General features: G+C 56.2%; 128 protein-coding genes, 1 tRNA gene and 1 pseudogene (1 of these 130 only partly in view). 61 read left to right on the forward strand and 69 right to left on the reverse strand.

Translation table 11 applies throughout. The annotated features are described in order from the left end of the window. Positions 1 to 12: 12 nt before the first annotated feature. Positions 13 to 486, reverse strand: a complete 474-nt coding sequence (locus tag FS819_RS22925) for a BA14K family protein (protein WP_156549580.1) — start codon at positions 484 to 486, stop codon at positions 13 to 15. 221 nt (positions 487 to 707) lie between these two features. Here FS819_RS22925 and FS819_RS22930 point away from each other — a divergent pair, with 221 nt between their 5' ends. Both FS819_RS22930 and FS819_RS22935 read left to right on the forward strand, forming a co-directional pair. Further along, entirely contained in the window at positions 708 to 1070 is a 363-nt protein-coding gene (locus FS819_RS22930; protein ID WP_156549582.1) for a hypothetical protein, read from the forward strand. Positions 1071 to 1822: 752 nt separating this feature from the next. After that, a complete protein-coding gene (locus FS819_RS22935) occupies positions 1823 to 3634 on the forward strand; it encodes an ABC transporter ATP-binding protein (RefSeq protein ID WP_156549583.1) in 1812 nt (603 codons plus the stop codon). A gap of 62 nt (positions 3635 to 3696) precedes the next feature. Here FS819_RS22935 and FS819_RS22940 read toward each other — a convergent pair whose 3' ends face one another. The 3 genes from FS819_RS22940 to FS819_RS22950 all read right to left on the reverse strand — a co-directional run bounded on the left by FS819_RS22940 (position 3697) and on the right by FS819_RS22950 (position 6069). Next, the gene (locus tag FS819_RS22940; protein ID WP_156549585.1) at positions 3697 to 4998 is read right to left on the reverse strand and encodes a HAMP domain-containing sensor histidine kinase; all 1302 of its coding nucleotides are present in this window, start codon (positions 4996 to 4998) and stop codon (positions 3697 to 3699) included. After that, on the reverse strand, positions 4998 to 5687 hold the full coding sequence (locus FS819_RS22945) for a response regulator transcription factor (protein WP_071207101.1): 690 nt from the start codon (positions 5685 to 5687) through the stop codon (positions 4998 to 5000). Before FS819_RS22945 ends, FS819_RS22940 begins: the two co-directional genes overlap by 1 nt. Positions 5688 to 5796: 109 nt before the next feature. Continuing rightward, a complete protein-coding gene (locus FS819_RS22950) occupies positions 5797 to 6069 on the reverse strand; it encodes a hypothetical protein (RefSeq protein ID WP_234624712.1) in 273 nt (90 codons plus the stop codon). Here FS819_RS22950 and FS819_RS22955 point away from each other — a divergent pair. The 3 genes from FS819_RS22955 to FS819_RS22965 all read left to right on the forward strand — a co-directional run bounded on the left by FS819_RS22955 (position 6055) and on the right by FS819_RS22965 (position 8348). Then, positions 6055 to 6696 carry a YoaK family protein gene (locus FS819_RS22955; RefSeq protein WP_234624709.1) on the forward strand — a complete coding sequence of 214 codons (642 nt, stop codon included), beginning with the start codon at positions 6055 to 6057 and terminating at the stop codon, positions 6694 to 6696. The two genes, FS819_RS22950 and FS819_RS22955, sit on opposite strands and share 15 nt — an antisense overlap. Before the next feature lie 139 nt (positions 6697 to 6835). Further along, positions 6836 to 6925, forward strand: a tRNA-Ser gene (locus tag FS819_RS22960). 160 nt (positions 6926 to 7085) lie between these two features. Continuing rightward, the gene (locus FS819_RS22965; RefSeq protein WP_234624620.1) at positions 7086 to 8348 is read left to right on the forward strand and encodes a tyrosine-type recombinase/integrase; all 1263 of its coding nucleotides are present in this window, start codon (positions 7086 to 7088) and stop codon (positions 8346 to 8348) included. Here FS819_RS22965 and FS819_RS22970 read toward each other — a convergent pair. From FS819_RS22970 to FS819_RS23000, 7 genes are all read right to left on the reverse strand, one after another. Further along, complete coding sequence (locus FS819_RS22970; RefSeq protein ID WP_234624621.1) at positions 8332 to 8841, reverse strand: hypothetical protein; 510 nt, start codon at positions 8839 to 8841, stop codon at positions 8332 to 8334. The two genes, FS819_RS22965 and FS819_RS22970, sit on opposite strands and share 17 nt — an antisense overlap. Before the next feature lie 46 nt (positions 8842 to 8887). Then, positions 8888 to 9139 (reverse strand): hypothetical protein, encoded by a 252-nt coding sequence (locus FS819_RS22975; RefSeq protein WP_234624622.1) that lies wholly within the window; start codon positions 9137 to 9139, stop codon positions 8888 to 8890. A gap of 181 nt (positions 9140 to 9320) precedes the next feature. Then, positions 9321 to 9791, reverse strand: a complete 471-nt coding sequence (locus tag FS819_RS22980) for a class I SAM-dependent methyltransferase (protein WP_234624623.1) — start codon at positions 9789 to 9791, stop codon at positions 9321 to 9323. A gap of 53 nt (positions 9792 to 9844) precedes the next feature. Continuing rightward, positions 9845 to 10288: a VRR-NUC domain-containing protein gene (locus tag FS819_RS22985; RefSeq protein WP_234624624.1), complete on the reverse strand. Its 444-nt coding sequence runs from the start codon at positions 10286 to 10288 to the stop codon at positions 9845 to 9847. Beyond that, positions 10288 to 11361 carry a Rha family transcriptional regulator gene (locus FS819_RS22990; RefSeq protein WP_234624625.1) on the reverse strand — a complete coding sequence of 358 codons (1074 nt, stop codon included), beginning with the start codon at positions 11359 to 11361 and terminating at the stop codon, positions 10288 to 10290. Before FS819_RS22990 ends, FS819_RS22985 begins: the two co-directional genes overlap by 1 nt. Position 11362: 1 nt before the next feature. Then, positions 11363 to 11647, reverse strand: a complete 285-nt coding sequence (locus FS819_RS22995) for a hypothetical protein (protein WP_234624626.1) — start codon at positions 11645 to 11647, stop codon at positions 11363 to 11365. Between the two features lie 10 nt (positions 11648 to 11657). Beyond that, positions 11658 to 11960: a hypothetical protein gene (locus FS819_RS23000; RefSeq protein ID WP_234624627.1), complete on the reverse strand. Its 303-nt coding sequence runs from the start codon at positions 11958 to 11960 to the stop codon at positions 11658 to 11660. 123 nt (positions 11961 to 12083) lie between these two features. Between FS819_RS23000 and FS819_RS23005 the strand changes: the two genes are divergently transcribed. Both FS819_RS23005 and FS819_RS23010 read left to right on the forward strand, forming a co-directional pair. After that, positions 12084 to 12266: a hypothetical protein gene (locus tag FS819_RS23005; RefSeq protein WP_234624628.1), complete on the forward strand. Its 183-nt coding sequence runs from the start codon at positions 12084 to 12086 to the stop codon at positions 12264 to 12266. Positions 12267 to 12352: 86 nt separating this feature from the next. Continuing rightward, positions 12353 to 12907 (forward strand): hypothetical protein, encoded by a 555-nt coding sequence (locus tag FS819_RS23010; RefSeq protein WP_234624629.1) that lies wholly within the window; start codon positions 12353 to 12355, stop codon positions 12905 to 12907. Here FS819_RS23010 and FS819_RS23015 read toward each other — a convergent pair. From FS819_RS23015 to FS819_RS23185, 35 genes and pseudogenes are all read right to left on the reverse strand, one after another. Further along, a complete protein-coding gene (locus FS819_RS23015; RefSeq protein ID WP_234624630.1) occupies positions 12898 to 13308 on the reverse strand; it encodes a hypothetical protein in 411 nt (136 codons plus the stop codon). The genes FS819_RS23010 and FS819_RS23015 overlap by 10 nt on opposite strands. After that, complete coding sequence (locus FS819_RS23020) at positions 13301 to 13618, reverse strand: hypothetical protein (protein ID WP_234624631.1); 318 nt, start codon at positions 13616 to 13618, stop codon at positions 13301 to 13303. The genes FS819_RS23015 and FS819_RS23020 overlap by 8 nt, the downstream gene beginning before the upstream one ends. Next, entirely contained in the window at positions 13594 to 13992 is a 399-nt protein-coding gene (locus FS819_RS23025) for a hypothetical protein (RefSeq protein WP_234624632.1), read from the reverse strand. Before FS819_RS23025 ends, FS819_RS23020 begins: the two co-directional genes overlap by 25 nt. After that, entirely contained in the window at positions 13982 to 14578 is a 597-nt protein-coding gene (locus FS819_RS23030; RefSeq protein ID WP_234624633.1) for a lysozyme, read from the reverse strand. The genes FS819_RS23025 and FS819_RS23030 overlap by 11 nt, the downstream gene beginning before the upstream one ends. Continuing rightward, positions 14562 to 14813: a DUF7940 domain-containing protein gene (locus FS819_RS23035; RefSeq protein WP_234624634.1), complete on the reverse strand. Its 252-nt coding sequence runs from the start codon at positions 14811 to 14813 to the stop codon at positions 14562 to 14564. The genes FS819_RS23030 and FS819_RS23035 overlap by 17 nt, the downstream gene beginning before the upstream one ends. 138 nt (positions 14814 to 14951) lie before the next feature. Further along, a complete protein-coding gene (locus FS819_RS23040; protein WP_234624635.1) occupies positions 14952 to 15260 on the reverse strand; it encodes a hypothetical protein in 309 nt (102 codons plus the stop codon). A 12-nt stretch (positions 15261 to 15272) separates the two neighbouring features. Then, on the reverse strand, positions 15273 to 17117 hold the full coding sequence (locus FS819_RS23045; RefSeq protein WP_234624636.1) for an autotransporter outer membrane beta-barrel domain-containing protein: 1845 nt from the start codon (positions 17115 to 17117) through the stop codon (positions 15273 to 15275). Between the two features lie 72 nt (positions 17118 to 17189). Continuing rightward, complete coding sequence (locus tag FS819_RS23050; protein ID WP_234624637.1) at positions 17190 to 21851, reverse strand: hypothetical protein; 4662 nt, start codon at positions 21849 to 21851, stop codon at positions 17190 to 17192. Next, entirely contained in the window at positions 21851 to 25048 is a 3198-nt protein-coding gene (locus FS819_RS23055; protein WP_234624638.1) for a transglycosylase SLT domain-containing protein, read from the reverse strand. Before FS819_RS23055 ends, FS819_RS23050 begins: the two co-directional genes overlap by 1 nt. Before the next feature lie 17 nt (positions 25049 to 25065). Beyond that, positions 25066 to 25566 (reverse strand): hypothetical protein, encoded by a 501-nt coding sequence (locus FS819_RS23060; RefSeq protein ID WP_234624639.1) that lies wholly within the window; start codon positions 25564 to 25566, stop codon positions 25066 to 25068. Next, positions 25553 to 25927, reverse strand: coding sequence for a hypothetical protein (locus FS819_RS23065; protein ID WP_234624640.1), 375 nt, complete (start codon positions 25925 to 25927; stop codon positions 25553 to 25555). Before FS819_RS23065 ends, FS819_RS23060 begins: the two co-directional genes overlap by 14 nt. Then, a complete protein-coding gene (locus FS819_RS23070) occupies positions 25927 to 28596 on the reverse strand; it encodes a phage tail protein (RefSeq protein WP_234624641.1) in 2670 nt (889 codons plus the stop codon). The genes FS819_RS23065 and FS819_RS23070 overlap by 1 nt, the downstream gene beginning before the upstream one ends. Then, on the reverse strand, positions 28596 to 29261 hold the full coding sequence (locus tag FS819_RS23075; RefSeq protein ID WP_234624642.1) for a phage connector family protein: 666 nt from the start codon (positions 29259 to 29261) through the stop codon (positions 28596 to 28598). Before FS819_RS23075 ends, FS819_RS23070 begins: the two co-directional genes overlap by 1 nt. A 12-nt stretch (positions 29262 to 29273) precedes the next feature. After that, the gene (locus tag FS819_RS23080) at positions 29274 to 29756 is read right to left on the reverse strand and encodes a hypothetical protein (RefSeq protein ID WP_234624643.1); all 483 of its coding nucleotides are present in this window, start codon (positions 29754 to 29756) and stop codon (positions 29274 to 29276) included. Between the two features lie 71 nt (positions 29757 to 29827). After that, positions 29828 to 30148 carry a hypothetical protein gene (locus FS819_RS23085; RefSeq protein WP_071201358.1) on the reverse strand — a complete coding sequence of 107 codons (321 nt, stop codon included), beginning with the start codon at positions 30146 to 30148 and terminating at the stop codon, positions 29828 to 29830. Positions 30149 to 30236: 88 nt separating this feature from the next. Then, positions 30237 to 31070, reverse strand: a complete 834-nt coding sequence (locus tag FS819_RS23090) for a phage capsid protein (protein ID WP_234624644.1) — start codon at positions 31068 to 31070, stop codon at positions 30237 to 30239. A 374-nt stretch (positions 31071 to 31444) separates the two neighbouring features. Further along, positions 31445 to 32530 carry a hypothetical protein gene (locus tag FS819_RS23095; RefSeq protein ID WP_234624645.1) on the reverse strand — a complete coding sequence of 362 codons (1086 nt, stop codon included), beginning with the start codon at positions 32528 to 32530 and terminating at the stop codon, positions 31445 to 31447. Between the two features lie 27 nt (positions 32531 to 32557). Further along, the gene (locus FS819_RS23100) at positions 32558 to 32941 is read right to left on the reverse strand and encodes a hypothetical protein (RefSeq protein WP_234624646.1); all 384 of its coding nucleotides are present in this window, start codon (positions 32939 to 32941) and stop codon (positions 32558 to 32560) included. After that, positions 32934 to 33350, reverse strand: a complete 417-nt coding sequence (locus FS819_RS23105) for a hypothetical protein (RefSeq protein ID WP_234624647.1) — start codon at positions 33348 to 33350, stop codon at positions 32934 to 32936. Before FS819_RS23105 ends, FS819_RS23100 begins: the two co-directional genes overlap by 8 nt. Next, on the reverse strand, positions 33347 to 33664 hold the full coding sequence (locus FS819_RS23110) for a Gp49 family protein (protein WP_234624648.1): 318 nt from the start codon (positions 33662 to 33664) through the stop codon (positions 33347 to 33349). The genes FS819_RS23105 and FS819_RS23110 overlap by 4 nt, the downstream gene beginning before the upstream one ends. A gap of 1 nt (position 33665) precedes the next feature. Continuing rightward, positions 33666 to 35324: a portal protein gene (locus FS819_RS23115; RefSeq protein WP_234624649.1), complete on the reverse strand. Its 1659-nt coding sequence runs from the start codon at positions 35322 to 35324 to the stop codon at positions 33666 to 33668. 9 nt (positions 35325 to 35333) lie between these two features. Then, on the reverse strand, positions 35334 to 35543 hold the full coding sequence (locus FS819_RS23120; RefSeq protein WP_070148622.1) for a hypothetical protein: 210 nt from the start codon (positions 35541 to 35543) through the stop codon (positions 35334 to 35336). Next, the gene (locus FS819_RS23125; protein ID WP_234624650.1) at positions 35543 to 38257 is read right to left on the reverse strand and encodes a Hint domain-containing protein; all 2715 of its coding nucleotides are present in this window, start codon (positions 38255 to 38257) and stop codon (positions 35543 to 35545) included. The genes FS819_RS23120 and FS819_RS23125 overlap by 1 nt, the downstream gene beginning before the upstream one ends. Then, the gene (locus FS819_RS23130; protein WP_234624651.1) at positions 38254 to 38889 is read right to left on the reverse strand and encodes a terminase small subunit; all 636 of its coding nucleotides are present in this window, start codon (positions 38887 to 38889) and stop codon (positions 38254 to 38256) included. Before FS819_RS23130 ends, FS819_RS23125 begins: the two co-directional genes overlap by 4 nt. 229 nt (positions 38890 to 39118) lie before the next feature. Continuing rightward, positions 39119 to 39466 (reverse strand): hypothetical protein, encoded by a 348-nt coding sequence (locus tag FS819_RS23135; RefSeq protein ID WP_234624652.1) that lies wholly within the window; start codon positions 39464 to 39466, stop codon positions 39119 to 39121. A gap of 251 nt (positions 39467 to 39717) precedes the next feature. Beyond that, positions 39718 to 39903, reverse strand: a complete 186-nt coding sequence (locus FS819_RS23140) for a hypothetical protein (RefSeq protein ID WP_234624653.1) — start codon at positions 39901 to 39903, stop codon at positions 39718 to 39720. A gap of 429 nt (positions 39904 to 40332) precedes the next feature. Continuing rightward, positions 40333 to 41010, reverse strand: a complete 678-nt coding sequence (gene nusG / locus FS819_RS23145) for a transcription termination/antitermination protein NusG (RefSeq protein WP_498724564.1) — start codon at positions 41008 to 41010, stop codon at positions 40333 to 40335. A gap of 10 nt (positions 41011 to 41020) precedes the next feature. Further along, positions 41021 to 41413 carry a DUF1376 domain-containing protein gene (locus FS819_RS23150; RefSeq protein WP_234624655.1) on the reverse strand — a complete coding sequence of 131 codons (393 nt, stop codon included), beginning with the start codon at positions 41411 to 41413 and terminating at the stop codon, positions 41021 to 41023. Then, complete coding sequence (locus tag FS819_RS23155) at positions 41410 to 41661, reverse strand: hypothetical protein (RefSeq protein WP_234624656.1); 252 nt, start codon at positions 41659 to 41661, stop codon at positions 41410 to 41412. The genes FS819_RS23150 and FS819_RS23155 overlap by 4 nt, the downstream gene beginning before the upstream one ends. Next, positions 41658 to 42836 (reverse strand): DNA cytosine methyltransferase, encoded by a 1179-nt coding sequence (locus tag FS819_RS23160; protein WP_234624657.1) that lies wholly within the window; start codon positions 42834 to 42836, stop codon positions 41658 to 41660. The genes FS819_RS23155 and FS819_RS23160 overlap by 4 nt, the downstream gene beginning before the upstream one ends. After that, complete coding sequence (locus FS819_RS23165; RefSeq protein ID WP_234624658.1) at positions 42833 to 43573, reverse strand: hypothetical protein; 741 nt, start codon at positions 43571 to 43573, stop codon at positions 42833 to 42835. The genes FS819_RS23160 and FS819_RS23165 overlap by 4 nt, the downstream gene beginning before the upstream one ends. A 447-nt stretch (positions 43574 to 44020) precedes the next feature. Then, entirely contained in the window at positions 44021 to 44290 is a 270-nt protein-coding gene (locus tag FS819_RS23170; protein WP_234624710.1) for a DUF2312 domain-containing protein, read from the reverse strand. Between the two features lie 63 nt (positions 44291 to 44353). After that, a pseudogene (locus FS819_RS23175) lies at positions 44354 to 44581 on the reverse strand (DUF2312 domain-containing protein); the annotation flags it as partial. 142 nt (positions 44582 to 44723) lie between these two features. Further along, positions 44724 to 45059, reverse strand: a complete 336-nt coding sequence (locus FS819_RS23180; protein ID WP_234624659.1) for a hypothetical protein — start codon at positions 45057 to 45059, stop codon at positions 44724 to 44726. A 93-nt stretch (positions 45060 to 45152) separates the two neighbouring features. Then, the gene (locus FS819_RS23185; RefSeq protein ID WP_234624660.1) at positions 45153 to 45431 is read right to left on the reverse strand and encodes a YdaS family helix-turn-helix protein; all 279 of its coding nucleotides are present in this window, start codon (positions 45429 to 45431) and stop codon (positions 45153 to 45155) included. Between the two features lie 73 nt (positions 45432 to 45504). On the opposite strand from FS819_RS23185, the gene FS819_RS23190 reads away from it, so the two are divergent. Next, positions 45505 to 46218: a helix-turn-helix transcriptional regulator gene (locus FS819_RS23190; RefSeq protein ID WP_234624661.1), complete on the forward strand. Its 714-nt coding sequence runs from the start codon at positions 45505 to 45507 to the stop codon at positions 46216 to 46218. 205 nt (positions 46219 to 46423) lie between these two features. Here the strand turns inward: FS819_RS23190 and FS819_RS23195 are convergent, their stop codons facing one another. After that, the gene (locus FS819_RS23195) at positions 46424 to 46723 is read right to left on the reverse strand and encodes a protein kinase family protein (protein WP_234624662.1); all 300 of its coding nucleotides are present in this window, start codon (positions 46721 to 46723) and stop codon (positions 46424 to 46426) included. A gap of 388 nt (positions 46724 to 47111) precedes the next feature. Between FS819_RS23195 and FS819_RS23200 the strand changes: the two genes are divergently transcribed. From FS819_RS23200 to FS819_RS23330, 27 genes are all read left to right on the forward strand, one after another. Next, on the forward strand, positions 47112 to 47276 hold the full coding sequence (locus tag FS819_RS23200) for a hypothetical protein (RefSeq protein WP_234624663.1): 165 nt from the start codon (positions 47112 to 47114) through the stop codon (positions 47274 to 47276). Between the two features lie 2 nt (positions 47277 to 47278). Continuing rightward, complete coding sequence (locus FS819_RS23205) at positions 47279 to 47806, forward strand: hypothetical protein (protein WP_234624664.1); 528 nt, start codon at positions 47279 to 47281, stop codon at positions 47804 to 47806. A gap of 25 nt (positions 47807 to 47831) precedes the next feature. Beyond that, positions 47832 to 48245 (forward strand): helix-turn-helix domain-containing protein, encoded by a 414-nt coding sequence (locus FS819_RS23210; protein ID WP_234624665.1) that lies wholly within the window; start codon positions 47832 to 47834, stop codon positions 48243 to 48245. Further along, entirely contained in the window at positions 48242 to 48571 is a 330-nt protein-coding gene (locus tag FS819_RS23215; RefSeq protein ID WP_234624666.1) for a hypothetical protein, read from the forward strand. The genes FS819_RS23210 and FS819_RS23215 overlap by 4 nt, the downstream gene beginning before the upstream one ends. Next, a complete protein-coding gene (locus tag FS819_RS23220; protein WP_234624667.1) occupies positions 48571 to 48852 on the forward strand; it encodes a hypothetical protein in 282 nt (93 codons plus the stop codon). Before FS819_RS23215 ends, FS819_RS23220 begins: the two co-directional genes overlap by 1 nt. 167 nt (positions 48853 to 49019) lie before the next feature. Beyond that, entirely contained in the window at positions 49020 to 49352 is a 333-nt protein-coding gene (locus tag FS819_RS23225) for a hypothetical protein (RefSeq protein WP_234624668.1), read from the forward strand. Beyond that, positions 49349 to 49891, forward strand: coding sequence for a hypothetical protein (locus FS819_RS23230; RefSeq protein WP_234624669.1), 543 nt, complete (start codon positions 49349 to 49351; stop codon positions 49889 to 49891). The genes FS819_RS23225 and FS819_RS23230 overlap by 4 nt, the downstream gene beginning before the upstream one ends. Then, on the forward strand, positions 49888 to 50226 hold the full coding sequence (locus FS819_RS23235; protein ID WP_070149362.1) for a hypothetical protein: 339 nt from the start codon (positions 49888 to 49890) through the stop codon (positions 50224 to 50226). Before FS819_RS23230 ends, FS819_RS23235 begins: the two co-directional genes overlap by 4 nt. Positions 50227 to 50607: 381 nt before the next feature. After that, on the forward strand, positions 50608 to 51048 hold the full coding sequence (locus FS819_RS23240; protein WP_234624670.1) for a TerB family tellurite resistance protein: 441 nt from the start codon (positions 50608 to 50610) through the stop codon (positions 51046 to 51048). Next, positions 51048 to 51179 carry a hypothetical protein gene (locus FS819_RS23245; RefSeq protein WP_267967317.1) on the forward strand — a complete coding sequence of 44 codons (132 nt, stop codon included), beginning with the start codon at positions 51048 to 51050 and terminating at the stop codon, positions 51177 to 51179. Before FS819_RS23240 ends, FS819_RS23245 begins: the two co-directional genes overlap by 1 nt. Before the next feature lie 61 nt (positions 51180 to 51240). Beyond that, a complete protein-coding gene (locus tag FS819_RS23250) occupies positions 51241 to 51459 on the forward strand; it encodes a hypothetical protein (protein WP_234624671.1) in 219 nt (72 codons plus the stop codon). Between the two features lie 62 nt (positions 51460 to 51521). Then, the gene (locus FS819_RS23255; RefSeq protein WP_234624672.1) at positions 51522 to 52217 is read left to right on the forward strand and encodes a hypothetical protein; all 696 of its coding nucleotides are present in this window, start codon (positions 51522 to 51524) and stop codon (positions 52215 to 52217) included. Between the two features lie 61 nt (positions 52218 to 52278). Beyond that, positions 52279 to 52503: a hypothetical protein gene (locus tag FS819_RS23260; protein WP_234624673.1), complete on the forward strand. Its 225-nt coding sequence runs from the start codon at positions 52279 to 52281 to the stop codon at positions 52501 to 52503. Beyond that, positions 52503 to 53648 (forward strand): phage Gp37/Gp68 family protein, encoded by a 1146-nt coding sequence (locus FS819_RS23265; RefSeq protein ID WP_234624674.1) that lies wholly within the window; start codon positions 52503 to 52505, stop codon positions 53646 to 53648. Before FS819_RS23260 ends, FS819_RS23265 begins: the two co-directional genes overlap by 1 nt. Before the next feature lie 32 nt (positions 53649 to 53680). Continuing rightward, complete coding sequence (locus FS819_RS23270) at positions 53681 to 54301, forward strand: hypothetical protein (RefSeq protein WP_234624675.1); 621 nt, start codon at positions 53681 to 53683, stop codon at positions 54299 to 54301. Then, positions 54298 to 54591: a hypothetical protein gene (locus tag FS819_RS23275; protein WP_234624676.1), complete on the forward strand. Its 294-nt coding sequence runs from the start codon at positions 54298 to 54300 to the stop codon at positions 54589 to 54591. Before FS819_RS23270 ends, FS819_RS23275 begins: the two co-directional genes overlap by 4 nt. A gap of 1 nt (position 54592) precedes the next feature. Then, on the forward strand, positions 54593 to 54940 hold the full coding sequence (locus FS819_RS23280) for a hypothetical protein (RefSeq protein WP_234624677.1): 348 nt from the start codon (positions 54593 to 54595) through the stop codon (positions 54938 to 54940). After that, positions 54937 to 55386 (forward strand): hypothetical protein, encoded by a 450-nt coding sequence (locus tag FS819_RS23285; protein WP_234624678.1) that lies wholly within the window; start codon positions 54937 to 54939, stop codon positions 55384 to 55386. The genes FS819_RS23280 and FS819_RS23285 overlap by 4 nt, the downstream gene beginning before the upstream one ends. Positions 55387 to 55412: 26 nt before the next feature. Next, positions 55413 to 55619: a hypothetical protein gene (locus FS819_RS23290; RefSeq protein ID WP_234624679.1), complete on the forward strand. Its 207-nt coding sequence runs from the start codon at positions 55413 to 55415 to the stop codon at positions 55617 to 55619. A gap of 3 nt (positions 55620 to 55622) precedes the next feature. Next, positions 55623 to 55835, forward strand: a complete 213-nt coding sequence (locus tag FS819_RS23295; RefSeq protein WP_234624680.1) for a BrxR family helix-turn-helix transcriptional regulator — start codon at positions 55623 to 55625, stop codon at positions 55833 to 55835. Next, entirely contained in the window at positions 55832 to 57139 is a 1308-nt protein-coding gene (locus FS819_RS23300; RefSeq protein ID WP_234624681.1) for a hypothetical protein, read from the forward strand. The genes FS819_RS23295 and FS819_RS23300 overlap by 4 nt, the downstream gene beginning before the upstream one ends. Next, a complete protein-coding gene (locus FS819_RS23305; RefSeq protein WP_180641217.1) occupies positions 57139 to 57642 on the forward strand; it encodes an NAD-dependent epimerase/dehydratase family protein in 504 nt (167 codons plus the stop codon). Before FS819_RS23300 ends, FS819_RS23305 begins: the two co-directional genes overlap by 1 nt. Positions 57643 to 57656: 14 nt before the next feature. Beyond that, positions 57657 to 57860 (forward strand): hypothetical protein, encoded by a 204-nt coding sequence (locus FS819_RS23310; RefSeq protein ID WP_234624682.1) that lies wholly within the window; start codon positions 57657 to 57659, stop codon positions 57858 to 57860. Further along, on the forward strand, positions 57857 to 58150 hold the full coding sequence (locus FS819_RS23315) for a hypothetical protein (RefSeq protein WP_234624683.1): 294 nt from the start codon (positions 57857 to 57859) through the stop codon (positions 58148 to 58150). Before FS819_RS23310 ends, FS819_RS23315 begins: the two co-directional genes overlap by 4 nt. Positions 58151 to 58228: 78 nt before the next feature. After that, entirely contained in the window at positions 58229 to 58495 is a 267-nt protein-coding gene (locus FS819_RS23320) for a hypothetical protein (protein ID WP_071202219.1), read from the forward strand. Then, positions 58492 to 58656: a hypothetical protein gene (locus FS819_RS23325; protein WP_197523698.1), complete on the forward strand. Its 165-nt coding sequence runs from the start codon at positions 58492 to 58494 to the stop codon at positions 58654 to 58656. The genes FS819_RS23320 and FS819_RS23325 overlap by 4 nt, the downstream gene beginning before the upstream one ends. Next, positions 58653 to 58862, forward strand: coding sequence for a hypothetical protein (locus FS819_RS23330; protein ID WP_071202218.1), 210 nt, complete (start codon positions 58653 to 58655; stop codon positions 58860 to 58862). The genes FS819_RS23325 and FS819_RS23330 overlap by 4 nt, the downstream gene beginning before the upstream one ends. A 485-nt stretch (positions 58863 to 59347) precedes the next feature. Here the strand turns inward: FS819_RS23330 and FS819_RS23335 are convergent, their stop codons facing one another. The 5 genes from FS819_RS23335 to cyoA form a co-directional block, all read right to left on the reverse strand. Continuing rightward, entirely contained in the window at positions 59348 to 60100 is a 753-nt protein-coding gene (locus FS819_RS23335; RefSeq protein WP_156549589.1) for an SURF1 family protein, read from the reverse strand. 64 nt (positions 60101 to 60164) lie between these two features. Next, complete coding sequence (gene cyoD, locus FS819_RS23340; protein WP_156549591.1) at positions 60165 to 60563, reverse strand: cytochrome o ubiquinol oxidase subunit IV; 399 nt, start codon at positions 60561 to 60563, stop codon at positions 60165 to 60167. Further along, a complete protein-coding gene (gene cyoC / locus FS819_RS23345; RefSeq protein ID WP_070163308.1) occupies positions 60560 to 61177 on the reverse strand; it encodes a cytochrome o ubiquinol oxidase subunit III in 618 nt (205 codons plus the stop codon). The genes cyoD and cyoC overlap by 4 nt, the downstream gene beginning before the upstream one ends. Before the next feature lie 4 nt (positions 61178 to 61181). Beyond that, positions 61182 to 63185 (reverse strand): cytochrome o ubiquinol oxidase subunit I, encoded by a 2004-nt coding sequence (gene cyoB, locus FS819_RS23350; protein WP_156549593.1) that lies wholly within the window; start codon positions 63183 to 63185, stop codon positions 61182 to 61184. Between the two features lie 40 nt (positions 63186 to 63225). After that, positions 63226 to 64404: a ubiquinol oxidase subunit II gene (cyoA, locus tag FS819_RS23355; RefSeq protein ID WP_070163310.1), complete on the reverse strand. Its 1179-nt coding sequence runs from the start codon at positions 64402 to 64404 to the stop codon at positions 63226 to 63228. Positions 64405 to 64788: 384 nt separating this feature from the next. Between cyoA and FS819_RS23360 the strand changes: the two genes are divergently transcribed. From FS819_RS23360 to FS819_RS23370, 3 genes are all read left to right on the forward strand, one after another. Next, complete coding sequence (locus FS819_RS23360) at positions 64789 to 65388, forward strand: sigma-70 family RNA polymerase sigma factor (protein ID WP_070163311.1); 600 nt, start codon at positions 64789 to 64791, stop codon at positions 65386 to 65388. Continuing rightward, positions 65372 to 66196, forward strand: coding sequence for an anti-sigma factor family protein (locus FS819_RS23365; protein WP_156549595.1), 825 nt, complete (start codon positions 65372 to 65374; stop codon positions 66194 to 66196). Before FS819_RS23360 ends, FS819_RS23365 begins: the two co-directional genes overlap by 17 nt. Positions 66197 to 66291: 95 nt before the next feature. Next, a complete protein-coding gene (locus FS819_RS23370) occupies positions 66292 to 67029 on the forward strand; it encodes a Bax inhibitor-1/YccA family protein (protein WP_156549597.1) in 738 nt (245 codons plus the stop codon). Between the two features lie 96 nt (positions 67030 to 67125). On the opposite strand, the gene FS819_RS23375 is transcribed toward FS819_RS23370, so the two are convergent. Continuing rightward, the gene (locus FS819_RS23375; RefSeq protein ID WP_156549599.1) at positions 67126 to 67575 is read right to left on the reverse strand and encodes a pseudoazurin; all 450 of its coding nucleotides are present in this window, start codon (positions 67573 to 67575) and stop codon (positions 67126 to 67128) included. Between the two features lie 296 nt (positions 67576 to 67871). Here FS819_RS23375 and FS819_RS23380 point away from each other — a divergent pair, with 296 nt between their 5' ends. Both FS819_RS23380 and eglC read left to right on the forward strand, forming a co-directional pair. Beyond that, a complete protein-coding gene (locus tag FS819_RS23380) occupies positions 67872 to 68561 on the forward strand; it encodes an NnrU family protein (protein ID WP_197434117.1) in 690 nt (229 codons plus the stop codon). A gap of 177 nt (positions 68562 to 68738) precedes the next feature. Beyond that, positions 68739 to 70166: an endo-1,3-1,4-beta-glycanase EglC gene (eglC, locus tag FS819_RS23385; protein WP_156549603.1), complete on the forward strand. Its 1428-nt coding sequence runs from the start codon at positions 68739 to 68741 to the stop codon at positions 70164 to 70166. Positions 70167 to 70239: 73 nt separating this feature from the next. Here eglC and FS819_RS23390 read toward each other — a convergent pair whose 3' ends face one another. Further along, positions 70240 to 71574: a dicarboxylate/amino acid:cation symporter gene (locus FS819_RS23390; protein ID WP_156549604.1), complete on the reverse strand. Its 1335-nt coding sequence runs from the start codon at positions 71572 to 71574 to the stop codon at positions 70240 to 70242. Positions 71575 to 71811: 237 nt separating this feature from the next. Here FS819_RS23390 and FS819_RS23395 point away from each other — a divergent pair, with 237 nt between their 5' ends. Both FS819_RS23395 and FS819_RS23400 read left to right on the forward strand, forming a co-directional pair. After that, complete coding sequence (locus FS819_RS23395) at positions 71812 to 73677, forward strand: sensor histidine kinase (protein WP_234624684.1); 1866 nt, start codon at positions 71812 to 71814, stop codon at positions 73675 to 73677. Continuing rightward, positions 73674 to 75050, forward strand: a complete 1377-nt coding sequence (locus tag FS819_RS23400) for a sigma-54-dependent transcriptional regulator (protein WP_156549606.1) — start codon at positions 73674 to 73676, stop codon at positions 75048 to 75050. Before FS819_RS23395 ends, FS819_RS23400 begins: the two co-directional genes overlap by 4 nt. A 29-nt stretch (positions 75051 to 75079) precedes the next feature. Here the strand turns inward: FS819_RS23400 and FS819_RS23405 are convergent, their stop codons facing one another. Further along, positions 75080 to 75802 carry a TetR/AcrR family transcriptional regulator gene (locus tag FS819_RS23405; RefSeq protein WP_156549608.1) on the reverse strand — a complete coding sequence of 241 codons (723 nt, stop codon included), beginning with the start codon at positions 75800 to 75802 and terminating at the stop codon, positions 75080 to 75082. A gap of 241 nt (positions 75803 to 76043) precedes the next feature. Between FS819_RS23405 and FS819_RS23410 the strand changes: the two genes are divergently transcribed. Both FS819_RS23410 and FS819_RS23415 read left to right on the forward strand, forming a co-directional pair. Then, entirely contained in the window at positions 76044 to 76418 is a 375-nt protein-coding gene (locus FS819_RS23410) for a hypothetical protein (protein WP_156549610.1), read from the forward strand. Between the two features lie 26 nt (positions 76419 to 76444). After that, entirely contained in the window at positions 76445 to 76636 is a 192-nt protein-coding gene (locus FS819_RS23415) for a hypothetical protein (RefSeq protein ID WP_156549612.1), read from the forward strand. A 46-nt stretch (positions 76637 to 76682) separates the two neighbouring features. Here the strand turns inward: FS819_RS23415 and FS819_RS23420 are convergent, their stop codons facing one another. The 4 genes from FS819_RS23420 to FS819_RS23435 are packed head-to-tail and all read right to left on the reverse strand — an operon-like array spanning position 76683 to position 80590. Beyond that, positions 76683 to 77591: an ROK family protein gene (locus tag FS819_RS23420; protein WP_156549614.1), complete on the reverse strand. Its 909-nt coding sequence runs from the start codon at positions 77589 to 77591 to the stop codon at positions 76683 to 76685. Beyond that, a complete protein-coding gene (gene nagA, locus FS819_RS23425; protein ID WP_156549616.1) occupies positions 77588 to 78790 on the reverse strand; it encodes an N-acetylglucosamine-6-phosphate deacetylase in 1203 nt (400 codons plus the stop codon). The genes FS819_RS23420 and nagA overlap by 4 nt, the downstream gene beginning before the upstream one ends. Next, entirely contained in the window at positions 78787 to 79809 is a 1023-nt protein-coding gene (locus tag FS819_RS23430) for an SIS domain-containing protein (RefSeq protein ID WP_156549618.1), read from the reverse strand. The genes nagA and FS819_RS23430 overlap by 4 nt, the downstream gene beginning before the upstream one ends. A 28-nt stretch (positions 79810 to 79837) precedes the next feature. Then, on the reverse strand, positions 79838 to 80590 hold the full coding sequence (locus FS819_RS23435; protein WP_070163325.1) for a GntR family transcriptional regulator: 753 nt from the start codon (positions 80588 to 80590) through the stop codon (positions 79838 to 79840). A 434-nt stretch (positions 80591 to 81024) separates the two neighbouring features. Between FS819_RS23435 and FS819_RS23440 the strand changes: the two genes are divergently transcribed. From FS819_RS23440 to FS819_RS23460, 5 genes are all read left to right on the forward strand, one after another. Beyond that, positions 81025 to 82206 carry a Gfo/Idh/MocA family protein gene (locus FS819_RS23440; protein WP_156549621.1) on the forward strand — a complete coding sequence of 394 codons (1182 nt, stop codon included), beginning with the start codon at positions 81025 to 81027 and terminating at the stop codon, positions 82204 to 82206. 9 nt (positions 82207 to 82215) lie between these two features. After that, on the forward strand, positions 82216 to 83100 hold the full coding sequence (locus FS819_RS23445) for a carbohydrate ABC transporter permease (RefSeq protein WP_012654454.1): 885 nt from the start codon (positions 82216 to 82218) through the stop codon (positions 83098 to 83100). A 2-nt stretch (positions 83101 to 83102) separates the two neighbouring features. Then, a complete protein-coding gene (locus FS819_RS23450; protein ID WP_070163500.1) occupies positions 83103 to 83957 on the forward strand; it encodes a carbohydrate ABC transporter permease in 855 nt (284 codons plus the stop codon). A gap of 77 nt (positions 83958 to 84034) precedes the next feature. Then, positions 84035 to 85237: an ABC transporter substrate-binding protein gene (locus tag FS819_RS23455; protein ID WP_409050079.1), complete on the forward strand. Its 1203-nt coding sequence runs from the start codon at positions 84035 to 84037 to the stop codon at positions 85235 to 85237. Between the two features lie 103 nt (positions 85238 to 85340). Then, complete coding sequence (locus FS819_RS23460; RefSeq protein WP_234624685.1) at positions 85341 to 86474, forward strand: ABC transporter ATP-binding protein; 1134 nt, start codon at positions 85341 to 85343, stop codon at positions 86472 to 86474. Between the two features lie 26 nt (positions 86475 to 86500). Here the strand turns inward: FS819_RS23460 and FS819_RS23465 are convergent, their stop codons facing one another. From FS819_RS23465 to FS819_RS23475, 3 genes are read right to left on the reverse strand one after another with little or no spacing between them, the layout of a single operon-like run. Beyond that, the gene (locus FS819_RS23465) at positions 86501 to 87601 is read right to left on the reverse strand and encodes a D-TA family PLP-dependent enzyme (protein ID WP_156549626.1); all 1101 of its coding nucleotides are present in this window, start codon (positions 87599 to 87601) and stop codon (positions 86501 to 86503) included. Position 87602: 1 nt separating this feature from the next. After that, positions 87603 to 89084 carry a M81 family metallopeptidase gene (locus FS819_RS23470; RefSeq protein ID WP_234624686.1) on the reverse strand — a complete coding sequence of 494 codons (1482 nt, stop codon included), beginning with the start codon at positions 89082 to 89084 and terminating at the stop codon, positions 87603 to 87605. A 42-nt stretch (positions 89085 to 89126) separates the two neighbouring features. Beyond that, positions 89127 to 89633: a hypothetical protein gene (locus FS819_RS23475; RefSeq protein ID WP_070149284.1), complete on the reverse strand. Its 507-nt coding sequence runs from the start codon at positions 89631 to 89633 to the stop codon at positions 89127 to 89129. Positions 89634 to 89745: 112 nt separating this feature from the next. Between FS819_RS23475 and FS819_RS23480 the strand changes: the two genes are divergently transcribed. From FS819_RS23480 to FS819_RS23510, 7 genes are all read left to right on the forward strand, one after another. Then, the gene (locus tag FS819_RS23480; RefSeq protein ID WP_012654461.1) at positions 89746 to 90132 is read left to right on the forward strand and encodes a RidA family protein; all 387 of its coding nucleotides are present in this window, start codon (positions 89746 to 89748) and stop codon (positions 90130 to 90132) included. A 19-nt stretch (positions 90133 to 90151) separates the two neighbouring features. Continuing rightward, positions 90152 to 91015, forward strand: coding sequence for a MurR/RpiR family transcriptional regulator (locus FS819_RS23485; protein ID WP_156549628.1), 864 nt, complete (start codon positions 90152 to 90154; stop codon positions 91013 to 91015). A gap of 1 nt (position 91016) precedes the next feature. Beyond that, positions 91017 to 91793 carry an SDR family oxidoreductase gene (locus FS819_RS23490; protein ID WP_156549630.1) on the forward strand — a complete coding sequence of 259 codons (777 nt, stop codon included), beginning with the start codon at positions 91017 to 91019 and terminating at the stop codon, positions 91791 to 91793. 34 nt (positions 91794 to 91827) lie between these two features. Further along, positions 91828 to 93747, forward strand: coding sequence for a beta-N-acetylhexosaminidase (locus tag FS819_RS23495; protein WP_156549632.1), 1920 nt, complete (start codon positions 91828 to 91830; stop codon positions 93745 to 93747). 11 nt (positions 93748 to 93758) lie between these two features. Further along, positions 93759 to 95225 carry a M81 family metallopeptidase gene (locus FS819_RS23500; protein WP_156549633.1) on the forward strand — a complete coding sequence of 489 codons (1467 nt, stop codon included), beginning with the start codon at positions 93759 to 93761 and terminating at the stop codon, positions 95223 to 95225. A 109-nt stretch (positions 95226 to 95334) separates the two neighbouring features. Further along, positions 95335 to 96555 carry an MFS transporter gene (locus FS819_RS23505; RefSeq protein WP_156549635.1) on the forward strand — a complete coding sequence of 407 codons (1221 nt, stop codon included), beginning with the start codon at positions 95335 to 95337 and terminating at the stop codon, positions 96553 to 96555. 11 nt (positions 96556 to 96566) lie between these two features. Continuing rightward, positions 96567 to 97322 carry a copper homeostasis protein CutC gene (locus FS819_RS23510; RefSeq protein WP_156549637.1) on the forward strand — a complete coding sequence of 252 codons (756 nt, stop codon included), beginning with the start codon at positions 96567 to 96569 and terminating at the stop codon, positions 97320 to 97322. Between the two features lie 4 nt (positions 97323 to 97326). On the opposite strand, the gene FS819_RS23515 is transcribed toward FS819_RS23510, so the two are convergent. After that, the gene (locus tag FS819_RS23515) at positions 97327 to 97719 is read right to left on the reverse strand and encodes an acyl-CoA thioesterase (protein ID WP_012654468.1); all 393 of its coding nucleotides are present in this window, start codon (positions 97717 to 97719) and stop codon (positions 97327 to 97329) included. Positions 97720 to 97878: 159 nt separating this feature from the next. After that, complete coding sequence (locus FS819_RS23520; protein WP_156549639.1) at positions 97879 to 98538, reverse strand: TetR/AcrR family transcriptional regulator; 660 nt, start codon at positions 98536 to 98538, stop codon at positions 97879 to 97881. Positions 98539 to 98767: 229 nt separating this feature from the next. On the opposite strand from FS819_RS23520, the gene FS819_RS23525 reads away from it, so the two are divergent. After that, positions 98768 to 101239, forward strand: coding sequence for a beta-glucosidase (locus tag FS819_RS23525; protein WP_156549641.1), 2472 nt, complete (start codon positions 98768 to 98770; stop codon positions 101237 to 101239). Between the two features lie 8 nt (positions 101240 to 101247). Here FS819_RS23525 and FS819_RS23530 read toward each other — a convergent pair whose 3' ends face one another. Together FS819_RS23530 and FS819_RS23535 are read right to left on the reverse strand one after the other, a co-directional pair. Next, on the reverse strand, positions 101248 to 102570 hold the full coding sequence (locus FS819_RS23530; RefSeq protein ID WP_156549643.1) for a sensor histidine kinase: 1323 nt from the start codon (positions 102568 to 102570) through the stop codon (positions 101248 to 101250). Then, positions 102567 to 103229, reverse strand: a complete 663-nt coding sequence (locus FS819_RS23535) for a response regulator transcription factor (protein ID WP_156549645.1) — start codon at positions 103227 to 103229, stop codon at positions 102567 to 102569. Before FS819_RS23535 ends, FS819_RS23530 begins: the two co-directional genes overlap by 4 nt. A 260-nt stretch (positions 103230 to 103489) precedes the next feature. On the opposite strand from FS819_RS23535, the gene FS819_RS23540 reads away from it, so the two are divergent. Further along, positions 103490 to 103750, forward strand: a complete 261-nt coding sequence (locus tag FS819_RS23540) for a PepSY domain-containing protein (RefSeq protein WP_156549647.1) — start codon at positions 103490 to 103492, stop codon at positions 103748 to 103750. Positions 103751 to 104002: 252 nt separating this feature from the next. On the opposite strand, the gene FS819_RS23545 is transcribed toward FS819_RS23540, so the two are convergent. The 3 genes from FS819_RS23545 to FS819_RS23555 all read right to left on the reverse strand — a co-directional run bounded on the left by FS819_RS23545 (position 104003) and on the right by FS819_RS23555 (position 108312). Then, positions 104003 to 104725, reverse strand: coding sequence for a DUF1003 domain-containing protein (locus FS819_RS23545; RefSeq protein WP_234624687.1), 723 nt, complete (start codon positions 104723 to 104725; stop codon positions 104003 to 104005). Between the two features lie 143 nt (positions 104726 to 104868). After that, positions 104869 to 106161 (reverse strand): L-rhamnose catabolism isomerase, encoded by a 1293-nt coding sequence (rhaI, locus tag FS819_RS23550; protein ID WP_156549652.1) that lies wholly within the window; start codon positions 106159 to 106161, stop codon positions 104869 to 104871. Between the two features lie 39 nt (positions 106162 to 106200). Further along, the gene (locus FS819_RS23555; protein ID WP_156549654.1) at positions 106201 to 108312 is read right to left on the reverse strand and encodes a bifunctional rhamnulose-1-phosphate aldolase/short-chain dehydrogenase; all 2112 of its coding nucleotides are present in this window, start codon (positions 108310 to 108312) and stop codon (positions 106201 to 106203) included. Between the two features lie 200 nt (positions 108313 to 108512). Here FS819_RS23555 and FS819_RS23560 point away from each other — a divergent pair, with 200 nt between their 5' ends. The 3 genes from FS819_RS23560 to FS819_RS23570 all read left to right on the forward strand — a co-directional run. After that, a complete protein-coding gene (locus FS819_RS23560) occupies positions 108513 to 109325 on the forward strand; it encodes a DeoR/GlpR family DNA-binding transcription regulator (RefSeq protein WP_012654477.1) in 813 nt (270 codons plus the stop codon). A gap of 55 nt (positions 109326 to 109380) precedes the next feature. Then, positions 109381 to 110376, forward strand: a complete 996-nt coding sequence (gene rhaS / locus FS819_RS23565; protein WP_070149263.1) for a rhamnose ABC transporter substrate-binding protein — start codon at positions 109381 to 109383, stop codon at positions 110374 to 110376. Between the two features lie 106 nt (positions 110377 to 110482). Next, positions 110483 to 110968 carry the 5' end (the start) of a sugar ABC transporter ATP-binding protein gene (locus tag FS819_RS23570; protein ID WP_156549656.1) on the forward strand. The gene runs 1050 nt beyond the window's last position, so only the first 486 of its 1536 coding nucleotides appear in the window; its start codon is at positions 110483 to 110485; its stop codon lies beyond the right edge, outside the window.

Genomic DNA, 110968 nt, shown 5'->3' on the forward strand with positions numbered 1-110968 from the left:
ATTAAGAGATATTTACGGTGAAACGCATTGGCGGCGTGGGCCGTTATTGGGCTGGAACGTATTGTCCGAGGCCCGGTAGGACCGGTAGCGATTATAGCACCATTGAGTGTGCGAGTTTCCACCCTGTGGCCGTGCGCTGAGGGCACCGCCAATGATAGCACCTGCGGCCAATCCACCGATAATTGCGCCGGCGTTGTTGCGGTTATGGCGACGATGATATCTGTCACGATCATAGCGGTTATAGCCGCGACGGCCGTCCCAATTGCGATCGCTATGGCGACGTGGACCAGGAACATAGCGACGCTGGCGACGATCGTCAGCCCAACTATTTTCCGCAACTTGGACGCCGCCCTGTGCTGTGGCACTGGGAATGCTCTGCGTCTGTGCAGGTTGCGAAAGCGCTGTTGGTGCGGCGGATGCGCCAACCGGCGCCATACCTGTCAGCAGTGTCGCGGCTGACAGCAGAATTGCGGCAATTTTTTTCATTTCCTCACCTGTTTCCGTCTTTGATTTCACCCGTAAACTGTTTGCCACCAAGAAAAGTTCCTTGGTCTGGGCGTTTAGGGCCTCGCATTTTAGGGCATATGCCGATGCATAAGGGATGGCGTCTTACGTCTAGGTGAAAAGCGCGCCTGAACTCACCTTCTCGGGAACAAAATCCTCTGTGGAAGCTTTATTGCGGACTTCACAAACGCGAGCGGTTCTCGATGAAATATGTTCTCCCAATTCTATTGGCCACAGCCATGCCGGCCATGGCCCAATCGCCGCAGCTTGAGCAGGCCTGTCATACGGTGCTGCAAAATTTTCTGATGAAGCCGGATGTGAAAATCGGCCAGACGCAGAGCTTTCCTGAATTGACCCCTCCAGGGGCACGCATCACCTTTTCCGAGCGACAGGATGCCGATGCCTCGAAGATGGATGATGTCATCGATTGCGAGTTTCAAAAAGCGACTGCACCTTTCGGTCTGACCAAGTTCTGCATTTCCAGCACCTGCTATTCGCCGGGTGAGCGCGCAGACGACCGCCGCCGCCGTTTCGAGGAAATGCAGGCGTTGATGAACAGGAAGTGACGGCTCTTATGCATTTCCTTGAAGCACTGCTGAGACGTGGACTTCGGAGCTGGGAATGTATGCCTGCCAAACATTGCAAGTTAAACACAATTTTGAGGTGACATGACACAACACGCTAGCAAACCAAGACGCCGCATGCAGATTTTTGTCGGCTCACTTTTCATCATTGGGTGCCTTATCGGTGGCTATTACGTGATTGGTTATCATCCTGGTGAAGTGGAACCAGACAACCCACTCAACAGCTCCAGCCAAGCCAATCCGTAAGCTCTTCTTTCAGCATCTGAGTGAGATGATAGAAATGGATATTTCAGATATATAAGCGAAAACAATGCTTTATCGTGTAGGCGCTCTTTGTCATTGACGTTTCTGAAATCATCCAATAACGGCGCAACAGTCCTCCTTGTAGAAAGGTCGGCTGTTGCGGAAATACCGCAGTCAGTGCGTTTTATCCCAAAATTGCAAATCACTTATTGGCTTCAGAATCGAGTCGATCTAAAAACCATTTATGTTCAACACCAATCAGGGAGGCTTTATGGCATATTTTTCCACCTCCCCGGTGGCCAGCGCCAATTTAATGTTGGCAGGCGCCATCCGCAGTTAAGCTGCGTGTGCGTAACGGTCAGTCCGTTACCTTGTGTTGAATCAGGTTTGTCCGGGAATAGAATTTTCTCCCTCTAACGCCACTTTATCGCGTTTCCGCGCGGTTTCCATTCTATTCATATGTCGGAGCCGGCTCGCGCCGGAATTTTCCTATGGCTTTAGGTTATAAATCTCGCCGTGGCGGGGCATTTCGCAGCGTTTTCGGTTTCTGTGCGGTTCATTGGCGCCGGCAGCCGGGGCGTGTGGTTTTCATGCTGTTTGCCGTATTGCTTTCCACTTTGGCAGATGTGTTAACGCCACTGTTCTCCGGTCGGTTGGTTGACGCGGTCGTCTCCGGTCGCGCCGATGACAGCCTTGCCTGGGACAGCGCTATTGCCGCTTTCGCGTGGTTGATGGCGCTCTCTGCCGGAGCGGTCCTGCTGCGCCATGCAACGTTTACCGCCATTATCGGCTTTACGCTGCGCTCCATGTCGGACATTGCCGCCGATGCCTTCTCTCGCATTCAACGCTTTTCCAGCGATTGGCATGCAAATAGCTTCGCTGGCTCGACGGTGCGCAAAGTGACGCGCGGCATGTGGGCACTCGACCTGTTGAACGATACGGTTTTCGTGGCGCTGTTTCCCTCGCTTGTCATGCTGATCGGTTCCACTGTGCTGATGACGTGGCATTGGCCGATGATGGGCCTGTTGGTCGGGGTTGGGTCCATCTGCTTTGTGTTGTTTACCGCAATCATGGCTCTACGTTACGTCGCGCCAATGGCCAGTATGGCCAATAGCTGGGACACAAAACTGGGTGGGTCTTTGGCCGATGCAGTGACCTGTAATGCCGTGGTCAAGGCCTTCGGTGGGGAAAGCCGCGAGGAAACCCGCTTGAATTGGGTGCTGCAAAAATGGCAGGACAGGACGCGCCGCACCTGGACACGCGGCACGCTGAATGGCAGCCTGCAAGCAGCCTTGCTGATGGTGTTGCGCGGTGGGGTTTTGGGTCTGGCCCTTTGGCTATGGAGTGCTGGAAAGGCCAGCCCTGGTGACATCACTTTCGTGCTGACAGCCTTTTTCATCCTGCAGGGCTACTTGCGGGAAATTGGTATGCATATCCGTAACTTGCAACGGTCAGTCAATGATATGGAGGAACTGGTTTTCCTGCATGGTCAACCCCTTGGCGTCGTGGATGTGGCCGGTGCAAAACCTGTTGTCATCGAACGCGGCAAGATCGAATTCGATCGGGTGTCCTTTCATTACGGCAATCATTTTGCGCCGCTCTACAAGGACTTTTCCGTTGTGATCCAGCCCGGTGAGAAGGTTGGGCTGGTTGGCCATTCCGGTTCTGGCAAGACGACGTTCATCAAGCTCATTCAGCGCTTGCATGACGTCAACGGTGGGGCGATCCGGATCGACGGTCAGGATATCGCACTCGTTGCCCAAACCTCGTTACGCCAGCAGATCGCCATCGTGCAGCAGGAGCCGATCCTGTTCCATCGCTCGCTTGCGGAAAACATCGCCTATGCAAGGCCCTCGGCCAGCCAGCAGGACATCGAAACCGCTGCAAGGCTTGCCAGCGCCCATGGCTTTATCGAGGCCTTGCCGAAGGGGTACGGCACGCTGGTGGGTGAGCGCGGCATCAAGCTTTCAGGTGGTGAACGCCAGCGGATTGCGATCGCCCGTGCCTTCCTTGCAGATGCGCCGATTCTTATTCTGGACGAGGCAACGTCAAGCCTGGATTCGGAATCGGAAATGCTGATCCAGGAAGCTATGGAACGGCTTATGCAGGGCAGAACCACCTTGGTCGTGGCGCATCGGTTGTCGACCGTGCGGGCGCTCGACCGGCTGCTGGTCTTCGATCACGGCCGGATCGCTGAGGAGGGGACGCATGAGAGCCTGATCAGGATGAAGTCAGGCATTTACCGTGGTCTTTTCGAGCGCCAGGCGTTGGAGTTGACCAAGGGCATGGTCTTCGGAGAATAGGCTTTTCCAACGACAAAAATGCTTTGCGTCATACCAAGGGCCATTGAAAATGGCCCTTGGTATCAGGTCTGCCGCATAGCGTTGTGGCATTCTGACCGTGTGTCGCTATCGCCAGGCAATATCATGGTGATCCGCAAGCCTTTCGGCTTGACATTGCCGGCAAAGACCTTGCCGCCATGCCGTTCGACGGCCGTCTTGGCAATTGCCAGGCCAAGACCGTATCCGGAGGCACTGCCGCTGCTGCCTGAACTGATAAATGGGCGAAAGATACTTTCAAGGTCATCTTCTTTGACGCCAGGACCTTCGTCCGTGAAGGTGAGTGTCAGGCCATTCGGTGAAACGGTTGCCGAAATCCGGATTACTGTCGCTTCTCCGGTATATTTGATCGCGTTTCGCAAGACATTCTCGATGGCGCGATAGATAAGCTCTCCATTGACAGCGGCGACAAAACTGCCACTCCGCTGAAAATCAATTGATACAGCCTTTTCCTGTGCCTCAAAAGTCGCGTCCTGAACAATCTCATCGAGAATGTCGAGAATATCGATAACCAGGAGCTGATTTTCTTCATCTGTCTTGGAGGACAGCCTGGCCATGGTCAGGATCTCACCGACCAGCCTGTCCAGCCGCTCGATTTCATGGTCCATGCGATCCAGCAGGCCGGGTAGGCGCACTGGGTTCTTCCTCAGGATACCGGTAACGGCTTGCAGGCGTGACAAGGGTGAGCGTAGTTCGTGGGAAATATCATGAAACAGTCGTTCTCGGCTCTCATGCAGTTCCTGTAGGCGCATGGCGCTGATATCGAAATGCTGTGTCAGAATTCCGATTTCATCCTTTCGATTTTTGACAGGATCGTGGATGCGGATGCTGAAGTGGCCTTCTGCCAGCATTTTCAGCCCATGGCGAAGCCGCTCAATGGGTGTCAGTAGGTATTTCGTCAACAGGTAGGCGGAAAACAGGCTGGCGACAAGGCCGATCAGCCAAGGCAACACAAGTGGCCAGTCATTGCTGATAGACGATTCATCAATTGTGAGGGTGTAGCATTGGTTGGCGTAGGATATGGCAATGCTGCCTGGAAATTGATCCTTGGCGCAGGTTTGCGGGGCAGCTGCCGGCACTGCCTGGAGTTGGAAATGCCCCTCGTCTCCTGTGGGTGTTATGCTGTGGATAAACGCCTGTGTCTCCTGCGGCCCGACGCGTTGGAGCATCTCGGCGATTTGTGCGGCAATGATCTCGTTCTGCACCTCAGCGATGCGCATATGCGGCGGCAGCTGGCCGTTGAATCGTGGAAGCGATATGCCCAGCATGGTTGTCAGCGTGATTGTAAGCCAGACAATGACGAAAAAACGCCAGAAAAGCCGAGGCATCAGCTATCCTGTAGCAGAATGTAACCCTGCCCACGAACAGACTGGATCCAGCTTTGCTTGTCTTTTCTGAGGCCGAGTTTCTGGCGAATACTGCTGAGATGAACATCAATACGCCGGTCGAAAGGCGTCAGGGGCCTGCCGAATACGCTTTGGGAAATGTCATGTTTGGAAACGACCTTGCCACCATTGCGGACTAGAAGTTCCAGGAGATTATATTCCGTCCCGGTCAAGGCGAGAGCCTCACCATTGATATGCGCTTGCCTGCTTGTCGGATAAAGAACGAGTTCGCCGCTTTTGAGCGGTTGAGATGGATGTTCTGGCGGTGTTTTGCCCGTACGACGCAATATTGCCCGCAACCGCGCCACCAGTTCGCCAGGCGAACAGGGCTTGGAGACGTAGTCGTCGGCACCAAGGTCTAGCCCGGTAATCCTATCCTTGTCATCCCCCCTCGCTGTCAGCATGACGATAGGAATTTCACTGGATTTTCGGATATTCTGCAAGACATCGACACCATTCATGATCGGCATCATGACGTCGAGAACGATGATATCGGTTGCACCACTGTCGACGAAAGCAAGCCCCTTGGCGCCATCGTCTGTCGAGAGTACGTCAAACCCTTCATCCGTCAGATATTCGCAAAGCAACCCGGTAAATTCCAGGTCGTCATCAATCAAAAGAACACGCGTCATTTTTCAGCTCTTCGTGGCGGTGGCCTGTTATAAGTGAAAATCGACCAAGGGGTTCAAGTTTTACATAAGTTTACGTGCTTATGGTAGATGGAGTGCCGACATGTGGCGGCTATTCATGTTCGGTTAGAGCCACAATCATGCCACGGCGCATCGGATTGGCTGCTGTGGCCCGTGTCTGGGCTTGCAAAGCGATCAGCCCGGACTCAAACTGCATCTTTAACCCGCCGACTTGGCGCTTGCCCGACTCGTATCCATCATGAAAAGCCACTTGAAAAGTCTTGCCCATCGCGATCGCACCGAAACGAGCGACCGCCATTTGGCGTTTTATCTGACCTTTATTGCTGGCGCGGCCAATGCTGGCGGCTTTATGGCGGTCGGTCAATATACCTCTCACATGTCGGGTATTGTCTCGTCTATGGCTGACAATCTGGTGTTGGGCGATTTAAAACTTTTGCTGATGGGGTTGCTCGCGCTTTGTTTCTTTCTTGCAGGCGCTGGTTTTTCTGCAATTTTGATCAATTGGGGCCGCAGGCGGGATTTGAAGTCGGTCTATGCGTTACCGCTGGCGGTCGAGGCGTGGTTGATGGGGGTGTTTGCCCTTTCCGGAGCGATCAGCTTCAGCGAAAAGAGCGAGGCCATCGCTTTCATCGTCATGCTTCTCTGCTTCATCATGGGCCTGCAGAATGCCATCATCACAAAACTCTCCGGTGCGCGCATTAGAACGACGCACGTGACGGGCTTGGTTACCGATACCGGCATCGAACTTGGTAAGCTGTTCTATTGGAACGGATACTCAAATGGTAACGTCACATACCCACCGGTCCGGGCCGATTTAGCGAAGCTTTGGCTGCTGGTGCGCATGGTTGGATTATTTTTCGGCGGCGGCGTGGTTGGGGCTATCCTGTTTCAACGAATCGGCGTTTCCGCTGCGGGGTTTCTGGCGATACCTCTGGCGCTTGCCGCTCTCTACCCGATGCTTGAGGACTATTCCTCGCAAAAGCAGCGCTGAAGCCAAATCCGGTCCGCATGTTGTGTCATTGACGCGCTGTAAAGTGGTTGACGTTCCTGTTCGGCTGGATATAACGCCTGCCAGAGATTCTGTTGAAAACCAGACAGAGTCTGGATGTCGGCATACGGCATCGGGCTTAGGAAGAGTGTCCGAGTGGTTTAAGGAACCGGTCTTGAAAACCGGCGTGCGGGAGACCGTACCGTGGGTTCGAATCCCACCTCTTCCGCCAATGTACTGTCTTCATTAGTCTACACTCATCTATTTTCCCCTTGAAGCGCAAGGCTTTTAGCTGTTTATCTGTCTCCATTCGTCTCTATCCGTTTGCACGAAGTAAAACGCTTTTCGGGTAACGGTGCGGGTAATGGGTAACAGGTGCGCGGGTAACGGACATGCTGTCAGACAACAAATGCAAGAACGCCAAGTCTACAGAAAAAGCCTACCGCTTGCCAGACGGCGAGGGGCTTTATCTCCGCGTTGCCCCATCCGGCGCCAAGACATGGCAGTATCGCTATAAGACGAACGGCAAGGAATCCATTCTGTCGATCGGGCCATATCCCGCCGTCTCGCTTGCCGACGCGCGCAAGGCCAAAGAGAAGGCGCAGGCAGAGCGCCGAGGCGGGCGAGATCCAAACGCGGTCAAGAAACTCCAAAAGGTCATGGCGGCCATATCCGCCGAAAACACCTTTGAGCCGATCGCACGCGAATGGCACGAGCGCCAGAAAGGCCTTTGGTCCCCACGTCACATTCAGGACGTCATGCGCGGGTTTCAGAAAGAGGTATTCCCCTATATGGGGGGCCTGCCAATCGACCAGATCACGGCACCGGAGGTGCTTGCCGTATTGCGCCTTGTCGAGGCCAGGGGCGCGGTGGAGACCGTCACCAGGATCAGGCAGCGCATATCCTCCGTTTTCGTCTACGCGATCGCCACAGGCCGCGCCACGTCCGATCCGTCGGCATCACTGGAGAAGGCATTCACCCGAGCGATCAAGCGCAAGCAACCGGCCGTCACCAGCATCGAGGCGCTGCGCAAGATGCTGCGGGCCGTCGAGGCGACGCCAGGCCACCCTGTCACCAAGCTGGCAATCCGGATCCTGGCTATCACCGCCGTGCGCCCCGGCACGCTGGCAACGACGCCTTGGGCGGAATGGCAACAAGAAACGCTCGACGATGGCCTATGGCAAATCCCAAGCGAGCGGATGAAATTGAAGTTATCCGCTAAGGGCGACGAGCGCCGGGATCATCTATGCCCGCTGCCACGCCAGGCTATCGATGCCATTGGTGTTCTCAGGCAATTGTCCGGCACCGCCCCTTATGCATTCCCCAATAGCTGGCGCCGGCTGTCCAGCCCCATGTCAGAAAACGCCATGGGCTATCTGTTGAACCGGGCCGGGTACCATCGAAAGCATGTTCCGCACGGTTTCCGCGCCAGCTTCTCGACAATCATGAATGAGACCTATCCGGCAGATCGCGCCGTCATTGATATGATGCTTGCCCACGTTCCGAAAAATGAAGTCGAGGCGGCTTATAACCGGGCGCTTTACCTCGAGCGCCGCCGCGAGCTTGCGCAACTGTGGGCCGATATGATCATGGTTGATGCGCCGGACGCGGCGGCGCTGTTAAATCTGCCCAGGCGGATTAATGCTGACCGATAGGCAGGGGCGGCACGGGCAACCAAAATTCAACTTTAGCAATACCCTCGTCTACGTCTTTCAACATCATAATGCTTGATTCAGAATCACTGCACCAACGCTGATCATAAAAGCAATCTGGCACACGTATAGCGTCCCTATTTGACCACACAACGCACAAGTCAACCATAGTCCCGTCGAGAGGCGCAGACGCTATTTCTTGCCATCCGTTTAGGCCATTATCACCACCCTCTATAGGAGAGGCCTGGCGATCGCGCACCGCCTGCTTATAGCCACACTCAAATGCGCTCATCCAAACGGCGTCCATCAGCGCTTCCACGCCCCACGCTTTGCCGCGCTCGCGCAGATCTGCCGGCATCTCGCGGTATGCCATGGCGTGGAATGCATTCGCCATAGCGGTGCGGCGCTCACGATTGCGTGCCGCTTCTAATTCTGCCTCCATGTGCAACACGGTTGAGCAATTGGCGGGAAATAGGGATGCTTTATCGTATGCCATTTGTCTTGTCCCTTGATTGCGCGGGTAAAGCGTGGTGGGTGTGGTTTTAGGTGGTGGGGATAAGCTCGGCACCCTTGCGGCGCGTGATGTAGCTCTCGACCTTCTTCACCCAAGCGTTTACGTCTTTGAGTGACGACCCCTCGACCATGATGTGAGGAGAGCAGCATCCGTTCCCGCACATGGTTTCGACTTCCAAGTCGCCTTGAAGGCTGAAGGCCTTGTTTTCGACAGCCTCAACTACATCTGGTTTTGCCTCATAAAAGATCGTGGCTCGGTGGATGGTTTCGATAGTCGCCATCTTTTCTCTCCCTATGGGTTATGGCTGCGGGGAAGACATGTCGTCATCCATGACGAGACCTGTTTCGGTTTCGTAATTCTGCACATGCTCTAAGTGTTGGGCGCTCGTGAACCGCCTTCCACAGTCACAGCAGACAATTTCCGCGCCATCTTTTGCGGACATCGTGTGAGCGCACCAAGCTTCAGCGGTCGCCATGGTCATCGCTTTCTTGCTTCATAAACACAATCCAATGGCTTTTTGCAGTCTTGCCGCACCGGTTGCCGAATAACGGCTTTTCGGCGGTCAGGCGCAAAACTTCAGACACCTTCACTTCATGCTCATTCCATTTAAATATCAATGTGCCGTGAGGCTTCAACACACGAAAGCATTCAGCAAATCCCGCGCTGATATCTTCACGCCAATCATCACCAAGTTTTCCATATTTCTTGGCAAGCCAACCGTTTTTCCCATTCCGGACAAGATGCGGCGGATCAAAGACAACAAGGCTGAACGAATCATCTGGAAATGGAATTGCCCTGAAGTCCATTAATTTTTCAGGATCAATGATCAGTTTACGGGATCCACCCGCGCTCGAAATATCTGCAAGGATATGCTCTTCGCGTCGGATATCTCCAAACACGGCGCGATCGTCCTCCCGATCAAACCAAAACATTCGGCTTCCACAACATGGATCTAGTACAGCGGCGTTAAGCTTACGCTCCATCGTCACCGCCCCCAGAATGCGCAATCGCCATCATCAGGCATTGCGAGCGTTTCGGAAAAGTAAGCCTTGATAGCCGCCGCTGCTTCCTCCCAGCCGTAGCATGTGCAGACGGCATAGCCCTGGCTCACCAGAAACTTCTGCCAATCGACTTGCTCTTGGAAGCGTCCGCCCAGCGCCCGTCCACCACAGCCCCTGCGCTTCATTTCAATATACAGGCCGAGATAGCCGCCACGCGGTATCGGCAGGCAAGTGTCCGGCACGCCAGCCTTGGCGCCTTCCGCTTTCATCTTGCCGGCAGTCGCCTTCAATCGGTGGCCGCCATTCGGCACGGCAAAGAGCCGCTCAAGCCCGCGATATTTTCCGCAGCTCATAGCCGCCCAATCGAACAGGGCTTTCTGTTCATCATGCTCGAGCGGTGCCGGTTGCTTTTTAAATGCCAATGCCATTATGCCGCCCTCGATTTCTTGAGGGCGTCGATCCACGCATTGATTTCATTTTCCGACCACCTAACGGTTTTCGGACCAAGCGAGATCTTCGACGGGAATTTGCCAGCATCCATCCGCTTGTAAATCTCGGGACGGCTGATACCGGTCTTTGCGACGACCTGGCGGACGGACAATAGATTGTCGCTTGCAGTTGGGTTTGGGGAAGACATGGCCTTACCTATGCGCGCCGCAGCGCGTTTCGTGTGGAGGCCAGTCACCTCATTATGCGCAATCGCCGCACCATGTCCAGTTAATTTAGATGACTGTGGATTACCATTTCCATTTAAAGACATCCCATAAAATGCCTTTTCACGAAGCGCGAACGCGGCCATAGGATTGCCGACCGGGAATGTATCCTCGCCCAGCACCATCGCGTACCGTTGCGCCATCCTTTCCTTTGCTTCGAACCCGCGTTCGTCACCATACTCGAGCATTAGGATAGCAAAGCCCAAGCGCGTCATGTCGACGGTTTCCCATTGCCGTCCACTTTCGACGCGATGTTCCCGCAGCCAGAAATTCCCCTCAATGAAGCGCCGAGGGGCGCGAAGCCTGGCGATCGTGTCGAGAACATTGCGATGGGGAATGCTGAATGTCTGCGCCACATCCCAGCTGGAGACGAAAATATCCCGCTCGCTGGCAACTTCCGTATCCGGCACCGTCCCGGATCGCAACGCCTCTTCCATCCGGTTGAAGGCCTCGATATAGCGCAGCTTCCACCGAAGCGCTTTCGATCCGGTGAAGCCCATGGCGAGCAGAGTGAAGCCGTCGCGGGTCATGTCGTAGGAGCGCGATTGAATTGGTGCGCCACCAGCGGGATTCGGGCGACTGGTGACCGTCTCCCCAAAATTGGGGAGACGGTCTTTCCCGCCTTCTTCCGCCGAAATTGCATTCATGTCCGCAGCCAGCTTGTCGATATCGCGAAGTACGTGATCATGACGCTTCTCAAACACAGCCGCCACGTCGCGGCTGTTGGCGAACACATGGCCGTCACGAACGAAAACCTGCGGGGCATTGCTGTTGATGATCTCTGACATGTCAGGCCCTCCCCAGCTTGCGCAGCAACGGGGCGGCGCGCTCTTCCAGTGTCGTGGCCTTGGCGATATCCTTGGCGGCCTGCTTGCCGGGTGCGGCAACCTCGGCGTCCATCATGCCAACGCCGAGCGCCTTGGAGACGCCCCACAGCTCCTGCCAGCAATGAGCATAGTAAATCACCAGCTCTTCATTGGTCATGGAGCGTTGGGGCAGGGCATGGCCGAACAATTCCTTCTCGGCCTTCTGCAACTGGGTAAAGGCTTCCTGTTTGCTGATTTCCTTTTTCATGGCGCGCCCCTCAATGCAGCAGGTCATAGGCAATCAGCGCGGAACCGCGCGGATCGAGCGGATAAGCGCCATAGGACGTTTCCGCCAGGATCAGTGCCGCCATGTCGGCGGCGCAGGTCACCGCCTGGCGGCGCATCTGCTGCACAAGTTCGGCGCGACGGTTTTCTTCCTCGAAGACCGTAGCCGCGTCAGCGCCGTCCCCGCGAGAAAGGGACAATTCCCATTCGCAAAAAAGCATCATGATTGGGGTGATATTGGAGACAGAGCGCACTTCATCGGCGCGCCGCTCTATGCTATGGGCGTGAGTAGCCATTCGCTTATCCTCGGATGATAGCGTTTCGGTTAGGGTCGATGGTGAAGTTGGAGCTTCCCATCGGCCTGCATTTCATATATAGGTTATTGCAAACTAGGTCAATTACCTATATGCGAAATTAAGATGAAACCAAATCGCGGCAGACCGGCAGAGTTTCCGATCAAAAAACTTATTGCCTTAAATCAAGAGATACTCGATGGCGTTGAAGCCTTCAGAGAATCCGATGGCGCAGGATTAAATCAGTCCGAAGCAATCCGCCACATCTTGCAACAGTGGCTGGCATCAAACGGCTATTTACCAAGATAGCCGTCATCACACAACGAAACTCGACAAAAGGTTGTCTTTTATTCATAATCACCCATCAGGACATGCAGTCATATCGAGGAATAATTATGAGGGTGGGTTCGATTTTTACAGCTATCGCGTTGTTTGTAAGTATGCCTTTTGCAGCCATAGGCGGCATGCTGCAAGATTCGGATTTACATGAGTTAAATAATTTTTCAGAACCAGAGCGTGCATTCTTTATAAAGACTACGGAAAATTTGCTTTCGGATAAGATCGCAAAAATCATGGCTGACCCGGAAAATAAAAGCGACGGGTATTTATGGGCGCGAAAATACATTGCGCAGTCCTACACGCTTCTTTCAGAAGACGCCCGCGACCTTTCACTCTATGAGTTGAGTGGAATTTACAAGGATGAGGCAAAGATAATTACCGCCCACATAAACGGACAGTTAAAAACAAAAGAAATCTCTGCTAAAGAGCAGCCACTCACTTGGCAAAAACGTCAATATTTTGAAAAAATGATTTCCTTATCCAGCGACAAAACAATGGCCGATCCGAAGCACATTGAAATATTTTCTAAAAATCTATTTGATAGAATTGACTATTTTTCTGCCTATCACGCTTCAGATGAGAATGGCAACAAAGGCGCACCTCACTTATAAGGCGGCGGTCGCCCGCGCTGTGTCGCCTCGATCCGCTCAAGCAATTGCATAATCACCTTGAGATCACCAGACTGCCCGGAAACGGTTGTCTGCAAATCCTTGATCGCGTTTTCAGTGGTGCGTGAGAATTGCTCGGCAGCCGCGACACGATAGGACAGATTGTCGATCTTGCGCAGATCCAAGTCCGTCGCCTTGAACCGCTCATCAAGCTTGCCGTCAGAGTTGGCCAAGCGCGATTCTACTTGGACGCGCCATGTTTGCAGCTCCTGAATATCCCGCGTCGTGTTTGCCCAGGCCCAGCCACCGCCGCCGATCATGCCGAGTAGCGTGATCAGGTTGAGCAGCGTGTTCAAATTCCATTCCATCCGGGTGCGCTTGTGCAGCGGGTCGACATCAGCCATCGGCCTTTTCCTTACTTGCTTGCTGGCGATAGTCTTTCCACCAGGTACCACAGTCTTTTGCGAGCTGATTGCGGTTGGCGATAACGATGCCCCACCGCGTTTGCACATGAACCCACTTCTCACCATCCGCCGGAATGACGCCATCGATCAGCGCAGTGCAGGCGTCCGGCAAATCAGCCGGCAGCGAGAGAGACGCCCGGGCCTGGCCTTGAGCCTTGGCAGCAGCGGCAATACGCGCACTATCACTCTGGCATGCGGCACCGGTCGAGAGGAACGCGATCGGGATTAACGCGAGTGCTTTGCGATCCATTCGCGATCCTCCTTTGTTACGCGGCTTTCGCCGCCATCTGGATCCGCTGCCACCATGGCCGCATAATCCGCCATGGCTTTATCTTTTGCCGCACGGGCTTCCTCGGCGCGCTTGTTTGCTTCCGTGGCCGATTGTTCGGCGGCAGTGCGCAATTCGCGCTCGCGGTCGAGCTGGGCTTGGAGCGCGGTGACTTCCGCCTTGTTGACAAGCTCAGACGTCGCCACAGCCACGGCGGACGATACCCGCCCATCGACGATCTGCCAGCCAAAGACGCGGACCCCTTCATAATGGAAGAACATCAGCAGGAAGACGACGACAGCGCCAATTGCGATGGAAGCCGGGATCTTGACGATATCGGAGAAGCTAGCGAACATCGGACAACCCCGTAACACAGAGTTCGGCTTCTCCGATCCGATTGGTGTCTCCCATCTCACGACGATTGACCAGGCCCTGCACAACGCCGCCGCCTGCCTTATTGAAAGCTGTCTGCGCAAGACAAGCCTCCTGATATTTCCCAACACGGGCATAGCGGGCCGCCGTGGAATTGCAGGACGCGGACACCCCGAAATTATAAGCGCCGCTGATCATCGATGCCTGAAGGCTGATCGGCAGTTTTTCGAAGCCGGAAACGCATTTGGTCAACGGGCTGTAGAAATCGTTTACCACTCGCTTGATCAGCATGGATTTGCATTCGGCCTTGGTCTTGACCATGTTCGGGCCGATACCCTTGGTCTCGCCGTAACAGATATCCCAGCGCTTGCCATAGGTATCCCAGTGCGATTTCAGCACCAGGCCTTCCCATGGGGTAATGATCGCGTCGACGGCGAGTTGCACCGATACCGGCACCGGCTCATTGGCGACATAGTATGTTGCGGACCCACCAGCAATAACGGCAGCGGTTGCAGCAGCTATGGCCGTCTTTGCCCGAGGGCTGGACTTGATTTTATTGATCGGCGGCATCGTCTGGCGCTCCAATTTTCTGTTGGATAATGCGAAGAATCGGGATCAGCGCGAAAATCCCACAGGTGATTTTCAGGCAGAGAACCGGATCAAGGATCATCTGCAATTGCGGGATGATCAGCGGGGCCGCTGTCAGCAGAGACGAGGCGATGGATACCCAAACGACTGCGCTCTTTTTGAGCGTTTGTTTCCATTCGGGGATAAGGCGTGGGTGATTCATGGTTTTTTTATCCACGTTTCATGTGCTCGGGATGATGAAGGTTCATCCACGCGGCAAAATGATTGTCGGACAGGTGCCAATACCATTTATGATCAGCAACCTGCCCAGACAGCCGGCATTCGAAAAGAAGAGCGTAGTCACTTCTCATCACTGCTAGCCATCAAGCAGCGAGTAAGCGGGGCCAATGACACTTGGACTGAAAGCGCGGCCAATCAAATCCTTGAGCAATGCGACTTCCTCGACCTTCAGATCAACTGGCTCTTTCACATCATGCACCCGTCTGGCCAGCTGATAGCGTTCGAACTTTGCAGTGCCGGCCAAATGCTGCTCATCCGGGAATGTCATCATCAGCGCAGCCACAGCAACATGTGACAAAGTAGTGTCGCCTTCGACGCCCAGCGGCGCACCGTTCATTGGCAATCCGTCGAGACTGAGAAGCTTTTGCGTAAAGTCGATTTTCATGATTTCCTCACCTTAACTTGAAGCTAAAAGATATTTTGTAGTGCCGGTCGTCTCATCCACGTACGGGACGTAGCCTGTGATAGCTTTCGCAGTCGACGTGACGTAAGAGCCAAAGCGCAAAACGCCTTGCACCTGGAGCGTTGCCGCCTGAATTTTCAGCGTTCCGCCGCCAGCGGACCCGCTACCACCTAACCCAAGAATACGCGCATCATAGTCAACGCCAGTCGCCCCGGAATTGAAGTCAATATAAGGTGTATTGGCAGCACCAACTTTACCAATCGAAACGCTTGCGTTCTCCGCGCCAAGAGACAGAGCGGCGTCAGAAAGAATCATTGTCGCAGTTTTCAAGATGTAGGAGCTAAAGGTTACTTTTGAAAAATCGAAACCGCCCGTCATTGTCTGAGTGTAATCAACAGTCATAATGACACTGTCGGTATCGAAAGGAGCCCGCCCGTTGCGGTTAGTAAACGCAATGCCGTACTTCCATCCAAGCGTTGCAGAACTGCTGTCACTAGGGTTCGTCGTTCCAAGATTGCTGATAGCAATCGCGGCATCCAGATCTGTCCCGCGCCGGGAAATGTAGCTTGCAATCTGCAAACCCGAGTGATAGCCGATTTCACCGCCAACGCGCGTTTCGGTGTTGAACTCATGGCCAGAAACATTCGCCATATAGTTCGACGTGCCGCGCGTTGCCGCGTAGCTGTTGCCGCCAAAATACGCACCTCGCCGATCAGCAGCAGACGTGCCGCCGTCACCGCTTTCGGTAATCGCCTGACCTACAAACCCGACATAGTTTCTGTCGGTATTCGTCGACAAGGTCGCAACTTGCTGCACGAAATTGAAATGCCCAACATGGCGGCCACCGCGCGCATTTGACTGATTCAGGTAGTGAATGACGCGAAGCGCATCTACCTTCTGTGCTGGCGCTACGGGGTTAGCGTCAACACCTTCAAAGACTTCGATAAGCACCGCTTGCCAACCGTTTTTAGTGGCTGCCGTCCCGCCTGGCACCGTCGTTTTTGCGCGAAGAATCCCCTTGGCCCCCCCGCCAATAAACTCGCTGTCGCCGTCGTCAACAAGAAGCTTGATCAAGCCACTTGCATTTGTCGCTTTTGCCTGCGTGAGGGCGGTAAGATCGGTAATATCGCTATTGACACCAAGGGCTGCCGCACCGATGTTCGCACGCGCAACAACCTGCTTCGCGTCTGCGATCACTTGAACTTCATCGAACCGGACTGCGCCCGCAATAATGGTTGCAGCAGCAGCCGAGGCTGCAGCAGCAGCGGCAGCCGAGGCTGCGGCACTTGCAGCAGCACTGTAGCCAAACAACAATTCAAAGCGGCCATTTTGGAAAATGAAGAGTGACGGCAGGCCAGAATAAAGTTCATTGGCGACCAGGGCGCCGCCAGATGGATAAACAGCCGAATAGCTGCCGACACCGGTAACGGAGATAGAGACCGCCCCGGTATTCGCAGAGATCGGCGTGATCGAATAAACCTTCCCCGCCATAAATGGCGATGGCTCCGCGATCGTCGGCGCGTTGTCGGTACCGCCCGTGACAGAAACTGGAATGACCACAGTTCGGTTGAACATCCGTTCAAATGTCATCTGCTGCCATGTGGCGGAAACGCTGTCATATTCCTTGAGGCGCGGAGGGTCGAAATTCTTGTCGAGCCAAAGCTTATCGGTTGCTGGCGGCACCGTGCCGTCAACCATATTGTCCAGCAACCCGGCAGCCCGCAACGCGGCGAGCGTCAAAGCGGACATGCGGACAAATTTCAATGTCGTGGAATCGGCCTTGTTATTGTTCGTTAAGAACAGGCCCCAATGATCGCTATCGTCGAATTCGGTTGCCACCGGCATTCCCCACAGTTCTACCGGCCCGATGCGAAACATCGAGGCCAGTTGGACAAGCGGGGGCTCGTCGGATTAATTCTGGAATTCGCGCTCGAGCGCCGGCCTCAGAATGCCGTTGGTACCAAACCGAATTCCGGGAAGCGTTGCACCCGGAAGATTTCGCATTATACGGCCAGCGTCAGATTTTTGCATGTCTCTTTTTGCCAAACCCACACCTAACATTCCAAGATCCTGGATTGTCTGGACAGACGGTCCGGCAAGAGCGCCAACCCAGTTGCGGGAGGTGTAGCGATAGGTTGGGCCGCCAGCGTCCTTGTCGCCAAGGGCGGCCCCCAGCGCATCGGGAAGGCCCGGAATATTGCCGCCCCATTCCTGCGCCACCTTGCTTGCCGTGTTGCTGGTATCCATCAGCAAGGCAAAGACGCCGGACCGGTCAATGCCGTTCGAAATCCACTTGCCCGGATTATCAAGCATCTTCTGCGCACCATCCATGTCACCACGGGCAAGGGCCGCAAGGTAGACACTCAACATGCCCAGCGCCCCGACACCCACCAGATGCTCAAGCAGTCGATGCTGGTTTTGCTGCAAGCCATTCAGCAGCACACGGCTATGGGCCGCCATGATGAAGCTTTTGAACTGGAGCATGACACGTCCCCAGTTTGAGCGCATGAACAACGGCGTGTCACCGATGCCAGCCCGCGACATCACGGTTTGATCAACGAACTTATTCATGGCCGCCGACCAGGCCTTGCGAGCCTGCACGTCTTCCCAATTCATGGCGTTGGAAATGCGCAACGATCCGTCGTCAACAGCGTGCTGCCGCAGCATCGCGGCGATCCGCATGGCGCCGTCCTCATTGATGCCCAGATGAGCCAGCAATGTCCGATCATCGGGCTTGAGCCGCCCAAAGTCCGCCACGCGCTGCGAACGCCCAGCAATCTCGACATCCTGCACGGCATCGGCAATGGCCTTTTGCAGCCGGTTCGAATTGACGCGGTAAGCCATGGTCCGCATCCAGTCGGAGACCTGCGCACCGAAGGAATATTTGGCAACGAACCGGGCCGAGTTTTCGACCGCCCGGGTAAATGGATTGCCGGGGCGCAGCGGATCGACCAGTTCGGCCCGGCTCATCATCTGGGCTTCCATGATGCTTTCGACCGCCACGCCCATTTCCCGGGCTTCTGCCTTTGTCATCGATGCATAGCCGTCGCGCTTCAATGCACTGGCAAACATCGCCGTGGAATCCGCCATCGTCCGACGCAAGCCGTTTTTGCCGAGGATACCACCGACGTCCTGAAAACTGTTCAGCGCCAGAGAACCCATCTTGGTGGCAAAGTTGAATGCGGTCAGGGTGCGGGCTGCTTCCGTTGCCCATCCGGCACCGGAGTGCTTGGAATATTGGCCGCGCAGAATATCGCGCATCGCCATCAGGTCCGCCTTGTCCTTGTTCATCCGTTCGGCCAGGTCAAGCCGTTCTTTCTGGGTCTTGGCCTTATCGATCAACCCATTGTAGTCCTGCACCAAGCGCGTGATCTGGTCTTTCAGATCGGCCCGGCCAAACCGCTTTGTCAGTTCGATCTCGGCACCCACGACGCGCGAATACTTTTCAACGATCTTGCGCGGATCGTTTTCGAGATAGGGTTCAACCAGGTTATCCGGAATATTGAACGTGCGTTCTTTCAGCGGCCCAGCTTTCGCCGGCACGATCCAATCCGGCACCTCCGCAAGGGCGCCCTCCGGATCGAGACCGGTAAGCTTGCCGAATACCGATTCAACAATGTCATTGACGTAATCGGCTTCGTCCTGTTCATCCATGAATTCCGGCAGCTCTTCCGACTGCTTGGGCATAAGCTTTTTCAGCCGTTCGGTTTTGACCTTGGCCTTTTCCTCACGCTCGCGGAATTTCCGCAAATCCGATTCCAGCTTCGGAAACTCCGCATCGAGTTCCGGCGGCAGCGGGCTTTGTTTTTCGAGGCGCTTCAAGGCATCGAGACGGCTTTCCACCCGCGTTATGTTGTATCGTGCGTCCCGGTATTCCTTGCGGGCGTTGGCGAAATCAACCATCTGTTTGATGCGAGGCGAGGCCTGCACCTGGCCAAGGTTCGCCTCATTGCCAGAGATCTCGTCTTCCAGCGCCCGCAGTTGCTCAAGGATGTTGCTGGCTTCTGCCTTGGCAATCATATGCTCATTGCGAATGCCATCCGTCATGGTGTCGAAACGCTCAAGATCGGCAATCAGTTTGTCAAGCCGTTCAATCTCAGCATCATCGACCTGATCGCGGGTCTTGAGCAGTTCCTTCTGCTTTTTCGACGTCTCGATATCATGGGCCGATAAATCAGTCTCGGCCTTGGATATCCGTTCATCCAGCGCCAGCAGCCGACGTTCCCGACCGGTGACATCATTGATCCGGGCGCGAATGTCCTTGATCCTGGTATCGGGTGAAAGGCCCACACCCTCAAGCCAGTCGACAAGGTTCTCTTGCGCTATGCTGTTCTTGTCGATCGCCGCCAGTTGTTCGGAGCTGCGCAGCGGCCGACCGGCAGCCTCTTCGCGCAGCGCGTCAAGGATAGCCTGTTGATCGACATAGCCGTTTGCATCTTTCGGCAGATTGGCAAGGACGGGGAATTCCGACCCAACAAGATTGTCAACCGCACCAATACCACCTTCTTTGGTAAACAGGCCGGGATAGGCTTTGGGGTTGATATCCATCTTGGCCAGCTCATGGGCCAGCATGGAGCCACGGCGCACACCGCCACGGGTTTTCAGAATGTCGATGACGGGATTGCTTGGGAAATCCTTTTCGACATTGCGCCGCGCATGGCGCACGAAGTCCATGAACGTGTCGTCATCAGCAGCACTTTTCAGCGCCTCGACAACGGTATCATCCGCCCGCGAATACAGTTCCTTATAGCGCTCATCTTCCAGCTTGCGCAGGCCATCAAGCTTGCGTTGACGCTGGGCAGCGCGATCCTGCAAGAAAGCATCCTGGCGTTCATCAACACCGGCAACGCCCTTGGCAGGCTTGTCCGACGGCGCGCCGGAGCCATAGCGCCGGGCTTCAATTTCCTTGATAGCGTTCAGCTTGCCGTCACGCACCTTTTGCCGGGAGGATAGACGATCCTCATAATTAGCCAGCCGCTCCGAAGCCTTGCCATACTTCTCGTCGACGTCCATGGCCTGGACAACCTTGCGCCCAAGCTTGATTTCCTCAGAGCGCGCCTTTTGCGCGGCAACGACGCCCTGAAAATAGTTCTGGAAAATCTGCTTGACCCGGGGAGCATCGGCCATCAGCTTGGCCTTGTCCCAATAGCGCGTCACATAACTGGCCGCCGTCGTCGTCTTGACATCCGGCGGCAGCATTTCTAGCTGCTTCATTTCGATCAGCATGGGATCATAAAGCCGTTCGCGCAGCGATTCCGCTGCTTTTGTGATTTGCGGCACGCCAGCAGGATCAGCATCGCCACGACGGGCGGCCTTTGATACCCGCTCGCCAAACTCATCTTTGGTCAGCCGCCCGCCAGCCTTGCGGAAATCCTGGTAAAGCTCTTCAAATTCCTTCTGCCAGCTAGCAGCCTGCCCCATGTAATAGCGCGTCCCGGATTCGGCATTGGTGCCGAGGGTGCGGCCTTCCATGTTGGCAGCGGTATAGATCGGGTTATCCAGCATCATCGCTGCTGTTTCGCGCACCACTTGTGACGGACTGTTCATCAGTCGCAGGTTTGGCGACAATGGCGCCGTGGCATCCATGATCTTGCCGCCCAGCCAACCAAAAAATCCCTGCCGGGCCATGCCCAAGTCTTCGCGCGTCATGGCAGCATCGGCAGCCGCAGCACCGACACTGCCCTTGCCACCAAGGAACGTTTCGCCATTGTCAGGCCGCACGGCACCGGGTTCAAGATCGTCACCAGCGCGAGCCGCCATATCGTCGATCGGACGACCTTGCGCATCGAGGCGGGCGCCGTCCACAGTATCAAGCGGGCGATCCATGGACCGGGCGCCGGAGATAAGTGCGTCTTCCCCGTCACCGACCCGCATTGCATCGTCGAAAGCACGGGATGCGGCGGAAATCTCGTCATTGCTCAACCATGAGCCCATGTGATCACCGGCCCGGCCCAGCATTCCCGCCAGGATGGTTGAACCACCGATCGCACCGCCAAGCAGACCAGCACCGATAATGTTGGCGCCACTCTCTTCCATGGTGCGCGTCTGCTGGACGGTTTGCAGCGCTGCTTCATTGGCAACGGTCGACAAAGCAGCATCGCCAGCCATGAAGCCAACCCGAGCTGCGCGTCCGGCAGTAGCAGCAGGCGCAAACGGGCCAAGCGCCATGGACGCGGCCAGCGCTGCCGGATCGGTCAGTCCGCCGATTATACCGCCAAGCAGGCCCGGCACGATACCACCCGCCGACAGCGTCTTGCGGTCCTCGTTTTCCTGATCGATTTGCTGGCGGACGGCATCCCCCATCTGCTTGTTATAAGCTTCCGTGAAAGCGGCAGGGTGCTTTTGGACATACTCTGTCAGATCCGGATCATGGTAGGGATTATATTCCGGATTGGGCTTGTAGAAATTTTCGTCCACGCCATCGGGTAGGGCGGAGATATAACTCACCAAACTGTTGGATTGCCGCACGCCAGCTCCGACAGTTTGGCCGAAACTAGGACCGCTGTCATAAGGGGACAGCTCCAGAACACTCCCCTGTGCATCACTCAGATTTTTGAAATCAGAAATAGGCATTACCAACCCCCAATGCCGTTATTGGCGGGGATAGGCCCGCCGAATGCCGCGTTGTTTTCTCGTGCCTTTTTGCCCATGTAATCCCGCATCGAGCCAACGGTATCAACAACTGGGCCAGCAACGGGGCCAAGGTCTCCGGTCTTGATATCGGTGCGAGTACGATCAATTGCATCTTGAGGCATAGGAGACATCCCAACATCTGACGTCGACCCAGAATTGATCATATCGGAGATGCCTTGATCTCTAGCGCGATTGGCCTGCCATACCGCTTCATGTTCAGCAATCACCTTCGCTCTGTGCTCTTTCTCAAGTTGCATATCCGGGCTAAACCGCTTGCGCCACACCTGATAAGCGCCATGTTCATCCCTGAAATAGACACGGTATGTGGGGCGTTCTCCACCCCTTAAATTATCCGCAGTTTCCAAATCGGGTTGCAAGTAAACAACAGGACTATCAGTTACTTTGATCCCGGCTTTTGCCTGCGGAGATTGCTGTGGGTCAGGCACTAGCCCGTTCTTGATCAAGAGGTCCGTGGCTTGATCCTTGATCCAATCCCATTTGCCATCAGGATCAGCCGGGAAATGCGCCTCTGGTGGATTCTTCACCAACACGTTACCACCCGGCACCAACGTCGATACGGCCCATCCAGCACGTTTCATGTCATTGACGGCGGTTCTCTTCGCCGCATCCATATCGCCACCATTTTCAACAAGCCGATCCTCGACAAACGTGCGGTAGTCGGAAGCCACGACAGAATTCGCCACAGAAGGAATATTGACCGAAGCCAGTTCAGACGCTTTATCGCCTTGCGTTCCTGGCGTGGAAAATCTCCCCTCGACACTCTTGAGCGCAGACGCAAAGTCAGAAGAATCCAGCTTCTTCAAATCTTTCGAATAGGCCTCGACAATAGATTTTCTCTGCAAAGCCCGGGCCGGGTCGCGGCTATCGACGACGCGCTGCGCTGCCATGGCATCGGAAAAGCCGGCTGACCTGTAATGATCGTAAAGCTCAAAATCCTTCTGCTGGCGATCATTGAACGCTTGCGCATATCCAGCCGGTGCCGACTGGCGAACGAACGCCATGGTGTTGAGCGCGTTCACGGCGCTGTTGGCGTCGTTCATCGCAAGGCCCATCGTGACGCGATCCTTGACCTGCGTTGGCACGACACCCGTCCTGGTGACGATATCGCGTTCCATGGCCGTGCGCTGCTGGCCATTATTGCCAGCATTGGTCATGGCCTGGTTATAGAAGCCGTCAACACCTTTGCGGATTTTCTCATCCTCTGGATTGAGAACGCCGCCGGTCCCGGCCATGACTGCAGCCACCTGCGTTTGGCTGAAGAATTTGTCACGGCCTTCGCGCAGGGTATTGAGGATGGATGCTTTTTGGCCGTTATCAAGCAACGCATCATCAATGATATCCTTGGCATTGACGCTCGCTGGATCGGTGGCAATCTTTAACTGCCAATCATCCTGCTGTGACGCCTTCTGCTGGGCAATTTGCTGGTGATATTGGTTTTGAAAATTCATGGCGAGAGCATAGCGCTTGTCAGGGTCGAGATCGTCAAACCGCCGATCGGCGGATGCGACCTTGACCGGCTTTCCTGCCCGGGCGTCGGCATCCTCGATATGCCAGTCCTCATTCGAGAGCGGCACCGACAAGCCAAAGTCACTGGCATTGGCGCGCACCCAATCCTTGACCGCTTGTGGTGCCTTGGCCAGGCTTTGCCTATTCCATGACAGATCGGCCGCATCGCCTTTCTGATGCTGGCTGTAGCCGGGCTTGGCCACCCATTGCGACATGCCGGATGATTTAAACCGATCGGCCCACTTCTCGCCAGCGGCTTGAGGGCCGAGGCTTTGGACATCCTGCTGCCATGCGGATCGATCGTCCGCATTGAAACCATATTTGCCCATGGATTCGGATATGATTTCCGCCTGACGCTCCGGCGGGCGATAGGCAGAGAACAGGCCGAGGCCCTTTTTGATGTCATCCGGCGCGCCATCGAACATGCGATTGAGCTTGACGGCAAAGCCGTCATTCAATCCGTCAATCGCTTCCGGCCCCTTGTCCGTGCGTGACAGCAAGGAAGCCTTGGCAGTTCTAACGTCTTCCGTGGTGATCGTGGCGTTGGCCATATTGCCAAGCACCTTGGCCTTATAGGCGCGGGTTTCCGCCGGCAGAACACTGTCATCTTTGCCTGACGCAATCCACTTAGCCGCAACGGATGGGCCAGCATTATAGGCGACGGCAGCAGCGGCATAATCGCCGTCGTAGTTCTGCATCTGCTGGTCGAGATAATAGCGACCATACTTGCGCGAGACGTCCTCATTCTTGAGGTACGTCTTTTGTTCTTCTTCCGTTCCGTTGATCGGGAATTTGCTGTCGCCCAACGCCTTGGCGATGTCGGCGCCTGTCTTGGGCATGACCTGCATAACGCCCGACGCACCCTTGCTGGATTCGGCGTCTGCCTTGCCCTTGCTTTCAGCCCATTCCGTTGCCCGATAGAACGCCTCTCGCGGATCAACACCGCGTAGAGCTTCGATCGTGCCTTGCGGATTCAATTGATACTGCCTTTGGGCCAAAGTCTCAGCAATCGCTGGCTTGAACTTGTCGAGCAGCACCGTCCGTTGCTCCGGTGGCAATGGTGCCGATGAAATCAGATCTTCACCTAAACGTCGCGCGGTATCGTAATCCTGACTGCCAGTCAGGACACCATTACGATACGCGTCAAGGCTATCGCCGGCCTGTTTTATGTTCGCCGTATCGCGAGCCGCAGTTTCGTATGCATTCGCCTTATTTTTCAGTCCTTCGACAACATCCATCTGCCGCGAAGCCATGATCTGTTGCCGCCGCCGGTCAAGACCTCCGAAATTTTGTTCCGCGAACTGATTGGCGCTTTCTTCCAATGGTTTGGACACGCTTTGCGTAAGACCGGCACCGGATGAATCTCCGTTGCGCCGTGCGTCTTCTAACTGTTGGTTGACGTTCTGCTGCCATTGCGCAAACTTCGCTTGCACATCAAAAACAGCCTGTTGCTGTTCTTGCTCATGAGCGCCGTCCGCAATTTGCTGCACGGCCTGGCCGGCGGCAGCCATGCCTTGACCGACTGATACTGAAACGCCACTACCATTCGAGCGGCCCGAATTATAACCGCCCTGCTGGATATCCGCAGAAGTAGGAATGCGCACTGCCATTTTACCAATCCACCTTTTTAGCCATAAGGCTTGACGATGCCTGTACCCTGACCACCTTGCTTTGCCGGCTTACCGAACCGATCAAAGATTGTGGCACTATTACTTAGCGTCGACGACACGCCGCCAATAATGCCATTCGTCAGAGCGTTCTTGCCGCTGATTTCCGCCGCCGAGGCCTGCGCATCATAGCCGCGCTTCTGCTGTTCGCCCTTGTACATTTCGGTACGACCAGCCAGATCCGTCTGCTGATAGGTGTCGCTCATCATGTCGATGACACCAGGGTCCGCGATGGAGCCGCCAGAACCGGCAATGGCTGCCCGCTGCCCGCTCATGGTGATCTTGCCTTGGCGGTATTTTTCCATGGAGGATCGTTGAGACGACGCGAGCGCTTCCGTGCCTTGCTGGCGCAGGTTTTCAGCCTGGTACTTGGCATTGTTGTTTGCCTGCACCCCGCTGACAATGGAGCCAGCGCCGCCAAGGCCCGCACCAAGCAATGCAATTGTTTCAAGCCCGCTCATATTGCCACACCTCTTGCCCGTTTTGCATCCATTCACCCGTCGGATGCATCCCCATATGTTCCAGCATGTCACGCGCCCGAGGGATGCGCGCATCAAGACTGCACCTGACCACCATCGCCCCATCTTCGACGATGGACCGGAATATACCAAGAACATGCCGGAACAGCGATGGGCGCCGGGCGCTGGGCTGGACTTCGAGGAATCCCCACCAGTGACCCGGCTCGACTTCGATGAATCCGCCCAGCCCGACGACGCGCAAGCCACGCCGCATGACCTTGCATTCAAAACGCTGGTTGATCTGTATCGGCCCATAGAAGGCCGCTACATCCATATCCGTCGCTTTTTCCACCCGGCAGCGCATCAACCGTTCGTTTCCACCTTCATGACCAGGCTTGCCGTTGTCATCGGATACGGCGTTTTGTGCTCGATACAAACGCGGCTGTCTGTGTCCCAATCCGAACTGATGGACGTCAGGTCCGCGTCATAAGTCTTGAGCAATGTGTTCGGCTCCAAAGGCTTCCCCTTGCTCGTAACCGTCAACCGGCGCAGCGTGTCGAAATCCTTCCCGATCCGCAGGCCGTCCATCATGGTGTTGACCAAGGCAAGCCCCAGCAATGGAACCTTTTTTCGCATGAACAGCGCGGTACCGCCACCGGCACCATAGGCCAGCTTTGTGGTTTTCCACCGGCCCCGGTATGGGAGACCAATCACGACGTTTGTTTTGGCCTCAGTCAGCACAACCTTGCCGTCCGTGACGGTATAAAGATTGTTCTGATCGTGGATCGCGGCACCGTTTGCCCACACTGTGACATCCAGCCCATCGAGGTGCGGCACGGAAAATTCAGTGGCGGACGCCGTGAAACGGGTAAAGCCATCTGCCAGGCACTGGACGGCACCGCCCCGGCATTCTTTCAGCATGGCCAGTTGTTCGAACCGCTTTGTTCCGTTGCGCTCGACATCGAACAAAACAGTGTCTTGCTCGAGCTTGCGCACCACGCCAACCCGCTTGATCAGGCCATCGGTTAACACCCGAGCCCAACCAAGCACCTGGTCAGATGGGGAATAGGTCAGCGTGCGCGCCTCGCCATTCTCCAGGATGAACCATATCACGGTATCGGGCCGCCGCTGGACGGCAATGTCGACCACGGGAGAATTGTCAAACAGTTCCTCATGAAGGGCCAGCAGATCCGTCGACGTGTAATCGGTGCCGTTTTGCGCCCATGTCAGGCGAAAGACGCCAACACCCGTTGCGTCAATGAAGACGCCATCCGTGTCGCACTTCACCGCACGGATGCCATAACAGCCTTTTGTCGATGCATTGACCGGAAACCAATTCGTCACTGTCAATGCTTCGTCGAAGGACGATGACTTGACGGAGATTTCCGCCACATCCGTTCCGACGATCAGCCGTTGCAGCCCAAGAAACCACAGGACGCCCTTGCGCGAGTTACAGCCAAAGCTGCGCGCGATCGGCGCGGAATCGCCTTCCTCTGTGTCATCAAAGGATTTGTAATCATCGGATATGGACCCATTGCCCATATCGCCGGTTCCCCAGAAGACACGTCCGCCAAAGACCTGCACGCCTGTTGGCCATCCATCATAGTCGGACCAATAGGAATAATCCCAATCCGCCGTCGCATCGAGGGAGTAGAACCGAGAGATAATGTCAACTAACGCTTCGGTTGAGCTGTTGATTTGCACGACACGCGCAATGCCGGTATTGCTGCCGCCTGAATACGTCAGCGACGTGACAACGGTACCGCTGGTATAGTTGCCGGACTTCACAACGAAACGGAAATATTTGATCACGTTGTCGTCACTATCGGTGTAATTGCCCGATGCGGCACCGGTATAGGATGCAAGATCCACCCAGCCCGTCGGATTGCCAGACCCATCGTCGACAGACCGTTGAAGCCATACGGTCGCACTGAATGTGCCTGACACCGAATAAGAGAACCGTCGGGCAGCATCAACGCCGGAAATGCGGATATAATCACCCTGCACATCGCCCGATGAAAAGTTTTCAAAGACGGCCTGACCACTTTGTGTGAGGCGAAAAAGACGGCCAACCATGCCAGCGCGGAAAAAGTCCTGGCTTGCCGTCATGAGCTGGAAATTGAAATAACTTGCCGGTCGCAACGTAATGCTGCCATCGTAAAGCTTGAACGGGCCGTCGTCGCTTTCATAGCGCGCAATGCCCCACGACAGGCCACTATCATCAATCTGTTTGATTTCGCGCTGCTGGTACGAGCCCGAGGCAACATAGATCACACCATTCGACTGATCGTAACGGATGATGTTGGCGGCAAGATCATCGCCAGTCCATGGCGTCACCAGCGCCAACTGCCCAGCGACATCAATCGTGCAGCTCTCGACATACACATTGCGCCGCGTGTCGTGATACAGCTCGACATAGACGTTTGATCCGGTCGGAATGAACGCGATGGAATGATCGCCCGGGGGAAGGGATATGCCATTGATCAGATCGGTGCCGCCGCTCGCGGTGCCGAGGTTGACGATCACCGTCCCCCATTTCACTTTGATCCGCAGGCCATGCACCTTGCCCTGATCGGCCCCGGAAACGCCGATCGTCTGCTTGGCGCTGGCCCGGCCATTGCCAAAGCCGATCAATGCCAGCGTTCCGCTATCAACAGACGCCGTTGACGTGCCGGTGCTGGCATTCGTCCAACCGGTGAAGGAATTGAAATCGCCGTTGGTAATGGCCGTTGACACCGCGACACGGTTGATAAACGAGCCGTTCTTCAGGATCCGCATCGCCAGATTGGAGAGAACAGGCATGTACGTGTCGGCACCGCCATAGGCATATTCGAGGAACATCACTTCCCCGATCGTGTTCTTCATCAAATGTTCCATGCCGGGCCGCACCGTCATGGAGCCGACAACACGCGGCAGGATGTTTTCATAGAGCGCGCCGGAAAACTGCATGCGCTCCAGGTCGAGGCGCGATAGCGCTTCCTCCCCGACTTCGCCGCCATTGACCGAATAGATTGCTGCATTGGTGACTGGCATCAGACGTCCCCTTCACCGGGAGTGATCTCGGCATTGACGCCACCGCCAAGCGAATTGCTCGAGCTGCCAGGGCCACACCACCCGCCCTGCCTGGCCTTGATCCAGGAGCCGCGCCCGATGCTCTTGTTGTTTTCGTTGCGGGCATCAATGTTCTTGGCCAGCAGCAGCGTTTTTGTAGCCCGTTTCTCGATACGATCCTGCATGTCACTGCTACCGGTCAGGGACCCGCATGTGGTGAAGGCGAGATGAGCAACGACGAATTCAGCGAAAGCCGGTGGCCAGGATGCAAATTCAGTCGTTGCCGCGCTGCTGATATAGATCAGATACAGAGGATCGGCATTGGCATGCAGTTGCCCGTCCTGATCGGCAAATTCGCGGAACTGTTCATTGCGCGGATTGACCGTGCAGCCCACAGAAACAGTCCGCAGATAGTCGTCAGGGTAATCGAATGCGTTGGCAAAGCCGGCAGAACCGGACCCCGACGGCGACAAGCTGGCAATCTTTTTCGCAAAGTTCCAATCACCACGGCTGAAGGCCTGATCAACAACGGCATCCCACACGACATCGAAGATATATTTCGGTTCGACGTCATCGTCCGTGCTGGTCATGACCGCCCGGCCCATAGCAATGAGCGCGCGATTCCAGATTTCCAGTTTTGTCGCCATCGGTTCAGTTCCTTACTTCTCGGCAAGTTCCGGCATCGGTGCCGTCGTCAGCGTGGCGTAATATTCCTTGGCTGCTGCCCAGGCTTCTTTCTCCGAGGAGAAGCCATGCTTGACGATGTCGACACCCTTGCCAGTCGGCATGCCGAACCGCCATTGATGCTTGGGACCGCCAAAATCGACCACAGGCGGCGGCAAGGTAGCGGGCGTGCGCATGTCTTCGTCCGGCACTTCGTAGTGCCGCAGCAGCCGCACATGCGCCGTGCTTTGCGTGATCCGCTCAACCCGCACTTCGCAGTCAAGCTCAAGATCATCGGACAAGACGATGATCTGCATCCGGGGACGGAGGCGGCTCAAGACGTTGCGGAAGAACAGCGGATGCATGACATGTTCGATAGTCGTGCCGCTCGGCACCCGGGCCGCCAGCCGGTTGACCTCGAAATCTGCCTGATTGACCGATGCATCGGAGACCGACTTAAAATCTGTTGGAACGCTCATCGCGTTAACCTCTCTGGAAACGAAAAAGGAAAAGCCCGCGCCTCATCAGCGCGGGCCAGTTATTCAGCCGATCAATCGGTATCGGTTGCGGTGATTGCCAGGCCGTCGGTCAGGTCGACGCCCAGCGTATCGGTGCCAGTACCGACATCGATGACCCAGCACATCACAACGGACGTGGGGCCAGCGGCGAGGTTACCGGCAGTGTTGAGGGCCGCGCCGATGCTGACATAGACGACATCGCCTTTGCGCATGCCCTGCCGAACACCATCCGAAATGTAGTTGCTGGTATTGACGTCCGCGATCGCATCGACGGTCTGCAAATTCCATACGTTGCAGCCGCCGCCAGATGGAGCGCGGACGAGAAGGCGTAAGCCTTTCTTGTCATAAGCCATTGTCTTTTCCTCTCAAGGATTGGGAAGTGCCGGGCAAAGCCACGGCAGACGAATGGCGCCCCGACGCCAGCGCCGGGGCGCCGCGTCATCAGGCGATAACGGCGGTATCGTCGGTGTAGAGCTTCATGACGCCGGCCTGCTGAAGGATCACGGCGCCGTCGAAGATCGTGTGACGGGAATACGAATAATCGTCCTCGTCGTTGTAACCGGCAGCAACCTTCACATCGCCTTCCGCAATCGAGTGACCGATTGCGGGTTTTGCGAAGATCAGGTTGGTGGCCTTGTTGGTACCGACACCGGGCAGGCCGGTATGCTGCATATGCAGCGCGCCGTTCCAGAACTTCGGCTTGTCGATGGCAATGCCGTTCAGCATTTTCATGTCGACATAGTCGGCATTGATGAACTGATCGAAGGTCATCAACTTGGCCCAGGCCATTGGCGTCCACAGGCAAGTGATCTCATTGCCGGTCATGACGTCGTTCTGGAACAACTTGGCCATGAAGGTGGTTGTGGTGCCGTAGGTCAGCGTCACAGCATTTGCATTGTATTCGTTGGTCGCGGTCTGGAGCGTCTCGATAATCGTGTAATCGACTTCTCGAGCCGCCGTTTCCGCACCAGCGTTCTGCATCGCGGTGCGCAACGGTGCCGGGCAAGTGAAGATATCGAAGCCCGTGCGCTCTTCCTTCGAGTGCTTTTCTTCGAGATCGACCTTGACCAGGCTATCGGTGCGCTGGCGCGATGGAATGCGACCATCAGAACCGCGCCGGGTCATACGACCGGCAGCGCCCTGGATGGGGAAGTAAGCCGCTTTGCCATCGCTCATGACCTGCTTGGTCACACGGCTCTTCAGAATGGTTTCGCCGCGCTGAAACGCGACAACCCATTCCGAAACGTACTGCTCTTTCGAGATAACGTAAGTCATCCGGAAATCTCCGTTTCAAAGTGTGGATTGAGGGTTCAGAGCCGCATGAAGGATGCCGCCCACATTGGCGCGGGATGCCGTGAGATCACCACAAGGATGGCTCACGGGGCCGCACCGCCGCTTTTACGGGGCTTCATTCGGACATCATGGAAAGGAAGGGTGCGGGGCCGTTGCCGGGATGCCGCAAGGCAGTCTCACCAGGGCGACCGGATGAAGGATGCCGCTTTCGCGGGGCTCCATACCGATCGTCTGGGCATTATCGCCGCGCCGTTTCCGGCGCCGTGCGAGAGAGTATCAACGCCGAAACCGGCGCCAGTCTATGCCAGCGGGAACCCCCGCCAGCCGGCCCACCGGGAACCCCCGGCAGGCAATTGTCATTTGCGCGCGTCGAGCTTCGACTTGCGGGCAAACAGAGCGTTGACCTTGGCTTGCACGTCAGCGCTGTTGTATTTGTCGGGATCGGTAATGCGCAGCTGCAAGAGATCGTCGATCTGCTGTTGCGTCGTCTGTCCCGCCGCCTCGACATCCCCAACGATGATCGCATTCGACCCATAGTAATCGCTGGCAATCGAGGCCAGCATCTTGACCATGCCAACATTGTCTTGGATCCGAGAGCCATCAGCCAGACGCATGTTGTAGAACTGATCGGCACCCTCTTCGCCAAGATGGGTTTTCAGCAGTTCCTGCACGCCGGTAATGTTGCCCTTGTACTCGGCGCCCCATTCCGCTGTCAGCTCGTTCTGTGTGGCCTTGGCCGTCTGGGCCAGACGTTCGTCAAGCCGCTGCTGATTGGCAACGCTCAGATCCTCATACCATTCCACAAATGCGCTAGTGGCTTTCGGATCGATATTGCGTTCAACCGCAAAGGCTTTGACATCCTCAAGGATCTGGCCATCGCGCTCCGATGCCTTGAACTCTTCGCGGTACGAGACCGGATATTGCGTCGGATCATCGGGAATGCCGACGGCCTCACGGAATGCTTTGATCTCTTCCGGGGTGGCCTTGTCGCCCAATCGGGCCGGAGCCTTGCTCTCCCCGCTTTTCTTGGCGAGATTGTAAGCCTCACGCAATCCGCGCGCCAGGCTTTCCGGGGTTTTGAAGCGCTCGAGCTGCTTCAGGAACTTCTCATCACCGCCGGCCAGCATGGCCCGCAGCTCTTGAAGCTTGCCTAAGGCCTGTTCATCGGTACCGGCGTCCGGCGTTTCAGTGCCTGGCTCGGTGCCGGGTTGCTCCGTGGCATCCGTCTTTTGATCGGCAGCACCAGGCTTTGCAGTCTCTTCCGCACCATGCGCCGTTTTGCCGGGCTCTACTTTCGCCGCGCCGCCGGCTTCCACGACGGGCGGGGCGCCGGTACCAGGCGCCGCAGTGCCGCTTTCAGTGCCGCCCGCTGGCGCGCCACCAGTTTCCACGGCCCCGGTGGCCGCTGTTGTTCCGGTCGAAACGTTCTCGACATCAGGCATCAAACTTTCCTCTCAAAGAAAATGAAATCACTCTTCACGCATTGGCCTGGTATGACCGGCCGCCACTCGTGCCGCAGTCTTTTCCATCGCTTCACCGGTCAGGACTTCGATCGGCACTGATGCGATCTTCTGGAACTGCTTGCCGACATGGGCCTTACCTGCGGCGAAAGCAGTATCCCGTTCGCCGCCATGTTCGTCCGGCATCCAGGGCAAATCGTTCGCCCCGGTGATATGCAGCAACGCCGCCCATGCCCTGCGCTGCTGTTCTTCGTTCGCATGGCCACCGGCAACGGCTTTAATGGCAATAGCGTCGGCTTTGCGAATGCTCAGGTTGCTGATCGGCTGGTTATTGTCCGCCTGCACCGTGACAGGCATCCAAGGGCGGTAGGGGCGCTTGACGGGTTTAGCCATTCATCGGGTCTTTCTCGATACTATCGGCCAGTTCCCGCAGCTTGCGCACCGTCCAATCCCGTTGCTCGACAGTCTCCGCAGCGATCCAGTGCGAACCGCAACCATCCTCGAAATAGCTGATCAGCATGGCCAGTTTGCCAGACTGATCGGCCAGCTTTTTCATGACGCGCCGCTTTGCCAGTTCGGCACACTCGACAAACGTTCGAACAACGGTGCCGCCGTCAGTCTCTTCCGGGGCTTGCGGTGCATCCCGGATGGGTGTCACCCACCGGCTGGCATCACTGACGTTCCCGCAGTTGGCGCATTCGCAGACGTCGTCGTCATACAGGAACCACGTCGACGACTGGCATTCTCCGCACAGCCAGATCAGTCGTTCCGGTTTTGGGAAGTCGACGACTTCGGTGGTCATGCAGAGACACGGCCCGAAAGCTGGTTTCGAAGGGTGTAGCCCTCGAATGCCCAGATCTTGCCGCGCGCATTCTCCCGCGCGATCTTGCGGCCAATCTCTTCGTCAAAGTTCTCCGGCGAGGCGGCGGCACTCTCACCGGTGACGATAAAACCGTTTTCCAACGTCAGCGCGCAGATCGTCAGCGTCGTGCCGGGAAACACGTAATATGCTTCACTGGCAATCTGGGCATCAATCTTCGCAGGCGTGAGCCGAGGCGCATTCAAACCCTTCTGCTGGATTTCGCTTTCAATCGCGGATTCGTCTTTCGTCGTCATATCAAACCACTCCCTGTAGCTGTTGGGCGGCATTGCCCACTTGTCCGGCGATCTCGGCCCCCTGGCCAACCATCGCCATTTGCTGTTGCATCTGCGCTTGCTGCTGGGCCTGCTGGGCGAGCTGCTGCGCTTCCTCTTCGCTGCGCAGCCAGTCGACCCGACTGCCAGGCACCACGGCGAAGGCATCGCGGAAGGCGGTGCGCATATCAACTTCCTGCACGATGGATTGATCCATCTGTGCTGCAATGGCGGTCAGGTCCGCACCCTGCTTGAAGCCTTCAATCTTCTGCTGATCCCGTGCCTGTTTCAGCGCGTTGTTGAATTCATAGACCAGGTTCTGACCGCGCAGCCCGTCCGGCATATCGACGGGAACGCCTGATTTATCGACCGGGCCATATCCGCCCGACCGCATGACCTTTTCCGTGACCAGATCCAGTGTGGCGCCGGTCCATTCGTCATCGATCGGTTCAAACAGTGGCAGCGCCTGGCGAATGTATTCCTGCACCAACTGGCTGGCCTCGTAAGCTGTCTTCGTGCGCTGCGCATTGGCGAGCGGTGTCAGCTTGTTCAAGAAGAATGCATCGCTCAGTTTCTGGCGAACATCGACGATCAGCTTTTCGCCAACGGATGGGTTCTTGCCGAGGTCGATAGGCCGGATGGCAGCACCCAGACGCTCATCATATTCGGCATCGATATAGGTGATACCAGCCGACGACATGTCGATCTCAGATAGGATTGCGTCCTGCACAGCCACCAATGGCGGATCGTTGGCCTTTTCCGCCGCTTCGATGATCGACAGCATCATGCGTTGGATCATGCGAGCATCGGGCAGGGCGATGATCGAGGCCGGGGAGAACGCATAGACCTTACCGGAGATCGTCTGCCAGCGCGGCACAACGTAATCAAAGGTCGCGGCGGGCAGTTCCTGAAGGATCTTGCCCTCTTCCGTCACATAGACATCCGCCCATTTCGCCCATTTGGGGAATTTCCGGTACGGCTCATAGATTTCCAGCGGAACGAAGCAATGCCGGACCTTGAAGCAGTGCTTGAAATCCTTGTCTTTCAGCTTGTCGCGCATCGGCTGAGTGAGCTTATCCTCCCCAAACTGATGTGCCATGCTGATCGCGTTCATGTCCGCCTTGCGATGCACGTGCCAGATATGACCGTCAGGCCCTTCCGCAGCAGCGCAAAGCTTGGGATGATGATTGCGGAAGATCAGGTTATCGCGGGCTTTATTGAAGCTGACCTGCATCCAGCCCATGCCGATCGTCGCCCAATCGTGTTCGACCAGGCCGGCGGCGCGGCGATAGCCGCTATCACGGGAATAAAGGATAGCCCGGTTCACCGTCGTCATGAATTCCAGGAAGCTCGATGCGTCGGCCTGTCGCATCACATCCTGATTGGTAACGCTGGCCTTAAACCAATTGCCATCACGCACCATCGAGCCGATGGAGTTCCCCAGCTCACGACGGACATAGACGGGATAGGAATCAATCAGGTGGGAGGCGAACTCATCCCCGTAATCAATCGTCGTCGTGAACTCGGCCCGTTCGGGGTAGAAGAACTCACAGATGGTTTGATAGAGGGAATCAATGCTTTCCTTCGCAGAAAACAAGCGAGTATCGATTTCCAGCAGATCGCGACCGGCCTGATCAGACATCAGCGTTCCTTATGCCGCGCCAAGAGTGGAGCGGGAATATTCCTTGCCGCTCGAAATCGTGCCGCCGATAGCGGACGATGCGACTTTGTTATTCGCAGACGAAGAAGAGCTGGCGAGCTGATTGCCCTTCAAACGTTTGTTGCGCTTTGCCAAGCTATCCTCAGGATCCGGCTGCGTTGCCGGAGGGTCCGTTTCCGGCTGATCAAACAAATTGCCCATTATCTCGCCTTTCCTCTCAACTTGTCTTTCAAAGCGCTGCTCGATGTTTTTGCCTTGAAGCTCTGAAGCTTCTGATCGCGGCGCTCTTGCGCTGCCTTGGGCCGCTTGAGCCCGGCCATTTTCGCGACCGACAGCATGATTGTGGTGTCGCCCTTGTCCGGTGACCGGCCCAGCAGCTCTTTCATCTCTTCCTTGGGAAGAATGATGATCTCTTCTTTTTGGCCCCGTGCGACGATTTCGAAGCGATAGGCGGCCAGATCGGCGATCAGCTCTTCGTCCGGCGGCAGCGCGATCTTGCTGAAAAAGTTCGGGTCCAATTGCTCACGAAACTGCCAGATGGCTTGGGCGCGGGCATTGAAGAACCCATACATGCCGTCGCGCGTCGATGACGCCGAGCCGGAGCCGCCCTTGAACCCGAAGCAATTCAGGTCCGCATGGGCCAATTGCGTCAGGGTGTCGCCACCATACCCACCGCCAGCATCGACGATGATCCGGCACCGGTCCCGCATCTTGCGAACAATCAGGCCCGCAACCGTCGGACCATCAGGCGTATCCTTGCCGGGATGACTTTCCGGGCGCCCGTACCACCAGTCGTACCGCGCTTGCAGCACCGTGCGGTCATTGCCGCCCTGCGCCACATCGACGGCGATGGCCGTCATCGGTACTTCCGCAGGCGGTTCCGTTGTCCAACGGGCTTGTGCCTGCCGCAACCAGGACGTCGGGAACACTTGCCATTCGTCGTCCTCTTCCTCGACATCAAACGAGCCAGCGCGAAGCCGTTCCCGCAATGCCTTGGGAAGGCTGTTGAGCCTTGCCGCATATCCGGTTTGCATCAAGTCCGGATTGTCCTCGAGGCGGGACGGGATGAAGGTGCGCGATACAGCGTCGACCCATTCACCGTTGACGAAATGCGGGCCGCGCCCATCGACTTCCGTGTCTTCACCATCGATTGTGGTGAACCACCGCAGCTCACCAGGCGCCGCTGGGTTCTTGTGGTTCTTATCGAGCCATGGACCCCAATACTTGATGACCCATTGGCCTTGTGGCGTGGTCGGAGGATTGCCCGTGGCAACGATCCGGCACCGGCCACCGCCTGCATCACGGTTCCATGCGTTCACATAGCGGAACTGCGTTTCCGTGAATTGCGTGATTTCATCCCACGCTTTCAGGTCATTCTGGCGGCCCTGATAGTTTTCCTTGTCCTTCTCGAGCTGAAGGCCGCCGAACTCCATCATGCGACCGGCGCCCAGCTTCCATTGCTTGAGCTGGCTATTGTAGCCATCACGTGAACCAAGGATACGGGCCGCCTCCTGCTCGAGACCGGAGATCTGCTTGTAATTGCGCCGGAACACCAGGCTGTTCTTGTGGACCTCAGTGGCAAGACCGATGATCAATGTGGTGTTGTGCGTCGGGATGCACGAGCGACCAACAAGATAAAGCTTACTTGAATGATCAACAGCGATGCAGCGCATCATTCGCGGTGCGCAGGGCCTGACATCAACGATATACCGACGCAACGTCGTGGTGCGCAGGCCGTCCATCTTTTGCCGGTCGCGCTTGCGCCGAAGCTTGAAGACAGGCCAAGGACAGACAAACTTGATCCGGAACGACGTGTTGCCGCGCTCTACCTTATGCGTCCGCACCGTGCATTTGATGCCCAGCGTCGAAAGAAGATGATGCACATCATCGATCAGATCCTGCTTTGACAGGGCAATCTCGCACTGTCCGCGCCGATCAACAGTGCCATCCGTGTCCATCAGGCCGCGTAGCAGATCGCACCGCTGTTCGAAACCGGCCCTCAGGTATGGGAGAGGTATCCGCTTGTCGCCAAGAATGCCCAGGCAGCGAAGCTGCTTTTGCAGGCCAGCAAACCGAACAACCTCAAACGGGCGCTTGCGTCCTACCGTGTCTGTCCGCCGGCTGACGATTTCTGACGAAATATGCGGCAAGATCTCCGACATGTCGTCGACGTCCATGCCGATCAAACCACCTGCAGAATATCCGTCTCCGAGCCACAGACCCAATAAATACGGGTCGATAGGCACATGCGCGGCATCAATATCAAGCGGTTTGGCGACGGCAATAGCGTGGTTGGCGGACTTCCCAGACAATAACGAGGCCGCAATTTCATCCGTGGTCCGCACACTGCCGGTCGATGGCAATTTGTAATCATGGACGCGGCTTGCATTGATCGCCGTTATCGCCGCTGAAACCCAGGGCTTTTTCGACACTTCAACGCGCCGCGATAGCCTTGATTCCCGCCGCGCCACGCGAAATGCTTCCGTCAATCGTATCGCATTGTCGCGTTCACGTTTACTTTCCGTCAGCCAAAGATGATCACCATCTGCGTAGATGACTTCACCTGTGTCGAATTCAACTTCGAAGGATCGATCCGCCTGCAAGATCGGCGAGACAGCCAGCACCCGCGTTTGCGATCCATCAGAGGAAAAGATCGTATCGCCAGCGACAAGATCACCCATCGTTGTCCATCCGGATGGTGTCGGTACCGGCGTGTCAACGTCAAGACGCTTGCCACCGCCAGCCCCACCGCCGTAGAACAGTTCGTCCGCTTCCGAGAACCAGGCTTCCGTCTGCGGGCCGGGATTTGGAACAAAGCGCTGCTGCCCGGTCTGGGCAAGCGCCATAGCCTTCAGCTCGTCTTTCTGATCCTCATCCAGCGCACCAAAGGCGGCAAGGACATCGTCAAGATTCATTCGTCGTCATCCGGTGCCGGTGCGTCCGGCTTGGCGATGGCAGCCGCCACCTTGGCGCTGCGCATGCCTTTGGCCAACATGAAAGCAACCCGGCGCGCCATTTCGTTTTCTGAGACGTCCTTGGTTTCGATCGCACCGCCATTCGCGCCAGTGTGCTCGACCTTTTCGACGATATGGCCGCAGAGCTTGGCGAGATCCATCAAGGCGGCGCGCTTATCGGCCATCTTGATCTTCGTCTTGATGATATCGCGCTTATCCTCACCCCGGCCTTCCGCGTATTCCTCGACCTCGATACCCGTGAGGGCGGCCATTTGGTCGCGGTCGACCTCGCTGAGATCAATATATGCGGTACCGTCCGATGTGACTTTCATGAAGTCCGAGAGATTGCCGTAAGCGATCTTGGCCAGCTCACTGACGATCCGATCCTTCGATACATCGTACCGGGCGGCCATCTTGGCGCGCTCTTTTGCAATTGCGGCCTGAATTTCAGGTTTTTTCAGGAGTTCATAACCCGTCTGTCCAGCCGTCTTCGCGCTATAGCCGGCAGTGATTGCGGCGCGCGTAGCGTTGCTGCGAAGGTCGAGAACATAAGCTTCGACAAACCGCCGCTTTTTTTCGGTCAGTTGCGACATGGGAAACCTCAAAGGAAAACCGCACCAAGCGGCGAAGGGAATTCTTTGCAGTTTTTGCAAAGAAGGATGGTGGCGTGGCGAGCGCCCCCAACACGCGGCGGCGCGCTGGGAGCGCCCTGTTCACACAAGACCATCATCATGAAGGGAACATCGCCTCCATAAAAAAAGCCCCACCCAATCGCTTGGGCGGGGCAGGCTGGCCATAGGCCTCAGGGAACGGGAAGAATGATCAGTCGCTCGAGCAGGAACCACTTTCGAATGACGACGATCCGGAATCCGACGATGAATATGAACTCGTGTCGGACGAATACGAACTGCTGTCGGAGCAGGACGGAGCGCTTGGAGACGATTCCATCAGCGAATAGGCCGTGAGGCCGACAAGCAAATCTTGTGTGGATGGGAAATCCGCAGGGCGTTCGCGCAAGTCGTCAATGCTTGCGGCGCGACTGTCATCAAACTTTGAAGATACCGAAACTCTTTTTTGCGACATCAGCCGCAACATTTCCTTGCGTCGAGCCCGTTCGTTTTCTTTTTCAATCACCAAGCTGATTTCAAGTGGCGACAAAACACGGATCATGTCTCTCACCTCAAGTTCAGTCAATCCAAGACCTTTCAACCTCGGATCATTCACATCTGGAGTGCGCGTAAATTTCCCGATCCGATAAGCCTCTCGTTGCCTCGCACATTCTTCATCAACCACAACGACTGGTACACATGGTGTAGGCTCGGATCGCGGGAAGAACCGCAACGACGAAAGCAGGCGAGAAAGGAACGACTTTGCCATGGCAGCAGACCTCAAAGTAAAAGAAATTTCGGGGCGGAACCTAATTACGTCAGCCGAAGAACAGAGTTCTCGTCGCAAGCATAATTAAACATCTTGTCCTCGTCTTCGAGGACATAAAGGGTCACTGGCTCCGCAATACCAATACCGTGTTTGCGGCCAAGCTCTGAAAGCTCTTGGGCAAAAGCATCCGCGCGAAGGCTGGCAGTGCTGTCTGTTGCTGCATTGTCCATGACACACCTCAAAGTGAAAAGAAATTTGACCCTTCCGCCCCGGGCCGCTCAGGGGTGACGGTTGCCCTCGTACTCAACAACCGGCACACGTCGCCAAAGGAGAACGACGCGGAAGGGGTGCCACCAGCCAGACAAGCCCCCGCTCGACCAAGGCCAATGTTCGGCACACCCAAGGCCCACAAGGGGCAACTGAATTTCAGGCATGTTTCGGATATGCGCACACAATATCGTTTTGTGTGCTGGGACCGCCCGGCTACCATCCCGAACCGCTTTTTGGCGGTCACTTTGTCTTCGTCTTGCAAAGACATTCAGCGCGTTAGCGCAGGGTTGCTCAGAGATCGCGGATCATCCGTCACAAGTGAAACCACAAGATGAGACAAAATGCAATGGTTTCGGTCGCTTATCCACTATGCGAACTGGTTGGAATTCCTATTTGGCTATGGGTTCCGCCCACTCCACCGGGAAACGTTCAACGGTCACGGGTTGGCCGAGGAACCGCAGTTCCACTTGCAAGAAACCCTTGCCCACCAGGCGCAGGCCCTTGACGGTACCAACCGCACCCAAGAACGGGCCGCACGAGACCCGCAGCTTTTCGTTTTTTCCCCACTTATAGCGCCCATCATGGTTCATGCGCTCCAATGCAACAGCAATCGCCGCATCCATAGCCAACATGTCGCCCGACATCGGCACAGCCCGCGCCATGCCACCGACGACGCCCAGGACATGCTGACGGCGCAACAGCGCGCGAAGGGCGGGCAGGGAAGGGTAGACGCGCACGAACACATAGTTCGGCATCCATGGCCGTTCCGGCAATTGCCATTTGCGGCCACGTCGCACCACTTCACCGCCCGGCCGACGCGGCACGTAAGCTTCGACGTCAACGGCAGCGAGATCCGCCAGGACTGCGAATTCATGGCCGGTCATCACTTGCAGACAGAACCAACCAGCCCGAGGGCCAAAGCTATCGGCCACTTCCTTGGATGCCTGGTGCAGGTCATTGGCGTGTTGTTCCGCCGTAGCCATAACTTTGAACAACTTGCCCCACGCCTCTTCGCTGATATTTGCTGCTTCATCGAAGCAAATTATTTCTAACTTTGCCTTTTCCATGTCCCGCCCCTCAGTTTTTCCGATGTCTATCCGACGGAGCAAAGTCCGTGTGTTTCGTTGCGCGTTTGCGCTCTTCGCGATCAGCCGCCGCCCGGCTCGTCGCATCATAAACCGCCCGAGCATCCAGCAATTCGATATCGGCGCGGCGATTGGCGATCCGGTGATCGTCGCTCATGTACAGCTTACCAATTTCCACCAGATCAGTGACCAAGCTCCTGGCTTTACGCACCGAGCAATTCAGTTGCCCAGCCAGCCACCGTTCCCGGTATTCCAGCGGGCCGCCATTGTCATAGATCAGGTCAAGGATTGTCTGATATGCGCCGCGCTGTTCAAGCGTCAGGCCCCGGAAGCCCTCAAGGGCTTCCGCATGATATCGCCTATGATAGGCGAGACGCTTGCTCATGTGACGCCTGCTGTATGCTCATCTTCTTCGATTTCCCGATTGAGCATCATTGCCGCAACTGCCGTTACATTCCGACAAGCCAAATAGGATTCAATGACGCCGTCGGCGCTGCCCACAGCGAGGAAGCATGCACCGCAGCCGTACAACGCCTCGTAATGCGGGCCGATCGTCAGGGCGCGAATTCGTAACGCCCCGCAGCATGGGCATTTTTCTTGCTTGGTGAGTTTGGCAACGTGAAGGCTGGTCATATTTCATCCACCATCATCATCCGAACAAGCCGAGTTGCGCCGGCGGAGCCTCTGGCGGCAAGCCGAGCGACAAGAGTGCGGAGCGCATACGCGCCTTCCAATGGCACAACGCCGTTGCCGAGCAGCCTAAGTCGGTCCACGCGAGCAATGTCCAACCTGGAGGCCAGCCCATCAGCCACTCGACAAAAAGCGGGTTCAAGGTCCGGCGAGGCCGCAAGTGCGTTTCGCCATCCGTTGAGATCGTGAGGTCGAGGAGGGAAAAGGCCTGCCCCGTCAATGTCTCCACAGGGGGAGAATTCCCGGATCGCTGCCACTGCCCCCCCTTCTCGCCCTCTATGGCGCGGGGTGTTTTCCAAAGGACTGCCACCTCGTTCTGAGGTGGCGTCTTGCCCTCCCTGTCGCACAAATCCTGCTGGTTCGCGCCCTTTCCATCCCTCGCCTGTGGCGTCGGCCACAACGCTGCTACCGTCGAAAGGCTCTCTTGTGATCCCCTTTTTATTGGGTTGCTGCGATCTTGAAATCCAATCCGGGCTTCGTTTGCCAATACTGTCGGCCATAGCGCTACCGCCGTAGGCAGCGTCGAGTTGGGGGAGTTGCAATCCCTCCGCTTTCGGTCTGCACCCTTCGAGCCATCGCCAGAACTGGCGGTCGGCCACCGCGAGGATGAAGAGTCGTTCTCGCTCATGCGACGCACCAACTTCTGACGCGCGGAACAATCCGCCCTCAACCGTAAAGCCCAATCGCTGAAAGTCTCGCCAGACACGTTCCGCACCGCCCGAAGACAACATCCCACGGACGTTTTCGATGAGGACGAACCACGCCCCGGACTGGACGATGATGCGCCGGGCGACCGACCAGAGGTCGCGTTCGTCTTCCTGACCGCGCCGCTTTCCGGCAAGGCTGTGAGGCTGACACGGGATGCCGCCAATGATGCCATCCACAAGGCCGCGCCATGGTCTGCCATTGAAGGTTCTGGCATCGCTCCAAATAGGCGCTGGAGCCATATGGCCCGCTTCCATTGCTGATACCAGCGCGCCGCAGGCAAAGCCTTCCCTCTCGACCATGCAGACCGTTCGAGCACTTGGAATTGCCAGTTCGACGGCGAGATCGAGGCCGCCTCCTCCCGTGCAGAGGCTGATGATGTTGGTGCGTTGGGGATGTAGAGCCACATTCACGCCACCTCCCCAGCCTTCACCAATCCAACGTCACCAGAAATCTGATAACCTCTGCCGGTTTCAAACTTGATCCACACAGTGACAGGCAGTTTTGCGCGAATCTGCGCAATAACCGTAGCCAAGGACGGTGCCGCTTCTTCACCATCAGAAATAACAAAAACCCGACGAAGATTGTCCTCTGTTAAAAATCGTCCACGGTTCGCAACCATCTTTGCAAGGACGGCTTGCGCGTACGGCGAAAATCCGAGATCAGCGCGAAACATGCTGTTCGCTTGAGCGTCACCTTTCACCGCCTGTTTGCCCGTCTTCACGGGCATCGATGCTGGCGCGGATTCGGTGGGTTTACTCCAGCTTTCAGGCAAACAAAGTTCAAATGTCTGATCATCAATGATCGCCCATTCAACCGGTACCGCCCGCTCTCTTCGATCTGGAAATTCTGGACGATGACCAAGCGGAAGCTGATATAGTTTTTTTCCACCAGCAAGTTTCCGCACCGACACTTGCACGGAACCGCTGTCACGCCGCTGTAGCCTGATGCGCCCGCTATCTGGGCCGCGCCCGATCAGCAAGACAAAATCTATTGCGGACGGTATGCCCAACGCCATCCAGGCATCGGCCCCAATCGTAATAACCGCTAACGCTGGGCCGACGCCACGCTTATCCAGTCCGATCGAAATTTTCGACGTACTGGCCACATTGCCAGACCGTTTCGAAACAACCACCTCATCAAATGCCATAGCCGTCCCCCTTAAGTTTACCGTCGCGCCTACATGAATGAAATTTGGTGGCACGCCCCGATTTAGCGTTAAATGCCCCACTGTTTCCGGTGGGACCGGCCTGAATGGCTGCAACCATCCATTTTTACGCCGCTGGCATCGGGACTTGGTATGCTCGGCTTGCCACCGGAAGCCGCCAGATAAAGCGGGCCGGGTAATTTATAAACTGGCAGTGTCGCGCGATCGCGCTAATAACGTTCAGCCCTGACGTCGCGCCAGCAAAGGCCGCCCTCAACTATAGCCATAGCCGTCCGATCAACGCCGACGGTACACACCACAGTGCCACCGTCCCGCAGATCCCACCGCGCGAAGGAATGCATGTCATCTGCCAATGCATTGCGCATGCGAAGCCGGTGCGCGTTCAGATCAATCCTGCCGTAAATTGTGCTATCGTCGATCTGCATGGGATCACACACCATCCAACGGCGGTTCGGCTATCATGCCCAGCGCATGCAGATAGGTGTCGAGGATCAGATCCTCTTCCATCCGCTCTTGTTCATCCTTCTTGCGCAGCGAAATCACCTTGCGCAGGATCTTGGTATCGAAGCCCATGCCCTTGGCCTTGCCGTAGACTTCCTTGATATCGTCCCCGACGGTTTTCTTCTGTTCCTCGAGCCGTTCGATCCGCTCGATATAGGCGCGCAACTGATCGCGCGCGACACCATGGACATCGCTCACTCCGGTTTCCTTTTCGTTGAAAGCTTCGACTTGTGCGCCGCCGACATCAGCCGGTTCGCCACCATGCAGATAGGTGTCGAGGATCAGATCCTCTTCCATCCGCTCTTGTTCATCCTTCTTGCGCAGCGAAATCACCTTGCGCAGGATCTTGGTATCGAAGCCCATGCCCTTGGCCTTGCCGTAGACTTCCTTGATATCGTCCCCGACGGTTTTCTTCTGTTCCTCGAGCCGTTCGATCCGCTCGATATAGGCGCGCAACTGATCGCGCGCGACACCATGGACATCGCTCACTCCGGTTTCCTTTTCGTTGAAAGCTTCGACTTGTGCGCCGCCGACATCAGCCGGTTCGCCACCATGTTGGACAACCCGGGCAACAGCCCGAACCGCGTTCGTCTTAGCGCTATGCGGCATGCCGATCGCCATGGGGTAAAAATCAACCATTGGACCGCCCCAGGCGCACGCCTTGTGCAATCAACTCCCCACCAGCTTGATCGAATTGATCAACTGACATGTTCTGGATGACATCCAGCGCCATCTGCATAGCCGCAAGGCTGTGGCGGGCGGCCTGAATTTCATGAGCGGGACGGGCATTGCGCCCTTGGCTGAAATTCACAATCCATCGGGCCTTGGAAACACAAAGACGATCCAGGCCCTGAATAATTTCTGCTTTCGATAGATTGGCATTTCTCGCGTTAAACCGTTCGTCCGCCGTGCGTTGACGGTCTAGATCTTCAGCCACACTTGAGGTCGATTGGTATTGCTTGGTCATGATACCCCCCTGAGAAGCGAACGGCGGCGGGGCAATCAGTCCGCTAACTGGCCTTGAGCGGAAATCATGGCCCGCCGCCGCTGGACGAAAAGGTCATGCGCGCCGCTTGGGAGGCTTTTGCACGCATGTCTTTTCGCGATTGGCTGGTTTTTCAAAACGATCCGGGATGAGCGCGGTCAGGCTCACCCCGGTTTCAACGCTGATCTTGATGGCAAGCTCACCGGAAATCCGCTGCTGTCCACGCGACACAAGCGACAACAGTTGCTGGGTTACCCCAATCCGGTTGGCAAGAGCCGTGGCACTCCCACACTTTTCCACGGCATCCAAAAAGCCCTTCGAAAGCGGGTAAGTCCCAGGTTTTTTCAGCGCCATTGCGTCACCATCATCGATCAATACCAGACGAATAGTATTTAACTACGATCAAAGCAACAAGGAAATTTGTCTTTTGCGCTGCCTTTTTCTCTTGTACAATCGCACCATGTTAAAAGATAACTTTAAGCAACTCAGGGTTAGCGCTGGATTATCCCAAAGCCAATTGGCGAAATTGGCGGGGAGAAGTCAGCAGCTCGTTTCACAGATCGAGGCCGGCGAATTGACCAATCCGCCGTCATTGATCGATTTCGCGCGCGCACTTGGGTGTGATGTTGCGGATCTTGATGAAAGGTTTCGCAATGCACCAATTGCGGGCCAGTTCGAAGGCGACCGCCTGACCGAAATTCGCAAGATGCTGGACACGGTATCGCGCGAAACCCTGGCCTTGTCCCGCGCTTTAGGCAGTAGCGGCAATGCGAACCAACCAAAAACCATTCCGGTTGTGCGGTTCGATGAAATTCAGTCGCCATTCCCGCCGATCGGACAAGAGGCAATCACCCTCGACATCGACCGACCGGCAGCTTCCCATGTCGCTGCCGTCATGCGGACCGATCGGCTAGACCGCGTGGCGCCACCAGGATCCACTATCGTGCTGGAATCAGCCCCAGCCATGCTGGACGGAATGTTTTACCTCGTCGAGGATCAGGGAAAGCGCATCATCGGTCGATACCGAGAAAACCCGGATCGCATTCAGCCGTTCAGCAACAACCCCTCCGAAGACATCGAACTTCTGTCACCCGGCGCTATGGTTATTGGCCGCATCATCAAGGCCGTTATCAGCTTGTAAACAGCACTTATCCCCAACGCGCGACGTAACAGTATAAGGGTTATTATTATATATATATTATATTAGTGCCGCTGCCGTGCCACTCATGTAATCATGATGCTTTGATTTCATTCGCGTTTTCGGTTTTTTCACCGAAATTTAAATGAGACTTCGATTAGATTTTCCACTCGAAGTCTCATTTTGATGAAAATCGGCCAAAACTTTATCAACAGGTTATCCACAGGTTATCCACAGGCTTTGAAAGCCCCATGGAAACGATGACGCGCGTCCGTTCTTCTGGTTCCAGCGCCCGCGCACCAGACGCTTTACCAAGCGCCAGCGCATCCGAATCAAGTGGCTCGTAACAGTGCTCCGCCTCTATTCGGCGCATCTCATGCCACAAGGTTGCATAGTATGCTGCCGCCACGGAATCGGGCAGGCGGTTGGCGCCCCTGTCTCCGCTATTTTCCTGAAATTCTTCTGGCTTCTTGCTTGATAACCAGAGATCGACCCATTTTAAACTCATGTCGATGCACCATTTATAATCAATATTCGCGTATTAGTGTCGAATAAGTGACGAATAAACGCAAGCGGCAGTTTAGTGCATTATTGGTTATTTCTTTTTCACGTATACAAAATTTACAGTTGACGACATTACCCGTTTTCTAGTAGCTTACCCACAACAAAACTTGTGGAGGCTTCCCCCGATGCGCATTTGTTTCCCGGCCTTTTCCGTTGCCCTTGTGGTCTGGCTTGTGAGCCAACCGAACGCAGCGTTTGAAGCCTGCCGTCAGCAACACTCCGATGCCGTTTGCATCAATACGTTGCGGTGACTGACCATGTTTCTTTGCTGCAACTGCGGAAATCGCACAACCGATAAGTGCGACACGATTTGTGCTGTTTGCCGGTTCCCAATGGTCCCGGCACCGGCCCCAGCCAGTGCAATCCGTGAACCCGGGGCGATCCTACGCCTCTGGCAGCAGGGCCACCCACTGAGCTCCCAGCAGAAGGCAATCGTTGGCGACATGATGGCCGCCAACAGCATCGCCATGGCGGCGCAGACCTGGCGGGCGGTGTAACGATGGGCAAGCATAGCGACTTCGCCCGTCGGGCGCACGACGAATACCTGACGCCTTATCGCGGGGCCTACCCGCTGATCCCGTATCTTGCCAATGTAGCGACCTTTGCCGAGCCTTGCGCGGCCAATGGCCAGTTGATCCGCCACATCGAAAAGCATGGACCACTCTGCATTCATTCCGGGGATATCAGAACCGGCACCGACGTCTTGGAATGCTCTACGCTTCGCAGCCTGGTGGTGGATTGCATCATTACCAACCCACCGTACACGTGGCCAGTTCTGCGGCGCATGCTCGAGTTGTTTCCAACCATCGCGCCAACGTGGCTGCTGTTGGAGGCAACCTTTCCCTATACGGATCAATCCGCCCCTTACATGCGGCTTTGCACGGACATCGTCCCGACCGGATCTATCAAGTGGTTCGCGGGTACCAAGCACGCCAGCAAGGAGCGCTACGCATGGTTTCGCTTTGCGCAGGACGCGGCATGCGCACCATCCTTTCACATCAAGAAACCAATCCCGCGCGGCATCTGACCGCGCAATCAGGAGGCACCCCCGCATGAATACCCTGAAATCACCAACGAAGTCACCAAAGCCGGACGATATCCTGATTGGCGCCCGGATCAGAGGTGCGCGAAACAGTGCTGGCATAAGTCAAACGACGCTTGGCGATGCGCTGGGCATTACCTTCCAGCAGATTCAAAAATACGAGAAAGGCACCAACCGTGTTGGGGGCAGCCGTATGGCCGAGATCGCCAAGATACTCGGAAAGCCTGTCGCCTATTTCTTCGAAGGCGTTACAGGCGAAGGCACCGCAACCGTTGCCGACGTGCAGGAGGCTCAATTCACTTCGAGCCGCGAAGCGCGCCGCCTCATCAACGGGTTTCGCGCCTTGCCGACCGGCCAGCGCGCCGCCGTCCTGAAGCTGATCGAAGGCCTGGCCGAGGTCGCACAGGACAACGGTGACGCATGAACACGTCACGGCCTAGCGCCCAGATCATTCCATTCGATCGGCCCCGCGCCGTCAACCACCAGGACATCGCGACGTTTGTCCGGTTTCGGTTGGCCGAGACCGCCAAGCTTGCCACGGCAGCGGCGCAGGATGCGCAGCTTGCCAACAGCTTTCTGGCCATCCCTGGCGCTGACCTTAAGGTCACCACGAACACTGGTGGCGAGATCATCCGCCAGCTAGTGGGCGCCACCATGGCGGCCATCCTGGCAACGGGATGCAATGACGGTGACCGCGTGCTGATGGCAGCGCTTGCCAATTGGCTTGCCGACGCCGGGGGGAGGGCGTGATGTTTTACCTTCTCTATCTGCTGTCATTCACCGTCGGCATCATGGCGGGCCTGTACTGCGCCAAAGTTGGCCTTGTGGCCGTGTCCAAGGCCACAAGCACCGACAAGATCGAGAAGCGCCGGCACCGGATTGCTTTGAGATTTGCCAGTGAGATCGACGATAGCCGGGCGTTTCTGGTGGCCTATACCGCTGGTGATTACCAGACCATTCGCCGTCTCTGGCCTGACTTCTGGAGCCATATGTGCGCGCAGGACGCGTTGTCTATGGATTGGAAGGCGTGACCATGTCGAGCGCCGCAATCTTTGCCGACGGCTTTCCGTGGATCCTGTTGCTGCCATTCAGCGTGGCAGGGCTGCTGCTGATCATCATGCCACCGGCACCGCCCAAAGGGCCAAACCCATTTCTATACCCAGGCCCATACGACAGGCCATAACCACAAGGGGTTACCATGACACTGCTTGCGCTAGAGGGGCAACCGAACCCTGAAGACATATCGAACCAAACGGATTCAATGGGCGTGATGGCCCGTGCTGGCCTCTCCACGATGCAGGTCGAGCTTGAAGCGTTTGTGAATGCGGAATTGAAGCGTGATGAACATACCGCGCTTCTCTATGGTCTCTGGCTATACTTCCTTCAGATGCATGCATCTGTCGCCGCCGCCGTCCTCACCCCGCCCGCGTATCCAAAGCTCGTCGACCTTTTGAAGCAGGGTGTCGAAATCGACTGGCTCGAGCACGCCATTGCTGTGCGCAAAGAGCTGGAGCAGAGGGGCGGGCAATGACCGACCTGATCGTCATCGTCAATGGCTATCCGCAGTCTGGCAAGGATACGGCCACGGGGTTTCTGGTTGAAGCCATGACAGAAATGGCCTGGTCATGCGCCCGCTTCAGCATCATCGATCCAGTGCGCGATTTCCTGTTTCGCATCGGTGTCAGATGCATCGACAAAACGCCGGAACAGCGAAAGCTGATGGCCGATATCATCGATCGTCTTGAGGCGCATGATCATGCGTTGAGCATGAACGTTTTGGAAAGAATAGAGGGACACCTCAGCCAAGACACCTATCTTAACCGGGTAGCATTCCTTCATGTTCGGCGAATCAGCGCCATCAACTGGATAAAGCAAACGGCGTCCAACACAATGGTTACCACGCTTGGCATCGAAAGAACCGGCACCGAGCAGGGTCTTTCTAATGCCGCAGATTCCGGCGTGTGGGATTATCATTACGATTGCGTGATTGGCAATAACGGAAGCCTTTCCGAACTCCAATCGAGCTGCCGCGCCATTGCCGAGTTCCTTGATTTGGAGGCGCGGCGATGAGCGAACCAAATCCCGCCCGCTTCTACATGGTGTTCAACCCGGCGGCCAATCCGCCGACCTATATGCACGGCGGCAAGCAGTCGGCAATCGACGAGGCCAAGCGCCTGGCCAGCAAACACCACGGCCAACGCTTCTTTGTGCTGGAAGCCGTCGAAGCATATCAGGTCGACCTGCCGGAACCGCGACGGATCGAGCTGGGCGGCAATGCGCTGCGGTTTCAGGATCCATCCCGCTTTTCTCATGAAGAAATCATCGAAAAGACGCTCATTGCAGAAGAGCGTCTGCATCAGATGCGTCCGCGTCCGCCAGTAGCTGACAAAGACATTCCGTTTTGAGGCCGGGCCATGCTTCACCCCATCCCATACGGCCACGAGATCCGGCCCAGCTGCTGCGATGGCTGTGGCACTCCAATCGATAAGGATTGCCGACGCGGCCCGGCTAGGGCCTGCAAACGCGAGTTCTTTGGCGGCAGCCGCAAGGCAACGACAGAACCGGCACCGACCACAGACGAAATCAACCGCCTTATCAAGGCGGCGTCCACTCTCGCAGCCGCAATGCAAGATGACAGCAAAGGGCTGATCGACGTCTCAGACGCCGCATTGGCCATAAAGAACATCATGGAAGGCAAAGGCCGACCAAGCAAATAACCCCGGCAGTGAGCCGGGATTTATCCCGAGGCGCAGCGGGGAACTGCGCTTTTCACCACAGGAGACATCATGTCCATTTTTGCAAAACTCAAATCCGCCATGTCTGGCGCCACCAACAAAATCAGCGGGCGCAAGGACTTTCTTGAGGCCGTGGCCGCCGCATCTGCCCTCATGGCGTCGGCAGACGGTAGCGTCAGTGATGACGAAGTGTTGACGGTCCTGTCTGCTGCGAAGGCAAACCCGAACCTCAAGGCGGCCTTCTCGGAAACAGACATCGACAACGCCGTAAACACCATGTTGGACCGCGCCAAGACCGGGCGGGCCGGGCGCTTGTCGCTCTACAAGGAAATCGAGGACATCAAGGCCGATCCTGAAATGTCCGAAATCGCCTTGTCCATCGCGCTTGATGTGGCGGATTCGGATGGGACGTTCAGCGACGATGAAAAGGCCGTGGCCAAGACCATCGCCGGCAAGCTGAACCTCGATTTGAACAAGTACCTGTCGGTCTGATGCGCAAGGGTCTGATTTTCGTTGCTATAGGCTTGTGCCTGGCAACGTTCATCACCGGGGCGGTGCTGGATTTCTTCCTGTTCGCCGCCGCTGGTGGGCTGCTCTTCGCAGCGTTTCGGTTCGCCAAGTAAGGCGGGCCTGCCGGCGCGGTACGAGGCCGCGCCGGGTTTCTCTAACAAGCAGGAGATTGCAATGGAACTGCCATTTGGTCGAGTAGACATTATGTCGCCACCACCGATCAGCTTCAAACTGTCTTTTGGCCCTGGCCAGAAGACAACTCGCGTCCGCATCACCAAAAAATACCCGCACTCGAATAAGCGCCAGCAAGCCCGCTATGCGCGACAGATTAAAGCAGGTCAGCTTTTCATGCGCGGATGCGACAGACCAAGCCTCAACGAACATCAGCGCTGATCCGTTTTGGTTTCCGCAGCATCGCGCTGCGGTTTCCCAAACCGACCAATGAGGACAGGGACATGACACAGGAAACACCATTGCAGACAGCCATTACCGACGCCATCAATCGCAACGTTGCGAGCGACAAAGTGCAGGAGCTGATCGAGAAAAAAACGCAGGGCCTGATTGCGGAAGTCATTGATGATGCGTTCCGCAGCTATTCGGAGTTCGGCAAGGAACTGCGGGCGATGGTGGCCGAAAGCCTCAAACTTCCCGAAGGTCACCGGCTCGATATGCCGAGTTTCGGTCAGACGATCATGACGGCGCTGAAAGCGTCAATGGATGAAACCATTGGCGATCTTTTGAACCAAAAGCTCAAAGCGCAGATGGACGAAATTCTATCGATCGCGCCGAAGGAATTGAAGCTTTCTCAAGTCGTGGAAAAGCTGGTGGAAGACGCCAAGGAAAGCCGGCTCTATCATTCTCATGACCGTGTGACATGCCGCGTTGAGCGCACGGACGGCACTATGAGTGAATGGTGCGACATCTATCTTGATCGCAATAGAACCGAGGCGCCCAAGGATTGCCAAGCTAGATTGACCGTAACCGGCGACGGCAAGATCTTCCGCATGGTTATCGATGGCAGGGACGCCAGCAAGACCATTCATTTCGGCGCGTATAGCGAATGGGAGAAGCTTCTTTTCAGCGCCTTTGCCTGCGGTTCTACGCTGATCATTGATGAGGATAACGTTTCCACGTCGCTTGACGATTACTGACGTCGCGGCACCGGCCCCCGTCGCATCTCCCCGCATTCACCACAGGACAAGGAAACTCTCTATGAAGCTTTCCGAATTGATCGCCACATACGGCGACGAGAGCGTCACATTCCAGCCTCTCGATAGCGCAATCGATACCATCAACATGACCAAGGCGGGGACGAAGATTACCTTTGGAACCGATGAGCCTTTTGATCACAACGGCACCGTCCGAATGGCGCTTGTCGTCTGGATGGACCGCAAGCGCGTTGCCGAAATTATCGCCGCATCAAAGGCAGGTGCGTGATGGCCGACAATACCAAAATTGAATGGACCGACGCCACCTGGAACCCGATCACCGGGTGTTCCATCGTCTCGCCCGGCTGCACCAATTGCTACGCCATGAAGCTGGCAGGAACGCGCTTGCAGCACCATCCCAGCCGTGCGCGCCTGACAAAGGACAGCAAGGCCGGACCTGTCTGGACCGGCGAGGTTCGCTTCAACGAACAATGGTTGACCGAACCTCTGAAATGGAAAAGGCCGAGGATGATTTTCGTCTGCGCCCATGGCGATCTGTTTGCCGAAGGTGTGCCGGACGAATGGATTGACAAGATTTTCGCTATTATGGCGCTGGCCCCGCACCATACCTTTCAGGTACTCACGAAGCGCCCAGAACGGATGCGGGAGTATCTCGTCAGATTCAAACCCTCCCCAATCCTTGATGGATTTATCACCCGAGATGGCATCCACTCGGCTGACAGCCCGAAAGGGTGGCCGATCTTTTCACAGTGGCCTCTTCCAAACATCTGGCTTGGCGTGTCCGTCGAAGATCAGCCGCGAGCGAAAGAGCGCATTACAACCCTGTTGCAAACGCCAGCAGCTATTAGATGGGTTTCCGCAGAGCCGTTAATTGGTCCGCTTAACCTAACCTCGATTGATATAGATTCCGATGGGGTTCTTGACGCCCTGAATATTCACACATGGGGCGAAGAAATCGCCAACTGGCGAGATACCGATAAAAACTGGGAAGCGTCATTCCTTGACTGGTTCGATCTTGGGGAACTTCCGGACGAAGATGACCCAATCCTTCCCCGCCTCGATTGGGTCGTTGCCGGTGGCGAAGGCGGGCGCAACGCCCGGCCCATGCATCCGGACTGGGCAAGATCCCTGCGCGACCAATGCGCAGCAGCGGGCGTGCCGTTCCTGTTCAAGCAATGGGGACAGTGGGGACCGATTGAAGAGACCGTTGGCAGCCATGAGCAATTTGCCATCAGCCATAGCGGAAAGCTCGTAAAATCAGCTGACCTCGCTTACCCAGACGGAAAGGCGCGTTCATCTCTTTCCGAAGAGGACCGGCCCGGGCTCCACTCCATGTACTCCGTGGGCAAGAAAGCCGCTGGTCGCCTGCTGGATGGGGTCGAGCATAACGGATTCCCAGAGGTGCAATCGTGACAGAGATCGAAACCAACTGCCAATTCATCACCGTGAAGATCACCGGCAAGTATGACCCGAAAAAGCCGGTACCATTGCGCATCAAGCGAGATACGAAGAAGCCAAACTGCTGGGCAACGCCAGACGGCAAGCGCATTTTCAATTCCGAAGAGTGGGCCGTCAAGGCCATGGAAATGGATACGCCGGAATACGATGCTGCCCAGCGAAAGCGCATCGACGCTGGCCGCATTGTCCGCGCCGAGGTTGCTGAAGGCTACGATGGGTGGGTTACCGTCACGGGCGACGAGGATGATTACGCCCAGGACGTCGCGGAGCTATTGGAGAAGCACAGCGATCGGCTGTCTTGGGCTGGCGTTCCTGATGAAGAAATCGCCGGACACCTTCCAGCATGGGCTTTCTGCTGCCAGGAGGATGGATTCGATTTCGATCTTGAATCGCAGCTCGATAGCTATCTCGACGACAATCACCATAAAAACGCCCGCGATTGGCTTGTCGACCAAAAGGAGCTTTGGGAATTCTGGAATGCTTGGATCGCCAAGCAAAATCTCCGCAGTTACATCATCGACTATAAGCGCATCGTCGTGATCGATCAGGCCAGGTACGACGCCGAGCTTGCCGAGGCTAAGGCTTGTCTTGCGGAGATCGGCAAATGACCACCCGCATATCCTGCTGCGTTCCGTTTTGCCGTCGCACCTATCACAATCGAGACGGTTCCGAGACATGGATATGCGCCGTGCATTGGCGCCGTGTCCCGCGCACACTCCGCGCTGAATACGCAGCCGAGAAGCGCCAGACCCGCAAGATCATCACCCGCAAACCACTCTACCGGGAATACTGGAAATACCCGGGAGGATCGTCGGATCGGCTTGCCGCCGTCGCCATGTGGAAGCGCATCGATGCGATTTGGGAGCGCTGCAAGGCAGCGGCTATTACAGGATTCTAACATGGCCAAAAAGATCGAAATCAAGTTGCCTTGTATTGCCCACGTGCGCGGCACATCAACACTTCCACGCCCCGACACAAAAACGCTTCTCGCCCTGGCCGAGATATACACCCCATTCGAGATCGCACGGGCCTATGGCGTGATGAAGATCATTGCCGAGGAATGGTTGCGAGAGGAAGGGTTTTGCCCAGCTCCACGGTGCGGCGGTCTTTGGGTTCGCCGCCCGCCCGCCGTCCACGAAGAGACCAGCCACCGCAAGCCGACATTGCCGGCGCTATCCATGCATCAGGCATTCCTTGCCGATCCGCGAAACATCAAACGCAAAAGACTGATGGAGAACCTGTCATGAGACAGCCGAAACGAAAGGTGCTTGTCCTTTTGAAGAACGGACGGCACCGGCCGGAAACATCGCTCGAGCAGTTTTATCGTGAACGGGCAGAGGCCAATCAGGAAGCGCGCCTTGCAGCCGAGCGCAACAGCAAGATGGCCCAGCGTGACGCCGAGGTGAAGGGGCAGCAGATCATGCGCCTCTTGGCCGCTGATCCAACCGGCGCCTTACCGGACGATCTACGCGCCGCCTTCTTGGCCGAGATCGTCAAGCAGTTGGCCGAGGCGTTCAGCGCCAGACTTTCCGAACAGGCCGGCCATCTGTTCACCGGACGATACAAGCCGATCCGCGGCAGATCGCGGGCGCATGTCCGCGAAGACAGGCAGAGAACCACCGAAGTGGTGACCCGCGTCACCATCCCGGAATTCACAATCGAGCAGGCCTATCAAGGGCCTCGCATAAGCTGAGACACCAGCCCAGGAGGGCAAAGATAATGGCCAGCCTTGAACACCATGTTTCGGAACTCTGCCGCGCCGAAATGAAAAAGTTTGCCGCTTGGTGCGCCCAAAATTGGACTGTCACGCCCGACCAAGCGCGGGCCGACAATTTTTTTGACGGGAAGCCTGAAGGTTATCTCGAGGGATACAACGCAGCGATTGAAGGCCTTTCCGGTGCAATCGACTGCTTTTTGGAGGAATAACCGATGAGGTATTTCGAAAACCTCCGCGTTGCATGGATCATCGAGACCGTCGAAATTTTCGGTTTCATCAACCGCAGCCACGTCGTGAAAAAGTTCGGGGTCACGGAGCAAGTTGCCTCCAAGGATTTCGGCACCGTGCAAAAACTTCACCCACACCTGATGCGCTACGACACGAGCGCCAAATGCTATTTCCTGAAGGAAGGTGCAAACACATGATCGTCACAGAAGAAATGGTGAACCGCGCCGACAGCATTCTTTCGAGGTCGCGGCCTGGAATCCCAGATGAGGTTATTCGGCATGCGATAGCGGCGGCTATTGCGGAGGCCCCAACCCAAGAAGATCGCACACATGCAATGCTGGAAACTATCGTCGCCCCCGACAATGGTACATCGCAAGAAGTCTTATCCGCAGTCCTACAATGCGCGAAGGCGTGGGTTCCAGAAGCGCGGATCGTCGGGAACGTGCGCGCTGGCGATATTGCGCGGGCGATTGAAGCCGCCCTATCCGCCCAGCCGCAGCCAATAGAAAGTGAAATCCAGCGTTATGCGGGAATTTACCGCGATGGAGAGGGATGGGATATCGAGCCAACTCAAGACGGCGAGTATGTAAGGTACGATGATCATGTCGCTGACCGCAATGTCCTACTTGATCACCTTGACAAGATTGATAAGGCGAAATCCGCCCAGCCGCAGACGGTGGCGCCAAATTTCCCAGAACTGCTTTCTGAAGATGAAAAAAAATCGATGCTTCGCGAAGCCGAAATCCTCTGGAAAGACCTAGAGGAAAACAAACTTGGTGGGTTTTCGTGCCAAAACCGCCCGTTCTATATTGTCCACGCCTTCAAGTGTGCAATCGAGAAATACGGACACAGAGACGTTGGGCTTAATTGGTCGAAGGATGCTCTTGATGCTGCTCGCTCTGCCATCACCACAGCGCCAGCGCAGGAGCCGACTGTGGACGATTCGAGCCGGTCAGAGGGAGAGTATAGCAACGTCTATGACGCAGTGCAGGAACCAACTCTGGTATTTCGGAATATTCAGGCCCGGGAGCAAGAAATCAAGCCGAACATGTATGATTCTCCCATACACTTTCTACGCATCGACCCACCCGACCAACAGGCCCGCATTGACGAGCAAGAAAGGCTCCGTTTTGAGGGGGATCTTGACAAATGGATGAAGATCATCAGCGCAGGCATAACCGGCTATCAGCCGGAAGCCTACGCTGTGATGGATATGGCTTGCCAGGAGTTGGTTCGTAGCCGAACTCGCATTGCCGAGCTGGAGACAGAGATCAATATCAAGGCTGATTTCATTGAGGCTACGGTCGATCAAATGGCGGGGAAAGACGAGCGTATTGCAGAGTTGGAGGCGTCGCTCAAGCCGTTCGCTGAAGAGGCCGATCACATCTCTTCATGCTTGCCCAATCCACGGCGCGTAGAAAGTTTGGTCATGCGAACTGGCATCACCTACGGCGATTTCCGCAATGCCAGGGCCGCCCTTAACAAAGGAAAGGCAGAGTGATGGCTGAAAAAACAAGCATCATATTCGGCTGCAATGGTCGTATTGGCTCTTTGCTGTTTCACACTCTACGCGCGCAAGGTGAGACCGTTTTCGGGATAGACGGATCACTTGACATACCGTTTTCATTACTGACCACCCCCGCCGTAGTTTATCATTGCGCAGGCAATGCAGATCCGAATGCGGCCATCGAACAACATGTCCATACGGTAACTCTTGCAAAGCGCGTTCTCAGTTGGTGCGCAGAGGCTAAGGTTCCAAAGGTGTATCTCTGCGGCTCATCATGGGCAGATCCTATCACGGATGACAGAGAGCAAAACGAAAGGACCGCCGCTTACGGCGCGGCAAAAAGAGCAATCAGGGACATGGCCGCAACCCACCCCGGCGATGCTCGCTATGTCCGTCTTGGCTGGTATCCGGCCACGCCGATGCCAGACGACGCGCCAGATTGGCTAAAGCGGGAATACTGGACGGCACAAGACGTTCTCCGCGCATTCGATCTTTGAGAGGTGGCAGAGTGATGAGCACAATGGATAAAGTTTGGCTGATTACCGCACCAATAATGTGCGGCGTCATGCTGTTCTCTGCTTATGTAAATATTGAAGGGGCGTCCGCCAGGCGAGAACTTGCGGCATCAAATGTCCGTCTTGCAGAACAAATTGAAAAGCTTAACGCGGCCCACGAAGAACGGAAATGTGCCGCTGATGGGAAGGTGGAGCAATGAGCGACCACGAACGAATTTTCCTTGAGCAACCCGGTGCGCCGGATCGGTGCTGGTGCCAAGATGATGCTTTTGAAGGTGGCGGCATTGCGTTTATCCGCGCCGATATCAGCGCCAGCCAATTAGCAGAGGAACGCAACAATGCGCTGGAATCGGCTGCCATGCGGATTGAAAAGATCATAGCCGATATGCAAGCGCTGGAAAAGTTCAACCGCTCCTACGCTCTACGGATTGCGGCTTTGGCGCTTGCCGATATCCGCGCATTGAAAGACGTATCAATCAATGGACGATAACCAGCCCGCTACACCAAGAAAATCGCGCTGCATCAGATCAGCGCCGCCGCGATCCGCGCGATGAAGAGGGGGGCGGGTATGAGCGATCAGCGTTATTGCGATGACTGGTCTTGCCCAGAAAAATGGAAATGTGCCTTACATTTCGTTCAGTCATCCGACTATTGGTCAATGGCAAGCCCAGATGAGCCAAAGGATTTCTTCAAAGGAGAGCGTAATCGATGGGGCTGTTTGAATTTCAAAAAGGCCCCATTCAACCCCACGCTCAATAAGGCCATGCAGGTGCAGGGCGATGACGCTAGGCCGAAAATTCCCGAAAATTACACGGGCCCAAGGATCGTCAAATGAAGCTGCCTTACATCTATCGATGGAACCGGCAAGGCCGCAAAGGGCAAACATGCGAGGTGCTTGCACGCGGCACCATGAATTCCTGCCTTGTCCGTTTTTCTGACGGATACACTATGGTCACCAGTCGCAACGCGATCAAGAAGAACAAGGAGCAACTATGAGCGACCTCCGGCTTTTCGCCGACATGATGCACGAGGCAATCGCGATGGAGCGCCGCCTCAAAGAGATCAACCGCAATGCCGCTGTCTATGCCGATAAATGCACCAGGCTTTCGCTTGAGAGCCTAAACGATCTCGACAAAAGCCAGCGCCAGTTCCACGCCTCGCGTGAGGGCCTTTGCGCAGTTCGGATCATTCTTGCCGGTTAACAACCGATATTGCTTTTCAGCGCCACATGAAGGAAAATGATGAGGCTTGAAGATTGGCGTCCGCCGAGCTTCCTTAAGTGTAGATCTATAGCTACACGTACCAAACCAGGACTGCGGCGTTATGGTGAGTGTCAAGCACCGCCGCAGTCCTGGCACCCAAACAAAATCCCAAATCAAAATTTCATGTGATTAACCCGCAGTTTTTGCATGCTCTACCGGTGGGCAATGGCGTGGGTAACAGCGCGCATTTTTCGGCACCGGGCCAAACGTTTTCAATCAGATAAATACCCAACTATGACGGACACCTCTTCCGCCATGCCGAAAAGTAAATAAATTAAATCAAATAGTTACATGTTGAATTGTCAAACTATTAGGCTCGGTTTGACAATTTATGTTCTCGTTTCATCCTGCTGCTTCGAAGGGGAGGGGCGTCTTGGGTGATCATTAGGAAATAGCGCTGCTGTTTACAGCAGCCTTGGCCTCGATCACATGTCGTGCGCGTCTTCTGTGGAGTTCTTGCGTTTCAGCAGGAACCAGAGGAATGCCAGGCTCATCACGGCCATGGCAAACCAGGTTACTGCATATTGAAGATGGCTATTGGGAAAACGGATCTGCGTTAAACCACCGACCGGATAGCCGCCCGGCACATCGCTTTTGTCGGCGTCCATAAAGAACGGCACCACTTGGGTCAGATTGCGCTTGTCGGCAATGGCGGAAACGTCGCGTGAATACCAGCGATCGGCATTTGGATCATTGGAGCGCAGCAAGGTTCCATTTGGTTCGCTGATGCGCAGAAGGCCGCTTACGGTCACGCTTCCGAGAATCTGACCTTCCGCCCGGCGGGTCGGGTCTTTGCGGTCAATCGGTACAAAGCCCCTGTTGATCAACAGGGTTCCCTCTTTTTCAGTCTTGAGGGGGGTCATGACCCAATAGCCCGCGCCCAATTCCGTGGCGGCGTAGACCAGGGTTTCCTTGTCGTGTTCGTAAATGCCGGAAGTCTTGATATGGCGGTATTCATCGGCGTCGCGATTGACGGAAGGCCATTGAGGTGGGGATGGTGCGTCCACCGGTTCGGCATGAACACGAGCATCAACACGAGCGATCAATGCTTTTTTCCAGCCCAGACGCTCAATTTGCCAGATGCCGAGGGCTATGAACAAGGCCGTTGCCAGCAGGAGAAAGCCGGATAGGGCAACCTTCTTTATCGAAATACGCCTGATGGCCTGCTGGTCTGACATGTATCAATCGTCCTGAAACGGATCGGGCGACATGGATATGCCGCCCGATCGGATATCGGCGTCCTTACGGGACGTTACGCATCATTTCGGGGCTCATCGGCATCATATTGGTGTTCAAGTGATGCATGACCCAGAGTGAGCCGGAGAGCGCGATAACGACAACGATGATGGTGAAGATCAACGCCATCATGTTCCAGCCGCCTTCCGACTTGGTATTCATATGCAGGAAGTAGATCATATGAACCACGACCTGGATGGCGCCGAGGCCCATGACGATACCAGCCAGCAAGGCCTTGTTGGTCAGGCTGCCGCTCATCACCAGATAGAACGGGATCGACGTCAGGATGACCGACAAGATAAAGCCGATCATATAGGTCTTCATCGAGCCGTGGCTGGCCTCGTGGCCGCCATGGTGATGATCATGGCCGTGGCCATGCGAATGTGCGTGCGAATTGTCGTTCATCCGATCACTCCCAGCAGGTAGACGTAGGAGAATACGCCAATCCAAATAACGTCGAGGAAGTGCCAGAACATCGAGAGGCACATCAGGCGACGGCGGTTTGCTTCGACCAGTCCATGCTTGCCGACCTGGGCCATCAGCGTCACCAGCCAGATGATGCCGAAGGTAACGTGCAAACCGTGGGTGCCGACCAGCGTAAAGAAGGCTGACAGGAAGGCACTGCGATTTGGACCTGCTCCTTCATGGATCAGGTGAACGAACTCATAGAGTTCGAGCGCCAGGAAGATTGCGCCGAATACACCGGTCACGCCCAGCCAGATCAGCGTAGCGGCCTTGTTGTTCTTCTCCATCGACAGCATGGCAAAGCCATAGGTGATCGAGGAAAACAGCAGCATGGCTGTATTGATCGCTACCAGTTTCAGGTCGAACAGGTCGGCCGGAGCCGGGCCAGCCGCATAATTGCGACCGAGCACGGCATAGGTGGCAAACAGCATTGCGAAGATCAGGCAGTCGCTCATCAGGTAGAGCCAGAACCCAAGGTTCGTGCTGCTTTCCGGATGATGCTCTTCCGTCAGGTAGAATTCCGGCTTTGCAGTTTTTAAAGTTCTGGGATCCATCTGATCACCCCTTCCTTGCCAGAAGCGCGGTCCGCGTTGCTTCGGTATTCACCACCTCTTCGGCGGAAATATAGAAGTCACGGTTGTAGTTGAACGTGTGCGAGATCGACACTGCAATGATCGCCACGAAAGACACGATGGCCAACCACCACATGTACCAGATTAGGCCGAATGCCATGGCAACGCTGAGACCTGCAAGGATAACGCCCGTGCCGGTATTCTTCGGCATATGGATCGGCTTGAAGCCCAGCAGAGGACGGCTATAGCCACGCTTCTTCATGTCGTCCCAGGCATCGGTGTCGTGGACAACAGGTGTGAAAGCGAAGTTATAGGCTGGCGGTGGCGAGGAAATCGACCATTCCAGGGTCCGGCCATTCCATGGGTCGCCCGTCAGGTCGGCAAGTTCGTGGCGCTTGAAATAGCTGACGACGAGCTGGATGACGAAGGAAGCGATACCAAGCGCAATCAGGCAGGCACCAAATGCGGCGATGATGAACCAGATTTGCAGCGACGGATCGTCGAACTGGCTCATGCGGCGGGTTACACCCATCAGGCCGAGAACATACAGCGGCATGAAGGCGAAGTAGAAGCCGACCAACCAGAACCAGAAGGACATTTTGCCCCAGAACGGATCGAGCTTGTAGCCGAACGCTTTCGGGAACCAGAACGTGACGCCAGCCATCAGACCGAACACCACGCCGCCGATGATGACATTGTGGAAGTGAGCGATCAGGAACAGCGAGTTGTGCAGGACGAAGTCGGCTGGTGGCACGGCAAGAAGAACGCCGGTCATGCCGCCGATAACGAAAGTCACCATAAAGCCCATGGTCCAAAGCATCGGCACTTCGAACCGGATGCGGCCACGATACATCGTGAACAGCCAGTTGAAGATCTTCGCGCCCGTCGGGATCGAGATGATCATCGTGGTGATGCCGAAGAACGAGTTGACGCTGGCGCCCGAACCCATGGTGAAGAAGTGATGCAGCCACACCAGGTAGGACAGGACCGTAATACAGACCGTGGCGTAAACCATCGATGTATAGCCAAACAGGCGCTTGCCGGAGAAGGTCGAAACCACTTCGGAGAAAATGCCGAAGGCGGGAAGAACCAGGATATAGACTTCCGGGTGACCCCAGATCCAGATCAGGTTCACATACATCATCGGGTTGCCGCCGAGATCGTTGGTGAAGAAATTGGTGCCGACATAACGGTCGAGCGTCAGCAGAGCCAACGTGGCAGTCAGGATCGGGAAGCTGGCAACGATCAACACGTTGGTGCAGAGCGAGGTCCAGGTGAAGATTGGCATCTTCATCATGGTCATGCCCGGAGCGCGCATCTTGACGATGGTCGCAATCAGGTTGATGCCTGATAATGTCGTTCCGACACCGGCCACCTGAAGTCCCCAGATGTAGTAATCGACGCCGACGCCGGGGCTGTAATCGCCACCCGAAAGCGGCGGATAAGCCAGCCAGCCGGTACGGGCGAATTCACCGACGAACAGCGAAATCATTACGATCACCGCACCTGCAACCGTCATCCAGAAGGAGAAGTTGTTGAGGAACGGGAAGGACACGTCGCGCGCGCCGATCTGCAAGGGAACGACGAGGTTCATCAAGCCGGTTACAAACGGCATGGCCATGAAGAAGATCATGATCACGCCATGGGCGGTGAAGACCTGGTCATAGTGATGCGGCGGCAGAAAGCCTTCATTGCCATTGAAGGCCATGGCCTGCTGGCCACGCATCATCAAGGCATCGGCAAAGCCGCGCAACAGCATGATCAGCGCCAGAATGACATACATCACGCCGATCTTCTTGTGATCGACGCTGGTGAACCATTCATTCCAGAGATAGCCCCAGAGGCGGAAGTAGGTAACGGCGCCGAGCACGGCAATGCCACCGATCGCGACAGCCACAAAGGTCAGCACGAGAATGGGTTCGTGATACGGGATCGCATCTAGGGTCAACCGGCCGAAGATGAACTTCATAAGTTCAGGGTTTGAGAACATGGGAGGCCCCGTTTAAGTTGAATATCGCGAGATTGCCGGCTCAGTTTTTAGGCTGAGCTGGCGCGGTCGCGCCGTTATCTGTGTCAGGCATGTCCATTCCAGGCATGGAATGATCGGCCATCGAATGATGCATTGTGTGGTTGCCGGCGTCAGTTGTGGATGCGACGGGCATGCTGTCGGTAGCAGGAGCAGCCTGCGAATGATCCTGTGGCGCATTCGCGTCGGTGCCATGGCCTGGCGTGACACTCAGATCGACACCACGGTTGTCATATTGCAGTTTCTCGCGGTTCTCGGCGCTTTCCTTGCCAGCTCCGCCCATCATGTCGATATGCATCATATTGCTCATGCACATTTTCGCAGGATCGACACACATATTGATGATGGCGTTGAAAAGATCCTTGTCGGCGGATGCAAAGTAGCGCACCGGATCTTTTTCACTTGGCTTTTCAAGCTTGATATAGGCGTCGCGGTTAAGCGCGGTGCCTTTCGCCTTGACCTGAGCTACCCAGTCGGCAAAGCCCTGATCGGTCAGACCGTGGAACTTGAAGCGCATGTTGGAAAAACCAGCGCCGGAATAGTTGGCTGAGAAACCGTCATAAACGCCTTCCTTGTTGATCACGCCGTGCAGCTTGGTCTGCATGCCAGGCATGGCGTAGATCTGGCCAGCAAGCGCCGGGATATAGAAGGAGTTCATCACCGACTGAGCGGTAATCTTGAAATTGATCGGAACATCAACCGGTGCTGCCAGTTCGTTGACCGTGGCAATCCCGAGGTCCGGGTAGATGAACATCCACTTCCAATCGAGAGCGACGACTTCAACAGTCAGCGGCTTCACGTCGGCGGGAATGGTTCGCTCGGCATCAATCCGCTCCAAAGGGCGGTAGGGGTCGAGCTTATGTGTGGAGATCCAGGTTACCGTTCCCAGAACCAGAATGATGGCGACGGGTGCCGACCAGATCAGGATTTCAATCTTGGTGGAATGGTTCCAGTCCGGCAGATAGACCGCCGAGGTGTTGGAAGAGCGATATTTCCACGCAAAGAAAAACGTCAGCAGGATCACCGGGACGATAATGATCAGCATCAACACGGTGGCGAAGACCACGAGGTCGCGTTGTTGCGCTGCAATGTCACCGGCGGGGGACATCACCACCATGTTACAGCCCGAAAGCAGCAGCATGGGCAAAAGCAGGAGGGAGGATAGGATCGGGAATTTTTTCATTACTTTGACTCTCATCAAGCGCATAAGCGCGAATTAATCCTTTTCCGGTGAGATTAAATGCGCGTTTTGTCGCAGGGAGTGTCGCTAATATAGGAAATATATCCTCCTATGGTTGTTGTGTGCTATCGCAGTAGTGCGGGGATGCCTTTCAAAAACCCTTGCGATTCAGTGGGTTCCCTCAAAGTTCTCTTCGCAGTTGCGAGATGGCAAATGCCACTTTTTGTCGTGGCAAAAGGCCCGAAATGGCAATAATCAAATTGTCGCACCCTTGAAAAACGGGCAGGCCATTGCGTGTGCGCCAACGATTTCACCCGGAATCGGAAAAATGGCAAAAAATTATTCGTCCCCGGGAATATCAACAGCCTCTCCTGCGTATATAGGGGTATGAACAACAGATCCGGCCCCTTTGACGTGATTGGACAATTGGCAGCGCTGAGGCGTTATGCCCTGTCGCTTGTGCGCAATACCGATGAAGCCGAGGATCTCGTCAACGATGCCCTGGTCAGGGCCTATGAGCACCAGAACAGCTTCCGGCGCGGCGGCAATATCCGCCAATGGTTGTTTTCGATCCTGCACAATACCCACGTGGATAGCTTGCGACGCAGGCGATCTGCGGCAAGACGCGATGCGCTGGCCGCCGATCTTGTCGATCCGGTCATAGGAGCCGAGCAGGAGCATGTGGTGCGGTTGGCGCAGGTGCGCCGGGCCTTTATGGATTTGCCGGAAGAGCAGCGCCAGGCCCTGCATCTCGTGGCGATCGAAGAGCTCTCCTACCAGGAGGCTGCCGATGTTTTGAATATTCCAGTTGGCACGCTGATGTCGCGGCTGTCGCGGGCGCGGGCGCGGCTGCGCGATCTTGAAATGACAGATGCGGGACGGCGGGCGCTACCGCCACCGGTGGAGAAGCCAGCCCAGAGAGGGCAGGGCGGCTCCAAACCGGTAGGCCTTCGCATTGTTGGAGGTTCCGATGACACACCATCCTGATCCGGTTTTGGATTTCGATCTACAGGCCTATATCGACGATCAACTGACCGCTCAGCGGCGGATCGAGGTCGAGGCCTATCTTTCCAGGCATCCCGATGCAGCCGCGCGGATGATGGCTGATCTGCGTGTGCGCGACGAGTTGCGCTTGGGGCTGGCCCATGACCGACTGGCGCTTGATTTGGGCGCGGCGCGGCCGGCAACCCGGGATGCGGCTCGCCGGCTGGAGCAGGCTTTGATGCAGGCAGGCCGCATGACAGTGCTGCGCCGGGCGGCTGCGGTGGCTATTTTTATCGGCGTTGGTTGGGTCGCGCATTCCGTTATCAATCCATTCGCGGCCACCCAGGTTATCGCCTCCGTGCCGACACCGGCCTTCGTGCGCGAAGCATTACAAGCCCATGAAACGACATTGTTGCGGGAAAGTCTTCATCCTCATCAGGTCACGCAGGTTCAAGGGGGGCAGGGCCAAGCCGAGGCGCCAATGTTCGACCGCAAGGAAATCCGTTCTGCGACTGGCATCGTCATGCCGGATCTGCCCAGCAATTGGACGATTGCCGATAGCCAGATTTTCCCGTCGGCTTACGGGCCGAGTGTTGAAATCGCCGTCAAGCCGAAGCGGGGTTCGGAAGTGACGTTGTTTGCGGCCCGCACTGGCTCTTTCGCTGTGCAGAATGTCACGCTCGCCCAGACGGATGGTGCAAAGGCTGCTTACTGGCAGATCGGCGAAGTGGCTTACGCGCTGGTATCCAAGGACCGCTCGGGCGACGAATTGACAGATGTGGCTGGCCAGCTTGCCAGGACGCTTTACTGAAACCGGGTTGGCGCCGCGTTAAAAAGCGGCGGGCCTGTAATGACTTATGGCGTGACACCAATTGTCAGCCTGAACATCAAGAGGAGACCTCAATTATGGAACCTGTGAATAAACACTATCCTTTCAGTACACAGGCGCAAGGGGGCGGCGCGCAGGCGCAGGCGGGTGCCTTGTTCGATCAGGGCCTGCGTAGGCATATGCTAAGCGTTTACAATTATATGGCCCTTGGCCTGGTCATTACCGGTCTTGTTGCGTTTATTGTCGGCTCGACACCAGCGCTGTATGTGCCGATTTTCCAGTCGCCGCTGAAATGGGTGGTGATGCTGGCACCGCTCGCCTTCGTGTTTTTCTTCTCCTTCCGCATTCAGACCATGTCGGCCAGCGCGGCGCAGATGGCGTTCTGGGCGTTTTGTGCGGTCATGGGCCTGTCGATGGCCTCAGTCTTCCTGGTCTTTACCGGCACCAGCATCGCCCGGACATTCTTCATCGCCGCAACCATGTTCGGCTCCATGAGCCTTTACGGCTACACCACGAAGCGTGACCTGTCGAAATTCGGCTCCTTCCTGATGATGGGCCTGATCGGCGTGGTTATTGCCTCCATCGTCAACATTTTCCTGGGCTCCAGCGCCCTGCAATTTGCGATCTCGGTAATCGGTATCCTGGTTTTCGTCGGCCTGACGGCTTGGGATACCCAGAATATCAAGGAGCAGTATGCGGAGAATATCGACCAGGAATCGCGCCAAAAACTGGCAGTGTTCGGCGCTCTGTCGCTTTACCTGAACTTCGTCAATATCTTCCAGCTTCTGCTGAATTTCACCGGTGAACGTGAATAGTCTTCGCTGAAATGCAATAGAGACAAAAGAGCCGCCGGTCCTGAGGGATCGGCGGCTCTATGTTTATGGTGACCCTTCGGGTTCCTCAGTTGGGATTCAGTGCAGGGTATCCAGTTCAGCCAGCAATTTGTCCTTGGCTTTTTTGGGCAGGTTTGAGGCCGCGAAGGCCGCAGCGTTGGGGGGTGGAACGTCGCCGACCACTACAACAGCCACCATGCCCATGCCAACATGCGGTGCGCATTTGACGCCGTAAGCACCCGGATGGGTGAATGTCACCTTCACTGTTTCATTGATCTTGCCTTTGAAGACCTCCGCACCTTCAGGCACAAGGCCGGTGATCGCTTCGGCACTATGGGCCTTGTCGGTCGGAATGAATGTTACGGTGTCGCCAGGCGCGATTTTTAGCGCGGCGGGCTCGAATACCATGGGTGTGCCATCGGCGCCCTTGTTCAACATATGGATTTCGTAATCAGCGGCGAAAGCCGATGCCGTTGACATCGCGCCGATGATGGTCAGGGCGGCGAGGCGCTTCAAGGCGATATGCATGGTGTTTCACTCTCTTTTGTGTCTCTTCGCTCACGTTTTTAAGTCACCGGATGCGGCATCACTTTGATCTTGCGCAAATCGCGCATTTGTGACCCTCAAAAGGTGGGGGCTTGGCTTGAGTTTATCTGAGAAAAGTGGAATGCGGTTTTCTTGAAAAGGGACGTGCTATCAAGAACCCTGGGGGGCTTGGGTCCAGATTGGACCTTGCGAGTGCCTGCGGTCCTGATGCAGCGCTTCGGCCTTAGGAGTGTGTGGTTTGCTGTCTTTCATTGATGTCTACATTACCGGATGGTTGCATGTCTAACCTGTTGCTTGCACTCATTTTCTTTGTATTGACGCATTCCGTCCCGGCAATACCCAGCATCAAAGGTCGGCTTGTGTCTTGCCTGGGTCGGACGACCTATATGGTTCTCTATTCAATTCTGTCGCTGGCAGGCTTGCTCTGGATATTCTACGCCTTCATGGAAGCGGATGATGTGGCGCTGTGGATGGACAGGGCCTGGCAGGCCTGGTTGACGCTGGTGCTCGTGCCGATCGGTCTTTTTCTGGTGGTGTGCGGATTGATCAGCCCCAATCCATATTCGGTGACCTTCAGGGCAGGGCGAAAGCCTGGAGCCATCGTTTCGATAACGCGTCATCCGGTTTTGTGGGGTTTTTTTCTCTGGGCTTTCGGTCATATTTTTCCAAATGGTGAAATGCGTGGCGTTATTCTATTCGGTGGATTTTCGCTTTTCTCGCTGGTGGGAATGGCGATACTGGACCGCCGAAACCGGAGAACTATTGACGTAGCCGGCCCTGAATTGGGTGCCGCAACGTCAGTTTTGCCCTTCGCCGCCATTCTGTCTGGCCGTGCCAGATTGCGTCTGGACCGTGACATGGCGATCGCGCTTGTCCTGACCGCAGCCGGCACCTTCGCTTTGCTGTTTGCCTTCCATGAAGTCTTGTTCGGTGTCGATCCCTTGCTGCTCGCGCTTTACGGGGTTTAAACAAGATGATTGCCCTATTTTGATACACCTGTTTTGAAAACAACCATGGTGGGTCGTTCGGGGCCTGCGAAATTGAAAAAATATTACCATTACGGGAAAGATCGTTTGGTTCTCGGCGAATAAAGTCCTATCATTCCAAAAGGGGTAAGGTGTTGACTGCAACTGAAAGAGGTTCGCATGGCCAGCAAATATCTTCTCAACAGCTTGGGCGAGGCGCTTTATTATAGTGGCGATCCGACCCATTGGTATTCAGCCACGGGAAGTGGCCTGACGCTGAATGGATCAAGCGGAAACGACGCAATGTATGGGGATAGCTCGGTCAATGTCACCATGAATGGTGGCACGGGTGACGATGTCTATTATCTCTATTCCAGTATTAATAGGGCCAGTGAATCAGGTGGGGCGGGTGTTGACACAGTCAATACCTGGATGAGTTACACGCTTGGTGATGGCATTGAAAACCTGGTCGTGACAGGCGATAACCGCTATGCTTTCGGCAATAGCCTGAACAACATCATCACCGGCGGCACAGGTATCCAGACCATTGACGGCTATGGTGGCAACGATGTCCTGATCGGCGGCGGCGGGGCTGATACCTTTGTATTCAGCAGTGGCAATGGCAGCGACAGGATCACTGATTTCTCCAGCGATGATACCGTGCGCTTGCAGAATTATGATTTCTCGGACTTTACCGAGGTGCAAAGTCATATGACCCAGACAGGAAGTGATGTTTCACTCGACCTCGGCAATGGCGAAAGCATCCTATTCAGCGATACCGTAATTTCTGATTTTACCTCCGACCAGTTTCAGCTGACACTGGATCGTACCAATCTCACGCAAACATTTTCAGATGATTTTAACAGCTTGTCCCTGCATGACGGCACGAGCGGAACGTGGGATACGGGCTATAGCTGGTTTGCGTCCAATGGCGGCACTTTGGTCGATAACAGCGAGTTGCAATGGTATATAAATCCCTCCTATGAGGGGACGTCGTCGGTCAATCCTTTCTCCATCTCTGACGGTGTGTTGACCATCACCGCATCCGTTGCGTCGGAAGATATCCAGAGCGAGATCAATGGCTATGAGTATACCTCGGGGATGCTCAGCACCGAATCTACTTTTAGCCAGACCTACGGTTATTTCGAAATCCGCGCCGATATGCCTGATGATCAGGGCGCATGGCCGGCATTCTGGCTGCTGCCGGCGGACGGGAGTTGGCCACCTGAACTCGATGTGGTTGAAATGCGTGGCCAGAATCAGGGCGAAGTAATTGTCACCGCGCACAGCAATGAAACTGGCGAACAAACATCCGATTCCACGACTGTTTACACCGACACCGAAGGCTATCATACCTACGGCGTGTTGTGGACGGAAACGACGCTAACCTGGTATATTGACGACGTTGCGGTGCATCAGACGGATACGCCGTCAGATATGCATGAGCCGATGTATATGGTGGTCAATCTGGCGGTTGGCGGGATGGCTGGGACGCCAAGCAGTTCCGATTTCAGCGATGGCTCAGAGTTGAAGGTCGATTATATCAAGGCCTATTCCCTTGAGGAGTATGCGGCTGCGACGACAACGACCAGCGATAATCTTCTTTAATTCTGCTTGATTGTCCAAAGAAAAGCCCCGGCTGAATATGCCGGGGCTTTGTTGTGCTTGGGGTCCAGATTTATCAGGCGGCCGTTGGAACCGGTTCGGCTACGACATCGATTTCTTCCGGCAATTCACCTGCCATGGCGGCTTGGAACTGTGTCTGATCGAGTTCGTTCTCCCAGCGGGCAACGACCACGGTTGCGACGGCATTGCCAATGAAATTGGTCAGTGCCCGGCATTCTGACATGAAGCGGTCGATGCCCAGGATCAGCGCCATGCCAGCGACGGGGACCGAAGGGACGACGGACAGCGTTGCAGCCAGGGTGATGAAGCCGGCACCAGTGATGCCTGCGGCACCCTTGGAACTGAGCATCGCTACCAGCAGCAGCAGGATCTGGTCGCCGAGCGAAAGCTGGATATCCGTCGCCTGGGCGATGAACAGGGCTGCCAGAGTCATGTAGATGTTGGTGCCATCAAGGTTGAAGGAATAACCGGTTGGAATGACCAGACCGACAACCGAGCGCTTGCAGCCTGCGCGTTCCATCTTGGCCATCAGGCCGGGAAGGGCAGCTTCTGAAGACGATGTTCCCAGTACCAGCAACAGTTCCTCTTTAATGTAGCGGATCAGGGCCAGGATGGAGAAGCCGTTATAGCGGGCAACGCCGCCAAGCACGACGAGGACAAACAGCAAAGACGTCAGGTAGAATGTGCCGATCAGGAAAGCCAGGTTGGCGATCGAGCCAATGCCGTATTTGCCGATGGTGAAGGCCATTGCGCCGAAAGCGCCGATTGGTGCGGCCTTCATCAGGATAGCGACCAGCTTGAAGACCGGCGCGGTCAAAGCCTGCAGGAAGTTCGTGACCGGCTTTCCAAGGTCGCCGACCATGGCCAGGGCCAAGCCGAACAGCACCGAGAAGAATAGGACCTGGAGAATATCACCCTTGGCAAAAGCGCCGACAATCGTGTCGGGGATGATGTTCATCAAGAAGCCTGTGATCGTCGAATCATGGGCCTGCTGGGCATAGCTGGCAACAGCCTTGCCATCCAGCGTCGCTGGATTGATATGCATGCCTGCGCCGGGTTGCAGGATATTCGACACCAGCATGCCGACAACGAGCGCCAGCGTGGAGAAGCACAGGAAGTAGATCATTGCCTTGCCGGCAACGCGACCGACTTTCTTCAGGTCGGACATGCCGGCGATGCCGGTGGCCACGGTCAGGAAGATAACAGGCGCGATGACCATTTTGACGAGCTTGATGAAAGCATCGCCGAGGGGTTTGAGAGATTCACCTGTTTGCGGGTAAAAATGACCGAGCAGGATGCCGCCGATAATCGCAACGATAACCTGAAAATACAGATGGCGGTAAAATGGGAGCTTGCCGCCCTGCGGGGCGGTGGTGGTAGAAATATGCATCGGATCCTCCGGTAGGTGCTCCCAACCGATGTCTTCGGCCTCCCGGGAGCTTATGCAACGTGTCAACATCGACACCGATGTTCGGTTTCGTCAATGCAATCACCGTGCCAGAGTGGAGCGCTGCGCCAAGCCATTGAAAAGCCGCGTTTAAGCCATGATCCATGGCGGATTTTCGCGCGATCTTTCGCTCAGTGCCTTGTGTGTTGTGCGGAAAAATGCACAAAGTCGGTAATGATTATGACGCATGACAAGCCCAGATCCAGCCCGGCCTATGCCAGGCGTCCAAGAAAGCCATGGCTTCTGCTGGCTTTTCTTGCCTGTTTGGTCACCGTTCTGGCGCTTTATCTGATTGGCCTTTACGCCCGCACTGCGGCTTTGGAGGATTTGTCTGAGCAGGCGCGCACTAGCGCCAATCTTAAGGTCGCCTTCCTGCGGGCAGTGTTGGAGAGGCCGCGCTCCTTGCCACTGCTCTTGTCGGAGGATCAGCAGGTTGTCGATGCATTGAGCCTCCGCACAGTCGCTGCAACGGAACGGTTGAACGACAAGCTCGAGCGGTTGGTTGCTGGCACAAGTGCTTCCGTTCTTTATGTCACGGACGCGACAGGACATGCCATTGCCTCCAGCAATTGGCGCGAGCCGGTGAGCTTTGTTGGTGTCGATTATTCTTTTCGGGACTATTTTCGTCGATCCATGGCGATCGGTGCCGCCGAACATTTCGCGCTCGGTAACATTAGCAAGCGTCCAGGCCTCTATATTTCAAGGCGTGTCGGCCCGGTTAATGCCCCTTTGGGGGTTGTGGTCGTGAAGGCAGAGTTTGCGCAATTGGAAAGCGATTGGCGGGAAGAGGGGCGAGCGGCTTTTGTCACCGACGGGAATGGGGTGGTGCTGATTTCCAGTCTTCCATCCTGGCGCTTCATGACTTTATCGACGTTGCAGCCAGAGGAATTGACCCAAATACGCAACAGTTTGCAGTTCGGCGATGCGCCTTTGCAGGCCTTGCCGATCAATCGCGCCCAGCAGGTGCCAGGCAGCGCTATACCGGATGAGCTTCTGGTGCGGACGATTTTTCCCGGCACCATACCCGCTGACTACCTTGATCTATCGGTTGCCGTGCCGACCACCAACTGGCATCTCAATTATCTCGTCCCGACTGAACCGGTAATCGCAGCCTCGACGCGGGAATGGCGACTGTTGACCCTGGCTCTGCTGGCGCCATTTTTTCTGGTCGTCTCGCTGGTGCTTTGGCGACGACAGGCAACGGTTATCCGCCTTGCGCGCGTGGAGGCCGACCAACTGGAGCTGGAGCGGCGGGTAGATGAACGAACACGCGATCTTTCACAGGCCCGAGACAGACTGGAATTGGAGATCGCTGGCCACAAAACCACCGAGCAGCGGCTGCAAGGCGTGCAGCAGGAATTGGTCCAGGCCAACCGGCTGGCGATCCTGGGGCAGGTCGCGGCGGGCGTTGCCCATGAAATAAACCAGCCTGTCGCTACGATCCGGGCCTATGCCGAAAATGCCAGGGTGTTTCTGGAGCGTGCCCAGCCGGAGCAGGCAAACAGCAATCTAGGCGCCATCGCCTCGCTGACGGAGCGGATCGGTACGATCACCGAAGAATTGAAGGCTTTTGCCCGGAAGGGCCGGACCGCCCCGGAGCCAGTGCCGCTTGGGGCGGCGATCGAGGGGGCGGTCATGCTGCTGCGCAGCCGTTTTGCCGGGCGGTTGGAGGCGCTTTCTCTTCCCGACGTTGCGTCGGATCTGACCGTGAAAGGCAATAGGGTTCGCCTGGAGCAGGTTCTGATCAATCTACTGCAGAATGCGCTCGAGGCATTGGAGCATCGCAGCGATGGCCACGTCGAGGTCTCGGTTCAAGAAACAGAACAACATGTCGTGGTGACCATCGAGGATAACGGTCCGGGCATTCCAGAGGACATCAGGCGTCTGCTTTTTACCCCCTTCACCACGTCAAAGGAAAAAGGCCTGGGTCTCGGCCTGGTCATTTCCCGTGACATTATCAGTGACTATGGCGGACGGATTAGCGTCGAGAGCACGCCATCCGGTACATGTTTTACCATCCTTCTCTTGAAAGCGGATATATCATGACGTCAGCGCAGGCGACGGCTACCAATAATGTCATCCTGATTGACAATGATCAGGATCTGCTGGCGGCAACGGGGCAGACCCTTGAATTGGCGGGATTTTCCGTTCAGGCTTTTTCAGCGCCGCTGGAGGCGCTTCGTCGGATTTCCAGTGATTTTCGCGGCGTCATCGTTTCCGATATTCGTATGCCTGATATCGACGGCCTGGAATTGTTCAGCAGGGTCAAGGCATTGGACCCCGAGTTGCCAGTCATTCTGGTGACGGGCCATGGCGACATCGCCATGGCGGTACAGGCGATCAAGGATGGGGCCTATGATTTTATCACCAAGCCCTTTGCCACCGACAGGCTACAACAGAGCGTCCATCGCGCCGTGGAAATGCGACGGCTCGTTCTGGAGAATCGCAAGCTGCGCCAGGTGGCCGATGCGGCCCAGGATGGATTGCCACTGATTGGCCAGACCCCCGCGATGGAACGGCTGCGGCGCACTTTGCGCCAAATCGCCGATACCGACGTCGATGTGCTGGTGACGGGGGAAACCGGCAGTGGCAAGGAAGTGGTGGCAAGCCTGCTGCATAGCTGGAGCCGTCGCGCCAAGGGCAATTTTGTCGCCTTGAACTGCGGCACTCTGCCTGAAAGCATGATCGAAAGCGAGTTGTTCGGCCATGAAGCGGGCGCCTTTACCGGTGCGCAGAAAAAGCGGATCGGCCGGATCGAACATGCCAGCGGCGGCACATTGTTTCTCGACGAAATCGAGAGCATGCCTGCGGCGACCCAGGTGCAGATGCTGCGCGTGTTGGAAATGCGGGAAGTCTCGCCGCTCGGGATCAACGAAGTACGCCCGGTGGACCTGCGCGTGGTTGCCGCAGCCAAAGTCGATCTGAGTGACCCTGCGCAGCGCGGTGAATTCCGCGAGGACCTTTATTACCGCCTGAATGTGGTGACATTGACCATCCCGCCGTTGCGCGAACGCCGTGATGACGTGCCGCTTTTGTTTGCCCATTTCATTGAGCGGGCCGCGGGCCGGTTCCGCCGCGAGCCACCGCCGGTGTCAGCCGGTGTCGAGCGTTATCTGCGGGACCACGACTGGCCGGGCAATGTGCGTGAATTGACGCATTTTGCCGAACGCTTTGTTCTGGGGTTGGAAGATATGGATGCGGGTGGCAGTAGTGCCGTTTTGATCGACTTGCCTGATTTATCCTTGCCGGAGCGGCTGGATCGCTATGAGGCGGATATCATGCGCGAGACCCTTAGCCACTATGAGGGTGATGTGCGCAAAACCATCGAGGCGCTGAAAATTCCCCGAAAGACCTTTTACGACAAACTTCAGCGTCATGGCATTGTGCGCAAGGCATTTGCGGGCGGGGAGGAAGGCTGAGCAAACAAGCTCTATGCGGTGATGGCAAGTCAGGTTCCTGTTCTGGTTTCCGGCGCAAGGAAAGCCAGCGTGACCATCACAATATGTTCGCCCCAGGCGTCGATAGCAGACGGTTGCCAGACGTTCGGGTTAAGATTGAGCGCCAGTGTGTAGCGATTGTTGATGTAGAAGAAGCTTAAGCCAGCAATCGTCATGTAGACCGTCACCGGATTGACATCGGAACGGAAGAGGCCTTGCTCGATCCCCCGCTGTAACAGTTTTTCGATTTCCGCGAGCAATGGACCATGGGTCGAGGGAATGGTCTTGGACCGGCTTGAATATTCAGCCTTCAGAATGTTTTCGGTGGCAAGCAGGCTGACGAATTCCGGGTGGGTCAGAAAGTAGTTCCAGGTGTGCAAAGCCAGTTCACGTATGCCATCAAGCGGTTGACGGCGAGACAGGTGAAGGCTTTTTCCCGCAGCGGTGACATTCGAGAAAATCACCTCGAGAACCGCCACGTAAAGGCCCTCCTTGTCTCCAAAGAAATGGTAGAGCATTCGTTTGTTGGTTTTCGAGCGCAATGCGATGGCATCCACCCGGGCGCCAGCAAAACCCTTGGCAGCAAACTCCTGAATGGCGGCATCCAGAATGATGGCCCGGGTTGCATCGGGATGGCGAATCATACGCGCCTGACGGCATTGCAAGGGTTCTGGGCTTTCGGTGTCAGGTTCAGGCCCTTCCTCGAAAGTCTGTTCCAGCCGTTGGCCTGTCATGGGAATCTCACTTCATGGTATTTTGAAATAGAAAATTAGACTTACATGAAATACATTGCGTCGGTTAATTACGTGCATGCAAAGTCTGTAAATTGTGATTGGAGGCGGTGAATACGGAAGGAGTGAGCGGCTGAAATGCCGATGCTCGGATCTGGACAGGATCTTTTAGGCTTTTCGATGTTTTGAAAACAAAATTTCTCTATTTGTGTGAATAGGTAGAATAGTAATTTTATAGACTATATTGACGAAAACGCACATCACTGTCACCATTGAGTGGCGTTGGAATGAAAATAAACGGGGCGGACGTCCTGCAATTTTCAAAGGGGTGACGATGCCGATAGCTGTAAATATGTTTTCTTACGACCTGTTTGGGTTGACTCGGGTTCCCTTCGATCTGGCCGAAGACAGCAAATCTCGTGTTGAGGGCGATACACATAAACCTGTTGTGACGATCCGGAGTGAGAAGAAGACGTCGTTGTTTTCGAGGTTTTGGAACGACAACCCAGGTAACGATCAGCCCGGCAAGGATCGATATGCCGAGCAGGAGCAAAAGCTTCGGGAAGATCGCAAGAATTGCCACGCAATTCTCCTCGGTGGTTTTTTCCCGATTTTGTAAACGCACGTTTTGTGAAGGAGGCTGTGATGAGTATTGTTGAACGTCTGATGCTTGATGCCGTCTCGCCCATATTGGCCAGTGCCGGAACCTCTCACTCCGCCATGCAGCCTGTCACCGACCAATCGATTGGCATTCGTGAAAGGATTGCCGGGGCAGTTCCTTTTGTTGCTTGCGCCGCCGCCTTCCTGTTTGTCGCGGCTATGATTGTGGGCATTTGACAGGAAAAGGGTATTTGAAAGGAAAAGCGGCAATTGATGGCGGCGTTTAATTTTGCCTTGCAAGCCCCAGCAAGGCGGCCCCGATCAGGCCAGGCTCCAGTCGGCATTGCGCTGGAACCACGATAGGATAGTTGAACCGTCGCAAGATCTTGGCCCTGACGGCTAAGTCGATGGCTTCGACCAGTTTTGTGGCATTGGACAGGCCGCCACCGACCGGCAGTATACTTGCGCCTGTCGTATTGACGACCAGAGCCAGTGGACTGGAAAGCAGTTCGACAAATGCCGCAATGGTCTGGCTTGCCTTGGGTTCGCCGATTTCCCAACTCTTGACGATGTCCTCACTGGTTCGGTTTTCGCCGCTCAGGTGTGTATGGAGCTTTTCCATGCCGCGCGCGCTACAGATGGCATCGATACAGCCTTTCTGACCGCAGCCGCATTGAAACCGAGGAATGGCGACAGGCGGTTCGCCGACCTCGGTTGCGGCAATTGGTCCATGGCCCCATTCTCCGGCAAAGCCGCCGTCGCTATTGATCAGTTTGCCATCCACCACCAGACCGCCACCGACGCCAGTGCCGAGAATGACGCCGAACACTACGCGGTGGCCGCGACCGGCGCCCAATCCGGCTTCGGCGATTGCGAAACAATCGGCATCATTGGCAATCAGTACAGGCAGGCCCAGGGCCTCTTCCAGATCGTGTTGCAGCAAACGGCCATGGATACAGGGTATATTGGCGACGACAGCACGACGGGTATCCACATCTATAATACCACAGATGGAAATTGCCACGCAGCTTGGGGTTTCTCCCGCCTCGGCAATGATTGACCTGATGACGCCGACAAATGCGTCGAAATCCTGTCCCGGCGTCGGCTGACGTGGAAAGGGACGGATATCCTCAGGCGAATAGGCAATCGCGCCCTTGATGGCCGTTCCGCCAATATCGAAACAGACAATCATGCGCGCCGGGCCTCGGAATGTGTTGCTGTGCTGTGAACGCATGTTCCAGCGATCCAGGTGGAAACCAGGTCGAGTTGCGGGGTGACCAACAGGAAGTCGGCATCCTTGCCAGGCGCTAGCTGGCCTTTCGTCTCGCATCCAATCGACTGGGCCGGATAAAGCGACGCCATGTTCAGCGCCTCCTCAAGCGTTATTGCAAGTTTTTCATGAACAAACCGAATGCAGGACAGCATATCGATATCGGCACCAGCCAGGGTTCCATCGGCTAAAGTCAGCCGTCCGCCCTGGCGGTAGACCGGGCGACCATTCAGCATGAAGCCGATTTCATCGGTGCCGATGCTCGACATGGCGTCGGTGACCAGGAAAATCCGGCCAGACCCGCGTTTGGCGCGAAGGGCAATCTCCATCGAGACCGGATCGACATGGAAACCGTCAGCGATAATCCCGCAGGACAGCGTTTCTGAAGAAAGGGCTGCTCCGACAAGGCCGGGTTCGCGGTTGCCCATCTGGCTCATGGCATTGAACAAATGAGTGACGAGCGTCGCGCCCGCCTCGACATAGGCGCCAATCTGCGCGCAATTTGCATCCGTGTGGCCCAGGCTGATGTGATAACCCGCTGCTCGCAGGGCTTTCACCTGCTGCGGGGTAACGCTTTCCGGCGCAATGGTGATCAGCGCGGTGCCGAATGTGTCGGCAGCGGCAATAAGCTTTGCCAGATCGTCATCATTCATGGGGCGGATCAGGGCGGGATCATGGGTGCCCTTGCGCGCCAGTGAAAGGTGCGGACCTTCCAGGTGAAGCCCCAGATAGCCTGGGATCTGTTCGGTCTGAGCTTGGCTGCCAAGGCTCAGAACCTGATCGCGCAGGGCAGGATGGTCAGTAATCAATGTCGGTAACAGCGCTGTGGTGCCGAACCTTGCATGGGCGGCGCAAATCGTCCGGATACCCTCCAGATCCGGCTGGTTGTTCAACAACACGCCGCCACCGCCATTGACTTGCAGATCGATAAAGCCTGGCACGACCAGAGCCGATCCTGCATCGACCCTGGCAAGGGCAGCAGGCACGGTATTTTCGGAGATTATATCAGCGATCCGCCCCTGATCGACAATCAGGGCCTGATCGTCATGGAAACGCGTGCCGTCAAAGATCCGGCCGCCTGTCACAGCGAATGAAGAGGGAGCCTTACGAGACGAGATCATCGGGTTTCCGTTACTTTCTTCAGAGCGGCTGGCTTGTCCGGATCAAGGCCACGGGCGCGCGATAGTGATTCCACCATGCCATAATAGGGTACAATCAATGCCAGCGCATCGGTCAGCGGATGGCCGGTTTCGATGAAGGGCAAATGGTTGGCCTCCTTTGCCAAAGACGATGTCAGGAAAACAGAGGCATTCTTGGCGGCAAGTCCATTGGCCGTCGCGGCGATAGAAGCCTCCGCCTTGTCGCGGGCGGCAAAGGCGATGATCGGGAAATTCGCAGACACCAGGGAGACCGGACCATGCAACACTTCAGCCGAAGAATAGGCCTCCGCATGCAGCTCAGATGTTTCCTTGCATTTCAGCGCCGCTTCGCAGGCAATGGCCAGCGTCGGGCCGCGCCCGAGCATGTAGAGCGAATCGGCATCTTTCAGCACCTCCACCAGGCCACTCCAATCCAGAGCCAGCGCTTTTTCAAGATGGGTGGGCAGGGCTTCGACCGCGGCTGCCAGGCGAGCGTTGTCGCTCCAGGCACTGATCAAGGACAGGCCAGCAACAATGGAATTGACAAAGGATTTTGTCGCCGCAACCGCAATTTCCGGTCCGGCTTGAATGTCGATGGCGATATCAGAGGCTGTGGCCAGCGGTGAAGAAATGGTGTTGAGCAGTGAAATTGTGGTTGCCCCACCGGCTAAGGCGGATTTGGCGAGCGCCACAAGGTCCGGGCTGGCCCCGGATTGCGAGATGGCAAGTGCCGCCGCCCGGTCCAGTTTCAGCGGTGCCTGATAAATCGAGGCGAGGGACGGGCCGAGCGAGGCGACGACGATCCCGAGTTCCAGTTCGACGGCATATTTTAGGAAATGGGCGGCATGGTCGGAAGAACCACGCGCAATGGTGACCAGCACCGCCGGATCGCGCTTGCGGAGTGCTGCGCCCGCTTGCTCCAAACTCGCACGGCTATCGCTCAGCAGCCTGCTGACCGCCTGTGGAATCTCGTTTATTTCCTGGCGCATGGTGGTCGTCATCGTATTTTCCTTATCCTGCGGCGTCCGATCAGGAGCCGATGGTCAATTCCGCAACCAGGTCATAGGCGTCGCTGCGGTATAGCGCTCGCGACACTTCCATTACCCGGCCTGTATCCAGATAGGCGATCCGCTGCACCGAAAGCGCAGCAGAGCCCGGCGGCATGCCGAGCAGTTTGGCATCATCATCCGTCAATATGACTGCCGAAATGCGCTGATTGGCGCGCACAGGTCTAATCCCGACACTGCCAAGTGCTGCATAGAGAGAGTTCTCGACGCGGGAGGGGTCCGGCAACAGATCATCCGGCAGATTGGTGCGTTCCAGCGCAATCGGCATGTCGCTGGCGGTACGCAGCCGCACCAGCCTTGCTACGCGAGCCGTTCCGGAAAGCCCAAGCGCCATGGTTTCCTCGGGTGTTGGCAAAAACAAGCCCCGCTCCAGCCAACGTGAACCGCTGACCATGCCGCGCCGGGCCATATCCTCGGTAAAGGATGTCAACCGTGTCAGCGGTTGCTGCATGCGCTTGACGGGCTTGACGACAAAGGTTCCAGCGCCCCTTCGGCGAACCAGGAGGCCTTCAGCAACGAGGTCGTCTATCGCCTTGCGCACCGTGACACGGCTGATACCTGCGGCTTCTGCGATGTCACGCTCCGCAGGCAGGGCGTCGCCATGCTTAAGCTTCCCAGCTTCAACGGCATCTTCGATCAGCGTCTTCAACTTGATATAAAGCGGGCCGCCCCGGCTGGATTGCAGGCTCGCAAAAGCAAGCACATCCGTTTGCATGTCACGCTCCCCGTATCCTAGCCAGAATGCCTATGGTTGTTTTTTGTTTACAGTACCAAGGCAATACCAATTTAGCAATAATGTTTCATTGGTCTTCTCAAAGATCAGAGAAGCAGGGTGGATTGCGCTGAGAAAACAGATATTTCCCTAAAAAAATAGGGGTAACTATCATTCAGTCTGGACGATTGGCATTTTTTTGGTATTATTCATTAACAAGAATAAAGAAATGGAACAATCGTGCATAGCTCTTCGAACTCAGCATTCCCAGTGGTGCGCACGGAGACGATGATGAAGTTGTGAAGGGTTTAGGCGGTCATCGCTGAGTGTGAAAATAAATTTCACGACCTTGCGGAGAATTGCTTTTCCTATTGACGAAACTGCTGAAAATTAGCAGTCTCAAGAAAATAAATTACGTGAACGGGGAAAATTCCAGCATGAAAGTCGCCATTATCGGGCTTGGTTTCCGGCTTGGTTATCTCGGACGAGTGCTCAGTGAGATCGATCCGTCTTTCGAAATTGTCGGTTATGTCGATCCTGATCCAGCAGGTCTGCCTGGCTTGATTGAGGCTGGTGTATCGCCCGGCAAGACATATGAGACGCCGGAGCAGTTGATTGCGCAAGGCGGTTTTGATCTGCTGATGATCGGCTCTCCCAATCATCTGCATCTCCAGCATATCCGTATAGGACTTCAGGCCGGTTTGACGGTGTTTACCGAAAAGCCGATCGTAATTTCCATCGAGGAAAGCCTCGAACTCGCCTCGCTTCTGCATACCTATGGTCATGACCGGTTGTTGGTTGGCCTCGTTCTTCGCTATTCGCCGCTCTACCGCGATTTGCGCCAGGCGCAGGCGGATGGCCTGCTTGGTAATGTCGTCTCCATTGAAGCATCGGAGCATATCGAGCCTTATCACGGCGCTTTCTTCATGCGCGATTGGCGCCGCTACGGACGCTATACCGGCGGTTTCATGCTGGAGAAATGCTGCCACGATCTTGATCTTTACAATGGTGTTGTTGGCGCTCGGCCACGGTTCGTCGCGAGCTTTGGTGGTCGCAAGAGCTTCATTCCGGAAAATGCGCCGGAGCAGGATGGCGTCAACGACATGGAAGTCTATCACCGCAAACCAAGCGGTTGGCTGGGCTCCGACAAGGTCTTTGATAGTGATGCCGACATTATCGATTACCAGACCGCGATCATCGAATATGAGAATGGCGTGGCGATGACATTTCACACCAATCTCAATGTGCCCGATCAGTTTCGCCGTTTCTGTGTGATCGGCTCGAAGGGCATGGCTGAGGGCGATTTCGTGCGCGGCTTCCTCGATGTCCACAATGCCCGTAACAACGACAAGGTTATTGCCAAGACCTATAGCGCACCTTCCGAGAAGTCGCAGCATTACGGCGCCGACGAACAAATGGCAGCCGATGTGCTGGCCTTCATCGAGACCGGAGCGAAGCAACCGGTTTCCGCTCTCGATGCCATTGAGGCCGGTATTCTGGCCCTGGCGCTGGATCAGGCCCGGGCCGAGCGCAAGGTGGTGGATCTCGCACCTGTCTGGGGGCGTTACGATGCCTGCCTGCATGGCGAGGCGTCCGCCGCTCCTGCAGAGTCGGCATAGGGGATGGTCATGGAGGCGAAACGCAGAGCTGTTTTCTTCGCCTGGTGCCTGCTGTTGCCGGCAACCATCTATATCGCCATCATCGTTGCTTATCCGCTGGTCGATACTTTCATCCTGTCCTTCACCGATGCGTCGTTGAAGCGGGTAACGAACTGGGTTGGCTGGGATAATTACAACAAGATCTTCAACGCCACCTTTGCAGACGTCATCATCCGCACCTTCGTGTGGACGTTCTTCTCCGTGCTGTTCAAGATGATTATCGGCACGTTTGGCGCGACGCTTTTGAATACAGCCGTGCCGGGGCGAACCTTGTTTCGCATCCTGACCATGCCGCCCTGGATCGTGCCGATGGCGATTGGCATTTTCATGTGGGGCTGGATGTATAACGGCCAGTTCGGGATGATTTCCGGCATGTTGCAACGTGTTGGCCTGGTCGATGGCCCAGTTGCCTTCCTCGCGTATGGATCGACGGCGTTCTGGGCGACAATTTTCACCGATGTGTGGATCGGCGTGCCGATGGTGACGCTTTATCTGCTGGCGGCGATGCAGGCGATCCCGCAGGATCTGCACGAGGCGGCCTGGACCGACGGGGCTGGGCGGTTCTACCGGTTCCGCCGCATCACCCTGCCGCTGCTGATGCCAGCGATGATTACCATGTCGATGATCTCGCTGATCTCGACCTTCAATTCCTTCGATATCATCTGGATATTGACGCGCGGTGGCCCAAGCGGCGGCACGACGACGATGATCATCGATACCTACAAGACGGCGATTGGGTCTTACAAATACGGTGAAGGGGCGGCGCGCGCCGTGTTGATCTGCATCTTCCTGTCGATCTTCAGCTACTTCTACTTCCGCGTCACCAGCCGCCTTTCGCAGGAGCACTCCCGATGAGCATCAACAAGCAGGCGATGATCAATCGCTACAAATGGTATGAAATCATCGGCATCTATTGCGGTATTGCGGTGTTTCTGACCTTCGTGCTGGCGCCTTTCGTGGAAGGGTTCCTGGTGTCGTTGAAGCCGCTCAGTCAGTTGTTTTCGTCGCCTTATCGATTCTGGCCGGAAAATGGCTCATTCGAAGCCTACCGAACCATGTGGGACCATGTTCCGGGCTTTGGCCGCTATATCTTCAACTCCTTTTTCATCTCGATCACCGCAACGGTGGTGGTTCTGCTGCTCGTCGTGCCAGCGGCCTACGCCTTTGCCCGTTTCGAGTTCCGGGGCAGGGGCGTGTTGCTGGGAACCTTTCTTGCCGTCAACATGTTTTCAGGCGCGGTCCTGCTCATTCCGATATTTCGGCTGATGCGGATTTCGGGAATGCTGAACACCTATTTCGCGCTGATCGTGCCGCTGATTGCCTTCCTGATCCCGACTGCCATCTGGTTGCTGAGAACCTATATGATGCGGATTCCACGCGAGCTTGAGGAAGCAGCTTATGTGGACGGGGCCAGCTATTTCTATACATTCCGGCGCGTGGTTCTGCCGCTTGCCATGCCAGGGATTGCCGTCGTCGGCATCACCACCTTCATTACCGCCTATGCGCAGCATTTCATCTTCGCGCTGACCTTCAACTCGAAGACGGAATACATGCCGTTGCCGATTGGCCTGTTTGCCTATTTCGGCCGTCAGGAAGTGATCTGGAACGAACTGATGGCGGCAAGCTTCGTCGGTATTGCGCCGGCGATGATCATGATCTTCTTCCTGCAACGCTATCTGGTCAGTGGCCTGACGGCGGGTGCAGTCAAGTAGGCAGCCGGTTTCGAAACAACCAAGACACGTTTAATGTCAACAAAGGGGAACCATCGATGAAAAACACTTTGACCATCATGGCGGGCGCGCTGGCGCTGCTGGCAAGCTCGGCTCTGTCGAGTTTTGCGGCGGATAAGGAAATCAGCTGGATCTATTGCGGCGACAAGATCGATCCGGTGCATGAGAAATATATCAAGGTCTGGGAAGGCAAAAACCCCGGCTGGAAGATTGCGCCGGAAGTGGTCGGCTGGGAACAGTGCCAGGATAAGGCCACTACCTTGGCTGCCGCTGGAACGCCTGTCGCCATGGCCTATGTCGGTTCGCGCACATTGAAGGAGTTCGCCGAGAACGACCTGATCGTCAAGGTGCCGATGACGGATGCCGAAAAGAAGAGCTATTATCCGAATATCGTCGATACCGTGACCTTCGACGATACCCAGTGGGGTGTGCCGATTGCCTTCTCCACCAAGGCGCTGTTCTGGAACAAGGACCTGTTCAAGAAAGCCGGTCTTGACCCGGAAACCCCGCCGAAGACCTGGGCCGAAGAAATTGCCTTTGCCAAGCAGATCAAGGAAAAGACCGGTATTGCCGGTTACGGCATGCCAGCCAAGACCTTCGACAACACCATGCACCAGTTCATGCATTGGGTTTATACCAACAACGGTCAGGTGATGGACAAGGACGGCAAGATCGTCATGGACAGCCCGGAAGTGCTGGCAGCGCTTCAGGCTTACAAGGACATCGCTCCCTATTCGGTTGAAGGCGCAACTGCCTATGAGCAGAACGAAATCCGCGCCATCTTCCTCGACGGCAAGGCTGGCATGATCCAGAACAGCACGGGTGCGGCCTATCGCCTGCTGAAGACCGACATTCACTGGGGTGTGACGACCTTGCCGCTCGGCCCTTCGGCCAAGGGTCCAGGCACGCTGCTGATCACCGATAGCCTGGCGATCTTCAAGGGCTCCGGTGTCGAGGACAAGGCAACCGAATTTGCCAAATACATCACCTCGCCGGAACCACAGGAAGAATACGAGCTGACGACCGATTCCGGTCTGACGCCGCTTCGTCCTTCCGCAAAGGTTGAGCAACTGATCAAGGACAAGCCCTATTGGAAGCCGTTCATCGATGGTATCGCCTTCGGTGGTCCTGAGCCTTTGTTTAAGGATTACAAAGGCTTCCAGAATGTGATGATCGAAATGGTTCAGTCTGTCGTCACCGGTAAGGCTGAGCCTGCGGATGCCTTGAAAAAGGCGTCGGCTGCTATCGACCAGTACAAATAATCATCGGGGTTCCGGCTGCGGATCATACGGGTTCGCAGCCGGTTTTTGTTTGGAATTTCGCCGGTCGCCGTTTGGTCGCCGGTTGGTATGGAGACGCAGCGCGGTGGGCCAGCTTTATCTCAACAAAGTCGTCAAATCCTTTGGCCATTTCGATGTCATCAAGGGCGTCTCGCTCGACATCAAGGACGGCGAATTCATGGTCTTCGTCGGTCCATCCGGCTGTGGCAAGTCCACGCTGCTTCGGATGATCGCCGGACTGGACGATACCACCAGCGGCGATATCGTTATCGACGGGGCACGGGTCAATGCACTGCCGCCGGTTGAGCGCGGCATTGCCATGGTGTTCCAGTCCTATGCGCTTTATCCGCATATGACGGTGTTTGAAAATATCGCCTTTCCGCTGCGAGTCGAGAAAATGCCGGAGGCGCAGATCCATGAAAAGATCGATGCGGTGGCCAAGGTTTTGCAGCTCGATCAGCGCTTGCAGCAGAAACCGGGCCAGCTTTCCGGTGGGCAGCGCCAGCGTGTGGCGATTGGCCGGGCCATTGTCCGCGAGCCTAAGATTTTCCTGTTCGATGAGCCGCTTTCCAACCTCGACGCAGCCTTGCGTGCCGACATGCGCATCGAGCTGACGCGGCTGCATCGGCAGCTGAAAGCAACGATGATCTACGTCACCCACGACCAGATCGAAGCGATGACCATGGCTGACCGGATCGTCGTGCTGCATGGTGGTCATATTGCCCAGGTCGGCGCGCCGCTGGAGTTATATCACAAGCCGCAAAACCTGTTCGTTGCTGGCTTTATCGGCAATCCGAAGATGAATTTCGTGCCGGTCGCCTGCAAGGGGGTTGGTCCCAATGGTGTTACCGTCGCCTATGAAGGCCGGATGGTGACCATTCCCGTGACCGGACGTCCCGATATGCTGGGACAGGACCTGACGCTTGGCATCCGTCCAGAACATCTGGCGCTCGGAAAAGGTGATTTTTCCATCACTGTAATGCCCAGCGTTGTCGAGCGGCTCGGTGCCAGCACAATCGCCTATGCGTCCCTGGCGAATGGTGAACCTTATTGCGCGGTCTTCCCCGGCTCTGCGCCTGTTCAGCCAGACCAGCCCATGACAACGACGATCAAGGCCAGCGATTGCCATCTGTTCGATGCCGATGGCGAGGCGCTCGAACGCCATATCAATTGGCAGGCGGAAACGCTTCCGGATGCGCTGAAGGCGGTTCAGGAATAAGGGCAGGCGAATAGGCGGAAGCGCGGCTACCAGACCAAGCCGCGTGCCGCCACATCTTCCACCCGCGTCACCACACCATCCCGGTGAAATGTCATGATGTCGAACAGGTTTGACACCACGCAGGTGTGGTTGGGAATGATCCGCACTTTCTCGCCGATCTCGGGCCGTCTGCCAGTAATCCTCGAGAGATCGACGGTTCCGTGTTCTTCAGACAGGCCGGTAATGACGGCATTCGGGTAGTCGACAATCAAGCCATAATCGTTAAAGCCAAGCAGGTCGGATGTCAGCGCTTTGGAGCCGGCATCCAGAATGGCGCGGTCGGGCGTCGGGCGTGACACGACGGTGGCTAGGATATGCATGGCGCAATCGTCAAGCGTGCCATGTCCAGCCTTCGCCATGCTCCGGTCGCTATAGATATAGGTTCCGGCCCGATGTTCGGTTGCCGATGGCACGAGATGGGCGGAAAACAGGCTTGGCGTTCCGCCATTCGAGACAATCGGACAGGCAATGCCGAGAGTGGTAAGGCTGGCAAGGATTTGCGCAAAAAAGCTTTCGACGGCCTGTTCTGTGCGCGCCTTGGGATATGTCATCACCCCACCGAACCGAAGGGTTTTGCTGGCGAAAATCGCCTGTGCGAGGGCCACGGCATCGGCGGGTGTCTGCACCCCGCAGCGTTCGGCACCGGTGTCGCATTCCACCAGCACGGTCAAAGGTTTGCGATCCTGAAAATAGCTTGAAAGGCCTTCAATGGTCACGATGCTGTCGGCCACCACCTTCAGGCCGGAAATCCGCTCATTCAGGGCAGCAAGCCTCACGAGCTTTTCAGGCCCAAGAATATTGAAGGTAATCAATATGTCCTCGAACCCGGCATCGGCAAACACTTCCGCCTCGGTAATTTTCTGGCAATTGATGCCGGTCGCACCGGCTTCTTGCTGCTGGCGGGCCAGGGGTGGAATCTTGTGGGTTTTGATATGCGGGCGAAAGGCAAGGCCGTGAGCGTCCATATAGGATTGGACCCGCGCGATATTGGCGGCAAGCCTATCCTCATCGATCAGCGGCAGCGGGGTCGACAGCGAGAGAACCGTATCGCCGGGTCTTGGACCTGGTTTGTCAATTGGGCGGTTCATTTCAGGCAGTCTCCGTGTCCTGGGCAGAGTGGAAGGGATCGGCAATGATCGGCCAGATATCGCGGCGAACGCGCCGATAAGGGTTGGTGGCCGGATTGTTGGGATAAGGTGATCCTGCTGAACAGTAAAGTATGTCAGAGGCGATCTTCGAAAAAGCCGCGTAGAAATGATTGGTGGATTTGATCGCAAGAATATGTTTGGACGTGGGATCGATACCGAGCGCTGTGAACAGCGAAGGGTCGTAGCTTTGCACCCGAACGGAACTCAGCACGATGTCGATACCGTCTAGATGGATATGAGCGGCGTCGCCAAACGGGGCGACACTTTCGCCAAACCGCATTTCTGCGTTAGCTACGAGTTTTACCACCTTCACCAACCCATCGATCGGGTTGCCGGTGCCCGGTGCGGATTTCGCACCAAAGCGCAGCGGGATTTCCGCCCCTTCGCCAGCCGCCATGCAGATCTGCACCGCAATCGGGTCCCAGATCATTCCGACCGCTGTATTGGTTGCACTCCGCGCGAGAAGTTCCTCAAGCAGGACCGTCGCATCGCCAGCCGTACCGCCGCCGGGATTGTCCCACATGTCGGCAATCACGACAGGCCCGGCCGGATTTGCGAGCGCCTCGGCCACGGCCTGTTTTTCATCAATCTGCGGCATCATGAACGTGCCGCGTTTTTCAAACAGTTCAAGACCAAGGGTGCGGGCCAGCATCTGGCCTTTTTCGGCCTTGCCATTGGTGATGGCGATGGTTTTTGTTCCCATTTCCGGCACGTCCCCGGCCATGAAGCCGTGAATAACCGAGAGCGACAGGACATCGGGATCGTCCTGTTCGATCTGCATCATTTTGTCCACAAAACCGCGCATCGGCTGGCGCGACGTTGGGAAGACATCGATCATCCGGCAATCGAACACCGACATGACGGGGGTGATGCGGCCTTCCAGTGTGTCGACGACGATCCGCCAGAGATCATGGGCGCGGTCAACGAAATCCGTATGGGGAAATTCCTTGAAGACAACGAACACATCCGCCGCCTCAACCCGCTTGCCCGTCAGGTGGCTATGCGGGTCCAGTTCTGCGGCAAGCAGCACATCCGGCCCGATAATGGCGCGGATGCGGCTCAGGAAATCGCCTTCCGGGTCGAGATAGCCATCCGCCACCATGGCGCCGTGCAGGCCGAGCACGACGGCATCGACGGGAAGTGCTGCCGTCAACTGATCGAGGATTTCGTCGCGCAGGCTCTCATAGGTCTGCCGATTGACGAGCCCGGCCGGATCGGCCCAGGTCGCGGTGCCTTCAATCAGCACCCAGCCTTTTTCCCTGCATACCTCCCGGCCAACGGTGATTGGCGCTGTGCACAGCGTTGGGGTTGCCGGGTGCTGCCCGGGGCGCGCGTAAAGGGAAGCCTCGAAAGCACGCCGGTCGATGCAGATCGGCGAGAACGTGTTGGTTTCCGTTGCAAAGGCGGCTGTAAAAATGCGCACGGAGTGGCCTCCAATCACGGTTGACGGTCAGATGGTTGGCGATCAGGCGATGTTAATGGGGGTTGAGCCCATCGGGTTGGGCAAATAGCCAGTAAAGCCTGAAATTTTCCAGCGGCCTTGATGCAGGCGGCAATAGTAGAGCGTTTGCCACTGCATGGTGTCGAAACCGCCATCGGTTTTTTTGATGCCGCCATCGAATTTTTTGCGCACCAAAGCCGTCTCGCCTTCTATTTCGATCTCTTCCAGCGTGGTGGTAAAGAAAATCGCCGTGCGCGGATCTTCACCATGGCTCTGACCGGCAAAATCCTGGGCCTGGCGCAGCCATTCGTCGCGATAGGCCGCGAGATTGGGGAAGGTCAGACGCCAATGGTCCGGATTGGGGTCGCGATTGCCATTGATGCCAATGAAGCCGTCCTCGACGAAATCACCTTCCACCATCGACCAGTCTGCGGCCAGAAAAGCATCGATGTCGCGCGGCACAAGCATCTCCCAGATCGCATGGCGCGCGGCATCGGTTGCCGGGAAGGGGTTTTTGAAGGGATCGCGCATCTCAGCCACCTTTGTCTAAATTATTTTCATGTTCTATGAAAATCCCTAGTCAAATTCGGTTTTCTATGGTGAATTGTCAATTGATTAAGAAAATAATTTGCGTGAGGGCGAGATGACGATCAAGCGGTATGGTGCGGAAAAAGCAGGTGCCGGTGGGCAGAAACTGCCGTTCGCCAGAGCGGTTGAAGCGGATGGCTGGCTGCATGTTTCCGGCCAGGTAGCGATGGAAGACGGCGAAATCATCCAGGGTGGGATTGTCGAGCAGAGCCATAAGGCGATCGGCAACCTGATCGCCATTTTGCATGAGGCTGGCTATGGCGTGGAGCATGTCGTGCGTTGCGGCGTCTGGATTGATGATCCCCGTGATTTCTGGAGCTTCAACAAGATCTATCAGGGCTATTTCGGCGAACATCCGCCAGCCCGCGCCTGCGTGCAGGCCTCAATGATGGTCGACTGTAAGGTCGAGATCGACTGCATAGCCTATAAGGCGACCAAATAGGGTCGGTTCGTGAGCACTTATGGATATTTTTGCCACCATACAGGAAGATCGTGCGCAATTTTCGCCTTCCGAACAGCGGATTGCCGACATCCTCCTGAGTGAGCTGGATTTTGCCGTCGGCGCGTCGATCATCGAGTTGGCGGAGCGGGCGCAAGTGTCGCCGCCGACGGTGACCCGCTTTTGCCGCAGGCTTGGATGCCAGAGCTTTTCGGATTTCAAGGTCAATCTGGCCAAGACCGCCTATGTCGGCGTGCGTTACCTGAACCCCGAAGCGAAAAGCACCGAGCCGCAGGATGTTGCTGAGGACGTCATCACCAAGGCACAGAACGCCCTGTTCATGATGCATCGCTCTCTGGATACGGCCATGATCGAAAAGGTCGCGGACCGGATTTCCCGGGCCGAAATGATCTATGCATTCGGGTCGGGCGGCAATTCTTCGATGATTGCTTCGGAATTGCAGAACCGGCTTTTTCGGCTGGGGTCACGGGTTACGGCTTGCAACGACCACCATATGCAATTGATGCTGACAGCGGCGGCGCGCAGCAATGATATCATTGTCGGCTCCTCCTTCTCTGGCCGCAATCTGGAGCTGGCGCGCTGTTTCGAGCTGGCGCGTGACAATGGCATTACAACGATCGCGCTTACCCAGAGTGACAGCGCTGTCGCCAAGGCTGCCGAGATGGTTGTTGGTATCGACCTGCCGGAGGGCGATAATATCTTTCGCCCGACTTCGACCCGCTTTGCCTATCTGGCCATGGTCGATGTCATCGCCAGCCTGGTTGCCTATCGCAATCGCAAGCTTTCCTTGGTGACGCTGCGCCATATCAAACAACAATTGGTCGAACATCGCGATGGCGACGACCGTCAGATTCTCGGAGACTAGAATGGCGAAATCCGTGGCTGTGGTAACAGGTGCCGCCGGTGATATCGGGCGGGCAATTGCTAGCCGTCTGGCCGGAAGCCACGATGTGGTGGTGCTGGCCGATATTGATGAGACCGCGGTGAATGCCGCTGCGGTCAGTCTTGGGTCCGGGGAGATATTCGTGCCTGTGGTCTGTGATGTCACCGACGAGGCCAGCATCGACGCTCTGGCATCTGCGGTGCAGACGTTTGGGGTTACCAAGACCCTTGTCAACAATGCTGGAGCGGCAAGGGCAGTCAGTCTGCACGATACCGATGCGGCCATCTGGCGCCAGGATAATGCGCTCAATCTCGAAGCGGCATTTCTGACCTTCAGGGCGTTGGAAAATCAGTTGAAGCAGTCACAAGGCTCGGTCATCAATATAGCTTCGGTCAATGGCATGGCCGTGTTCGGACATCCCGCCTATAGCGCGGCGAAGGCTGGGCTGATCCATCTGACCCGGTTGATCGCGGTGGAATATGGGAAATTCGGCATTCGCGCCAATGCCGTGGCACCCGGCACGGTGCGCACCCAGGCCTGGGAAGCGCGCGCCGCGGCCAATCCTGCCGTGTTCGAAGAGGCCAAGCGCTGGTATGCGCTGCAGCGGATCGCCACCGCGCAGGATGTTGCAAATGCAGTGTTTTTTCTGGCTGGCGATCAAGCTGCGGCCATTACCGGCGTCTGCCTTCCCGTCGATTGTGGATTGACGGCAGGCCAAAGCGAACTCGCCCGGACATTTTCACAGTCCGAGCATTATTGATCCTCCATCCTGTCAGACCTTAAGGAGAACCGTCATGGCTGAAGCAGATTTTCGTCTGGACAATGCTTGGTATCCTGTCGATGGCGATGATGGCGGCGGTTTCGTCTTCACCCTCTACAATTTATCATCCGAGCCTATCAGCGGTTTCAAACTTGCCTATACCGCCTTGACGCGGGTGAAAGATGGTCCGGTCTGCGACAACGCGGTTTTCCTGCGGCGCAACGCCAATTTTCACCAGTTTGCACCACCGGAAGGACTGGTCCTCGTGCCAGGAGCGTGCTGGCGGTTTACGGTTCAGGGCCTCTGGCGGCCTGCGCGCCACCGCACGGATGGCGCAAAATCGGCCTATCTGACGCTTACCGATGGACGCCATGTCGCCGTCTCCGTCGATGATCTTATGCTACAAGGCCGGGTGAGCGAACCTGCCCCCGTTCTGTTGCCGAAGGGTGAAGTCAGCAAGCCTTTTTCACTGCTGCCTTGGCCCGTCGAGGCGAACCTTGCTGCGGGCGATGGTTTTCCCGTGGCGATCTATCCCGCAACGGACACGGATCTTCCCAGCTTACAGGCGGTTGAGCGGATCAATGCGCTTTACCGGCGGCTGTTTGCAGTCGGCCATGTGCCATTTTCGCTGGCCCCGGTCGATCAGGGCAAAGCCTTGAAACTCGCCCATGATCCCGCACTCGGCGCATCCGCCTATCGGCTCGATTTTACGGAAGAGATTACCCTATCTCATGGCGACGAGGCGGGACGGCAATATGGACTGACGGCCTTGGCGCAAATGCTGCATGGAGTAAGACGGGACCCCGCGCAGTTCCGGTTTCCGGTCTCCGGCCAGATCAAGGATGCGCCGCGTTACGGCTGGCGCGGCTGCCATCTTGATGTATCCCGGCAATTTTATCCGACGCAGGACGTTCTGCGGCTGATCGATATTATGGCCTGGATGAAGCTGAATATTTTCCACTGGCATCTGACCGATGACGAGGCCTGGCGGCTGGAAATCAAGGCCTATCCGCAACTGACGACTGTTGGTGTGCTGCGTGGCCCGGATGAGCCGATGTTGCCGCAGCTTGGCAATGGCGCGGAGCCGGTCGGTGGCTTTTACACCCAGGAGGATGTTGGCCACATCGTCGCCCACGCCGCCTTGCTGCATGTCGAAGTCGTGCCTGAGATCGACATTCCGGGTCATAGCACGGCGATCTTGACAGCCTTGCCTGAGCTGGTCGATGGCCAGGAAGCACCTGACAGCTACCGGCCCGTCCAGGGCTATCCGAATAACGCGCTTAACCCGGCCATCGAGCAGACCTATGTGTTTCTCGGCAAGGTCTTGGATGAGATGGCGATGCTGTTTCCCTCCGATCTCGTGCATGTCGGCGGCGACGAGGTTGCGGCCAATACCTGGATGGCCTCTCCATTGGCGAAAAAGCTGATGGAGCAGGAGGGCATTGACGGCACATTTGGGCTGCAAAGCCATTTCATGAAGCGGATTCAGCAGATGTTGAAAGAACGCGGCAAGAAACTGGCTGGCTGGGACGAAGTATCCCATGGTGGCGGTGTCGATCCGCAGGGTACGCTGCTGATGGCCTGGCAGAAGCCGGAGGTTGGGCTGGATCTGGCGCGGCAGGGCTATGACGTGGTGATGACGCCGGGTCAGGCCTATTATCTCGATATGGTGCAGGACGAAGCGTGGCAGGAACCGGGCGCCAGCTGGGCCGGCACCGTGCCGCCGCACCATACCTACACCTATGAAGCCGTCGCGGAATTTCCTGAGGAATTAAAGCCGAGGATGCGGGGTGTGCAGGCCTGTATCTGGTCAGAGCATTTCCTGAACCGGGATTACTTCAACCACCTCGTCTTCCCCCGCCTGCCAGCTGTTGCAGAGGCCGCCTGGACCCCCAGGGATCAGAAGGACTGGCAGCGGTTTGCAGCTCTCGTGCCGCTGATGCCACGTTTTTAAGGAAATCGGACATGGAATTTCGAATTGCCGTTGGCGGCATTCACACGGAATGCAGCACGTCATCGCCGGTGCTGATGCAGATCGGGGATTTTCGCGTGCTGCGCGGTGACGATCTCTTAGGTGCCGATTATTTCAGCTTTCTTGGCACGGATGGGGTGAAGCCTTTGCCCTTGCTGCATGCCCGCGCCGTTCCAGGCGGCCCGGTTTCGCGCCAGACCTATGACAGTTTCAAGGCCGAATTCCTGGAACGGTTGCAGGCAGCGCTGCCGCTGGACGGGCTCTATCTCGCCATGCATGGCGCTATGAATGTCGAGGGCATGGACGATGCCGAGGGTGATTGGATCGCTTCTGCCCGCGCTGTGGTTGGCCCGGATTGCCCGGTGGCTGCAAGCTATGATCTGCATGGCAATGTCACCCAGAAAATCATCGATCAGCTCGATATTTTCGCGGGTTACCGGACCGCGCCGCATATCGATGTGCGCGAAACCATGGTGCGGGCCTGGGACATGCTGGTAAAGGCACTGCGGACTGGCGAAAAGCCCGGTGTCGCCTGGGCACCTGTGCCGGTTCTTCTTCCCGGAGAACGAACCTCTACCGAAGACGAACCAGCCAAAAGCCTTTACTTGAAATTGCCGCAGCATGATCAGCGACCGGGGATATGGGATGCCAATCTGATGGTTGGTTATGTCTGGGCCGACGAGCCGCGCGCCACGGCCTGTGCCGTGGTCACAGGCGTGGATCGAAGCGAGGCGCAAAAGGTGGCTGAGGAGATTGCCCGATCTTACTGGGAAGCGCGCCATGCCTTCCGGTTCGGCCCGGTGACGGGGTCCCTGAAGGATATGCTCGACATCGCCGAAACAACTCAGACCCGGCCGATTGTTCTAGCTGACTCGGGCGACAACCCCACCGGCGGTGGCGTTGGCGACCGCGCCGATGTCCTGGGGGCATTGATCGCACGCAATTTCGACGGGGCGGTGATTGGCGGGATTACCGACAAGCCCGCAGTCGATGCCTGTTTTTCCGCGGGCGAGGGGGCAAAATTGGCGCTGAAGGTCGGTGGATCACTCGATCCGGCAAGCCCGTCGGTTGAGGTGGATTGCGAGGTGCTTCGACTGGACGATCCGGGTGTGGCGACGGAGCGCCAGGCCATCGTCAAAATCGGTGGTATTACCCTTATTCTCGCCAGTAAGCGCAGGCCCTACCACAATCTGGCCGATTTCACCCGGCATGGCATTGATCCGAAAGCGGTGCGGTTGCTGGTGGTAAAGTCGGGCTATCTTTCTCCCGAGCTTCAGCCAATTTCCAATCCGAACCTGATGGCGCTGACCGATGGGGTCATCAACCAGGATATCGAAGCCTTGCCGAGCAAGCGCCGCAAACAACCGACCTATCCCTTCGTCAAGGATTTCGATTACCAGCCGAAAGCGACGACCTCAGCACGGTGGACGGGTAGTGACAATCGTTCAGGGACAGACTGAATCCGCCCGGCACCCAGGCAAACTTTAAACGAGAGATCAGCAATCTCCTTCCCCAAAGATGCCGCCGGTAAAACCAGCGGCAGCTTGTTTTGACAAAGATAGCGCGTTCATGCCGCCAGTTCTCTCCATTATCGCCGCCAATCCGGGTATCCGGATTAGCGCGATTGCGATTTTCTTCTTCGGCTTGTCCGGCGCGACCACGGCTCCCTATATGTCGATCATCGGCATACACGAGTTGGGATTGAGCAATGCGCATTACTCGCTGCTGATCTTCATCGCTTCTTGCGTCAATGTCGCCGCCAGCGTTGCCGTGGGAATATTGGCCGACAGGCTTGGACATTTTCGCATGCCGATGGTCATCGTCAGCTTGTTTGGCGTGGTCGGTTATGGGGTGGTGTTTCTCGAACCGAACCAGATCATCTTCGTTGGCTCCGCGCTCCTGTTGCTGCCGGTTTACAACGCATTGAATTCGCTGATATTTGCCAATGTGCGTGCCGCATCCAAGGATATGCCGGTGCGTGAACTGATTGCAGTCAATTCCGGCGTGCGGGCCGTTATCTCGGCCTCCTGGGTCTTGGTGCCGGGTCTGGTTGGCTTCTTTCTTGCTGGTCAGAAAAGCATGTTGCCTGCCTTTCTGTTTGCCAGCCTTGGCGGACTCGCCTGCTTCGTGCTGTTTCTGGTCTGGTTGCCGAAGGCGGAGGCACGGGCCGAACCCTCGGCAAGCCTTGCCTTTTTTTCATCCCTGTCGAAAATCGCCTCACCTGGGTTATTGTTGCGGCTTGGCGCCATCGCGCTGATCACTGCCATGCTGCAAATGAACGGCGTGGTGTTGCCGCTTGTCATGACCGGGCCAGCGCATGGCACGACCGGCGATGTCGGTATTATCGTCGGTATCGTCGCCTTTCTGGAAATCGTCTTCATTCTGTTCTGGGGCTGGGTGGAGCGCAAGACCTCCAGCGTGGCAACGCTGGTTGCCGGTGCGTTGATCTATTGCGTCTATCTGCTAGGTCTCGGTTTTGCCTCGCGACCAGAACATGTCTATCTGCTCTCCGGCATTGCCGGTTTCGGGGCGGCGGCGATTATCAGTGTGCCGATTACCTATCTGCAAAACCTGATTGCCGATCGTGCCGGGCTTGGCAGTTCGCTCATTGCGGTGAATATCTTCTTGAGTGGCGGATTGAACTCCCTGCTTTTTGCATTCGGCACAGGCATCAGCAATTATTCAGGCACAGCAATGCTCGGCGCGTTGGCAGGATTCTGCGGTATTCTACTGTTGCTGATTCTCGAAAAACCCAGATCCTTCAAGGTGTCCATTGAACGGAATGCTTAAAAGAGACCATCATGGCAGGACGTGAACCAGAAAAGAACGAAGGCGGTTTGCTAGAAGTCTGCGTCGATTCCGTTGCGGGGCTGGAGGCGGCGATTGCCGGTGGCGCAGGCCGGATCGAGCTGTGCGCCGCCCTTGACTGCGGGGGGCTGACGCCGACATCAGGTCTGATGCTGCGTGCCGCTCAGGCACCCATCCCGGTTTTTGCGATGATCCGGCCACGGGCAGGTAGCTTCGTGTTTTCGCCGGATGAGGTCGCCGTCATGGCAGCGGATATCCATGCGGCGCGGCAGGCGGGGCTATCCGGTGTCGTGCTTGGGGCGTCTCTGCCTGATGGACGATTGGACCTTGAGGTGCTTGGCAAACTTACGGCGGTCGCGTCTGGCCTCGCCACGACATTGCACCGGGCTTTTGACCTCGTGCCGGACTTTGACGAAGCGCTGGAGCAGGCGGTTGCGCTCGGATTTGGTCGAATTCTCACGTCTGGTGGCGCGCAATCCGTCGTCGCCGGTTTCGATCGTCTGAAATCGCTTTCAAGGGCGGCAGATGGCCGGATTATCATCATGCCCGGTGGTGGATTGAGGCCTGATCGCATCGCGCCGTTCTGGCAGGCCGGCTTGCGGGAGTTTCACGCCTCTTGCAGCGTGCCAGCGACGGTCGATCCCGTTCTGGTCGATTTTGGTTTTGCCAGGGCGGGGCAGGCGCAGACCGATAGCGATGTGGTCCGCAGACTTGCCGAGGCAATCGAAAACTGCCGCACTCTGCCCTGATAGGTTATACGGCTTCCGGCTCCACCTGGCGCGGCGCGCCTTTTTCGTCCAGCGCCACCATGATGAAATGGGCGTCGGTGACCTTCTGGCGCTCCTGCGTAAACTGCCTGCGGACCCAGCACTCGACATAGAGTGTCATGGAGGTGCGACCGACGTGACTGATCGATGTGTAGATGCACACGGTATCACCGACCTTGACCGGGCGTTTGAAGCTAACTTCCTTGACCGCCGCCGTGACCGTGCGGCCTTTCGCACGCTCGGAAGAGCGGATGCCAGCGGCTGCGTCCATCTGCGCCAGAACCCAGCCACCGAAAATATCTCCGGCGGGATTGGTATCGGCTGGCATGGCGAGTGTGCGTAATGTCAATTCGCCCTGAGGCTCGTCAATCTCAGTCATTGTCTTCCAACTTTCGCCTAGAGGATGGTGGACTCTGCGCTATCGCCGCAATCCTCCATCTAATCGAAATGAGAAATAGGCTCTCCGCGCGGAAAGGTCGAGAGTGCAGGCATGCGCCTGCGGCACTGCGGGTTTGCCGAAAAGCTTTACCTTGCGATTTTACGGCTTTTCAGCGACCTCAATGGATGCGATCAACCGCTCGACATAAGCGGAAAACAGGACGCCCATATCGGTACTGTCGGGCAGCCGCAGCCAGAGCATTTGCAAGCCGTCCATCAGACCGATAATTTCCGTTGCGACCCCTTGGGGATCGATGTCGGATTTGATCTCATGATTCAGAATGCCTTCTGCAAAGATACTGGCCAGTTTGTGGCGCAGTTGCAGGCTACGTTTGTGAAACCACGCCTGGGCCGGGTGCCCTGCAAGCAGGCTTTCGGCGTTAAGGATCGAGAATGCCCGCACAACCCCCTCCGATTGCATGTTTTGGTTGGTGACCTCAACCAATAGGCCGAGGAAATCGCGCCAATGGGGAGTTTTCTTGTTTAAGTCCGGCGCTGTCTCTTTGTCTCGCCGTTCCAGGATCGCCAGGAGAAGGTCAACCTTGGTCGGAAAATAATGCAGAAGACCAGGAAGAGACAGGCCGACATCCTCAGCAATGTCTGCAATTGCAGCATTTTGAAAGCCATCCTTGGCAAAACGGTTGAGCGCAGCCTGCAGGATTTCTTCTCGCCGTGCGGCCCCTTTCACCGAATTTCGGCGGCGGCCTGCGACCGTATCGACGGGAGGTAGGCCTGCATCGGATATGTCCTGTCTTGCCATTTGTCTCACTTTCAGGTTGCATCGCATGCCCTCCTTAGAGCTTGTCTTGGGAAAAGTGGAACCCAATTTTCTGAAAAGACAAACGAAAACGTAAGAGGCCAGGGATGAAGGCTCAATCCGAACCTGATCGCCTCTAGAGCTCAATCGAAAACCGGGTGAAGGCAGACAGGATCTCTTGCGAGAAATAATAATACCGAGTAGTTGGTAGGTAAATAGGGAGGAGTATCACATGATCGACCGTCTGCTTGATGAGATGACCCTTGAGGAGCAGGTTTCCGTGCTGTCCGGTGCGGATTTCTGGACCACTGTGCCGGTTGAGCGGCTCGGTATTCCAAAGATCAAGGTGACTGACGGGCCAAACGGCGCGCGCGGCGGCGGGTCCCTGGTTGGCGGCGTCAAGGCGACTTGTTATCCCGTTGCGATTGCGCTCGGTGCCACCTGGAGCCCATCTCTTATCGAAGCCATGGGTGTTTCCCTGGCGGGACAGGTAAAGAGCAAGGGCGCGAGCGTCCTTCTTGCGCCAACTGTCAATATCCATCGGTCCGGGTTGAACGGGCGCAATTTCGAATGCTATTCCGAAGACCCGATGCTGACGGCGGCTTTGGCTGTTGCTTATATCAAAGGCGTGCAGAGCCAGGGTGTGGCGGCCACGATCAAGCATTTCGCCGGTAATGAATCCGAGATCGAACGGCAGACGATGTCCTCGGATATCGATGAACGCGCCTTGCGCGAAATCTATCTTCTGCCCTTCGAACAGGCGGTGAAAAAGGCTGACGTCATGGCTGTGATGTCCTCCTATAATCGGCTGAACGGTACTTATACGAGCGAGCATGCCTGGCTGTTGACGGATGTGCTGCGCGAGCAATGGGGCTTTGACGGCATTGTCATGTCCGACTGGTTCGGCTCGCATTCCACATCCGAAACCGTCAATGCCGGGCTTGATTTGGAGATGCCTGGCCCAACCCGTGACCGTGGCGAAAAGCTGGTGCAGGCGGTTCGCGACGGTGCTGTCAAACCGGAAACGGTGCGCGAAGCGGCGGGGCGCATTCTCACTCTGCTGGAGCGTGTCGGGGCGTTTTTCTCCGCGCCTGACCTGTCCGAACATGCCGAAGATCTGCCCGCTGACCGGGCGTTAATCCGCAAAATTGGCGCTGAAGGTGCGGTCCTTCTGAAGAATGATGGTATTTTGCCGCTGGAAAAGACATCCCTGAAGCGTGTCGCGGTTATCGGGCCAAATGCGGCTGTTGCCCGGGTGATGGGCGGCGGCAGCGCCCAGATCAATGCACATTATACAATAAGCCCGCTGGAGGGCATTCGCGCGGTTTTGCAAGGCACTGTTGATGTGCAGCACAGTGTGGCCTGCGGCAATAGCCGGTTGGTCAAGCTGTTCTCGCAGCCGGTCACTGTCGAGTATTTCAAGGGAGTCAATTGTAAGGGTACTCCTGTTGCAACGGAAGCGGTGCAGACAGGGGAGTTTTTCTGGTTCGAACTGCCATCGCCGGATCTGTCTCTGACGGATTTCTCGGTGCGGTTCACCGGCACCTTCACGCCGCAGGAGGATGGGCCGCATCTGCTGGGCATGACCAACTCGGGTCTTGCCAAGCTATATGTCGATGAAGAACTTGTCATTGACGGCTATACCGGGTGGAAGCGCGGTGAGAATTTCTTTGGCACTGCCAATGATGAAATTCGGCACTCGGTGGAGATGAAGGCTGGCCGTAGTTACGCAATCAAAGTTGAATACCTGTCGCCACCGCCAGAGGAATACGGCATCCATATCACCGCGATTCGCTTCGGCATCGAAAGAATTCTCGGTGAAGACGCGATGGTGGAAGCAGTAGAATGTGCAAGAGGCGCGGATGTGGCGCTTCTCTTTGTCGGGCGCGAGGGGCAATGGGATACGGAAGGTCTCGATCTGCCCGACATGCGTCTGCCGGGCCGTCAGGAAGAATTGATCGAGCGCGTCAGCGCCGTGAATCCGAATTGCGTTGTTGTGCTGCAAACCGGTGGCCCCGTTGAAATGCCTTGGTTGGGAAAGGTCAAAGCCGTGCTTCAGGTCTGGTATCCAGGCCAGGAGCTTGGCAATGCTGTGGCCGATATGCTGTTTGGCGAACAGGAACCGGGCGGGCGTCTACCGCAGACGTTTCCAAAGCAGTTGTCGGATAATTCCGCCATCACAAATGACCCGTCGATCTATCCCGGCAAGAATGGCCATGTGCGTTATGAGGAAGGGGTCTTCGTCGGCTACCGCCATCATGATAGCCGCAATATCGAGCCGTTCTTTCCCTTCGGATTCGGGCTTGGCTATACCAGTTTTCGTTGGGATGAGCCTCAGGCCTCCGCATCAGAAATGACCGCATCCGGCGTGACAGTCTCCGTCAGGGTCTCCAATACCGGAAAACGGGCGGGGTCCGATGTGGTGCAGCTTTATGTCGAGGCACCTGTCTCTGGTGTTGAACGCCCATTGAAGGAGTTGCGGGCCTTCGCCAAAATTGCCTTGGGGCCAGGTGAAAGCGGCGAAGTGACGCTTGCAATCAACCCGCGCGACCTCAGTTATTACGATGTCGATGCGGCGGCATTCCGTGCGCCAGCGGGTGACTATCGGCTGCTGATTGGCGCCCATGCCCAGGACATCCGCAGCGCGCTCACGATTATCAATCCGCAGGAATGGCTTGGCGCTGTCGGTGACAGGACGATCTGATCGGTGGTTTAAATCGTCAGGCGAGCCTCGAATCCATCCTGTCGCCCGCTAGCGGGTGACAGGATGTCGAAGCGGGCATTCATCTGCTCTGCCAAACGCTCGATAATCGACAAGCCGAGGCCAGATCCCGGCGTGGTGGCATTGGCGCGTTGGAAGCGTTTTCGGATGGCTATCAATTGTTCGGGTGGTAAAACCGGTGAACCGTTGACGACGCGGATCGTGCCATCTTCGCCAAGCGTCACCTCAACCGGCACACCCTGTGTTCCATGTCGCACAGCATTTTCGATCATGTTACGGATGACGATGGCAAAGGCATCTTCGCTGACGGCGCGTGGCAGGGTTGCGGTTGGCGGGTGGCGATAAAAAATGTCATTTCCCGTGGCGCGCTGGAAATCCTCCACGACAAGATCGAGCACGGGTACCAGATCGACAGGCTGCCCGGTCGAGCCAATACCCGCTTCTGCTCGAGACAATTGCAACAGTTTTTCCGCGAGGCTGGCAAGCTTTTGCAGCGAAGTTTCCACCTGACTCGCCCTGGCGCGGGCTTCCGGCTCCTTCAACTGGGCCAGCATCAATTGCGTTTGCGCCAGGGCGCCGGCAATGGGGGTGCGCAATTCGTGGGCACTATTGGCGGTAAATTCGCGCTCGGCATCCAAAGCGGCCCGCAATCGGGTGAGCAGAAGATTGACGGAACGTCCTATGGGCTGCAATTCCTTGGGCAGCGGGCTAAGGTCAATTTCCGCCAGATTGCCGTGATCTTTCTCGCTGATTTCCTGCCGAAACTGTTCGACGGGACGGAGCGAACGGCGGATGATCAGCCATGCTGCTAAAACGCTGAGTGGGACGAGCGCAATCACCGGCAGCAACATGGCAAGACCCGCCGCAAGAGCCGAGATATGCCGATGTTTCATCGAGTCGGCCACCTGAACGATGATCGTGTCGCTGACCGCTGTGGTCGTATAGATCCGGTATTTGTCGTTTTGCCAGAAGCCGGGTGTCAGCGGCGCGGGCAGGGGGGCTGCTGCCTCGGCATGGGAGTGCATCAGCACTCGACCGCTTGCGTCCCTCACCTGATAGATCAGATATCCATCGGAATTGGGATCGACAGTGCTGAGGATTTGCACGGGGCTTTTCAGCGGGTCGCGCTGCATGATGTCATCGACGACCAATGGCAAAAGCCTGTCGCCGGTCTCCTGCAGAGCGCTGTCGAAAATCTCGCCAAACTCAGCCTGCATGACGATGGCGCCACAGCTTGCCGCGACCAGCCAAAGCACGGTAATCGCGCCGGAAAGCCACAAGAGAAGTTTGCGGGTAATGCTTGGCATGGTCATGCCGCTCCCGCAATGCTGTAGCCAACGCCTCGGACGGTTAGTAGGCGATCCTTACCGATCTTCTTGCGCAACCGGCTGACATAGACTTCCACCGTATTGCTTTCGATTTCCGATCCGAACGCATAGAGGGCTTCCTCAATGCGGGCTTTGGAGACTACGGCACCAGGCCTTGCCAAAAGCGCATCAAGCACCGCCCATTCACGGCTGGAGAGGCTAATGGCCTCGGCACCATCGGCAATACGTCGCTCTGCGGGGTTGATTTCCAATGTGCCGATGCGAATGATTGGATTTGGCTTTGCGGCGTAGCGGCGCGCAACAGCCAATATGCGCGCCGTCAACTCATCGAGATTGAATGGCTTGACCAGATAGTCGTCAGCGCCGGAGTTGAGGCCCTCGATCCGATCCGAGATCTGGTCATGAGCTGTGAGGATGATGATTGGGGTTACGTCGCCATGCTCGCGCAACCGTTTCAGAAAGTCGATGCCGTTGCCATCAGGCAAACGCAGGTCAAGCAGGATCAGGCCATAGGCAACGGTTCTGGTGCAGGCCTCAGCGTCCTGTAGCTCCTTCATCCAGTCCACCGCATGACCGGCTGCCCCGACATGATCGCGAATGGCCTGACCCAGAACAGCGTCGTCCTCTACAAGTAATACCCGCATGCATATCTCCGATCAGAACGGCAGAGGCGCGAGACGCCCGAAATAAAAAGCTTTTGACGTTCTTTATGACACCTAGCTTAAGCGGGTCGAAATTTCAGAAAAATCTTGGAAGGCTGCACACAGCGGATCTTCAGCTTGGTGTCAGCGCAACCGACGATAAAGGGCAGTCGCGTCGATAAACGGCATTTTCTACGTTCGTTATCTGCGTGCGGCGACAGTTCCCCGAAGCAGTTGATGGGTTGGTAGACAGAAGGGTCGATATGAAGATTGTGCTGATTGCGTTGTCTATCACTCTGGCTCTGGTAGGCCCGATTCTGGCTGGGGAAAAATGCGCGGTGCCGCTGAAAGAATGGCAACCCCGAGAGAGTTTGCAGAGAAAGCTTGAAGGAGAGGGCTGGAATGTTCGCTCCATCAGGAGCGGCGACGGGTGCTATGAGGCCCACGCTGTCGATTCCAGCGGCAACGCCGTCGAAGCTTATTTCGATCCGAAAACGTTTAAGCCGATTGACCAGAAAGACTGAGCACTTTGATACGGTCATCTATTGCCCCATTCCATAGCGGAACCACAACGTTGGGCAAAAAAAGCGCCGCGTTTTGAGGCGCGGCGCTAAATCAATTCCCGAAGTCGAGGGGACTTCTTCGGGCGGCCACAGGTTGGGCGAATGGATCTCAGAATGGCAGAGGGGACGCCGGAGGAAGATCCATTCCCTGTGAGAAACAATGTAGAACCAGTTTCTTACCTTAATATTAAATAAATCTAATAAAATGGAGCCTCATATATCTTTTTTATAAATCCGTCCCTCAAGCAGGTCGATCTGTATCTGCTGCAACTCTGCCAAGCGCGCCCATTGATGGGCCATCTGGTGGTCGATCTTTTCATGCAATTGGCGGATTTCCAGTTCGGCGCGCAAGTTGATCATGTAATCGTTTTCCGCCCGCTGCCTATCCTTTTCCTCCTGGCGCTTCTGGCTCATCATGATGATTGGCGCCTGCATTGCGGCGACACAGGACAGTAGCAGATTCAGGAGGATGTAGGGATAGGGGTCGAAAGGCCGAAGAAATAGCCCGATAGAGTTGATTGCCATCCAGGTGACGAGGATGATGGAAAAGATGATGATGAATCGCCACGAACCGCCAAAAGAGGCGACGGCGTCCGAGGCGCGATCCCCAAACCGAAGCGGCCTTTCGTTCTCCGCCGCAGCGGTCTGAACCGTGGAAACATCGCGGCCAAGATCGGCGATCACGCGTCGGTCAAGGTCCGAAAGCTCACCGCGTTCTTCCTGAAGCAGTTTTTCGACCCGCTGGCGACGCAGTGCTGACAGGTCGTCGTCGCAGATCCGGGCATCGGCGGCCACGGGGCCGCATTGCGCCTCGATCAATTCTATCAACGAAGATCGCATCGAGTTGACGGCATGCAAATGCCTTGGCGGAACGGTTTTATGACAGAGGCAGCATTGATGCGACTGATGGCTGGACGCGGGAGAAATGTTGGACACGCAGGGCTCCGACAGAAAAGACCGGGCGCGACAAAATTGCCGCCCCAGCCCCCTGATGCATAGCTTCAAAATTCACGGGAAGCAAAGAGCCGTTTGTGAGCCTGTAACGTAGCGAATGCCCGTCATGTGCTATCGCGGTGTCCTTATACAATACCGCCAGAGCCGCCTTTGACCGCTGGCCGTTGCGCCGCGACCTTGGCACGGTAACCTGAGGCACGATAGGCCGCGACCGGGTCGATTGCGCCGCCGGCGTCCAGCCGAGCCTTTGCCAGGATCGGCTCCACATCGGTGCGATAGGCGCGTTTCAACGTTTCGGTGGCCATCAGCGCATCATTGTCGTTCTGATAGCCGTCCAGTGCGGCGCGATCCACCAGCAATGCCTGGGCATAGGCTCGGCGTATTTCGTTGGCGCTGGCAATCAGGCTTTCAATCGGATCGGTCACATTATGCGACTGGTCGATCATATGGGCGGGGTGGAAGCCTTCGACGCCGCGATACTGCGCATCCACCAGCTCGTTGAACACCAGAAATAGGCGGTAAGGTTCGATGGAACCGGCGTCCAGATCGTCGTCGCCATATTTCGAGTCGTTGAAGTGGAAGCCTCCCAGTTTACCGAACTGGATTAGCCGCGCCACGATCATTTCAATATTGGTATTGGGCGCGTGGTGGCCAAGATCGACAAGGCACTGTGCCTTCGGCCCCAGCGTCTGGGCAATCAGGTAGTTGGTGCCCCAATCCTGAACGATGGTGGAATAGAAGGCCGGTTCATACATCTTGTGTTCGGAAAATAGCCGCCAATCATCCGGCAGCGTTTTGTAGATCTCGGCCATTGAGGCGAGGTAACGCTCGAATGATTTGGTGAAATTGCTCTGGCCGGGGAAGTTGGAGCCGTCGCCGACCCAGACGGTCAGGGCTTTCGAGCCAAGCTGATCGCCAAGTTCGATGCATTCGATATTATGCTCGATGGCTTGTTGCCGGGTTGCGGCATCGACATGGCTGAGCGACCCGTATTTGTAGGAATGGGCCTGATCGGCGGCGTCTGAAAACGTGTTGGAATTCATGGCGTCGAAGCCGAGGCCCAGGGTGGCGGCCTTGGCCGTCAGCTCTTTCGGATCGGCCTTGTCCCAGGGGATATGCAATGAGACTTTTGGTGTAGCGCGGGTTAATTGTTGGATGACGCCGCAATCGTCTAGCTTGTCGAAGATGTGACGCGGTTCGCCCAATCCGGGAAAGCGGGCAAAGCGTGTGCCGCCCGTGCCGACCCCCCAGGAGGGGACGGCAACGAAAAACTCGGAAACGGATTTGGTGACGGCGTCGATGTCGATATTGCTGCGCGCCAGCTTTTCACCAAGCGCGCTATAGTCCGACGTCAGGGCGCTTGCCCGCTTGTCATTGTCTACGGCAACCGCGTCCGCAGTGATGTTCAGGTCTGTCATGCTTTCCTCCCGGGGATGCATTGGTTTTTTGCCAGAGGTTTAGCGGGTAAAGCTCTGGGCGTTGCCTGCATCGACATTGATGATATTGCCGGTCGATTTTGCCGAGGCATCTGAAGCCAGGAAGTAGATGGCTTGGGCAATATCTTCGGGAAACACGTTCAGCTTCAGCATCGAACGCTTGCGGTAATGTTCCTCGAGATCGTCCACCTCGATCTTGGAGGATGCCGCGCGCTGTTCTCGCCATTCGCCGTTCCAGATTTTTGAGCCGCGCAGCACGGCATCCGGATTGACGGTGTTGACGCGGATACCGGCATCGGCGCCTTCCAGCGCCAGGCAGCGGGCAAGATGAATTTCCGCCGCCTTGGCCGTGCAATAGGCCGAGGCATTGGGGGAGGAGGCAAGACCGTTTTTCGAGGCGACAAACACCACATTGCCACCCAATGCCTGCCGGCGGAACAGCCGGAAGGCTTCCCGCGACACCAGGAAGTAGCCGGTGGCGAGAATGTCGATATTCTTGTTCCACATGGCAAGCGTGGTTTCTTCGACGGGTGCAGACGAGGCAATACCGGCATTCGATACCAGAATATCCACCCCGCCGAATTCGACACTGGCCTCAGCAAAGGCGCTGATCACGGCATCTTCGCGGGTGACATCCAGTAGGACGGAGCGGACGGCATCGCCGCCAAGGCGTTTGGTGAAATCAGCTGTCGTGTCGGAAAGTGCGGCAGCGTCGATGTCAGCCAATACAACGCAAGCCCCTTCAGCAACCAGCCGCTCCGCTGTCGCTCTGCCGATGCCACCAGCACCACCAGTGACGAAAGCGACCTTTCCGGCCAGGCTTTTCGGCTTGGGCATGCGTTGCAGCTTTGCTTCTTCCAGCAGCCAATATTCGATATCGAAGGCTTCCTGTTCCGGTAGGCCCTGATACTCCGACACGGTCGATGCGCCACGCATGACATTGATGGCATTGACGTAGAATTCACCGGCGATCCGCGCCGTTGCCTTGTCCTTGGCGAAAGACAACATGCCGACACCCGGAATGAGGAAGATCACCGGATTGGGATCACGGATTTTCGGAGAATTGTCGTGTTTGCAGCTCTCATAATAGCTGTTGTAATCAGCACGATAGGCCTCAAGGGCGGCATCGAGACCGGCAAGCACTGCATCCACATCCGGCTGACCCGGATTGAAATCAACGATCAGCGGACGGATTTTGGTGCGCAAGAAATGATCAGGGCATGAGGTGCCCAGCGCGCCGAGTGGCTGGAGATGATTGGAATTGACGAATTCCAGCACGGCATCCTGATCGTCGAAATGACCAAGCTTGCGCTCCGCCTTGCCAATCCGTCCGCGAATTTCCGGCATCAGCCTTGCGGCAATGGCGCGACGTTCGGCGGACGGCAGGCTTTGCGTCGCCGCACCACCGAAAATCACCTTGCCTTCGGTTTCGCGCGCAAACCACTGGATGGCCTTGTTGATGATATCAAGCGTCAGTTCGTAGCAGGCCTTGGCGTCATTATCCCAGGTGAACAGGCCATGGCTTTCCAGCACGACGCCCTTGGCCTGCGGATTGGCCTTGACGAAGGCTTCCAGATCAAGCCCAAGCTGAAAGCCAGGGCGGCGCCAGGGCAACCAGCCGATCTCGTCGCCAAAGATCACCTTTGTCAGGTCTTTCGAGTTCTTCGACGCGGCAATCGCGATGATCGCATCCGGATGCATGTGATCGACATGGGTGAACGGAACGAAACCATGCAGTGGCGTATCGATGGATGCCGCGCGCGGATTGAGATTGAAAGTGCAATGAGGGAGAAAACCGACCATGCGGTCTTCATCGTGAACGCCCTGGTAAATGCCTTTCAGCGCCTCAAGCTTGTCCTGGTAAAGCGTTGCGAAACCGTCGAGTTTGATGGTGCCGACATCGCCGCCAGAACCCTTGACCCACAAAACCTTGACCGTCTGGCCGGTGAGCGGATCGGTCTCCATGACCTTGGCCGAGGTGTTGCCGCCACCATAGTTGGTAATGCGCTTGTCGGCGCCAAGCAGGTTGGACCGGTAGAGCAGCTTGCCTGCCTCATCCAGCGTTTCGGCGTAGACATCATCCCAGCGATTGTCGAGAAGGCGCGGTTGGCCCGCTGCGGTTTGGCCCGTCATGGAAGTCCTCCCAAATGTGATTTTAAGGCCCGCCATATCGGCGAGCGCTCCATCCTGTTATGGGTATCGCGCAAATTTATCGCTCGTGTCAATCATAAACGATCATAAATGTTCATTGTGCGTTGCAATATAATCTATTTTGATCGTTTTTGATTGACATGTTCAATCTGTTAAGCCTAAAACACGCCAAGGAGGACCCCATGCACGAACGCGAACGCCATCGCATTATTCTCAGCGCCATCCAGGAAAAGCCTGTGGTGACGGTGCAGGATATTGCCGAATTGACGGATGCGTCCGAAGCAACCATCCGGCGCGACATTGCATCGCTGCATGTCCAGGGGAAATTACGCCGGGTGCGGGGTGGGGCAGAAGCGGTACATCCTCCGCAGCAAGGCAATCTGGCCGCCCGACCGTTCAGGGTTTCGGAATCGGTCAATATCGATAAGAAACGCGCAATTGCGCGCGCCGCTGTTGAACTCTGCGAGGAAGGTGACTCGATCATCATCAATGGTGGAACCACCACCTTTCAGATGGTGCATTTCATGTCAGCGCGTCGCTTGCAGGTGATGACCAATTCCTTTGCGATTGCCGAGCATCTGGTCAAGCATTCGAAATGCACGATCAACGTGCCGGGCGGCGCGATCTACCGGGATCAAAGCCTGATTCTGTCGCCTTTCGAAAATGATGCGATCCGCAATTTCTATGCTCGCCGGATGTTCATCGGTGCGCAGGGCATTTCGGCGCTGGGCGTGATGGAGCCGGATGCGCTGGTGATCCAGAGCGAGCAACGGCTGATGCGCCAGGCCGATGAGCTGATTGTCATGGTCGATTCGACGAAATTCACGCGGCGGTCCAGCATGATTTTATGCGGGCTGGATGCGGTCTCAACCATCATCACCGATGACGGCGTGCCTGAAGAGGCGGCCCATATGGTGGAGGCGGCTGGAATAAAGCTTTTGACGGTCCGGGCTTCGACCTCGGCCGACAGGGAGGACGCCCCTTCGGTCGCTTGAGGAAGCGATACGCCGTTTGGGGGATAACGGTTTTAACATCTGGGAGGATAACAACATGAAAATTTCAAGACGATTGTTCGGGGCGGCAGCGATTGCCTTCGTGACGACGGCTGGCATGGCGCATGCCGCCGATATGAAGATTGCCATCGTGGTGAAGTCGCTCGGCAACGGTTTCTTCGAGGCGGCCAACAAGGGCGCGGAAGAGGCGGCCAAGGAACTGGGTGGCGTCAAGATCATCTATACCGGCCCGACCACGACGACTGCCGAAGGCCAGATCGAGGTGATCAATTCCCTGATCGCCCAGGGCGTCGATGCCATCGCCATTTCCGCCAATGATCCGGATGCCGTGGTTCCTGCCCTGAAGAAAGCTGCCCAACGTGGCATCAAGGTGATTTCCTGGGATTCCGGCGTGGCGCCTGCTGGCCGTATCATGCATCTCAACCCGTCTTCGAACGAGCTGATCGGCAAGATGTGCCTGAAACTGGCTGCCGACCATCTGGCTGATGGCAAGGGCGATTTCGCCATCCTGTCGGCAACCACGACCTCGACCAACCAGAATATCTGGATTGCCGAGATGAAGAAGCAGTTGAAGGATTTCCCCGGCCTCAACCTCACCACCACAGTCTATGGAGATGACCTTGCCGACAAGAGTTATCGTGAAGCCAATGGCATTCTGACCTCGCATCCAAATGTGAAGGTTATCGTTGCTCCGACCACGGTCGGCGTCTTGGCTGCCTCGCAGGCCGTGAAGGATGCTGGCAAGATCGGTCAGGTCTATGTGACCGGGCTTGGCCTGCCGTCTGAAATGGCTGGCGCAATCAAGTCCGGTGCCACCAAGGAATTTGCGATCTGGAACCCCATCGATCTCGGCTATTCGGCCACCCAGATCGCCTATCATCTGGTGAAAGGTGACGCGACCGGCAAGCCCGGCAGCGAGGTTCCGGCTGGACGAATGGGTAAGATCAAGATCGGTGACAATGGTGAGGCAGCGATGGCCGATCCCTTCGTCTACGATGCCAAGAATATCGATCAGTTCTCAAAAATCTTCTGATCCAGCAGTCCTCTATCTTGAAGTCTAAGGCAATCGAACCCGGCGGCAGCTGCCGCCGGGAACCCTTATCCGTTCCTGGTCTTTTTGGCCTGATCTGGTGCAATCGATGATGAGTGTCCAAACCACAAAGCTTGATGCAGTACCGCTCGGTGATCGCGCACCGATACTGGAGATGCGCGGCATTTCGCAGATCTTTCCGGGTGTGAAGGCGCTGGATGGTGTGACTATCGCCCTTTATCCTGGCGAGGTGACGGCACTGATCGGCGAAAATGGTGCCGGTAAATCGACGCTGGTCAAAATCCTCACCGGTATTTACCGGCCCAATGAGGGGGAAATCGTCATCGATGGTTCGCCGCTAACCTTCGCCAATGCCCAGGCTGCCATCGATGCGGGCGTGACGGCCATCCATCAGGAAACGGTGCTGTTTGACGAGTTGAGCGTTGCGGAAAACATCTTCCTCGGCCATGCGCCGAAAACCCGTTTCGGCTTCATCGACTGGAACGGCATCAACACCAAAGCCAGGGCGCTGATGGATCGGCTGGAAAGCAAGATCGATCCAACCATTAAATTGAAGGATCTCTCCATCGCCCAG

Origin of the sequence: Allorhizobium sp. Av2, from assembly GCF_021462805.2 — a bacterium.
Classification (GTDB): domain Bacteria; phylum Pseudomonadota; class Alphaproteobacteria; order Rhizobiales; family Rhizobiaceae; genus Allorhizobium; species Allorhizobium vitis_G.

Excerpts from the sequence above, each read along its gene's own strand:
- FS819_RS22925 (WP_156549580.1), bottom strand. The coding sequence starts at position 486 with ATGAAAAAAATTGCCGCAATTCTGCTGTCAGCCGCGACACTGCTGACA.
- FS819_RS22930 (WP_156549582.1), top strand. The coding sequence starts at position 708 with ATGAAATATGTTCTCCCAATTCTATTGGCCACAGCCATGCCGGCCATG.
- FS819_RS22935 (WP_156549583.1), top strand. The coding sequence starts at position 1,823 with ATGGCTTTAGGTTATAAATCTCGCCGTGGCGGGGCATTTCGCAGCGTT.
- FS819_RS22940 (WP_156549585.1), bottom strand. The coding sequence starts at position 4,998 with ATGCCTCGGCTTTTCTGGCGTTTTTTCGTCATTGTCTGGCTTACAATC.
- FS819_RS22945 (WP_071207101.1), bottom strand. The coding sequence starts at position 5,687 with ATGACGCGTGTTCTTTTGATTGATGACGACCTGGAATTTACCGGGTTG.
- FS819_RS22955 (WP_234624709.1), top strand. The coding sequence starts at position 6,055 with ATGGCGGTCGGTCAATATACCTCTCACATGTCGGGTATTGTCTCGTCT.
- FS819_RS22965 (WP_234624620.1), top strand. The coding sequence starts at position 7,086 with ATGCTGTCAGACAACAAATGCAAGAACGCCAAGTCTACAGAAAAAGCC.
- FS819_RS22970 (WP_234624621.1), bottom strand. The coding sequence starts at position 8,841 with ATGGCATACGATAAAGCATCCCTATTTCCCGCCAATTGCTCAACCGTG.
- FS819_RS22975 (WP_234624622.1), bottom strand. The coding sequence starts at position 9,139 with ATGGCGACTATCGAAACCATCCACCGAGCCACGATCTTTTATGAGGCA.
- FS819_RS22980 (WP_234624623.1), bottom strand. The coding sequence starts at position 9,791 with ATGTTTTGGTTTGATCGGGAGGACGATCGCGCCGTGTTTGGAGATATC.
- FS819_RS22985 (WP_234624624.1), bottom strand. The coding sequence starts at position 10,288 with ATGGCATTGGCATTTAAAAAGCAACCGGCACCGCTCGAGCATGATGAA.
- FS819_RS22990 (WP_234624625.1), bottom strand. The coding sequence starts at position 11,361 with ATGTCAGAGATCATCAACAGCAATGCCCCGCAGGTTTTCGTTCGTGAC.
- FS819_RS22995 (WP_234624626.1), bottom strand. The coding sequence starts at position 11,647 with ATGAAAAAGGAAATCAGCAAACAGGAAGCCTTTACCCAGTTGCAGAAG.
- FS819_RS23000 (WP_234624627.1), bottom strand. The coding sequence starts at position 11,960 with ATGGCTACTCACGCCCATAGCATAGAGCGGCGCGCCGATGAAGTGCGC.
- FS819_RS23005 (WP_234624628.1), top strand. The coding sequence starts at position 12,084 with ATGAAACCAAATCGCGGCAGACCGGCAGAGTTTCCGATCAAAAAACTT.
- FS819_RS23010 (WP_234624629.1), top strand. The coding sequence starts at position 12,353 with ATGAGGGTGGGTTCGATTTTTACAGCTATCGCGTTGTTTGTAAGTATG.
- FS819_RS23015 (WP_234624630.1), bottom strand. The coding sequence starts at position 13,308 with ATGGCTGATGTCGACCCGCTGCACAAGCGCACCCGGATGGAATGGAAT.
- FS819_RS23020 (WP_234624631.1), bottom strand. The coding sequence starts at position 13,618 with ATGGATCGCAAAGCACTCGCGTTAATCCCGATCGCGTTCCTCTCGACC.
- FS819_RS23025 (WP_234624632.1), bottom strand. The coding sequence starts at position 13,992 with ATGTTCGCTAGCTTCTCCGATATCGTCAAGATCCCGGCTTCCATCGCA.
- FS819_RS23030 (WP_234624633.1), bottom strand. The coding sequence starts at position 14,578 with ATGCCGCCGATCAATAAAATCAAGTCCAGCCCTCGGGCAAAGACGGCC.
- FS819_RS23040 (WP_234624635.1), bottom strand. The coding sequence starts at position 15,260 with ATGAAAATCGACTTTACGCAAAAGCTTCTCAGTCTCGACGGATTGCCA.
- FS819_RS23050 (WP_234624637.1), bottom strand. The coding sequence starts at position 21,851 with ATGCCTATTTCTGATTTCAAAAATCTGAGTGATGCACAGGGGAGTGTT.
- FS819_RS23055 (WP_234624638.1), bottom strand. The coding sequence starts at position 25,048 with ATGGCAGTGCGCATTCCTACTTCTGCGGATATCCAGCAGGGCGGTTAT.
- FS819_RS23060 (WP_234624639.1), bottom strand. The coding sequence starts at position 25,566 with ATGAGCGGGCTTGAAACAATTGCATTGCTTGGTGCGGGCCTTGGCGGC.
- FS819_RS23065 (WP_234624640.1), bottom strand. The coding sequence starts at position 25,927 with ATGCGCTGCCGGGTGGAAAAAGCGACGGATATGGATGTAGCGGCCTTC.
- FS819_RS23070 (WP_234624641.1), bottom strand. The coding sequence starts at position 28,596 with ATGCCAGTCACCAATGCAGCAATCTATTCGGTCAATGGCGGCGAAGTC.
- FS819_RS23075 (WP_234624642.1), bottom strand. The coding sequence starts at position 29,261 with ATGGCGACAAAACTGGAAATCTGGAATCGCGCGCTCATTGCTATGGGC.
- FS819_RS23080 (WP_234624643.1), bottom strand. The coding sequence starts at position 29,756 with ATGAGCGTTCCAACAGATTTTAAGTCGGTCTCCGATGCATCGGTCAAT.
- FS819_RS23085 (WP_071201358.1), bottom strand. The coding sequence starts at position 30,148 with ATGGCTTATGACAAGAAAGGCTTACGCCTTCTCGTCCGCGCTCCATCT.
- FS819_RS23090 (WP_234624644.1), bottom strand. The coding sequence starts at position 31,070 with ATGACTTACGTTATCTCGAAAGAGCAGTACGTTTCGGAATGGGTTGTC.
- FS819_RS23095 (WP_234624645.1), bottom strand. The coding sequence starts at position 32,530 with ATGCCTGATGTCGAGAACGTTTCGACCGGAACAACAGCGGCCACCGGG.
- FS819_RS23100 (WP_234624646.1), bottom strand. The coding sequence starts at position 32,941 with ATGGCTAAACCCGTCAAGCGCCCCTACCGCCCTTGGATGCCTGTCACG.
- FS819_RS23105 (WP_234624647.1), bottom strand. The coding sequence starts at position 33,350 with ATGACCACCGAAGTCGTCGACTTCCCAAAACCGGAACGACTGATCTGG.
- FS819_RS23110 (WP_234624648.1), bottom strand. The coding sequence starts at position 33,664 with ATGACGACGAAAGACGAATCCGCGATTGAAAGCGAAATCCAGCAGAAG.
- FS819_RS23115 (WP_234624649.1), bottom strand. The coding sequence starts at position 35,324 with ATGTCTGATCAGGCCGGTCGCGATCTGCTGGAAATCGATACTCGCTTG.
- FS819_RS23120 (WP_070148622.1), bottom strand. The coding sequence starts at position 35,543 with ATGGGCAATTTGTTTGATCAGCCGGAAACGGACCCTCCGGCAACGCAG.
- FS819_RS23125 (WP_234624650.1), bottom strand. The coding sequence starts at position 38,257 with ATGAATCTTGACGATGTCCTTGCCGCCTTTGGTGCGCTGGATGAGGAT.
- FS819_RS23130 (WP_234624651.1), bottom strand. The coding sequence starts at position 38,889 with ATGTCGCAACTGACCGAAAAAAAGCGGCGGTTTGTCGAAGCTTATGTT.
- FS819_RS23135 (WP_234624652.1), bottom strand. The coding sequence starts at position 39,466 with ATGATCCGTGTTTTGTCGCCACTTGAAATCAGCTTGGTGATTGAAAAA.
- FS819_RS23140 (WP_234624653.1), bottom strand. The coding sequence starts at position 39,903 with ATGGACAATGCAGCAACAGACAGCACTGCCAGCCTTCGCGCGGATGCT.
- nusG (WP_498724564.1), bottom strand. The coding sequence starts at position 41,010 with ATGGAAAAGGCAAAGTTAGAAATAATTTGCTTCGATGAAGCAGCAAAT.
- FS819_RS23150 (WP_234624655.1), bottom strand. The coding sequence starts at position 41,413 with ATGAGCAAGCGTCTCGCCTATCATAGGCGATATCATGCGGAAGCCCTT.
- FS819_RS23155 (WP_234624656.1), bottom strand. The coding sequence starts at position 41,661 with ATGACCAGCCTTCACGTTGCCAAACTCACCAAGCAAGAAAAATGCCCA.
- FS819_RS23165 (WP_234624658.1), bottom strand. The coding sequence starts at position 43,573 with ATGGCATTTGATGAGGTGGTTGTTTCGAAACGGTCTGGCAATGTGGCC.
- FS819_RS23180 (WP_234624659.1), bottom strand. The coding sequence starts at position 45,059 with ATGACCAAGCAATACCAATCGACCTCAAGTGTGGCTGAAGATCTAGAC.
- FS819_RS23185 (WP_234624660.1), bottom strand. The coding sequence starts at position 45,431 with ATGGCGCTGAAAAAACCTGGGACTTACCCGCTTTCGAAGGGCTTTTTG.
- FS819_RS23195 (WP_234624662.1), bottom strand. The coding sequence starts at position 46,723 with ATGAGTTTAAAATGGGTCGATCTCTGGTTATCAAGCAAGAAGCCAGAA.
- FS819_RS23200 (WP_234624663.1), top strand. The coding sequence starts at position 47,112 with ATGGTCCCGGCACCGGCCCCAGCCAGTGCAATCCGTGAACCCGGGGCG.
- FS819_RS23205 (WP_234624664.1), top strand. The coding sequence starts at position 47,279 with ATGGGCAAGCATAGCGACTTCGCCCGTCGGGCGCACGACGAATACCTG.
- FS819_RS23210 (WP_234624665.1), top strand. The coding sequence starts at position 47,832 with ATGAATACCCTGAAATCACCAACGAAGTCACCAAAGCCGGACGATATC.
- FS819_RS23215 (WP_234624666.1), top strand. The coding sequence starts at position 48,242 with ATGAACACGTCACGGCCTAGCGCCCAGATCATTCCATTCGATCGGCCC.
- FS819_RS23220 (WP_234624667.1), top strand. The coding sequence starts at position 48,571 with ATGTTTTACCTTCTCTATCTGCTGTCATTCACCGTCGGCATCATGGCG.
- FS819_RS23225 (WP_234624668.1), top strand. The coding sequence starts at position 49,020 with ATGACACTGCTTGCGCTAGAGGGGCAACCGAACCCTGAAGACATATCG.
- FS819_RS23230 (WP_234624669.1), top strand. The coding sequence starts at position 49,349 with ATGACCGACCTGATCGTCATCGTCAATGGCTATCCGCAGTCTGGCAAG.
- FS819_RS23235 (WP_070149362.1), top strand. The coding sequence starts at position 49,888 with ATGAGCGAACCAAATCCCGCCCGCTTCTACATGGTGTTCAACCCGGCG.
- FS819_RS23240 (WP_234624670.1), top strand. The coding sequence starts at position 50,608 with ATGTCCATTTTTGCAAAACTCAAATCCGCCATGTCTGGCGCCACCAAC.
- FS819_RS23245 (WP_267967317.1), top strand. The coding sequence starts at position 51,048 with ATGCGCAAGGGTCTGATTTTCGTTGCTATAGGCTTGTGCCTGGCAACG.
- FS819_RS23250 (WP_234624671.1), top strand. The coding sequence starts at position 51,241 with ATGGAACTGCCATTTGGTCGAGTAGACATTATGTCGCCACCACCGATC.
- FS819_RS23255 (WP_234624672.1), top strand. The coding sequence starts at position 51,522 with ATGACACAGGAAACACCATTGCAGACAGCCATTACCGACGCCATCAAT.
- FS819_RS23260 (WP_234624673.1), top strand. The coding sequence starts at position 52,279 with ATGAAGCTTTCCGAATTGATCGCCACATACGGCGACGAGAGCGTCACA.
- FS819_RS23265 (WP_234624674.1), top strand. The coding sequence starts at position 52,503 with ATGGCCGACAATACCAAAATTGAATGGACCGACGCCACCTGGAACCCG.
- FS819_RS23275 (WP_234624676.1), top strand. The coding sequence starts at position 54,298 with ATGACCACCCGCATATCCTGCTGCGTTCCGTTTTGCCGTCGCACCTAT.
- FS819_RS23280 (WP_234624677.1), top strand. The coding sequence starts at position 54,593 with ATGGCCAAAAAGATCGAAATCAAGTTGCCTTGTATTGCCCACGTGCGC.
- FS819_RS23285 (WP_234624678.1), top strand. The coding sequence starts at position 54,937 with ATGAGACAGCCGAAACGAAAGGTGCTTGTCCTTTTGAAGAACGGACGG.
- FS819_RS23290 (WP_234624679.1), top strand. The coding sequence starts at position 55,413 with ATGGCCAGCCTTGAACACCATGTTTCGGAACTCTGCCGCGCCGAAATG.
- FS819_RS23295 (WP_234624680.1), top strand. The coding sequence starts at position 55,623 with ATGAGGTATTTCGAAAACCTCCGCGTTGCATGGATCATCGAGACCGTC.
- FS819_RS23300 (WP_234624681.1), top strand. The coding sequence starts at position 55,832 with ATGATCGTCACAGAAGAAATGGTGAACCGCGCCGACAGCATTCTTTCG.
- FS819_RS23305 (WP_180641217.1), top strand. The coding sequence starts at position 57,139 with ATGGCTGAAAAAACAAGCATCATATTCGGCTGCAATGGTCGTATTGGC.
- FS819_RS23310 (WP_234624682.1), top strand. The coding sequence starts at position 57,657 with ATGAGCACAATGGATAAAGTTTGGCTGATTACCGCACCAATAATGTGC.
- FS819_RS23315 (WP_234624683.1), top strand. The coding sequence starts at position 57,857 with ATGAGCGACCACGAACGAATTTTCCTTGAGCAACCCGGTGCGCCGGAT.
- FS819_RS23320 (WP_071202219.1), top strand. The coding sequence starts at position 58,229 with ATGAGCGATCAGCGTTATTGCGATGACTGGTCTTGCCCAGAAAAATGG.
- FS819_RS23325 (WP_197523698.1), top strand. The coding sequence starts at position 58,492 with ATGAAGCTGCCTTACATCTATCGATGGAACCGGCAAGGCCGCAAAGGG.
- FS819_RS23330 (WP_071202218.1), top strand. The coding sequence starts at position 58,653 with ATGAGCGACCTCCGGCTTTTCGCCGACATGATGCACGAGGCAATCGCG.
- FS819_RS23335 (WP_156549589.1), bottom strand. The coding sequence starts at position 60,100 with ATGTCAGACCAGCAGGCCATCAGGCGTATTTCGATAAAGAAGGTTGCC.
- cyoD (WP_156549591.1), bottom strand. The coding sequence starts at position 60,563 with ATGAACGACAATTCGCACGCACATTCGCATGGCCACGGCCATGATCAT.
- cyoC (WP_070163308.1), bottom strand. The coding sequence starts at position 61,177 with ATGGATCCCAGAACTTTAAAAACTGCAAAGCCGGAATTCTACCTGACG.
- cyoB (WP_156549593.1), bottom strand. The coding sequence starts at position 63,185 with ATGTTCTCAAACCCTGAACTTATGAAGTTCATCTTCGGCCGGTTGACC.
- cyoA (WP_070163310.1), bottom strand. The coding sequence starts at position 64,404 with ATGAAAAAATTCCCGATCCTATCCTCCCTCCTGCTTTTGCCCATGCTG.
- FS819_RS23360 (WP_070163311.1), top strand. The coding sequence starts at position 64,789 with ATGAACAACAGATCCGGCCCCTTTGACGTGATTGGACAATTGGCAGCG.
- FS819_RS23365 (WP_156549595.1), top strand. The coding sequence starts at position 65,372 with ATGACACACCATCCTGATCCGGTTTTGGATTTCGATCTACAGGCCTAT.
- FS819_RS23370 (WP_156549597.1), top strand. The coding sequence starts at position 66,292 with ATGGAACCTGTGAATAAACACTATCCTTTCAGTACACAGGCGCAAGGG.
- FS819_RS23375 (WP_156549599.1), bottom strand. The coding sequence starts at position 67,575 with ATGCATATCGCCTTGAAGCGCCTCGCCGCCCTGACCATCATCGGCGCG.
- FS819_RS23380 (WP_197434117.1), top strand. The coding sequence starts at position 67,872 with ATGTCTAACCTGTTGCTTGCACTCATTTTCTTTGTATTGACGCATTCC.
- eglC (WP_156549603.1), top strand. The coding sequence starts at position 68,739 with ATGGCCAGCAAATATCTTCTCAACAGCTTGGGCGAGGCGCTTTATTAT.
- FS819_RS23390 (WP_156549604.1), bottom strand. The coding sequence starts at position 71,574 with ATGCATATTTCTACCACCACCGCCCCGCAGGGCGGCAAGCTCCCATTT.
- FS819_RS23395 (WP_234624684.1), top strand. The coding sequence starts at position 71,812 with ATGACGCATGACAAGCCCAGATCCAGCCCGGCCTATGCCAGGCGTCCA.
- FS819_RS23400 (WP_156549606.1), top strand. The coding sequence starts at position 73,674 with ATGACGTCAGCGCAGGCGACGGCTACCAATAATGTCATCCTGATTGAC.
- FS819_RS23405 (WP_156549608.1), bottom strand. The coding sequence starts at position 75,802 with ATGACAGGCCAACGGCTGGAACAGACTTTCGAGGAAGGGCCTGAACCT.
- FS819_RS23415 (WP_156549612.1), top strand. The coding sequence starts at position 76,445 with ATGAGTATTGTTGAACGTCTGATGCTTGATGCCGTCTCGCCCATATTG.
- FS819_RS23420 (WP_156549614.1), bottom strand. The coding sequence starts at position 77,591 with ATGATTGTCTGTTTCGATATTGGCGGAACGGCCATCAAGGGCGCGATT.
- nagA (WP_156549616.1), bottom strand. The coding sequence starts at position 78,790 with ATGATCTCGTCTCGTAAGGCTCCCTCTTCATTCGCTGTGACAGGCGGC.
- FS819_RS23430 (WP_156549618.1), bottom strand. The coding sequence starts at position 79,809 with ATGACGACCACCATGCGCCAGGAAATAAACGAGATTCCACAGGCGGTC.
- FS819_RS23435 (WP_070163325.1), bottom strand. The coding sequence starts at position 80,590 with ATGCAAACGGATGTGCTTGCTTTTGCGAGCCTGCAATCCAGCCGGGGC.
- FS819_RS23440 (WP_156549621.1), top strand. The coding sequence starts at position 81,025 with ATGAAAGTCGCCATTATCGGGCTTGGTTTCCGGCTTGGTTATCTCGGA.
- FS819_RS23445 (WP_012654454.1), top strand. The coding sequence starts at position 82,216 with ATGGAGGCGAAACGCAGAGCTGTTTTCTTCGCCTGGTGCCTGCTGTTG.
- FS819_RS23455 (WP_409050079.1), top strand. The coding sequence starts at position 84,035 with ATGGCGGGCGCGCTGGCGCTGCTGGCAAGCTCGGCTCTGTCGAGTTTT.
- FS819_RS23465 (WP_156549626.1), bottom strand. The coding sequence starts at position 87,601 with ATGAACCGCCCAATTGACAAACCAGGTCCAAGACCCGGCGATACGGTT.
- FS819_RS23475 (WP_070149284.1), bottom strand. The coding sequence starts at position 89,633 with ATGCGCGATCCCTTCAAAAACCCCTTCCCGGCAACCGATGCCGCGCGC.
- FS819_RS23480 (WP_012654461.1), top strand. The coding sequence starts at position 89,746 with ATGACGATCAAGCGGTATGGTGCGGAAAAAGCAGGTGCCGGTGGGCAG.
- FS819_RS23485 (WP_156549628.1), top strand. The coding sequence starts at position 90,152 with ATGGATATTTTTGCCACCATACAGGAAGATCGTGCGCAATTTTCGCCT.
- FS819_RS23490 (WP_156549630.1), top strand. The coding sequence starts at position 91,017 with ATGGCGAAATCCGTGGCTGTGGTAACAGGTGCCGCCGGTGATATCGGG.
- FS819_RS23495 (WP_156549632.1), top strand. The coding sequence starts at position 91,828 with ATGGCTGAAGCAGATTTTCGTCTGGACAATGCTTGGTATCCTGTCGAT.
- FS819_RS23500 (WP_156549633.1), top strand. The coding sequence starts at position 93,759 with ATGGAATTTCGAATTGCCGTTGGCGGCATTCACACGGAATGCAGCACG.
- FS819_RS23505 (WP_156549635.1), top strand. The coding sequence starts at position 95,335 with ATGCCGCCAGTTCTCTCCATTATCGCCGCCAATCCGGGTATCCGGATT.
- FS819_RS23510 (WP_156549637.1), top strand. The coding sequence starts at position 96,567 with ATGGCAGGACGTGAACCAGAAAAGAACGAAGGCGGTTTGCTAGAAGTC.
- FS819_RS23515 (WP_012654468.1), bottom strand. The coding sequence starts at position 97,719 with ATGACTGAGATTGACGAGCCTCAGGGCGAATTGACATTACGCACACTC.
- FS819_RS23520 (WP_156549639.1), bottom strand. The coding sequence starts at position 98,538 with ATGGCAAGACAGGACATATCCGATGCAGGCCTACCTCCCGTCGATACG.
- FS819_RS23525 (WP_156549641.1), top strand. The coding sequence starts at position 98,768 with ATGATCGACCGTCTGCTTGATGAGATGACCCTTGAGGAGCAGGTTTCC.
- FS819_RS23530 (WP_156549643.1), bottom strand. The coding sequence starts at position 102,570 with ATGACCATGCCAAGCATTACCCGCAAACTTCTCTTGTGGCTTTCCGGC.
- FS819_RS23535 (WP_156549645.1), bottom strand. The coding sequence starts at position 103,229 with ATGCGGGTATTACTTGTAGAGGACGACGCTGTTCTGGGTCAGGCCATT.
- FS819_RS23540 (WP_156549647.1), top strand. The coding sequence starts at position 103,490 with ATGAAGATTGTGCTGATTGCGTTGTCTATCACTCTGGCTCTGGTAGGC.
- rhaI (WP_156549652.1), bottom strand. The coding sequence starts at position 106,161 with ATGACAGACCTGAACATCACTGCGGACGCGGTTGCCGTAGACAATGAC.
- FS819_RS23555 (WP_156549654.1), bottom strand. The coding sequence starts at position 108,312 with ATGACGGGCCAAACCGCAGCGGGCCAACCGCGCCTTCTCGACAATCGC.
- FS819_RS23560 (WP_012654477.1), top strand. The coding sequence starts at position 108,513 with ATGCACGAACGCGAACGCCATCGCATTATTCTCAGCGCCATCCAGGAA.
- rhaS (WP_070149263.1), top strand. The coding sequence starts at position 109,381 with ATGAAAATTTCAAGACGATTGTTCGGGGCGGCAGCGATTGCCTTCGTG.